General features: G+C 57.6%; 117 protein-coding genes, 3 tRNA genes and 1 other RNA gene (1 of these 121 only partly in view). 68 read left to right on the forward strand and 53 right to left on the reverse strand.

What is annotated here, in order from left to right:
* The 3 genes in view from rcsD to ACUXAC_RS02140 are tightly spaced (at most 54 nt apart) and all read right to left on the reverse strand, a layout consistent with a single transcriptional unit that may run on beyond the window.
* A protein-coding gene (rcsD, locus tag ACUXAC_RS02130) for a phosphotransferase RcsD (RefSeq protein ID WP_060420091.1) crosses the window boundary here: on the reverse strand, positions 1-17 show its 5' end (the start). It extends 2,686 nt beyond the left edge of the window; the window shows 17 of its 2,703 coding nt (coding positions 1-17); its start codon is at positions 15-17; the stop codon falls past the left edge of the window.
* Between the two features lie 20 nt (positions 18-37).
* Positions 38-1,192, reverse strand: coding sequence for an MFS transporter (locus tag ACUXAC_RS02135; protein ID WP_047730202.1), 1,155 nt, complete (start codon positions 1,190-1,192; stop codon positions 38-40).
* A 54-nt stretch (positions 1,193-1,246) separates the two neighbouring features.
* On the reverse strand, positions 1,247-1,651 hold the full coding sequence (locus ACUXAC_RS02140; RefSeq protein WP_084827911.1) for a DUF4186 domain-containing protein: 405 nt from the start codon (positions 1,649-1,651) through the stop codon (positions 1,247-1,249).
* Positions 1,652-2,349: 698 nt separating this feature from the next.
* Between ACUXAC_RS02140 and ompC the strand changes: the two genes are divergently transcribed.
* Together ompC and ACUXAC_RS02150 are read left to right on the forward strand one after the other, a co-directional pair.
* Positions 2,350-3,480 (forward strand): porin OmpC, encoded by a 1,131-nt coding sequence (ompC, locus tag ACUXAC_RS02145; protein WP_197834084.1) that lies wholly within the window; start codon positions 2,350-2,352, stop codon positions 3,478-3,480.
* Between the two features lie 150 nt (positions 3,481-3,630).
* Entirely contained in the window at positions 3,631-4,047 is a 417-nt protein-coding gene (locus ACUXAC_RS02150) for a VOC family protein (protein ID WP_047730203.1), read from the forward strand.
* On the opposite strand, the gene ACUXAC_RS02155 is transcribed toward ACUXAC_RS02150, so the two are convergent.
* Positions 4,041-4,619 carry a TetR/AcrR family transcriptional regulator gene (locus ACUXAC_RS02155; RefSeq protein WP_060439390.1) on the reverse strand — a complete coding sequence of 193 codons (579 nt, stop codon included), beginning with the start codon at positions 4,617-4,619 and terminating at the stop codon, positions 4,041-4,043. The two genes, ACUXAC_RS02150 and ACUXAC_RS02155, sit on opposite strands and share 7 nt — an antisense overlap.
* Before the next feature lie 107 nt (positions 4,620-4,726).
* Here ACUXAC_RS02155 and ACUXAC_RS02160 point away from each other — a divergent pair, with 107 nt between their 5' ends.
* The 4 genes from ACUXAC_RS02160 (at position 4,727) to ACUXAC_RS02175 (ending at position 5,978) form a co-directional block, all read left to right on the forward strand.
* Positions 4,727-5,194 carry a nuclear transport factor 2 family protein gene (locus ACUXAC_RS02160; RefSeq protein ID WP_025303631.1) on the forward strand — a complete coding sequence of 156 codons (468 nt, stop codon included), beginning with the start codon at positions 4,727-4,729 and terminating at the stop codon, positions 5,192-5,194.
* Between the two features lie 127 nt (positions 5,195-5,321).
* A complete protein-coding gene (gene osmE / locus ACUXAC_RS02165) occupies positions 5,322-5,651 on the forward strand; it encodes an osmotically-inducible lipoprotein OsmE (RefSeq protein WP_019453681.1) in 330 nt (109 codons plus the stop codon).
* Positions 5,652-5,808: 157 nt separating this feature from the next.
* A tRNA-Ser gene (locus ACUXAC_RS02170) sits at positions 5,809-5,896 on the forward strand.
* A 6-nt stretch (positions 5,897-5,902) separates the two neighbouring features.
* Positions 5,903-5,978 (forward strand) — tRNA-Thr (locus ACUXAC_RS02175).
* Between the two features lie 192 nt (positions 5,979-6,170).
* On the opposite strand, the gene ACUXAC_RS02180 is transcribed toward ACUXAC_RS02175, so the two are convergent.
* From ACUXAC_RS02180 to ttrS, 3 genes are all read right to left on the reverse strand, one after another.
* Positions 6,171-6,413 (reverse strand): DinI family protein, encoded by a 243-nt coding sequence (locus tag ACUXAC_RS02180; RefSeq protein WP_084827369.1) that lies wholly within the window; start codon positions 6,411-6,413, stop codon positions 6,171-6,173.
* Between the two features lie 91 nt (positions 6,414-6,504).
* Positions 6,505-7,104: a tetrathionate respiration response regulator TtrR gene (gene ttrR, locus ACUXAC_RS02185; RefSeq protein ID WP_387441770.1), complete on the reverse strand. Its 600-nt coding sequence runs from the start codon at positions 7,102-7,104 to the stop codon at positions 6,505-6,507.
* Entirely contained in the window at positions 7,076-8,797 is a 1,722-nt protein-coding gene (ttrS, locus tag ACUXAC_RS02190) for a tetrathionate respiration histidine kinase TtrS (protein ID WP_387441918.1), read from the reverse strand. The genes ttrR and ttrS overlap by 29 nt, the downstream gene beginning before the upstream one ends.
* Positions 8,798-9,026: 229 nt before the next feature.
* Here ttrS and ttrB point away from each other — a divergent pair, with 229 nt between their 5' ends.
* Genes ttrB through ttrA form a run of 3 tightly spaced genes read left to right on the forward strand, consistent with a single transcriptional unit; the run spans position 9,027 to position 13,850 of the window.
* The gene (ttrB, locus tag ACUXAC_RS02195) at positions 9,027-9,764 is read left to right on the forward strand and encodes a tetrathionate reductase subunit TtrB (RefSeq protein ID WP_387441768.1); all 738 of its coding nucleotides are present in this window, start codon (positions 9,027-9,029) and stop codon (positions 9,762-9,764) included.
* On the forward strand, positions 9,761-10,786 hold the full coding sequence (gene ttrC / locus ACUXAC_RS02200) for a tetrathionate reductase subunit TtrC (RefSeq protein ID WP_387441766.1): 1,026 nt from the start codon (positions 9,761-9,763) through the stop codon (positions 10,784-10,786). The genes ttrB and ttrC overlap by 4 nt, the downstream gene beginning before the upstream one ends.
* Positions 10,779-13,850 carry a tetrathionate reductase subunit TtrA gene (ttrA, locus tag ACUXAC_RS02205; RefSeq protein ID WP_454266415.1) on the forward strand — a complete coding sequence of 1,024 codons (3,072 nt, stop codon included), beginning with the start codon at positions 10,779-10,781 and terminating at the stop codon, positions 13,848-13,850. The genes ttrC and ttrA overlap by 8 nt, the downstream gene beginning before the upstream one ends.
* Positions 13,851-13,897: 47 nt before the next feature.
* On the opposite strand, the gene ACUXAC_RS02210 is transcribed toward ttrA, so the two are convergent.
* The 15 genes from ACUXAC_RS02210 to ACUXAC_RS02280 form a co-directional block, all read right to left on the reverse strand.
* A non-coding RNA gene (locus tag ACUXAC_RS02210) (RtT sRNA) lies at positions 13,898-14,027 on the reverse strand.
* Positions 14,028-14,236: 209 nt separating this feature from the next.
* Positions 14,237-15,415 (reverse strand): phage integrase Arm DNA-binding domain-containing protein, encoded by a 1,179-nt coding sequence (locus tag ACUXAC_RS02215; RefSeq protein WP_454266416.1) that lies wholly within the window; start codon positions 15,413-15,415, stop codon positions 14,237-14,239.
* Positions 15,415-15,627 carry a hypothetical protein gene (locus ACUXAC_RS02220; protein ID WP_454266417.1) on the reverse strand — a complete coding sequence of 71 codons (213 nt, stop codon included), beginning with the start codon at positions 15,625-15,627 and terminating at the stop codon, positions 15,415-15,417. Before ACUXAC_RS02220 ends, ACUXAC_RS02215 begins: the two co-directional genes overlap by 1 nt.
* A gap of 47 nt (positions 15,628-15,674) precedes the next feature.
* Positions 15,675-16,253, reverse strand: coding sequence for a 3'-5' exonuclease (locus ACUXAC_RS02225; RefSeq protein ID WP_454266419.1), 579 nt, complete (start codon positions 16,251-16,253; stop codon positions 15,675-15,677).
* Positions 16,254-16,297: 44 nt separating this feature from the next.
* Entirely contained in the window at positions 16,298-16,573 is a 276-nt protein-coding gene (locus tag ACUXAC_RS02230) for a hypothetical protein (RefSeq protein WP_025303611.1), read from the reverse strand.
* 132 nt (positions 16,574-16,705) lie between these two features.
* The gene (locus ACUXAC_RS02235; protein WP_454266421.1) at positions 16,706-17,038 is read right to left on the reverse strand and encodes a hypothetical protein; all 333 of its coding nucleotides are present in this window, start codon (positions 17,036-17,038) and stop codon (positions 16,706-16,708) included.
* Positions 17,038-17,352, reverse strand: a complete 315-nt coding sequence (locus ACUXAC_RS02240; RefSeq protein WP_454266422.1) for a hypothetical protein — start codon at positions 17,350-17,352, stop codon at positions 17,038-17,040. Before ACUXAC_RS02240 ends, ACUXAC_RS02235 begins: the two co-directional genes overlap by 1 nt.
* Positions 17,352-17,870 carry a hypothetical protein gene (locus tag ACUXAC_RS02245; RefSeq protein WP_454266423.1) on the reverse strand — a complete coding sequence of 173 codons (519 nt, stop codon included), beginning with the start codon at positions 17,868-17,870 and terminating at the stop codon, positions 17,352-17,354. The genes ACUXAC_RS02240 and ACUXAC_RS02245 overlap by 1 nt, the downstream gene beginning before the upstream one ends.
* Positions 17,867-18,043: a hypothetical protein gene (locus ACUXAC_RS02250; RefSeq protein WP_454266424.1), complete on the reverse strand. Its 177-nt coding sequence runs from the start codon at positions 18,041-18,043 to the stop codon at positions 17,867-17,869. Before ACUXAC_RS02250 ends, ACUXAC_RS02245 begins: the two co-directional genes overlap by 4 nt.
* Positions 18,036-18,521: a class I SAM-dependent methyltransferase gene (locus ACUXAC_RS02255; RefSeq protein WP_454266703.1), complete on the reverse strand. Its 486-nt coding sequence runs from the start codon at positions 18,519-18,521 to the stop codon at positions 18,036-18,038. The genes ACUXAC_RS02250 and ACUXAC_RS02255 overlap by 8 nt, the downstream gene beginning before the upstream one ends.
* Positions 18,514-18,705, reverse strand: a complete 192-nt coding sequence (locus tag ACUXAC_RS02260; RefSeq protein WP_454266425.1) for a DUF1482 family protein — start codon at positions 18,703-18,705, stop codon at positions 18,514-18,516. The genes ACUXAC_RS02255 and ACUXAC_RS02260 overlap by 8 nt, the downstream gene beginning before the upstream one ends.
* Entirely contained in the window at positions 18,705-19,238 is a 534-nt protein-coding gene (locus ACUXAC_RS02265) for a hypothetical protein (RefSeq protein ID WP_060441861.1), read from the reverse strand. Before ACUXAC_RS02265 ends, ACUXAC_RS02260 begins: the two co-directional genes overlap by 1 nt.
* Positions 19,239-19,319: 81 nt before the next feature.
* On the reverse strand, positions 19,320-20,141 hold the full coding sequence (locus ACUXAC_RS02270) for a YfdQ family protein (protein WP_454266427.1): 822 nt from the start codon (positions 20,139-20,141) through the stop codon (positions 19,320-19,322).
* 42 nt (positions 20,142-20,183) lie between these two features.
* Entirely contained in the window at positions 20,184-20,555 is a 372-nt protein-coding gene (locus tag ACUXAC_RS02275; RefSeq protein ID WP_107227635.1) for a hypothetical protein, read from the reverse strand.
* Between the two features lie 969 nt (positions 20,556-21,524).
* The gene (locus ACUXAC_RS02280; RefSeq protein ID WP_454266429.1) at positions 21,525-21,974 is read right to left on the reverse strand and encodes a hypothetical protein; all 450 of its coding nucleotides are present in this window, start codon (positions 21,972-21,974) and stop codon (positions 21,525-21,527) included.
* Between the two features lie 100 nt (positions 21,975-22,074).
* Between ACUXAC_RS02280 and ACUXAC_RS02285 the strand changes: the two genes are divergently transcribed.
* Positions 22,075-22,329 (forward strand): hypothetical protein, encoded by a 255-nt coding sequence (locus ACUXAC_RS02285; protein WP_072271230.1) that lies wholly within the window; start codon positions 22,075-22,077, stop codon positions 22,327-22,329.
* Positions 22,330-22,701: 372 nt separating this feature from the next.
* On the opposite strand, the gene ACUXAC_RS02290 is transcribed toward ACUXAC_RS02285, so the two are convergent.
* Entirely contained in the window at positions 22,702-23,364 is a 663-nt protein-coding gene (locus ACUXAC_RS02290; protein ID WP_448175219.1) for a LexA family protein, read from the reverse strand.
* 92 nt (positions 23,365-23,456) lie between these two features.
* Here ACUXAC_RS02290 and ACUXAC_RS02295 point away from each other — a divergent pair, with 92 nt between their 5' ends.
* From ACUXAC_RS02295 to ACUXAC_RS02450, 32 genes are all read left to right on the forward strand, one after another.
* Complete coding sequence (locus ACUXAC_RS02295; RefSeq protein WP_448175218.1) at positions 23,457-23,654, forward strand: Cro/CI family transcriptional regulator; 198 nt, start codon at positions 23,457-23,459, stop codon at positions 23,652-23,654.
* Between the two features lie 25 nt (positions 23,655-23,679).
* Positions 23,680-24,153 (forward strand): YmfL family putative regulatory protein, encoded by a 474-nt coding sequence (locus ACUXAC_RS02300; protein ID WP_107227640.1) that lies wholly within the window; start codon positions 23,680-23,682, stop codon positions 24,151-24,153.
* A 240-nt stretch (positions 24,154-24,393) separates the two neighbouring features.
* Complete coding sequence (locus tag ACUXAC_RS02305) at positions 24,394-25,221, forward strand: hypothetical protein (protein ID WP_454266430.1); 828 nt, start codon at positions 24,394-24,396, stop codon at positions 25,219-25,221.
* Positions 25,221-25,400 (forward strand): DUF4222 domain-containing protein, encoded by a 180-nt coding sequence (locus ACUXAC_RS02310; RefSeq protein WP_454266431.1) that lies wholly within the window; start codon positions 25,221-25,223, stop codon positions 25,398-25,400. Before ACUXAC_RS02305 ends, ACUXAC_RS02310 begins: the two co-directional genes overlap by 1 nt.
* Complete coding sequence (locus tag ACUXAC_RS02315; protein WP_454266432.1) at positions 25,397-26,488, forward strand: conserved phage C-terminal domain-containing protein; 1,092 nt, start codon at positions 25,397-25,399, stop codon at positions 26,486-26,488. The genes ACUXAC_RS02310 and ACUXAC_RS02315 overlap by 4 nt, the downstream gene beginning before the upstream one ends.
* Positions 26,485-26,838, forward strand: coding sequence for a hypothetical protein (locus tag ACUXAC_RS02320; protein ID WP_060441796.1), 354 nt, complete (start codon positions 26,485-26,487; stop codon positions 26,836-26,838). Before ACUXAC_RS02315 ends, ACUXAC_RS02320 begins: the two co-directional genes overlap by 4 nt.
* On the forward strand, positions 26,835-27,689 hold the full coding sequence (locus ACUXAC_RS02325; protein WP_454266433.1) for a phage N-6-adenine-methyltransferase: 855 nt from the start codon (positions 26,835-26,837) through the stop codon (positions 27,687-27,689). The genes ACUXAC_RS02320 and ACUXAC_RS02325 overlap by 4 nt, the downstream gene beginning before the upstream one ends.
* The gene (locus ACUXAC_RS02330; protein WP_454266704.1) at positions 27,689-29,539 is read left to right on the forward strand and encodes a DNA cytosine methyltransferase; all 1,851 of its coding nucleotides are present in this window, start codon (positions 27,689-27,691) and stop codon (positions 29,537-29,539) included. The genes ACUXAC_RS02325 and ACUXAC_RS02330 overlap by 1 nt, the downstream gene beginning before the upstream one ends.
* Entirely contained in the window at positions 29,536-30,573 is a 1,038-nt protein-coding gene (locus ACUXAC_RS02335) for a DUF968 domain-containing protein (protein ID WP_454266434.1), read from the forward strand. Before ACUXAC_RS02330 ends, ACUXAC_RS02335 begins: the two co-directional genes overlap by 4 nt.
* Complete coding sequence (locus ACUXAC_RS02340) at positions 30,570-31,244, forward strand: bacteriophage antitermination protein Q (RefSeq protein WP_454266435.1); 675 nt, start codon at positions 30,570-30,572, stop codon at positions 31,242-31,244. The genes ACUXAC_RS02335 and ACUXAC_RS02340 overlap by 4 nt, the downstream gene beginning before the upstream one ends.
* A gap of 235 nt (positions 31,245-31,479) precedes the next feature.
* Positions 31,480-32,502 carry a DNA-methyltransferase gene (locus ACUXAC_RS02345; RefSeq protein ID WP_060441804.1) on the forward strand — a complete coding sequence of 341 codons (1,023 nt, stop codon included), beginning with the start codon at positions 31,480-31,482 and terminating at the stop codon, positions 32,500-32,502.
* A 156-nt stretch (positions 32,503-32,658) separates the two neighbouring features.
* Positions 32,659-32,904 (forward strand): phage holin, encoded by a 246-nt coding sequence (locus tag ACUXAC_RS02350; RefSeq protein ID WP_060441806.1) that lies wholly within the window; start codon positions 32,659-32,661, stop codon positions 32,902-32,904.
* A 2-nt stretch (positions 32,905-32,906) separates the two neighbouring features.
* Complete coding sequence (locus ACUXAC_RS02355; protein ID WP_454266436.1) at positions 32,907-33,389, forward strand: lysozyme; 483 nt, start codon at positions 32,907-32,909, stop codon at positions 33,387-33,389.
* Positions 33,389-33,916 (forward strand): hypothetical protein, encoded by a 528-nt coding sequence (locus tag ACUXAC_RS02360; protein WP_060441808.1) that lies wholly within the window; start codon positions 33,389-33,391, stop codon positions 33,914-33,916. The genes ACUXAC_RS02355 and ACUXAC_RS02360 overlap by 1 nt, the downstream gene beginning before the upstream one ends.
* Complete coding sequence (locus ACUXAC_RS02365) at positions 33,913-34,110, forward strand: hypothetical protein (RefSeq protein ID WP_060441809.1); 198 nt, start codon at positions 33,913-33,915, stop codon at positions 34,108-34,110. The genes ACUXAC_RS02360 and ACUXAC_RS02365 overlap by 4 nt, the downstream gene beginning before the upstream one ends.
* A gap of 304 nt (positions 34,111-34,414) precedes the next feature.
* Positions 34,415-35,077, forward strand: a complete 663-nt coding sequence (locus ACUXAC_RS02370; RefSeq protein ID WP_060441810.1) for a hypothetical protein — start codon at positions 34,415-34,417, stop codon at positions 35,075-35,077.
* Positions 35,078-35,219: 142 nt separating this feature from the next.
* Positions 35,220-35,819 (forward strand): hypothetical protein, encoded by a 600-nt coding sequence (locus tag ACUXAC_RS02375; protein ID WP_060432173.1) that lies wholly within the window; start codon positions 35,220-35,222, stop codon positions 35,817-35,819.
* A complete protein-coding gene (locus ACUXAC_RS02380) occupies positions 35,791-37,770 on the forward strand; it encodes a phage terminase large subunit family protein (protein ID WP_454266437.1) in 1,980 nt (659 codons plus the stop codon). The genes ACUXAC_RS02375 and ACUXAC_RS02380 overlap by 29 nt, the downstream gene beginning before the upstream one ends.
* Positions 37,771-37,778: 8 nt before the next feature.
* On the forward strand, positions 37,779-38,042 hold the full coding sequence (gene gpW, locus ACUXAC_RS02385) for a gpW family head-tail joining protein (RefSeq protein WP_060420187.1): 264 nt from the start codon (positions 37,779-37,781) through the stop codon (positions 38,040-38,042).
* Positions 38,042-39,685 carry a phage portal protein gene (locus tag ACUXAC_RS02390; protein ID WP_080431123.1) on the forward strand — a complete coding sequence of 548 codons (1,644 nt, stop codon included), beginning with the start codon at positions 38,042-38,044 and terminating at the stop codon, positions 39,683-39,685. The genes gpW and ACUXAC_RS02390 overlap by 1 nt, the downstream gene beginning before the upstream one ends.
* The gene (locus tag ACUXAC_RS02395; protein ID WP_118892204.1) at positions 39,682-40,542 is read left to right on the forward strand and encodes a S49 family peptidase; all 861 of its coding nucleotides are present in this window, start codon (positions 39,682-39,684) and stop codon (positions 40,540-40,542) included. The genes ACUXAC_RS02390 and ACUXAC_RS02395 overlap by 4 nt, the downstream gene beginning before the upstream one ends.
* Before the next feature lie 3 nt (positions 40,543-40,545).
* Complete coding sequence (locus tag ACUXAC_RS02400) at positions 40,546-41,124, forward strand: hypothetical protein (RefSeq protein WP_160204064.1); 579 nt, start codon at positions 40,546-40,548, stop codon at positions 41,122-41,124.
* Positions 41,124-41,525, forward strand: a complete 402-nt coding sequence (locus ACUXAC_RS02405) for a head decoration protein (RefSeq protein WP_454266439.1) — start codon at positions 41,124-41,126, stop codon at positions 41,523-41,525. Before ACUXAC_RS02400 ends, ACUXAC_RS02405 begins: the two co-directional genes overlap by 1 nt.
* 101 nt (positions 41,526-41,626) lie before the next feature.
* A complete protein-coding gene (locus ACUXAC_RS02410) occupies positions 41,627-42,676 on the forward strand; it encodes a major capsid protein (protein ID WP_060435587.1) in 1,050 nt (349 codons plus the stop codon).
* A 1-nt stretch (position 42,677) separates the two neighbouring features.
* Positions 42,678-43,079, forward strand: coding sequence for a hypothetical protein (locus tag ACUXAC_RS02415; protein WP_454266440.1), 402 nt, complete (start codon positions 42,678-42,680; stop codon positions 43,077-43,079).
* Positions 43,079-43,426: a head-tail joining protein gene (locus ACUXAC_RS02420; RefSeq protein ID WP_060441817.1), complete on the forward strand. Its 348-nt coding sequence runs from the start codon at positions 43,079-43,081 to the stop codon at positions 43,424-43,426. Before ACUXAC_RS02415 ends, ACUXAC_RS02420 begins: the two co-directional genes overlap by 1 nt.
* A complete protein-coding gene (locus tag ACUXAC_RS02425) occupies positions 43,423-43,965 on the forward strand; it encodes an ATP-binding protein (RefSeq protein WP_129993363.1) in 543 nt (180 codons plus the stop codon). The genes ACUXAC_RS02420 and ACUXAC_RS02425 overlap by 4 nt, the downstream gene beginning before the upstream one ends.
* Before the next feature lie 4 nt (positions 43,966-43,969).
* Positions 43,970-44,164: a DUF2635 domain-containing protein gene (locus ACUXAC_RS02430; RefSeq protein WP_454266441.1), complete on the forward strand. Its 195-nt coding sequence runs from the start codon at positions 43,970-43,972 to the stop codon at positions 44,162-44,164.
* Positions 44,161-45,666: a phage tail sheath subtilisin-like domain-containing protein gene (locus ACUXAC_RS02435; RefSeq protein ID WP_060425452.1), complete on the forward strand. Its 1,506-nt coding sequence runs from the start codon at positions 44,161-44,163 to the stop codon at positions 45,664-45,666. The genes ACUXAC_RS02430 and ACUXAC_RS02435 overlap by 4 nt, the downstream gene beginning before the upstream one ends.
* A 9-nt stretch (positions 45,667-45,675) precedes the next feature.
* On the forward strand, positions 45,676-46,044 hold the full coding sequence (locus ACUXAC_RS02440; RefSeq protein ID WP_060432162.1) for a phage tail tube protein: 369 nt from the start codon (positions 45,676-45,678) through the stop codon (positions 46,042-46,044).
* A 1-nt stretch (position 46,045) separates the two neighbouring features.
* Complete coding sequence (locus tag ACUXAC_RS02445; RefSeq protein ID WP_060441820.1) at positions 46,046-46,336, forward strand: phage tail assembly protein; 291 nt, start codon at positions 46,046-46,048, stop codon at positions 46,334-46,336.
* Between the two features lie 121 nt (positions 46,337-46,457).
* The gene (locus ACUXAC_RS02450; RefSeq protein ID WP_454266443.1) at positions 46,458-48,335 is read left to right on the forward strand and encodes a hypothetical protein; all 1,878 of its coding nucleotides are present in this window, start codon (positions 46,458-46,460) and stop codon (positions 48,333-48,335) included.
* A 32-nt stretch (positions 48,336-48,367) separates the two neighbouring features.
* Here the strand turns inward: ACUXAC_RS02450 and ACUXAC_RS02455 are convergent, their stop codons facing one another.
* Positions 48,368-49,102, reverse strand: coding sequence for a hypothetical protein (locus ACUXAC_RS02455; protein ID WP_454266444.1), 735 nt, complete (start codon positions 49,100-49,102; stop codon positions 48,368-48,370).
* Positions 49,103-49,150: 48 nt separating this feature from the next.
* On the opposite strand from ACUXAC_RS02455, the gene ACUXAC_RS02460 reads away from it, so the two are divergent.
* From ACUXAC_RS02460 to ACUXAC_RS02505, 10 genes are read left to right on the forward strand one after another with little or no spacing between them, the layout of a single operon-like run.
* A complete protein-coding gene (locus ACUXAC_RS02460) occupies positions 49,151-50,554 on the forward strand; it encodes a DNA circularization protein (RefSeq protein WP_454266445.1) in 1,404 nt (467 codons plus the stop codon).
* A complete protein-coding gene (locus ACUXAC_RS02465; RefSeq protein ID WP_454266446.1) occupies positions 50,551-51,621 on the forward strand; it encodes a phage baseplate assembly protein in 1,071 nt (356 codons plus the stop codon). Before ACUXAC_RS02460 ends, ACUXAC_RS02465 begins: the two co-directional genes overlap by 4 nt.
* Complete coding sequence (locus ACUXAC_RS02470; protein WP_454266447.1) at positions 51,618-52,208, forward strand: phage baseplate assembly protein domain-containing protein; 591 nt, start codon at positions 51,618-51,620, stop codon at positions 52,206-52,208. The genes ACUXAC_RS02465 and ACUXAC_RS02470 overlap by 4 nt, the downstream gene beginning before the upstream one ends.
* The gene (locus tag ACUXAC_RS02475) at positions 52,205-52,642 is read left to right on the forward strand and encodes a phage GP46 family protein (protein ID WP_442984326.1); all 438 of its coding nucleotides are present in this window, start codon (positions 52,205-52,207) and stop codon (positions 52,640-52,642) included. Before ACUXAC_RS02470 ends, ACUXAC_RS02475 begins: the two co-directional genes overlap by 4 nt.
* A 3-nt stretch (positions 52,643-52,645) precedes the next feature.
* Positions 52,646-53,794 carry a baseplate J/gp47 family protein gene (locus ACUXAC_RS02480; RefSeq protein WP_454266449.1) on the forward strand — a complete coding sequence of 383 codons (1,149 nt, stop codon included), beginning with the start codon at positions 52,646-52,648 and terminating at the stop codon, positions 53,792-53,794.
* Positions 53,791-54,465 carry a YmfQ family protein gene (locus ACUXAC_RS02485; RefSeq protein WP_454266450.1) on the forward strand — a complete coding sequence of 225 codons (675 nt, stop codon included), beginning with the start codon at positions 53,791-53,793 and terminating at the stop codon, positions 54,463-54,465. Before ACUXAC_RS02480 ends, ACUXAC_RS02485 begins: the two co-directional genes overlap by 4 nt.
* 30 nt (positions 54,466-54,495) lie before the next feature.
* Positions 54,496-55,008, forward strand: coding sequence for a gp53-like domain-containing protein (locus ACUXAC_RS02490; protein ID WP_454266451.1), 513 nt, complete (start codon positions 54,496-54,498; stop codon positions 55,006-55,008).
* 52 nt (positions 55,009-55,060) lie between these two features.
* Entirely contained in the window at positions 55,061-56,119 is a 1,059-nt protein-coding gene (locus ACUXAC_RS02495; protein WP_454266452.1) for an acyltransferase family protein, read from the forward strand.
* Between the two features lie 60 nt (positions 56,120-56,179).
* Positions 56,180-58,351 carry a hypothetical protein gene (locus tag ACUXAC_RS02500; protein WP_454266453.1) on the forward strand — a complete coding sequence of 724 codons (2,172 nt, stop codon included), beginning with the start codon at positions 56,180-56,182 and terminating at the stop codon, positions 58,349-58,351.
* Positions 58,352-58,354: 3 nt separating this feature from the next.
* Complete coding sequence (locus tag ACUXAC_RS02505; protein ID WP_454266454.1) at positions 58,355-59,140, forward strand: hypothetical protein; 786 nt, start codon at positions 58,355-58,357, stop codon at positions 59,138-59,140.
* A 24-nt stretch (positions 59,141-59,164) separates the two neighbouring features.
* On the opposite strand, the gene ACUXAC_RS02510 is transcribed toward ACUXAC_RS02505, so the two are convergent.
* From ACUXAC_RS02510 to ACUXAC_RS02525, 4 genes are all read right to left on the reverse strand, one after another.
* Positions 59,165-59,404: a hypothetical protein gene (locus ACUXAC_RS02510; protein WP_454266455.1), complete on the reverse strand. Its 240-nt coding sequence runs from the start codon at positions 59,402-59,404 to the stop codon at positions 59,165-59,167.
* Positions 59,405-59,549: 145 nt separating this feature from the next.
* Positions 59,550-59,626, reverse strand: a tRNA-Pro gene (locus tag ACUXAC_RS02515).
* Positions 59,627-59,704: 78 nt separating this feature from the next.
* Positions 59,705-61,486: an LPS biosynthesis-modulating metalloenzyme YejM gene (gene yejM, locus ACUXAC_RS02520; RefSeq protein ID WP_102984354.1), complete on the reverse strand. Its 1,782-nt coding sequence runs from the start codon at positions 61,484-61,486 to the stop codon at positions 59,705-59,707.
* Positions 61,487-61,495: 9 nt separating this feature from the next.
* A complete protein-coding gene (locus ACUXAC_RS02525) occupies positions 61,496-61,723 on the reverse strand; it encodes a YejL family protein (protein ID WP_004935782.1) in 228 nt (75 codons plus the stop codon).
* Between the two features lie 211 nt (positions 61,724-61,934).
* Here ACUXAC_RS02525 and yejK point away from each other — a divergent pair, with 211 nt between their 5' ends.
* A complete protein-coding gene (yejK, locus tag ACUXAC_RS02530) occupies positions 61,935-62,942 on the forward strand; it encodes a nucleoid-associated protein YejK (RefSeq protein WP_060420164.1) in 1,008 nt (335 codons plus the stop codon).
* Positions 62,943-63,026: 84 nt separating this feature from the next.
* Here the strand turns inward: yejK and rplY are convergent, their stop codons facing one another.
* Positions 63,027-63,311, reverse strand: a complete 285-nt coding sequence (gene rplY, locus ACUXAC_RS02535; RefSeq protein WP_019453645.1) for a 50S ribosomal protein L25 — start codon at positions 63,309-63,311, stop codon at positions 63,027-63,029.
* A gap of 162 nt (positions 63,312-63,473) precedes the next feature.
* The gene (locus ACUXAC_RS02540; protein ID WP_060420168.1) at positions 63,474-65,231 is read right to left on the reverse strand and encodes a DEAD/DEAH box helicase; all 1,758 of its coding nucleotides are present in this window, start codon (positions 65,229-65,231) and stop codon (positions 63,474-63,476) included.
* A 317-nt stretch (positions 65,232-65,548) separates the two neighbouring features.
* Between ACUXAC_RS02540 and rsuA the strand changes: the two genes are divergently transcribed.
* The 3 genes from rsuA to ACUXAC_RS02555 all read left to right on the forward strand — a co-directional run bounded on the left by rsuA (position 65,549) and on the right by ACUXAC_RS02555 (position 68,439).
* Positions 65,549-66,262 (forward strand): 16S rRNA pseudouridine(516) synthase RsuA, encoded by a 714-nt coding sequence (gene rsuA / locus ACUXAC_RS02545; protein WP_194572933.1) that lies wholly within the window; start codon positions 65,549-65,551, stop codon positions 66,260-66,262.
* Positions 66,263-66,303: 41 nt separating this feature from the next.
* Positions 66,304-67,500 (forward strand): Bcr/CflA family multidrug efflux MFS transporter, encoded by a 1,197-nt coding sequence (locus ACUXAC_RS02550; protein WP_047730236.1) that lies wholly within the window; start codon positions 66,304-66,306, stop codon positions 67,498-67,500.
* A 594-nt stretch (positions 67,501-68,094) separates the two neighbouring features.
* Positions 68,095-68,439 carry a YejG family protein gene (locus ACUXAC_RS02555; protein WP_047730237.1) on the forward strand — a complete coding sequence of 115 codons (345 nt, stop codon included), beginning with the start codon at positions 68,095-68,097 and terminating at the stop codon, positions 68,437-68,439.
* A 9-nt stretch (positions 68,440-68,448) separates the two neighbouring features.
* Here the strand turns inward: ACUXAC_RS02555 and yejF are convergent, their stop codons facing one another.
* The 8 genes from yejF to ACUXAC_RS02595 form a co-directional block, all read right to left on the reverse strand.
* Positions 68,449-70,059, reverse strand: a complete 1,611-nt coding sequence (yejF, locus tag ACUXAC_RS02560; protein WP_454266456.1) for a microcin C ABC transporter ATP-binding protein YejF — start codon at positions 70,057-70,059, stop codon at positions 68,449-68,451.
* A 1-nt stretch (position 70,060) separates the two neighbouring features.
* The gene (locus tag ACUXAC_RS02565) at positions 70,061-71,086 is read right to left on the reverse strand and encodes an ABC transporter permease (protein ID WP_060420176.1); all 1,026 of its coding nucleotides are present in this window, start codon (positions 71,084-71,086) and stop codon (positions 70,061-70,063) included.
* Entirely contained in the window at positions 71,083-72,174 is a 1,092-nt protein-coding gene (locus ACUXAC_RS02570; RefSeq protein ID WP_454266457.1) for a microcin C ABC transporter permease YejB, read from the reverse strand. The genes ACUXAC_RS02565 and ACUXAC_RS02570 overlap by 4 nt, the downstream gene beginning before the upstream one ends.
* Before the next feature lie 9 nt (positions 72,175-72,183).
* Complete coding sequence (locus ACUXAC_RS02575) at positions 72,184-73,992, reverse strand: extracellular solute-binding protein (RefSeq protein ID WP_060439407.1); 1,809 nt, start codon at positions 73,990-73,992, stop codon at positions 72,184-72,186.
* A 93-nt stretch (positions 73,993-74,085) separates the two neighbouring features.
* The gene (locus ACUXAC_RS02580; RefSeq protein ID WP_060420184.1) at positions 74,086-75,669 is read right to left on the reverse strand and encodes a cyclic di-GMP phosphodiesterase; all 1,584 of its coding nucleotides are present in this window, start codon (positions 75,667-75,669) and stop codon (positions 74,086-74,088) included.
* Positions 75,670-76,081: 412 nt separating this feature from the next.
* Entirely contained in the window at positions 76,082-76,657 is a 576-nt protein-coding gene (gene mepS, locus ACUXAC_RS02585) for a bifunctional murein DD-endopeptidase/murein LD-carboxypeptidase (protein WP_038876300.1), read from the reverse strand.
* 410 nt (positions 76,658-77,067) lie between these two features.
* Entirely contained in the window at positions 77,068-77,778 is a 711-nt protein-coding gene (locus tag ACUXAC_RS02590; RefSeq protein WP_038876299.1) for a phosphatase PAP2 family protein, read from the reverse strand.
* A gap of 78 nt (positions 77,779-77,856) precedes the next feature.
* Positions 77,857-78,831, reverse strand: a complete 975-nt coding sequence (locus ACUXAC_RS02595; protein WP_089186218.1) for a CobW family GTP-binding protein — start codon at positions 78,829-78,831, stop codon at positions 77,857-77,859.
* Positions 78,832-79,149: 318 nt separating this feature from the next.
* Here ACUXAC_RS02595 and ACUXAC_RS02600 point away from each other — a divergent pair, with 318 nt between their 5' ends.
* A complete protein-coding gene (locus ACUXAC_RS02600; RefSeq protein WP_060420188.1) occupies positions 79,150-79,458 on the forward strand; it encodes a type 1 fimbrial protein in 309 nt (102 codons plus the stop codon).
* A gap of 62 nt (positions 79,459-79,520) precedes the next feature.
* Here the strand turns inward: ACUXAC_RS02600 and ACUXAC_RS02605 are convergent, their stop codons facing one another.
* A complete protein-coding gene (locus tag ACUXAC_RS02605) occupies positions 79,521-80,993 on the reverse strand; it encodes a mannitol dehydrogenase family protein (protein WP_387441750.1) in 1,473 nt (490 codons plus the stop codon).
* Between the two features lie 292 nt (positions 80,994-81,285).
* On the opposite strand from ACUXAC_RS02605, the gene uxuA reads away from it, so the two are divergent.
* Positions 81,286-82,476 (forward strand): mannonate dehydratase, encoded by a 1,191-nt coding sequence (gene uxuA / locus ACUXAC_RS02610; RefSeq protein WP_084827381.1) that lies wholly within the window; start codon positions 81,286-81,288, stop codon positions 82,474-82,476.
* A 43-nt stretch (positions 82,477-82,519) separates the two neighbouring features.
* Here uxuA and yeiP read toward each other — a convergent pair whose 3' ends face one another.
* Together yeiP and mtr are read right to left on the reverse strand one after the other, a co-directional pair.
* Entirely contained in the window at positions 82,520-83,092 is a 573-nt protein-coding gene (yeiP, locus tag ACUXAC_RS02615; protein ID WP_004935725.1) for an elongation factor P-like protein YeiP, read from the reverse strand.
* 126 nt (positions 83,093-83,218) lie between these two features.
* Entirely contained in the window at positions 83,219-84,463 is a 1,245-nt protein-coding gene (gene mtr / locus ACUXAC_RS02620) for a tryptophan permease (RefSeq protein ID WP_060439415.1), read from the reverse strand.
* 264 nt (positions 84,464-84,727) lie between these two features.
* On the opposite strand from mtr, the gene ACUXAC_RS02625 reads away from it, so the two are divergent.
* Complete coding sequence (locus ACUXAC_RS02625) at positions 84,728-84,982, forward strand: YkgJ family cysteine cluster protein (RefSeq protein WP_019453627.1); 255 nt, start codon at positions 84,728-84,730, stop codon at positions 84,980-84,982.
* Here ACUXAC_RS02625 and ACUXAC_RS02630 read toward each other — a convergent pair.
* From ACUXAC_RS02630 to ACUXAC_RS02645, 4 genes are all read right to left on the reverse strand, one after another.
* Positions 84,979-86,154 (reverse strand): sugar efflux transporter, encoded by a 1,176-nt coding sequence (locus ACUXAC_RS02630; protein ID WP_454266458.1) that lies wholly within the window; start codon positions 86,152-86,154, stop codon positions 84,979-84,981. The two genes, ACUXAC_RS02625 and ACUXAC_RS02630, sit on opposite strands and share 4 nt — an antisense overlap.
* A 314-nt stretch (positions 86,155-86,468) precedes the next feature.
* Positions 86,469-88,943 carry a trimethylamine-N-oxide reductase TorA gene (gene torA / locus ACUXAC_RS02635; protein WP_060439419.1) on the reverse strand — a complete coding sequence of 825 codons (2,475 nt, stop codon included), beginning with the start codon at positions 88,941-88,943 and terminating at the stop codon, positions 86,469-86,471.
* A gap of 12 nt (positions 88,944-88,955) precedes the next feature.
* Complete coding sequence (locus ACUXAC_RS02640) at positions 88,956-90,116, reverse strand: NapC/NirT family cytochrome c (RefSeq protein WP_187322611.1); 1,161 nt, start codon at positions 90,114-90,116, stop codon at positions 88,956-88,958.
* A 233-nt stretch (positions 90,117-90,349) separates the two neighbouring features.
* Complete coding sequence (locus ACUXAC_RS02645; protein WP_454266459.1) at positions 90,350-90,772, reverse strand: nucleotide triphosphate diphosphatase NUDT15; 423 nt, start codon at positions 90,770-90,772, stop codon at positions 90,350-90,352.
* Positions 90,773-91,019: 247 nt separating this feature from the next.
* On the opposite strand from ACUXAC_RS02645, the gene fruB reads away from it, so the two are divergent.
* The 4 genes from fruB to ACUXAC_RS02665 all read left to right on the forward strand — a co-directional run bounded on the left by fruB (position 91,020) and on the right by ACUXAC_RS02665 (position 95,544).
* Positions 91,020-92,153, forward strand: coding sequence for a fused PTS fructose transporter subunit IIA/HPr protein (fruB, locus tag ACUXAC_RS02650; protein WP_060439423.1), 1,134 nt, complete (start codon positions 91,020-91,022; stop codon positions 92,151-92,153).
* A complete protein-coding gene (fruK, locus tag ACUXAC_RS02655; protein WP_015378523.1) occupies positions 92,150-93,091 on the forward strand; it encodes a 1-phosphofructokinase in 942 nt (313 codons plus the stop codon). Before fruB ends, fruK begins: the two co-directional genes overlap by 4 nt.
* 11 nt (positions 93,092-93,102) lie before the next feature.
* Positions 93,103-94,788, forward strand: a complete 1,686-nt coding sequence (gene fruA / locus ACUXAC_RS02660) for a PTS fructose transporter subunit IIBC (RefSeq protein ID WP_102984362.1) — start codon at positions 93,103-93,105, stop codon at positions 94,786-94,788.
* A 162-nt stretch (positions 94,789-94,950) separates the two neighbouring features.
* A complete protein-coding gene (locus ACUXAC_RS02665) occupies positions 94,951-95,544 on the forward strand; it encodes a DJ-1/PfpI family protein (protein ID WP_454266460.1) in 594 nt (197 codons plus the stop codon).
* 19 nt (positions 95,545-95,563) lie between these two features.
* On the opposite strand, the gene nfo is transcribed toward ACUXAC_RS02665, so the two are convergent.
* Together nfo and ACUXAC_RS02675 are read right to left on the reverse strand one after the other, a co-directional pair.
* Complete coding sequence (nfo, locus tag ACUXAC_RS02670) at positions 95,564-96,403, reverse strand: deoxyribonuclease IV (RefSeq protein ID WP_016926988.1); 840 nt, start codon at positions 96,401-96,403, stop codon at positions 95,564-95,566.
* Between the two features lie 101 nt (positions 96,404-96,504).
* Positions 96,505-97,578: a YeiH family protein gene (locus ACUXAC_RS02675; protein ID WP_060420222.1), complete on the reverse strand. Its 1,074-nt coding sequence runs from the start codon at positions 97,576-97,578 to the stop codon at positions 96,505-96,507.
* Positions 97,579-97,771: 193 nt separating this feature from the next.
* On the opposite strand from ACUXAC_RS02675, the gene ACUXAC_RS02680 reads away from it, so the two are divergent.
* The 3 genes from ACUXAC_RS02680 (at position 97,772) to ACUXAC_RS02690 (ending at position 100,638) form a co-directional block, all read left to right on the forward strand.
* Positions 97,772-97,969: a hypothetical protein gene (locus ACUXAC_RS02680; RefSeq protein WP_038877849.1), complete on the forward strand. Its 198-nt coding sequence runs from the start codon at positions 97,772-97,774 to the stop codon at positions 97,967-97,969.
* Between the two features lie 106 nt (positions 97,970-98,075).
* Positions 98,076-98,942: a DNA-binding transcriptional regulator YeiE gene (yieE, locus tag ACUXAC_RS02685; protein WP_060439430.1), complete on the forward strand. Its 867-nt coding sequence runs from the start codon at positions 98,076-98,078 to the stop codon at positions 98,940-98,942.
* A gap of 217 nt (positions 98,943-99,159) precedes the next feature.
* Entirely contained in the window at positions 99,160-100,638 is a 1,479-nt protein-coding gene (locus ACUXAC_RS02690) for an amino acid permease (protein ID WP_025160186.1), read from the forward strand.
* 45 nt (positions 100,639-100,683) lie between these two features.
* Here the strand turns inward: ACUXAC_RS02690 and ACUXAC_RS02695 are convergent, their stop codons facing one another.
* The gene (locus ACUXAC_RS02695) at positions 100,684-101,784 is read right to left on the reverse strand and encodes a GGDEF domain-containing protein (protein WP_102984366.1); all 1,101 of its coding nucleotides are present in this window, start codon (positions 101,782-101,784) and stop codon (positions 100,684-100,686) included.
* 364 nt (positions 101,785-102,148) lie between these two features.
* Between ACUXAC_RS02695 and ACUXAC_RS02700 the strand changes: the two genes are divergently transcribed.
* Both ACUXAC_RS02700 and ACUXAC_RS02705 read left to right on the forward strand, forming a co-directional pair.
* The gene (locus ACUXAC_RS02700) at positions 102,149-103,231 is read left to right on the forward strand and encodes a FecCD family ABC transporter permease (RefSeq protein WP_443008419.1); all 1,083 of its coding nucleotides are present in this window, start codon (positions 102,149-102,151) and stop codon (positions 103,229-103,231) included.
* Positions 103,228-104,016, forward strand: a complete 789-nt coding sequence (locus tag ACUXAC_RS02705) for an ABC transporter ATP-binding protein (RefSeq protein WP_038877856.1) — start codon at positions 103,228-103,230, stop codon at positions 104,014-104,016. Before ACUXAC_RS02700 ends, ACUXAC_RS02705 begins: the two co-directional genes overlap by 4 nt.
* Positions 104,017-104,049: 33 nt before the next feature.
* Here ACUXAC_RS02705 and ACUXAC_RS02710 read toward each other — a convergent pair whose 3' ends face one another.
* From ACUXAC_RS02710 to puuR, 5 genes are all read right to left on the reverse strand, one after another.
* Positions 104,050-104,997: a siderophore ABC transporter substrate-binding protein gene (locus tag ACUXAC_RS02710; RefSeq protein ID WP_147840099.1), complete on the reverse strand. Its 948-nt coding sequence runs from the start codon at positions 104,995-104,997 to the stop codon at positions 104,050-104,052.
* Between the two features lie 55 nt (positions 104,998-105,052).
* Positions 105,053-107,041, reverse strand: coding sequence for a ligand-gated channel protein (locus ACUXAC_RS02715; protein ID WP_060420232.1), 1,989 nt, complete (start codon positions 107,039-107,041; stop codon positions 105,053-105,055).
* A 244-nt stretch (positions 107,042-107,285) separates the two neighbouring features.
* Positions 107,286-108,281, reverse strand: coding sequence for an ABC transporter permease (locus ACUXAC_RS02720; protein ID WP_033648150.1), 996 nt, complete (start codon positions 108,279-108,281; stop codon positions 107,286-107,288).
* Positions 108,278-109,789, reverse strand: coding sequence for a sugar ABC transporter ATP-binding protein (locus ACUXAC_RS02725; RefSeq protein WP_454266461.1), 1,512 nt, complete (start codon positions 109,787-109,789; stop codon positions 108,278-108,280). Before ACUXAC_RS02725 ends, ACUXAC_RS02720 begins: the two co-directional genes overlap by 4 nt.
* Before the next feature lie 157 nt (positions 109,790-109,946).
* On the reverse strand, positions 109,947-110,504 hold the full coding sequence (gene puuR, locus ACUXAC_RS02730; RefSeq protein ID WP_038877865.1) for an HTH-type transcriptional regulator PuuR: 558 nt from the start codon (positions 110,502-110,504) through the stop codon (positions 109,947-109,949).
* Positions 110,505-110,522 lie beyond the last annotated feature (18 nt).

A 110,522-nucleotide genomic window follows, 5' to 3' on the forward strand; every position in this document is an offset into this window, starting at 1 on the left:
AGTTGTTTATTTTGCATAGTGGCTGCGCATTCCTGAATCAGCGAGTGACGGCCTTGGCGCTGGCGGTGACCGCCAACAGCAGGGCGGCTACGCAGGCGAAAGCCACCGTCAGGCTGGAAAACTGAGCGATAAAGCCGATCAGCGCCGGGCCGGCCAGAATACCGGCATAGCCGACGGTGGTGACGGAGGCGATCGCCAAATTGGCCGGCATGTCGCGCTGGTTGCCTGCCGCGCTGAACAGGATCGGCACGACGTTCGAGGCGCCCAGGCCGACCAGCATGAAACCGACCAGCGACACGGTGGCGTGATTGAAGGCGATGGCCAGGCTCAGACCGAGTGCGGCGCACAGGCTGCCCAGCAGCAGCACCCGGTAGCGGCCCAGCGAGTTCACCACCCGATCGCCATTGAGCCGGCCGAGCGTCATGGTGATGGAAAACAGCGCATAGCCCAGGCCGGCCTGGCTATGCTCGACGCCGCGCAGCGTGGTGAGGAACAGCGCGCTCCAGTCAAGCATCGATCCTTCCGCCAGAAACATGATAAAGCACAGGATGCCGATGAACATCACCCAGCCGCGCGGCAAGACGAACATCGGCCCGCCGTCGTCGGCGCCGCTCTCACGCAGCAGATGGCGGCTGGCGAGCGCCAGCAGCACTATCACCGCCAGTACGGTAAGCAGGGTGGATTGCAGCGGCGTCAGGCCCAGCCACAGCAGCGCGCTGACGCCACCGGCGCCGGCAATGCCGCCGATGCTGAAGAAACCGTGAAAACCGGACATCATCGCCTTGCCGCTGGCGCGTTCGACGATCACCGCCTGAACGTTCATCGCCACGTCGATCATGCCGATCGCTGCCCCGAACAGCAGCAGCGCCACGGCCATGCCGCCGAGGGAATCCATCAGCGCCAGCAGCGGCAAATCGATGCATAACCCGAGCCCCGCCATCAGGATCACCGCGCGGCAGCCCAGTTTGCCGGTCAGGAAACCGGTCAGCGGCATCGCCAGCATGGAACCGGCACCGATACAGAGCAGCAACAGGCCGAGCGAGCCGTCATCGATACCGATGCGCGTTTTGGCGAAGGGCACCAGCGGCGCCCAGGCGGCCATGCCGAGACCGGCGACGAAAAAGGCCAGGCGGGTGGCGATCTGTTGAGGAACGCCGGGCGTTTGCTGTTCATTGCACAAGGTGGCTGTCATGTAAGCGTCAGGATCTTGGGTCAAAAGAGTGGCGAAAGTTACTGACAGTTTTTATCACAATCCGCGATCCGGGTCGAAAAGATTCGCGTTTGGTTCCTCTCTGGCACCGCCTCTGCGCACCAGCCACAGGGCGATCACCTGGACTATATACGCCTTTTGCCGTTGGTCGAGCGCGATACCCTGCGGTATGCCGTGCCACTTTTCCAGGCAGCCGCGGCAGCAGGTGGCGGTGGCGTGTTGGGCGACAAACACCGGGTGGCCGCGCATCGGCGTTTGCTTACCGTCATTTTTAGGATGGGCGGCGGCCAGGCGACTGTCGATGAAATCGCGGGCATGGCTGAGGATCAGCGGCAATCCCTTGTCGTCGAGGTAGGTTTGGTCCTTGGCATTTAAACGGAAACGGGCGCGGAAGGGGGAGCTTTGCAGCCGCTGCCACAGCACGTCGGGTTGAAAGGGCATCATGACTTTACTCGCTGAGGGTGAGCTTTTTTTCAGGCTATCAGAAGTGAAACTCCGCGGCTAATTATGCCTGCGGCGAGAAATAAAGGATGGGATAAAGCACGAAATGAAAAGCAAGCTCAATTTGTAGACTAAAATAACAGAAAAGATTAGCAATTAGTGCGGAAGTGAATTAGTGAAACTATATCATGAGGTTATTTATTTGCCTGCTATTTGTACGAGCTGAAATTGTGAGGAGAGTGTGGAGGAAAATAAAAAACCGGCCAGAAGCCGGTTAAAGGAATGCTGAAATTATCTTCGGATAATGAAGGTAATAATGAAAATAATGATGATAGCGAGGTGATTATAGCGGCTGCGTGCGGACAGCGTTTTGGCACAATGTGCTTATTGCTCGATTCAATTGTATGGTTGCCTTTTTTTTCTTAAAGATATGTATAACTACATGATTTTTTATCAATTAATCTATTCTTTGTCTTTAAGTGCTTTATTTTGTTTGTCTGTAATGTTTTGTGAAAGTTCGCGCGTATTTACATTTTGAAACCTTTATTAATTACAATGAAACACTATCGGATACTTGGTATCATTTTCTTTCTGGATTAATATAACCCTTGTTACCAGAATGGTAATGCACAGTCGTGCTAATAATGCTCGAAAAGGGCAGTGGCCGTAGCTCGACATAATTAACGAGGATAATAACGATGAAACTTCGAGTACTCTCTCTGATGGTACCCGCACTGCTGGTTGCAGGCACAGCAGGCGCGGCGGAAATCTACAACAAAGACGGTAATAAACTGGATTTGTACGGTAAAGTCGACGGTCTTCACTATTTCTCCAGCAATGATGGCGCGGACGGCGATCAGTCTTATATGCGTTTTGGCCTGCGTGGCGAAACGCAAATCAGCGATCAGCTGACCGGTTACGGCCAGTGGGAATATCAGGCTAACCTGAACCACGCTGAAAACCAGGACAACAAGAACTTCACCCGTTACGGCTTCGCCGGTCTGAAATTCGGCGACTACGGTTCCTTCGACTATGGTCGTAACACCGGCGTGCTGTACGACGTCGCGGCTTACACCGACTTGCAGCCTGAGTTCGACGGCTCGACCTACGGCGCTGACCAGTTCATGTTCCAGCGCTCCAGCGGCCTGGCGACCTACCGTAACAACGGCTTCTTCGGTTTGGTTGACGGCCTGAACTTCGCCCTGCAGTACCAGGGTAAGAACGGCAGCCCAGAAGAAACCAACAACGGCCGTGACGTTCTGGGTCAGAACGGCGAAGGCTACGGCATGTCCATGAGCTATGACTTGGGCTACGGCATCAGTGCTGCCGGTGCCTTCTTCAACTCCCGTCGTACCAGCGAGCAGAACGGCGGTGGCGGCTACCAGAACATTATGGGCCGCGGCGATAAAGCAGAAGGGTATTCCGGTGGTCTGAAATATGACGCCAACGACACCTACCTGGCCGTGATGTTCACCCAGTCCTACAACGCGGCGCGCTTCGGTAGCTCTACCAGCGATGCTTTCGGTTACGCCAACAAGGCGCAGAGCTTCGAAGCTTACGCGCACTACCAGTTCGACTTCGGTCTGCGTCCGTTCGTGGGCTATAACCAGACCAAAGGTAAAGACCTGGGCCTCGCTGGTAACGGCAAGGACTACGGCGATGAAGATCTGGTCAAATTCGTCGACCTGGGCGCGACCTACTTCTTCAACAAAAACATGTCCACCTATGTTGACTACAAAATCAACCTGCTGGACAACAACGACTTCACCCAAGCTGCCGGTATCAACACCGACAACGTGGTTGCCGTGGGCCTGGTTTACCAGTTCTAAGCACCTCAGTGTGAACGTCATCACGCGGCCTTCGGGCCGCGTTTTTTTTTGCCTGTAAAGCACGGATTGATCCGTTGTCGGCACGGGAAGCGCTTCGGCTAGCCCTCGCTCGGCCTACGCTGTCAGTACAGCAAACAGAGCGGAGGTGATATGGAACTCAAGATCGACAAGGTGATCGAAACGGTGCTGTACGTCAGCGATATTGAACGCGCGGACGCCTTTTATCGAGAGGTGCTGCAACTGCCGGCGATGGTTGCCAACGAACGGTTTCGCGCCTATAACGTCGGCGATCGAAGCGTATTGTTGCTGTTTATCGAGGGCGACTCGCTGCGTGGGGCGCACTATCCGACCGGGTTTATTCCCGCGCACGATGGCGTGGGGCCGGCGCATATCGGGCTGGCGGTAGCGAAAGACCAACTGCCGCATTGGGAACGGCATCTGATGGCCAACGGCGTGGAGATAGAGGGGCGGATGCGCTGGGAACACGGCGGGGAGAGCATTTATTTTCGCGATCCCGACGCTCATCTGCTGGAGCTGGTGACGCCGGGCATTTGGGCCAATTACTGATCGAACCCGCCTTGCGCCAACATGTCCAACGTAGCATTCAGCACCTGCAGCGCGGCCTGCGGTTGCCGCTCTATCTGCACTCTGACGATGGCGCCGTCGATCAGCATCGCCAACATCGCTGAGTGCTGTTCCCGCTGTGGGCCGGCGGGCAGGTGACGTGCCAGCTCGTCCGCCATCTGCCGCTTATGCTGGCTGGCGATGTGCAGGCTTTCCGGCAGCAGGTCGGCAAGTTCCACCGCCGTATTGATAAACGCGCAGCCGCGAAAGCGCGGATCGTCGAACCATTCCGCCAGGCAGGGCGCCAGCGCCGCCAGCAACCCGCCGGTTTGCGTCACATGCCTGGCCAACGCTGTGCTGAACCAGGCTAGCCACTGCTGGTGGCGATAGGCCAAAAACGCCGTAATCAAGTCGTTCTTGCTGGGAAAATGGCGGTAAAACGTCACCTTGGTTACGCCAGATTCCTTGATGATGCGATCGATGCCGGTGGCGCGTATCCCCTCCTGATAAAACAGATCGTGCGCCGTCAGCAGGATGCGCTGGCGGGCGGGCAAGGCGTTGAGATCGGCGGTCATCATTTTCTCCTGGGCTATTTCCGAGTGATTGTAGACAATTCTGTCTACATGCGCTAGCGTAATGTTGTAGACAGAGTTGTCTACATGCCTTCACTCAGGAGATGAACATGAGCATTAAACCCCCATTGCCGCCTTTTACCCGCGAATCCGCCATCGAGAAGGTGCGGCTGGCGGAGGATGCCTGGAACAGTCGCGATCCCGAACGCGTATCGCAGGTATATTCCCTCGATACCCATTGGCGTAACCGCGCGGAGTTTGTCGACGGCCGCGCAGCGGTGGTCGGTTTTTTACAACGCAAATGGGCGAAAGAACTGGAGTATCGGCTAATCAAGGAACTGTGGGCGTTTGATGGCGCGCGCATCGCGGTGCGTTTCGCCTATGAATGGCGCGACGATTCCGGCAACTGGTATCGCAGCTTCGGCAACGAAAACTGGGAGTTCAATCAGGAGGGGCTGATGATCAACCGCCATGCGTGCATCAACGACATGCCGATCCGCGAACAGGATCGGCGTTTTCATTGGCCGCTCGGCCGGCGGCCGGACGATGTCCCGGCCCTGAGCGATTTCGGTTTTTGAATCTGACGTCGCGCCCGCGATGGCCGCTCGTGAGGAAAAGCGCACCGATCGACAAAGGGGAATTTGTAGAAAAGCCTTTCCACTTCTAGACTTAGGGGACAACAAACGCACTCCAAGAGGACAAGCTATGACGAAGAAGTTGGTTTTGGCCGTCGGCACTGCGGCGGTATTTTCCATTCTTGCCGGCTGCACCGCCTATGACCGCGCAACCAGTTATGTCAATGAGCCGGTGGTCAGCGATGTCAAAGTAGGGATGACCAAGCAGCAGGTGCGGGCTATCGCCGGTCCGCCGTCGACCACCGCCACGCTGGTTCATGCGCAGGGCACTTGCGACACCTATGCGGTGGCGCCGCGCGACGGCAAAGTGCAAACGTACTTTGTCAGCTACAACGACACGGGCCATGTCATGAACAAGGGCTATCAAACCTGTTCAGACTACGATTCTCAGCCGAAATAATCGCGTTTCGGCCGACACAAAAAGCCTCGCTTGCGCGGGGCTTTTCATTTTTTAAGCGTTTAAGGCCTGAAGTTTAGGCAACTGCACCGGTTGTGCCATTTTTTTGCATGAAAACGATAGACATTTCATAACGGTATCGCTAATATCAGCGCCCATTGGAAGGATGGCCGAGTGGTTTAAGGCAACGGTCTTGAAAACCGTCGAGTGTAACAGCTCCCAGAGTTCGAATCTCTGTCCTTCCGCCAAATTCAGCCGGCTTAGCTCAGTAGGTAGAGCAACTGACTTGTAATCAGTAGGTCACCAGTTCGATTCCGGTAGCCGGCACCATGATAAAAGCCCCAGCAGCGATGCTGGGGCTTTTTGTTATGCGCTGCACGCTGACACCGAAGGATCAAATTAACCTATAGGCGGGGCTTTCATCTGCCGCATGGAGCTTGGACATTCATCACGGAGGGGAGGAGCCTATGGCTTATTCTGGCAGAAATATAGCCGGAGGATGAGCCGGCTATCAGGTAGGGTTCAAATCTCAGTGACCAGCCACTGATCCGCTTCTTCGAACATCTCTTCCAACATTCGGTTCAGCTTCTCACGATCGCTTTTGCTGGCGTCGGAGTTCAGGCCGTTGGCCTGCATCGGTTTTACGCGCACTTCGGCTTCAGGAAACAGCGCATGCACGCGTTTTTCCAGCTCGTTGCGAATAATCTCGGCGGCGTTGGGTAGCCCAGCGACGTTGCGCTTGTCGTACACTAATTCTACAAACATGACTCACCTGTAAATACTGATTTAATGTACAGTATTCTGGCCTGAGGAAGGCGGGTTGGCAAGAGTGGGAAAGCAATTTTGCATGAGGCGTTCATTCTTGCGCTGTGCGCGACCAAGCCTGCAGCTGAATCACCAATTCCGCCAGGCTGGCGGCCTGCATTTTCTCCATCACTTTCGCCCGGTGAACCTCCACGGTACGCAGGGCGATATTCAGCCGCTCCGCCATTTCCCGATTCATCATGCCTCGCACTACCAGCTGTGCGATGTCGCGTTCTTTCGGCGTGAGCGTGCGGTAACGGCCGAGGGTTTCATGGCGTTGCCAGGCTGCGGCCGAAACCCGGTGCGCGCGTTCGAGGGCGGCGATCAGCGGTTCAGTGGCGATCGGTTTTTGCAGGAAGTCCACCGCGCCGTACTTCATCTGCTCCACCGCCATCGGCACGTCGCCATGGCCGGACAGGAACACCACCGCCAGCGTGCTGCCGAGGCGGCGCAGCTCAGCGTAGGCCTGGTGCCCATCGAGTTTCGGCATCCGCATGTCCAGCAAGACGATCCCGATCTGAAACAGGTCGGCCCGCGCCAAAAAGTCGGCGCTGTCATTCCAGCACTGCACGTCGTGGCCGAGGCTGGTCAGCAAAAAATGACAGGCGTCGGTGACGGCGGCGTCATCGTCCACCAGATGAATTAGCGACATGGTTTTCCTCATCGTTCAATATGAAATGCAGCGTTATGCACAGCCCATTGCGGCTGTCGGGGGCGGGGCGGTTCGCCAGGCGGATTTCGCCGCCGCCATAGCGGGCCAGGCGCCGACAAATGGCTAACCCCAGCCCCATGCCGCCGGCTTTGGTGGTGTTGAAGGGGCGAAAAGCCTGTTCCAGCCCGGCCGTTGTCATGCCGCCCGCGTTGTCCTGCAGATGCAACTCGATCGCCCGTTCGCTCTGGGTGGCGGAAAGCCAGACGGCATTGGCCCCGGCCTGCGCCGCATTCAGCAGCAGGTTCGCCAGCAGCTGTTCCAGCAGCGCCGGCGGCAGGGTTAGCGTCAGCGAAGGCGCCACGTTGTTGAACAACGTCAGGTCGGGATAGCGCTGCGTCAGGCGCAGCAGCGCCCACACCCGCTCGGCGGTTTCGCTTACCGCAGCGGACTGCCAGCGCGTTTGATCTATCGCCTCAGCGGTGGGCTGTGCCCACTGGCGCAGGTTATGAATCGTTTCGCCGCCGCGCTGCGCCTGTCGGTCGATATTTTCCAGCGGCCCCAGCAACGGATGCCCGGCGTCCGTTTTGCGCAGTTGGATCAGGCATCCTTGCGCATAGTGGCGAATAGCCGCCAGCGGTTGATTGAGCTCGTGTGCGAAGCCGGAGGCCATTTCCCCCAGCACGTTCAGCTGCCTGGCGTTCTCCAGCGCCTGCTCCTGCCGCCGCAGTTGCTCTCCGGCATGGAGCAACTGCCGCCCGCGCCGGCGTACCAGCAGCGCGATCCAGATGTGGTTGACGATCAACAGCGCCAGCACCGCCAGCGACAGGCCGACGGCCGTCTGATGCTGGATCAGCCAGCTTTTGATATCCAGCCACAGCCGCCGCTGTTCCGGGTGTTGATTGACGGCGCGCAGCAGCGCTTCCACCTCGCTGGTCGAGGCCGGTGCGCCCCACAGGAAGGGTGACTGCGGCGGTGCGGTCAGCAAGGCTCTTGCCACCGCATCCACCAGTGAGTTCTCCAGGCCGGGCAGGGCGGCGAACGACCAGTTGGGGTAAAGCGGCGTGCTGGTAACGCAGGGAACCGACGCGGCCTGTTGCAACAGCGGGCGAAAATCCGCCGGATTGATCAGGCCTTCCTGATCCATTTTCTCCAGCAGGCAAACGGGGACGATGGCGGCCTGAATGGCGCGTTCGCGCAACAGATAGAGCAGGGCGTCGGCAGGGAAACCGGTAAAGCGCAGGTGAAAATCGCGCTCGGGCCGTATGCCGGCATCGCTGAGCGCCTTATAACCGGTCAGATAGCCGCCGAAGGCCTGCGGATCGATGGCGCCCACCGTTTTGCCCATCAGCGCCTGTGGCGTCGTAATGCCGCTGTCGCGCCGCACCAGAATCACGCTGCCGATGATGTTGCCCGTTGCCCGGTCGCCGTTGGCGGCGCGTAACGACGCCAGCCAGCGCAGATGATAGTGGCTGTTCAGCTGCACAAACTGCGCCGGATTGGTGACCACGAACTGCACGCTGCCCCGATTGACCGCCTCGCGCATCTGCGCCAGATCGAGCGGCCGCAGGCAGAAGCGTTCACCGCCGACGCTGCCGTTGAGCCTGTCGATTAGCGGCTGCCAGTCACGCGCGGTCGCCGCATCGCCGCGCATCGCCAGCACGCCGACCGACCACTCGCCCGCCTGTGCCGCCATCCCCCAGCCGAGACTGAGCAGCAGTAATAACACGACCCTCACGGCCCCTCCTGATGGGCAATCTGCCTGCCGTCACTTGTTTTAGATCAACGTTAGGTTCGGTATGTGGTTAACCACAATAGAGCTGAGCCCAATGCCATTTTTACACTGTAAATCATCGACATTGTTTATTCATCTAACGGGCATCAATAGCGTGATCGGGGTGATGCCCAGGGTGTGGGAGAGGCGCATGGATTTCGGTAAACGGCAGTTTTTGCAGCGGCTGGGCGTGTTGACGGCGGGGGCCTCGCTGATCCCCATGGCGGAAGCCGGGCTGACGTGGGCGCCGACGCGGCGCGAGGGGGATGTTCGCCGACGCTATGCGATGCTGATCGACCTGCGGCGCTGCGTCGGGTGCCAGGCCTGTACCGTGAGCTGCGCCATTGAAAACCAGACGCCGCACGGGGAGTTTCGCACCACGGTAAACCAGTACCAGGTCAGCCTCGAAGGCGAAGCGGTGGCGACCAACGTGCTGCTGCCCAGGCTGTGCAACCACTGCGACAACCCGCCCTGCGTGCCGGTATGCCCGGTGCAGGCCACCTTCCAGCGCGAGGACGGGATCGTGGCGGTCGACAACAAACGCTGCGTGGGGTGCGCCTATTGCGTGCAGGCCTGTCCGTACGATGCCCGTTTTATCAATCACGCCACCCAAACGGCGGACAAATGCACCTTCTGCGTGCACCGGCTGGAAGCGGGATTGCTGCCGGCGTGCGTGGAGTCGTGCGTGGGCGGGGCGCGGATCATCGGCGACATGCGCGATCCGCACAGCACGCTGAGCAAGCTGCTGCGGCGCCACGAGGACGAGATCAAAGTCCTCAAGCCGGAGAATCAAACCGCGCCCCACGTCTTTTATCTGGGGCTGGATGACGCCTTCGTCACGCCGCTGCCGGGCCGGGCGCAGGTCGCCTTATGGGGGGAGGGACGATGAACCGCCAACTGATGATCGCAGAAGTGTTGAGCCAGCCGCAGGCGGTGAGCTGGCTGCCGTGGGCCGTGCAATATTTCTTCTTTATCGGCATCGCCGCCTGCGCCGCGCTGCTGGCCTGCGTGTGGCGCTGGCGTGGTGGGGATAGCGCCGCACATCTGGAGCGCACGGCGCTGTTTATCGGGCTGACGTGCGCCATCACCGCGCCGCTGGCGTTGACCGCCGACCTGCATCAAACCGCCCGCTTTTGGCATTTCTACGCTTACCCGACGCCCTGGTCGTGGATGCCATGGGGCGCGCTGTTCTTGCCGCTGTTTACCTTGTTGATCGGCCTGTGGTTTATCGCGATCGAATTTACGCGGCTGACGGGCAGGCGGGTGGCGCTGCTGCGTGGGATAGCGCCTGCTTGTGCGCTGGTAGCTATCGGCCTGCTGTTGTACACCGGGCGTGAGGTTTCCGTTGTGCGCGCCCGCCCCATCTGGTTCAGCTACGGATTTCCGATCGTGATGTTCCTCAGCGCGCTGCAGGCGCTCTTGGCCCTGTTGCTGTTGGCGATGCGCAAACGGCCCGGCCTGCAAGCGCCGCTGGCGCGCGGGATGCTGCTGACGCTGTTGCTGCTCGGCGGGGCGATCCTGCTGTGGGTGTGCGGCGATACGCTATCCGGCGCGGCGGTACGCCACTGGCTGTATACGCAGGCGGCGGCGCGTCAGTATGCCGCCGGGTGGATCGCGCTGTGGGCACTGGCGCTGGCGTGTGCCGCCTGGGCCACCTATCGACGTTTGCCGCGCGGCGGCGCACCGCTGCTGGTGGCCGGCGCGCTGGGGCTGAGCTGGCTGATGCGCTGGACGCTGTTGATCGAGGTACAAACCCTCCCGAAATACAACGCGTCTTATTCCCTCTATAGCCTGCCGCTGGGTACCGACGGCTTACTGGCGATCGTCGGCACTTTCGGGCTGTGGCTGGCGTTAATGATCATGGTGCGTGAAGCACAGGCGTTTTTATTTCGGAGAAAACAACATGGCTAAACTCACCCGGCGTCAGTGGTTGAAAGTGGGCCTGGCCTTCGGCGGGTTGTCCGCTTTTGGCCTGAGCTATCGTGAGGTCGCCAAACGGGCGATCGACGGCTTGATTCACGGCACCTCAGGGCGGGTGACGTTGGATCGCATCAACGGCAACTCTCTGCTGCCCGAAGGGCGGGCAGTGCCGGAATGGCAAGGCAATCCGCAGCAGGCCATCTCGATGACCCAGTGTTTCGGCTGCTGGACGCAATGCGGCGTGCGGGTACGGGTGGACAGGCAGACCGATCGGGTATTGCGCATTGCCGGCAACCCTTATCATCCGCTGTCTCAGGAACGGCACGTCGACTCGGCGTTGCCGTTGCAGGAGGCGTTGGCGCAGCTGGGCGGCGAAAGCGGCCTCGACGCCCGTTCCACCGCCTGCGCGCGCGGCGCCACGCTGCTGGAGGGGCTTTACAGCCCGCTGCGCGTGCTGGAGCCGATGAAACGCGTCGGCAAGCGCGGCGAGGGCAAGTGGCAACGTATCAGCTTCGAGCAGTTGATCGCTGAAGTGGTGGAGGGCGGCGATCTGTTCGGCGAGGGGCATGTGGACGGCCTGCGGGCGATCCGCGATCTGGAAACGCCGATCGACGCCCGGCGGCCGGGGCTGGGGCCGAAAGCCAACCAGCTGCTGGTGACCAACGCTGGTGACGACGGGCGCGACAGCTTCCTGCGGCGCTTCGCCCAGAACAGCTTCGGCAGCAAAAACTTCGGCGCGCACGGCGCTTATTGTGGGCTGGCCTACCGTGCCGGCTCCGGTGCATTGATGAACGATCTGGACAAGAACCCGCATGTGAAACCGGACTGGGAACAGGTCGAATTCGCGCTGTTTATGGGCACCTCGCCGGCGCAGTCCGGCAACCCGTTCAAGCGCCAGGCCCGGCAGCTGGCCAGCGCCAGATTGCGCAGCGAGTTTCGCTATGCGGTGGTGGCGCCAGCGTTGCCGCTGACCACCACGCTGGCGGACGATCATGGCCATTGGATCCCGATATTACCGGGCACCGACTCAGCGTTGGCGATGGCGATGATCCAGTGGATCCTCGACAACCGGCGTTATCAGGCCGACTATCTCGCCATCCCGTCGGAGGCCGCCATGCAGCGTGCCAGCGAGAAGAGCTGGACCAACGCCACGCATCTGGTGATCGCCGAGAGCGAGCACCCGCTGGCGGGGCAGCATCTGACGCTCGCTCATCTGAACGGCGCCGAGTCGGCGTCGCCGCTGGTCGTCAACGGCGCGGGGGAGCTGGTGCCGGCCGAGGCGTGCGACCGCGCCGAGCTGTGGGTAACCCGCACGGTGACGCTGCACGACGGCGCGCAGGTGGCGGTGAAGAGCGGTTTCCAGTGTTTGAAAGAGGCCGCCGACAAACTGTCGCCGGAGGCGTACAGCCGGGAATGCGGCGTGCCGGTGGCACGCATCGCGGCGCTGGCCGAGGCCTTTACCGCCCATGGGCGCAAGGCGGCGGTGATCGCCCATGGCGGGATGATGGCGGCAAACGGGTTTTACAATACCTGGTCGGTGATGATGCTCAATGTGTTGATCGGTAATCTGAGCCTGGAGGGCGGGGTGTTTGTCGGCGGCGGTAAATTCAACGGCTTCGCCGAGGGGCCGCGCTATAACCTGGTCGAGTTTCCCGGCCTGGTAAAACCGAAGGGGCTGAATATCGCGCGCAGCAAGGCCGCTTATGAAACCTCCGACGAATACCGCGAAAAAGTGGCGGCGGGCATTTCACCCTGGCCGGCCAGGGCGCCCTGGTATCCGTTCGTCGCCGGGCAGTTGACCGAGCTGCTGACGTCGGCGCTGGCGGGGTATCCGTACGGGCTGAAAGTCTGGATCTCGAACATGACCAACCCCTTGTACGGTATCGCCGGGTTGCGCGGCGTGGCGGAGGAACGATTGAAAGATCCGGCGCGTTTGCCGCTGTTTATCGCCATCGATGCGTTTATCAACGAAACGACGGCGCTGGCCGACTATATCATCCCGGATACCCATAACTTTGAGAGCTGGGGATTCAGCGCCCCTTGGGGCGGCGTCGCCAGCAAGGCCACTACCGCGCGCTGGCCGATAGTGACGCCGGCGACCGCGAAAACGGCGCAAGGGCAGCCGATTTCCATGGAGGCGTTTTGCATCGCCGTCGCCAAACGCCTGGGGCTGCCGGGGTTTGGCGATCGCGCTATCGGCGACGGCCAGGGCGGGCTGCTGCCGCTCAACCGCGCTGAGGATTATTATCTGCGCGCCGCCGCCAACGTGGCGTTTGCCGGCAAGGCGCCGGTGCCGGCCGCGAGGGCGGAAGAGCTGGCGCTGTGCGGCGTCGATCGCTTGTTGCCGCAGCTTGCGCAGACGCTGCGCGCCGATGAAATCGACCGCGTGGCGTTTATCTACAGCCGAGGTGGCCGCTTCGCCGATCATGACAGCGGCCGCCGCGACGGCAGCGTGGGCAACCGTTGGGAGAAGCCGCTGCAGATCTGGAATGCGGAAGTGGCAAAGCACCGCCATGCGATCACCGGCGAGCGTTTCAGCGGCTGCCCCACCTGTTACCCGGCGCGTTTGTCGGACGGCCGTGCGGTGGAAGAGCTCTACCCTGAGCGGCAGTGGCCGCTGCGGCTGATGTCCTTCAAATCCAATGTGATGAGCAGCTCCACCGCGGTAATCCGGCGCTTGCACGACGTGAAGCCGGTGAACCTGATGGCCCTGAACCCGGTGGACGGGGTGCGTTTCGGCATTCAACACGGTGACTGGGTGAGCATCAGTACGCCGGGCGGCAGCCGGGAGGCGCAGATCAGTTTGCTGGCGGGGGTGATGCCAGGCGTGATCGCGGTGGAACACGGTTACGGCCACCGGGAGATGGGCGCCAGCCAGCACTACCTGGACGGCGAACCGCTGGCGATGGATGAGCGCATCGCCGCCGGCATCAACCTTAACGATTTGGGCTTTGCCGATCCGACGCGCGAAGTGCCGAACACCTGGCTGGATTGGGTAACCGGTGCGGCGGTGCGCCAGGGTATTCCTGCGGCGATCGTCAAACTTTCCGCGTAAACGGCAGACGAAAAAAAACCTGCTGTAACAGCAGGTTTTCTTGAGCTTGGTCGGCATGAGAGGATTATGCGCATCTTCGATGCTTGCCCTGCGGGCCGTTGCTAAAGCAACGTGGTCTCACTGCGCTCGGCTCGAACCTCCTTCGGAGATTCTCATCCTCTCAGCGTGCAGACGAAAAAAAACCTGCTGTAACAGCAGGTTTTCTTAAATTTGGTCGGCATGAGAGGATTCGAACCTCCGACCCCCGACACCCCATGATACCGTTTGAAATTCGCTGAAAGCCGCGCCAGTACTGGGTTTTAAGTCATTTCACTGTTTAAACAAACAGTGCATTTTGTGCATAACTTGGCTTATAAACATCAACAAGTTAGGGCCGGTTTTGCCATCTACCCTACAGAGATCTCCCCATGCGGGACAACAACCCAATCGATGTGATTCTGGGTGTAGATTTTTGTAGATTTTGCGTCGCTATGTGCCATTCGACCTTGTGGATCTATCCCTTGGTTGTCAAAAAGGTGAGCTGCTAAAGCACGTATCTCATGGAATGTCGGCCGTTCTTCCATTTCCAGGTGGTCGCATAACCCAAGTTGATCGCGCAATTTGGAAAAAGAGCGACTGAGGTAATCAGGCGCCACCTGGGTCGGGTGAGCAACTTCTTTGCTGCGTTTCACGTTCCGATCAGGTATGCGATGCACAACATATGGGCTAGCTACATTGTCTCTACTTTCCTCGATGATCTTCTTCAAAACCTCCCCGATCGGAATAGCAACGTGTGAAGCCTCTTTCTTTTGTACTTTTTGCCGGTGAATATATAGCGTGCCGTAAATGCCATTCACGGGCTGTTCCAACCAAACGCACCCACAAATCCCATTCTTTGGTTCACGGATAGAATAGCGGATCCGGGATACTTCAAGGCGTGCATGTGTTGTCTGTAATGCCAGATCCATGGCTGTTCGTAACCATGGCAATGCTGCGTTACGAATAGCCAAGAAATGCTCTAGGGATAGGCGCTGTCTCTTTTTCTCTTCTGTTCTTCGCATTTTCTTACGCGTGGCCGGGTTATCCAGCATTAACGATTCATCTACAGCGTAACTGAATAGTTTCTTTAAGAAACTGACCTTTCTGTTTTGAACGTTGGCTGATGCTTCCGCATGGTATTCTTTTATATAAGCGTTTACATGCTCCAGTTCGATATCACATGCCGGTATATTTACAAAAAATTCTTTCACCCGCTTTGCATCATTATTCCAATCATCTTTCGTATTGTCGGATGGACGTTCATCTTCAATAGCTCTCGCCATTATTCTATCTACATGCTCAGCGAAGGGGAGAGCTTCTCCTTGTATACCTCCAGACTCCCTGATAAGTGAGTCTATTGATATTGCATTTTCAGGACGCATTCTGTTGTTGTATTCGCGTGCAATATCGATTGCCAGCGCCCGGTCTTTACCCAGAGACTTGCGTTTCCCTGTGACCAGAGTGAAGCGGTAAACGCCAGTAGCTTTATCGAAATAAAGTTGATCTGGTAAATGCCGGTTTTCCCGCCGGCGCGGACGGGCGGCCATTACGACTCCCTAATCAGTTGGTCAACAGCATGAGAAATTTTAGATTGAACTCCCCAACGCTCAGATGAATAAACATATGACATACCGTCTACTACCTTCCCTCTAACTTTACCGTTTTCAATCCAACGCTTGACAGTGCGTTTATCTGGGATTGAGCCTTCTTCAAATTCACGAGCGAGCCATTTGCTTGCGCGCATTAATTTATCGGCCATGGTTTTTCCTCCACACAATAGGCCCGCTGCAACGGGCCGTTAAAAAATTACAGGTCGTCCGGCTGCTGGTGGGGTGATAGCAATCGCTGGTGTATTGCTGAAACGTATTGCGCCTGGTGTACCGCATCGGCCAAGGCGTTATGACGTTCCCCGCTGAACGGCAGATCGCGTTTCGGATCGAATCCAATCCGCCGGCCGAGGTTCACAATGGTGCGCACGTCCAAATCGTTGAACCAGTTCCAGCATGGCACCTTGCTGCAACGCTCGTAGGATTCACGCAGAATGACATTGTCGAAAGCTGCACCATTGCCCCAAACCTTCAGGTACTTCGGCTGCTCGCAGCTGCGGGCGACAAAATTGGTCAACGCATCGAGGGCTTCAGCGATGGGTTTTGCCTCGTCACTGGTGATCGCCGCTCGGGCTTCGCTGCTTTGTTTCAGCCACCAGTTAATGGTATCGCCATCGGGAACGGCGCCGACGGCTAGTTCGCTTGCCAGATTCACTGCGGTGTAAAACCGCGGGCCAAGATCGCCGGAGGTTGGTTCGAAGAACACGGCACCGATCGCGACGATAGGCGCTTTTGGTCTCTTGCCCATGGTTTCCAGGTCAATCATCAGATCATTCATTGTTTTTACCTTGTGTTGGGGCCGCTGCCAGCCTCTCCTGGGCCTCAGCCCTTAACGGTCTTGACGGCCAAATTCCACGCCTGCTCTGCGCTCATTCCGTCGCTATGGTTCTGTTTGAAATGCCTCTCAATGCGTAACTCATCAAGATAACGCTTGGAACGCCGCTGGCTGCGTGATGGCTTAACGTGCTGCCATACGTGTGGATAGTTGGCGCTGTAAACCTGCCAGCGCCGGTTACTGATTTTGAAACAGTCGCCATACCCGGCAATCGGAACCCATAGCGCTAACCGCGCCTGCCTGTTGCTCTTACGCTTAGCCATGCTCACACCTCCACATATCTAGCCCGCCCGTAATACTTGCCAGAGCGAAAACGATAATGTTTCTTGCATTGCCACATGTCGCACTCTGTTGTCATCGCGACACCACGCACCAGGCGTGGTGAAAAGTTAAGTTTAGGCATGGGTGATCACCCCACGGTGGTTGATGCGGTACACACGTTTAGGCATGCCGGAATTTTGACGATTGCCGTTGACAAACTGCGCCCACATTTTCAGCTCAAGCAAAAAGCCGCACATGCCTTTTCCTGTCTTTCTGACGCCAATCTTGTTGCTATTGCCGATGCTTCGGCGAGCCTTTCGCATTACATTGCGGTTGTGGGCGTTGCACACCTCAAGCCAGCGGTCATTGCCTCTATACCTGTATGGTGAGAACGTCCGATAACGCCGTGCCTGCTGCTCTTTTAGGTGTGAATGTTGCAAATCTTCGATGTAGGTTTGCTTGCTCATCAATCGTCATCCTCATTGGCCATAACCAGCTGCGTATCGTCCGGTATTTCCATGGTCAGCTGGACGCTGTAACCTCGCTCATGCATGGAGTATGAGACAGGCCAAGCTGGTACCGGCACGTCTTCGCCAACCTGACAAAGCCCAATAGCCCAGCAACCTTCATCGGTGTAGGTTGCGACAATCAGCACTTCGCCTTCGGCAGATTTCAAGTGATAGATCCCCAGCTCGTTAGAGCAGCCGATCTCTTCACGTATCGCACCCTCAACCTCAAAAAGATCATCGCTGGCGCCATAAAAATTCAGTATCTTGCTCATCAGTAACCCCCGCGGCGCGTGGCCAGCCGAATACGTTGATAAATTTCACCTGCGTTGCTGCGCTCTTCTCCAAGTTCGCAAGCACAGAAATAGGCATAGGCTGCTTTTTCACATGCCTGGTGAGCGTCGATAAATTCACGTTTCAAAGCTTCGGTGTGGTGCTTTTCAACCAGATTCTTTAAGGCATCGGGATCCTCTTCAATAGGGCGCAGCCAGTAACAAACTGGCCCATCTTCGGTATCGTGAATCGAAGCAATAAACCATCCATCGCCCGCCGGCGGAGTAGGCTCCCAATCGCTAATATCGCCGTCCCCGGATTCATGGGCATCGATCTGTTCGGCAGTGGCATGATTTTCCATCCACTGCAGCGCGCCAGTGACGCGGTTTGCTTCCTTCCACGCCTCAAATTCACCAGGCGTGCCATATTCCGCGCCATTGGCCGGCACAAAGTAATCCGGGTGCGTCCAGTAGCCGTACTGGTCGCGCTGTGGTTCAACTGCGGTGATCAATTTGCTCATGATGTTGTCTCCTGCAGCCGGCGGATCCGGCCGTAATATTCGCCTGAGTTCCAGAACACGACTTTCATTCCGAGCTCTACCTGGTTTTCGAATCGCCGCGGCACGAACCACATGACGACGGCTTTCTTTACAAAGACGCTGCTGACGATTTGGGTGCTGACGCGCTTAGCCATTGCCAGCCCCCTTTACGAAGATGATCCAGTGCGTCTTATCGTTCTTACCGGTGCGTTGCCAGATAGCCGGTTTTTCGTCTGTGAGAGCGATGATCTGGCTAACAGGTATCTGGGTTTCGTTCCATTTGAAGATCAGCACGCCGTGTGGCCGCAGCACGCGGAAGGCCTCAGCGAACCCGGCACGCAGTTCATCGCGCCATGTTTCGCGATCGAGCTTCCCGTACTTTTTGCCCTGCCAGCCCTTGGGGCCGACGCGCTCCAGGTGCGGCGGATCGAACACGACAACAGGGAAGCTACCGTCTGCAAACGGTAGCGCGGTGAAGTCGGCGATCAGGTCAGGGGAGATAACCAGTTTCCGACCATCGCACAGGGTGTGGCTCTCGCTGCGCTTGTCGCTGAATACAGCGCGCTCGTCTTCTTTGTCGAACCAGAACATGCGCGGGCCGCAGCACATATCGAGAATGGTTTTATCAGTCAGCATTTTCGGCCCCCTGGCGCCGCGCCGGGATCACTCCATCCACTGGCAGGCATTCATATTGCGGTGGAAGCTGTTGCTGGTGGATATCCGCCAGACAGTTACTTTTGTCGGGGTACACCCAGCCCTGCGGCACGAATTCGCATGGCTGGTACGTGTAGCAGACGAGTAGGAACAGGCCGAACATTACACGCCCCTCTCTGAGGTCAGCTGGTGGAATCGCTGCAGGAACATCGTGCGTGCCTGCACTGGATTTACCGGTGACACGAGAAAATCTTCGGATGGGCTGATTCCTTCGAGCATCGGCCACGGCGTGCCGTCGTCAATATCGAGGTCGCGGCGCTCGGTGGCTAACATCACCAGATCGGCATTTTTAACGATCGGACTGGTTGTGGCAGGAAGCCCAAATTTATAGCGGATAACAAAATCAATGTTATTTTCGATGCCGCGATAGTCAGGTATTAATTTTTTGAGTGGTGATGGAATATCTTTGCAATAAGCTTCATGGGCATCATGCAATAAAGCTTCGAGAGCAAAGCTTGGCGGCACGATCTGGCTTGCAATAAAGCAATGCTGTGCCACGCTGTAAAATTCAGGAAGATGGCCATTGAAACGGCATTCATGTGATAACGCTTGAGCGATATCTTCAATGCAAATATCGTCTACGTTTGGCGCTGCGTAATCAAAACGCTTGCCAGTAAAGGTTAAAATCCAAGACATAATTATTCTCCACACAGTTTTTGGCAACACTTCACCAAATACCCCATTGCTGGGGTATTTGAGGCTGCATTACATATTGAATTAAGCTTTAAATTTACCGATGAAGGTTTCTACTTCTACGCCGTCAAACTTGCTGGTCAGCAGGTCGCGGAATTCGACCGCGATTTCTTCTTCTGCTTTTTCCAATTGCACGATGCGTAATACCAGGATCGGTTTGTCATTGGTGATTATGCTATAGCGCAGTTTGAATGGACGCTCGCTCAGACCTTCATACGGCACGTATTTGAACTCAAAAGCGGCTGGCATAACGTCTTTGCTTTTGGCCTCCACGCTTTCCATGAGTGAACGTTTACCGCTGAAATCGTTCTCTTCATGGTCAGAGGTGGAGACGGACTCAATAGTGATGCGTCGGACAGCACCTACGGCTTGCTTAATATCGAGTACAACGCCATCAGCATCGAACGCGGTAAGGAAATCACGGTTGTCTTCCAGCCACTCTGCCAGTTCTTTTTGGCCTTGCTTGCGGCCATTGATATCGAGCAGCCCGGAGAATGGGGCCGTTTTTTTCAGGGTGATCGAGGCTTTATTATCAGCATGGCCGGGTTCGTCTAGCGTGCCAATGTTGAAGATCGTTTCGGCCTGCATACGATCTGCATCGATGAAGCAGCAAACGCCTTCGCCTGCATATTGGGTGGAGTATTTAACAAAATCGGGAATGCTGGTTGTTTCCATGTTCCCACGGAAGCGAAAGCGCAGATCGTGATAACGTTCGAGACTTTCAACGTTCACATCTTTTGGTAAAACAGCGATCGGGCAATCAACATGATTAAGATCTTGGATGAATGCAGCGCCGATAGCCAGATGCTTAATTTGCTCGATGGCTGAGCCGTCTAATTGTGACATATTATTTAGTCCTATTGATTAATAGTTGACGAGATCGCGAAATTACTGCGCGACTTTTAATTTACCGTCTGGCTGCCCGCCAACAGTAAATAATTGCCCTTGATCTTCCTGCAAAATAGTCAGCTTGCCGCCCTTACCAACGTACATTGGTGTTTCGGTGGTATCTTCCTCTGACACTTTGCCACGCGGGGTAGGGGTTACAAATTTCAGTTGGTGCTTAATACCGACCCGCTTTTCTTCAACTGAATTACTCAAGCGGTCAATATCAAAGGTGATAACGATCTTCCCTTTGCCGCCATTGTTGAGAACACCCAGGGCAGTAGCGTTTAAAGCCGCTGAGATTTTATTTTGAAACACGCCAGCATCCAGTTCGCCCAGAAAGTCCGGCACGTTGGTCTTGCGGTCATCACTCATTGAATACTCCTCACACGAAGCGGCGATAGCCGCGGTTTTCTCCACACATCAGGTGGCGCACCGCGCTGGTGTTCATACTGTGCAGAAATGAATTGGAACCGGCACAGTGCGCCACCTGATGTGTAAAAAGGGCGGCCAGCCTATGAACATTATCTTCACCCCTTGTTGGTTGAAGTTCAGCGTGGCCGCCAAAGACTACACACAGCAATTACTAGGTTGTGGCGGCTGGTAAACAACGCCCCCGAAGTTTCCAGCCTTGAACCACAATGATAAGAGCACTGCCGGTCTCCGAATTGAACGGAGCTTTTCCCTGCCCATCGCCTAACTCATTAGGTGGCTGGAATTGAACCAGTCGTTATGCCTTGCTCGTCAGTGCTCTTGCCGTTGTGTGCTGACCTTCCAGCCAACATGGTGGGGATAGCAAGCAAACCGCTGAACGTACCCACTCGGCGGACTCGCCATTTCGGATGCCGCCGCATAACTCCGAATGACCCTTCATTTTTAGCTGACTGATGCGTTAACCGGGCGCCAACCGGAACTACGTGATGCTTATCGCCACCTTTCCCTCACTCCGTCGCCGGGGGGAACTTGGCCATTACCACTGATGCGGCTGGCCGGTATCTACGGTCGGCCCGTTTACTTGTCACATGATGCTTACCTCCATTCACGTGCCTGTTCTCGTCATGGGGCAGGCTCCCGGTTCTCATGTTCCCTCTGAAGCCGTCATAGCCGAAGCTGATAGCAGCAGGGGAGAAAAGACGCTTCACATTGGGCTGCTCACTCATGGGTCAAGATCCTTCACCGCTCCCAGAATTTAGGGAATCGGCTGAGTGAGCATTCCGATGTGCGCCGGTCACCCGGCGACAGCCACCAAAATTAAAAAACCAACCGCCAACCAAAAACCCAGACACAAAACAGCCATTAACAACCACCATGCGCCTCGTTCACTCATGATTGCCTCGGTGCGCCTTATTGCGCGTTGCTGTCTGCCCCGGCCATTGCCAGAATCTTTTTGGCGTAAGCGATCGCTGCATCGCGCTCTAAGTAGATGCTGCCGTCCTCGCTGAAAAAGGTGAGGCAGAACGTCTCGTTGTCTTTGCCAAATTCGATCTCGCAATTGCACTGGTCCCGGCACTGGAAGTCGGCAATGATTCTGCCGTTTGGCTTACCGTTAACTTCTTGCGACCGCATGTTGAACATCGCCGAACCGTCCACGAAGTTCTCAGTTGTGGCGGGTTCTACTTCGACGCGGATCAGTTGCGCACAAAGTTCAGCGGTAGGCGCTTCGAAGCTGTGCTCGAGGTAGAGGTGCATTTCTTCGCCGTCGGCGCTGTCGATGGCGTGGATGGCTTCTTTGTCGAAGGCCCAGCGTTGGCCTGTTGTGTCCATGAACGAACCGAGAATTTGCAGATGTTCCACTTGTTTATCCTCTTGTTTATTGGGGTGCCCGGTTAAACTTCTCCACCTCGGGCGGCGGTGGTATCTTGGTGGTTCTCACACAACCAAGAAGGAAATTGGTATGCGCGGAGTCGTTGTACACCACGAACGCCGGATCGGATTCATCGCTATTCGTGACAGCAGAGGAGAATTTGTCCTTGCTGAACTACTTGGCGGTTATGTCGTTGAAAAAGGTGACGTGGTCTCTGGAAATGCCGATCATCACGGTTCTCAAACGTTGTTAAATGAAACCAGGGGCGAACGAATCAACGTTTTCATACAAGGCATTGGCATGACCGAAAAACAAACTATTCGGATGATCCAAAACACTCGTTAATCATTTCTCTGAATGCCATGCAGTCTTGCAGGGTCCACTTACACTGCTCAGTGCTGATAATTCTTCCCGGCTCCTGAGCCAACTTCGGATCCGCTGAGCACTTAATGCCACGATTGGCGGCCTGCTCCATGCGTGAAACCTTTTCCAGAAGCTTTTGCTTAATGCTGTCCATCGCCTAAACCTCTTACAGAAAGTCACCTGAGCGAATCATCCTGATCTTCGTGCGCCTCGTGCGGCTACTTCGTGGGCATCCTGCCTGTTCGCTGTTGATGTGATTAATGTAACTATGGTTACCTTTTGCGTCAAGTGGAAATGTACTTAAAGTTACATTGAGGGGGCTAAAAAAGCCCCGAATGGGGCTCGTGATGATTGTTACAAGTCTTGAGTTACCTGGACGACGCGGCCGATTATGCGGCAATTACCATCTATCTCGATTGGTTTGAAGTTTGGATTGAGTGGCATCAGGTATTTATTAGGGCCATCAATCACTAATTTTTTTATAGTGGCCTCACTACTCCCATCGATCATAGCAACGACGATTCTCCCAGATAATTCTTCAACAGAGCCATAATGTGGTTCAACGATAACTGTTGATCCTTCTGGGATTGTGGGAAGACCGTGAGGGTTAGTCATAGATTCACCACGAACATCGAGGCCAAAAGCATCATCCGAAACATTCACTGTTGTACTACACCACCTAAGGACATCTGAAATACGTGCTGCTGTGTAGGAATCTGTCCATGATCCGGCCTGCACTGAAGAGATTACTGGGACACTGAATGGTGCCGCTGCAATGGGTTTTAGCTTTGTATCATCAGGGTAAGTTTCATCACCCTTACCATAGAGTAACCATTCAGGGTTAGACGATAAAACCCGAGCCAAAACATGTAAGTTTTCCCCATCAGGTTGAGTGACACCAGCTTCCCATTTGGTGACTGATACCCTGCTCACACCTACGGCCTTTGCTAACTGAAGTTGGGTCATATCCAACTGCAGCCTTCGCATTCGAATTCTGTCGTTCATTGCTGTTTTCATGTAACCAATGTTACGCGATTAAGACGTGAAAGGTGTTTGCTTTGTAATGTACCTTTTGTTACCTTTAGCGTGTGAATCAATAAGGAGTTTCTATGTACAAAGAAACAGTAATTTCCCATTTTGGCGGTGTTGTGAATACCGCTATGGCCTTGGGAATAAAGCATCCAGCGGTATGCCGATGGGGAAAAGTTATCCCCGAAAAACAGGCAATGAGAATAGACCACTTAACCGGCGGAGAACTTAAATACCAGCCTGAACTGTATAAGAAGTCTACGGCATCAGCTGCATAACAGTAACTACCAAAGGAAAAACAACATGGTAGAGGCAAATCTGAAAGAAGTAGTGAAGGGAATGTGTAAGGCGTTTGCTGGTGGCCGTTCGGCGATGGCTGGCGCCCTGGGCATGACCGAAACGGCGTTCAACAACAACCTCTACGAGAAGAACGGGTGCCGCTTCTTCGAGATAGGGGAGCTGGAAGCGATGGAGGACATATCCGGTACCAATCTGCTGACCGAGTATTTTGCTCGGCGGCGCGGGTTGCTGGTGGTGGAGCTGCCTGCACTGGAAGAACTGGATCAGGTGGAGTTGTTCAGCAAGAGCATCCGCACGGCGGCGCATCGCGGCCATGTGGATCAGATCATTCAGGAATCGTTGGCAGATGGAGTCATTGACGACAAAGAAGCCGCCGAGATCATGCGTCATCACCGCAAGCATTTGCAGGCGCGAGACGCAGAGGTTAGGGCTGTGCTGGCGCTATTTGGCAAGAAGGCCAAATGCCAGAAAGGTTGACGCCCAAAGTTGCAGCTCTGGGCGTCGGGGTGCGAATAAATCGTGTGTGGAGAAATAATCGCATGGGCAATTTAACCAGAAAACCTATGGTGCCGCAAATACGCTGCCGGGCAATGCCGGGCGGTAAATCAGCTGCGCCATTCCGGTATGAGGTAAATGTACTGGGCCAATGGGAACCCAGCAACTACCAGTTTGCGCGCTGGGTGGTAGATGGCGGGGCTCAATTATGCGGGGTGGGCCATGACTAATCTGCCTGCGTCCGAAATCACAATGACCAGCCTCGAGCTGGTGGACTACATCAATGCCGATCGTGCTGAAAAAGCCAAAAACGTCGGGGCGGAGTTTCCAAGCAAAGGGCATGCTGAACTCAAGCACAATGACTTCCTGAAGAAAGTCCCTCGGGTGCTGGGTGAAGCAACATCAGGGAAATTTTTCCTTGATGATATTTTCACCGCCGGGAACGGCGCACAGGCCGTTCGCAAAATTTACCGTTTCCCTAAGCGTGAAGCCTGTCTGATGGCGATGAGCTACAGCTACGAGCTGCAGGCGAAGGTATACGACCGAATGACGGCGTTGGAAGATCGGCAGATCGTTGCGTTGCCAGCGGCAAAAGAAGATCAGATTAAATGCGGCCTGCTGATCCTCGAATCAGCTACCAAACTTTTGAACTTGTCCAATTCCTCCCGCCTCGGTGCGCTGCAGCGCCTGCAAGAGTTCGCCGGTGTCCCTGCGCTGATGCCTGCTTATGCAGTAGACGCGCCATCGGATGCTGCTGACGGCTCCAGCCGTTCTACCGCAGCCCTGACGACGTTGCTTAAACGTCATGGTTCAGAGCTCAGCACGCCAAGCGCCAACGCCATACTCGAGCGTCTGGGCATTCTGGAACGCAAACACAGGCCAAGTACGCGCCACGGCACCAAGCAGTTCTGGAGCGTTACCAGTGCAGGTCTTGTGTATGGCAAGAATCTGACAGATCCGCGCAGTCCGCGCGAAACCCAGCCGCATTTCTACGAAAGCCGCTTTCCGCGTCTGCTGCAGCGCATCTATGACGAATGGGGGCATGGCTAATGGCGGCTAAATACCCCGAGATCGGCACAAGCTGGCGCGATAGCCATGGCCACGTCGTCATCATTACAGGTCATGACACTGAAAACGAGAAAGTTATTTATAAACGTCCTGGGTATGACTGGCCGTGTGCCTGTCCGCTATTCATCTTCTGGGCGCGCTTTACCGGAGCTGTAGTATGAGCAGAATTTTTGAGGTTGTTCAGGCCATGTCTGGACAGAAGAACTGCATAGTGATTCCCGGCCCCTATCTGGATTATTTCGCCAATGATCAGCAGGCCTTTGCCCTGGCTGCCGTATTGAATCAGCTTGTGTTCTGGACAGGGAAGTCATCACAGGATGATGGCTGGTTTTACAAGACGCACGAGGAACTTGCAGGCGAACTGCGCGGAGTCAGCGAAAATCAGGTTCAGCGTGTAGTGAGTAAGCTGCGCACTAAATATTTACCGGGAGTTATTGAAGTCTCATTGCGGAAGGTTAACGGCACGCCGAAGAACCATTATCGCATTGATGGTGACAAGCTGATCGGGCTGATCTTCCCGCCGCTGGTGGACTCCGCAGAATCACGGAATGGAAAACGCAAAGCTACGGAATCGACTCCGCAGGATCGCGTAATGGATTCCGCAGATTCACGTGAACAATGCCGCGAAACTGCGGAATCCTATCTCTATACAGATCAGTACACAGATCACCACAAACAGATCCAAAACCCTTGTCAGTCGGACGAGCCGACCGACGAAATTGTTTCCCCTGATGAACTGGTCTTAACCCATTTCAACAGCACCACCAACTCGGATTACAAGGCTGGGAAAACCACGATGGGTTACATCCGGGGCCGTCTGGCTGAGGACTACACTGCCGCTGACCTGATCCTAATCGTGGACTATCTGACAGCCAAATGGCTGAACGACCCGAAAATGAGCGATTACCTGCGACCAAAGACCCTGTTTGGCCCAGAGAACTGCGCAGAATATTTCGAGAAGGCAAAAAAATGGCGTGAAAGCGGACGACCGGCGTGTGTCGATGGGAAATGGCTGAAGCCTGGCCAGTCTGCCGACGCTGGTGATCACTCCGAGCGAGACGCGGCTTATCTGCGTTTTCTCGGGCGGAAATTGCAGAAGAAAAACCCAAGCGCTCTTGAAGAAATGGTTCGCGGCGAAGCCAGTAAGGCGGGCGTTCGATCCAGCCGAAATGCTGATTATGCCGTATCAACATGGAACCGCATCTGGGCCGACTGTGCTCAGCACCTGAATGGAGGAAAAGCAGCGTGAACAATTTAACGATCTCCGTTGACGTGTTTGAGAGCGAACGCATCAACAGCGGCATTCGCAAGCTGGTGCTGGCGGGAATGCTTAAGGACAACCCTGAAACCCAGATGGGCCGAGTTATTCAGGCTGCTGTGGGCGCGCAATGGATGACGCTGCGCAAGCTGGAAAGAACGGTTTTCATGATGTTTTTCGTGGCAGATACCCAAGCGGCGATCAGCGCGCGACTTAGGGAAGTGGATCCAAAAACACACGGATTAATCAAAGAAAAGCGGACTGTAAAGGATCCCGAAACGGGCCGGCCTGTCTATTTCTACCGGCTGGTGGCCGCCACTGAAAAGGAGAAAGCAGCATGAGTCAGTATTGCGAAAAGCTAGCTGCGCTGCGGGCTCAGCCTGCCCATGAGTTGAAAGAGATTGGCGATCAGTGGCGCACCACCGACGCGCTGTTTTGGGGCATCAATGCCATGTTCGGGCCGCTGGTGCTGGATCTTTTTACCGATGGCGAAAACAGCAAATGCGCCTCGTTCTATACGGCTGAGGATAACGCATTAACCCAGGACTGGTCGGCAAAGTTGCAGGAACTGAACGGCGCCGCCTTCGCAAACCCGCCGTATTCCCGCGCGCAACAGCATGAAGGGCAGTACATCACCGGCATGGTTCACATCATGGCCAAGGCGATGGAAATGCGTGAGAAGGGCGGGCGCTACGTCTTCTTGATCAAGGCTGCCACATCTGAAACCTGGTGGCCGGAACAGGCCGACCACATAGCATTTATCCGCGGACGTCTGGGCTTCGATCTGCCCCTTTGGTTTGTCCCGGCGGACGAAAAGCAGGTGCCGACAGGGGCATTCTTTGCGGGGGCGGTTGCCGTCTTCGACAAAAACTGGCGTGGCCCGGCATCTGCTTACATCAGCCGCAACCAGCTGGAGGCTCAAGGCGCGGCATTTCTGGCGCAAATTCGCCGTGAGGCATCGCGTCTGGCACCGGCTGAAATTGCTGTGCAGCAGGTGGAAACCGCAAACACGGTATGGCCGAAAGAGGTGCTGTTCCTGCTGCAGCAGGTTGATGGGGTGGATCAACTGCACGATAGCCTGCGCCAGAAGCTTTGCCAGCATATCAACCGTTTGAAACTCGAGGGCATGCAGGAGCCCGAGATCGTCAACACCATTCAAAATTTGTCCATCGCTATGGGAGCAGCAGCATGATCAATGAACTGATTATCGATAATTTCGCTGGTGGCGGTGGCGCTAGCACTGGTATTGAGATGGCCACCGGCCGCAGCGTGAACATTGCGATCAATCACGATGAAAACGCCATTGCGATGCACGAAACTAATCACCCCGAAACGCTGCACTACTGTGAGTCAGTTTTCGATATCGATCCTGTTGCGGCAACTTGCGGGCATCCTGTTGCGTTGGCGTGGTTCAGCCCGGATTGCCGCCATTTCAGCAAGGCCAAGGGCGCCGCTCCGGTTAAAAAAGAGATTCGCGGCTTGGCGTGGATCGTTGTTCGCTGGGCATTGAAGAAGCAGCCGCGCCTGATCCCACTGGAGAACGTTGAGGAGTTCAAAACGTGGGGGCCGCTGGTCACCGATGCTAGTGGTAATGACTACCCATGCCCTGAGCGTGCAGGTGAAACGTTCGCGGCGTTCGTGGGCATCATGTCCACTGGCGTCAGTGCTGATCACCCAGCTCTGGCTGAATGCTGTGAAGTCCTCGGCATCGATGTTGGTAGCGAAGACCACCAGAAGTTGATCACCGGCCTGGGTTACGACGTGGAATACCGTGAGTTGCGGGCATGCGACTATGGCGCGCCAACGATCCGCAAACGCTTCTTCATGCTGATGCGCTGTGACGGTAAGCCGATCGTCTGGCCGGAGCCAACACACGGCGATCCGAAATCACTCGAGGTGCAAAGTGGTAAGTTGAAGCCCTGGCGCACGGCGGCTGAGTGCATCGACTGGTCTATCCCATGCCCGAGTATCTTTGAACGTAAGCGCCCGCTGGCCGAAAACACCCTGCGTCGCATCGCGCGCGGCATCCAACGGTTTGTGATCGACAGCCCCAATCCATTCATCGTGAAATGCAACCATACCAGCACAAAGAGCAGCTATGACTGCTTCCGTGGTCAAGCGCTGGACGAGCCACTGCAGACGATCACAAAAACCCATGGCTACGCGTTGGTCACGCCTATGATCGCGGGTGCTGGCGGATCGGAATATCAGGCAAAACCGCGTGGCGTCGATCAGCCGATGCACACCGTTCTGAAAGAGTCGAGAGCCGCGTTGGTAGCTCCGGTTATCGCAAGAATCGGTCAGACGGGCTTTGGCAAGGATCGCATGGCGTATGAAGCGGGCAAATCGCTAACGACCGTCACCACCAAAGCAGAACACCTGCTGGTGGCGCCAATAATTGCACGTCAATTTGGGAAAAGCGTTGGGCATGCTGCTGATGAACCAAACGGGACGATCACTGCAGGTGGCGGTGGCAAGAGCCAGCTGGTGGCTGCTTTCTTGGCGAAACACTTTGGCGGCAACTACACCGGCCCCGGCGCTAATCTCTCGGAACCAGCGCACACAGTCACCACTGTCGATCACCATGCTCTGGTCACCTCAAACCTGATCAAATTTCGAGGTACCTGCAAGGATGGCCAATCACTGAATGAGCCAATGCCGACGATCACCGCCGGCGGACTGCATATCGGGGAAGTCCGGGCGTTTCTGCTGAAGTATTACGGCAACGAGAAAGAGGGGGTAAGCCTTGAAGATCCCCTGCACACAGTAACGACGAACGACCGGTTTGGCCTGGTCACAGTAGAGGGCATCGACTACCAGATCGTTGATATTGGCATGCGAATGCTACAGCCGCATGAGCTCTACGCCGCGCAGGGTTTCCCGGAGTGGTACATCATCGATCAGGACTACAAGGGCAAGAAACACGCAAAAGACAAGCAGGTCGCGCGCTGTGGAAACGCTGTACCTCCGCCATTTGCTGAAGCTTTGGTGCGCGCCAATCTGCCAGAGCTCTGTGTCGATCGCAAGGAGGTTGCTGCGTGAGAATGCTGCTCACTCCTTACCTGCAGCGTGATCTGGGCGTGGTGATACTGCGCCCCGGTCGTGACCTGCTGCATTATTTCAGCGGCCAGCGTCGGCTGCTGATTGCCAACGAACCAGAAGAGCTAAAACCACTCCCATCGGGTTTGCTGCCGGTAGCCGATCAGGACTTGGCAAATGATCCGCGTCTGTCGCCATTCTTCCTGCATGAGCGAGTTATTGGCGCTGCTGGTGGTGTTGCGGCGCTGCGTGAGTGGCTGAGCCGCGGTACCGAGTGCCAGTGGCCACATGGCGATGGTTATCACCATCACAACATGGATATTCTGGATTATGACGGCTTGCCGGTACGTCTGTGCTGGCATCACGAAAACATCTTGCGGGAGCAAACGCACGCCACACTGGATCTGCTTGCGGCACAAAACGTCGCGGATTGGCTGGTATACCGGGCTCGGGTTCACTTTCATTTTCGGGAAGACCACCAGCTGAGTCTGCCGGAATTATGCTGGTGGGCCGTGCTGAAAGGGGTTTCCGATCTGCTGCCTGATTCAGTGGCGCGCTCAGCACTGCGCCTTCCACCAGCGCCAGTCGAAACAGGTACGCGTAAAGAGGCGGATATCGTCTGGGATAAGGAACCGAAGGCGATCATCAACGAGAGCGTGGAGAAAGTTAAGCCGGCGTTGCTCGTTGATGTTGACGAGGCTCCAGCAGAGGGATTCATGCTGCGGCCAAAGCTGACCCGCTGGGTATGCGAAAAATATACTCAATGGGTGAAATCGCAGCCGTGCTGCTGCGGTTGCGGACTACCGGCAGACGACCCGCATCACATCATCGATCATGGCCTGGGCGGTACTGGCACCAAGCCTCACGACATTTTCACCATTCCTCTTACCCGTAAATGCCATGACGAGCTGCATAAGGATGTAGCGGCATGGGAAGCCAAGCATGGCAGCCAGCTATTCCACCTGGTGCGCACGCTGAATAAGGCATTTGGGATTGGGGCGATCAGCACGGCAAACAAACGCGGAGCAAAACGATGAATCAGCAATATATTGAGTATGTCCGCGGCGAACTGTCTGTGGCACTGGCGGATATTCAGCGGTCTGGTAAAGGGCAACTGGCGGCATTCGAAGAGAATTCATTGGGAGACACGACCCGCCTCAAGCGCAAGCGCCTGCGCAGCGTTGAACTGGATGGCCGTAAAGTCTGCCGAGCAGTGGATCCTATGCACTGCCCGGAAACTCGAGTGAACAAGAAACCAATGCCGCCGTTGGATGAACTGACCTACATCACCGCGTCATGGCGCCGCGCCGTTGGAATGCTGGAAAATCACGAGCGGGCATGGATCCGATATTGCTACGCCAATGATCTCGATTTTAACGGCCAGGTGGTGATCTGCCGCCATATTTGGGATCTGATGCAGGAGTCGCTTGCTGGAAAAAGAATCACGAAGAAGGTTTGCAAACGTCTGGAAAGCCTGGTGTGGTTGGCGGTTCAGCAGGCAGCACATAACCGCGGCGCAGTAATCGGGCGTGAATACAGCCACACGCAGCTGGCTGAATTGTCGGGAGTAAATAAGGCCACATGGTCAGAAATCTACAGCGGCCACTGGCAGACGCTGATATCGATGGTGGAAACCCTTGATGCAGGATCCTTGCAGTGTACTGCTAAAAAAAGGATCGCGACGCGTTCAAAACTTTTAGCATCATGATACTTGCAAAACCGAACAAAATGAGCCATATTTAAGGCTAATTTGATATTTTGCCAGAATTGCAAATGGCGCAAAACCTCGCTTCGGCGGGGTTTTTTATTTCTGGTTTGTGAAGTGGGCGGCGATCAGAGTGTTACTGCACGCTGACCGCCAGGCGCTCATGTCGAAGAGTCACAAGCAACCTTTGCCCGTGCTGCTATGAACAGCAGAACGAGCCTACCAAACAAGGGCGCTTATGATCTCCAGTACCTGTCTTGTCAACGCTGACACACTCGAATACATCAAAACCCTGCCTGATGACTGCATCGACCTGATAGCAACGGATCCTCCCTATTTTCGGGTGAAGTCCTGCGATTGGGATAATCAGTGGAAAAGCGAGGCCGATTATCTGGCCTGGCTGGATTCGCTGCTGGTGGAGTTTTGGCGCGTGCTGAAGCCGAATGGCAGTCTTTACATGTTTTGCGGTAGTCGGCTGGCATCGGATACCGAGCTGCTGGTGCGCCAGCGGTTCGACGTATTGAGCCATATTGTGTGGGCGAAACCATCCGGCGCGTGGAAACGGCAGCACAAAGAAGGGCTGCGCGCGTTTTTCCCGGCAACGGAGCGGATCATTTTCGCTGGCCACTATGCAGGCCCACTGCAGCCAAAGGTCGATGGCTACGCAATAAAATGCGTAGAGCTGAAACAGAACGTCTTCAAGCCCCTGATCGACTATTTCAAGTCGGCTCGGCAATCACTGGGTGTATCGGCGAAAGAGATAAACGAGGCGACGGGCCGGCAGATGGCCAGTCACTGGTTTAGCGAAAGTCAATGGCAGTTACCGAGCGAAGCGCAGTACCTCAAGCTTCAGAAGCTTTTCGATCGTATCGCTAAAGAGAAGCAACAGGCCGGCGGATTGAAACGACCGCATCACGATCTCGTTCGTGAATACAGGACGCTTAACCGCGAATACCTGGAATTGTGCCATGAGTACAAATCGCTGCGGCGCACTTTCACGGTAACGGCTGCGGTTCCCTATACCGATGTTTGGCATTATCCGCCGGTGGCGTTCTATCCCGGTAAACACCCATGTGAAAAACCGGCAGAGATGATGGAACACATCATCAACGCCAGCAGCCGGCGAGGCGATGTGGTGGCCGACTTCTTTATGGGCTCCGGCTCAACGATAAAAGCCGCTATCAAACTTGGCCGGATCGGTTTGGGGGTAGAGCTTGAGAAGGAGCGGTTTGAGCAAACACAAAGAGAGATCTTCCCGTAATTGAACCCTGGCCTAAGTGCTGGGGTTTTTCGCATTTAGCCTCCTTGCCAAAACAGTCAACCACTGCGCACACATCCTGTCATCGAGTGACTACGGCGGGAGGCTAAACCCCATCCACTACCCGATGATCGGGCCAAGCCCCGACAAGGGGGAGGTATGAAAATCATGCCGGAGAAAATCACCACGTTCATTTCTTACTGCACCTCTGCGACGTTGGTGTGTGGAGGTAGCATTTTGCAATGGCTTCATGACCTCGACTGGAATCAGGTTGCGGTAGTTGGCGGCTTCGTGATCGGTGCAATCACTGCTGTGATGAACTTCTACTTCAAGCACCGCCAGACAAAAGCCTATGAGAATGCCCTCAAGGCCGGTTATGTCACACCACCGCCGGCGGAGGACTAAGCATGGCGATAACGGCCTCTTTAAAGAAAAAACTAAGTGCTGCTGTTGCTGGTGGCGCTATGGCGATAGCCGCGGTGTTGATCCCCTCGCTTGAGGGCGTCGAATACAAGCCTTACCGTGATGTTGTTGGCGTGCTGACGGTCTGTTATGGCCACACTGGGCCAGACATTATCCCCGATAAGACGTACACCGAAGTCGAATGCAAAACGCTGCTGGATAAAGACCTGCAGCCTTTCGCCCGTTCGGTAGAGCGTTCGGTGAAGGTGCCAGCCAGCGAATACCAGAAGGCGGCGCTGATCAGCTTCAGCTACAACGTCGGCGTTAGGGCTTTCGAGTCATCAACGCTGCTGAAAAAGCTTAATGCTGGTGACAGCCGTGGCGCCTGTGACGAAATGAGGCGTTGGAATAAAGCTGGTGGCAAGGTCTGGAAGGGGTTGATTAACCGCCGTGAGGTTGAGCGCGAGATCTGCAACTGGAGCCAATAATGAACCGATTAACGACGGCATTGGGTGCCGGTCTGCTGATCATCGTCATTGTGCTGGCATGGCTGGCGTTTTACTTCCACAGCAGCGCAGTAAAGGCCGGTGAGAAGGTTAAGCAGCTTCAGAGCGATAACAGCCTCCAGGCGAATACAATCGCCACACAGGCTTTTCAGTTCCAGCGCGCCAACGAAATCAGCAACGCGGCGACTCAGTACGGTATCAACACCGACGCGGCCACACAGGGGAAAGAAATTGAATACCGGACGATCCTCAAGAAACAGCCGACGTGTGATCTGGCTGTGCCTGCCGCTATTGCTGGTGGGCTGCTCGACTACACGCACAGTCTACGTTCCCGCGCAATGTCAGCCGATACCATCGTCGCTGACGCAACCGGTGCTGGCGCCACTGCCTCCGGCACCCTGACATACTGTCAGGCGGTGCTGTGGATTGATCCGCTGCTGGCGGCGCTCGACAAGGCGAACAACCAACTGCTGGCAATACGCCGGCTCGAAGAAGAGAGAAAACGATGAGCAAGATTGTACTGACCCTGGAACAGATTAAAGAGTTGGCGCGCTTCGCAGAAGAGGAAGGCCAGCCGTCCTACACCATTACCACCGGCACGATTCCAGCGTTTGAGGCTGAGGATGGCGAGATGGTTGCGGAGTACAACGGCCTGATCGCTTACTCGGACTCGGAAGAGCACGGCGTTCTGCAACTGGCCTAACGGCATTACAGGTGGCATTCACTGAGTGCCATCGATAATGCTGAGTTATAATCCTCATACTTTCAATGGTAGGAGGCATTATGAAGTATTGCCCTAAATGCGGTTCTTCTGCTGTATCTAAGGATAAGCAAAGAGGCGGTTGGACAGGTGACTATATCTGCAACGGATGTGGATTCAATAACGCGCCGAGCGAGTTCTTATCTGAAAAAGAGCATAAGCGCAGAAAAAGCTCTGGGGCTTTACCTGGCTCGCATACTGATAACTGAACGAACCCGCTCCGGCGGGTTTTTTATTGGAGGTGAGGATGGCAGGTTTAAAAGAGCTGTCGGCTCAACTCCAAAGCGTACGAAAGCAAATCCCGTTTGCTACGGCGCAGGCACTGACAAGCGTCGCCCGAAAGATAGAGGCAGCGGAGAAAACCGCGTTTAAGCGGCATCTGGAAAACCCCACACCGTTTACAGTCAACTCGGTTAAATCGTTCGGCGCCCGGAAAAGCAACCTGAAGGCCAAGGTGTTCGTGATGGACACCGCCGCGAGCTATCTGGAGCCGTTCGAATTTGGTGGCCAGCATAAGCTGAACAGCCAGGCGCTGTTGAACCCCAAGAACATCAAGCTGAACAAATACGGCAACCTGACGCGCAACAAGATGGCGCAGCTGAAGGCTAAAGATGACGTGTTCATTGGCGCTGTGACCACCAAATACGGCGAGAAAGTCAACGGTGTATGGCAGCGGCAGAAAGCCAAAAAGGTGAAAAAGGGCAAAGGGCGCCGGCGTAAACGCTCAGCCAATGGCACGCGGCAACCTCGCATCCAGCAAAGAGCGCCAAAGCTTCTTATACGATTCGGTGACGCGCTTCCCGTTAAGCCAACGCTTGGCTATTTCGACCGTGCGCAGGCTATGGCGAATGCCTTGATGCCGACAGAGCTGAGCAGGGCTATGGCAGAGGCGATGCGAACAGCAAAATGATCGGCGATCACCCTCGGGGGAGGCTACAGAAAAAAATGGGTCCTTCCTGGCACTTTTTTATCTCACGGGCATTGCGCGCCGCGTTCTGCGTCTAGCTATCAACTTTTGAAATTTGGGTAACAGGTAACACCTGAGGTAACAGATGAACCAGTCAGATTTTGCCAAACTTCACGGCGTCAGCCGAAAGACGGTAACGACCTGGAAGGCCCGCGGCTGGCTGGTTCTGGCCGGAGACGATATTGACGTTGAAGCGTCGAATGCGAACATCGAGCGCTTCCGAAAAACTGTTACCCGACCAGAGAAAAAACCGGCAGGTAACAAGCAGGGTAACAAAACAGGTAACAGATCCTCGGGTAACAAGTCAGGTAACAAAAACGATAAGGATCTGGCCGAGTCTCCGACGAAAACCGTTGAGCGGATGATCGCCGAGCACGGCGTGACGATGACGCTTGATGAAGCGCGCCAGATGAAAGAAAACTTCCTCGCGTTGCTTACCCAGCTCGAGTACGACATTAAATCCGGGCAGGTGCTGCCGTACAAAGACATGATCGAGGCCGTAGGTAATGAATACGCCCGCATGCGCACCCGTCTCATTGCGATTGCTCCTGAACATGGCCCCCGGTTACGGGTGCTGGCTTCTACCACCAACGACGCGGAGTTTGTCCAGGCACTGCAGGAGGTGGTTTACGAGGCGATGGAGGAATTGAGCCTTGATGCAGATAATAACCGAGGAGAGAACTAACGCTGCAGCCTGGCAGAATTTCACCGGGGAGCTGCGCCAGCGTCGCTCCGATGTTCGCCCGCCCGAACCGCTGTCACTGAGCGAATGGGCTAATAAATACGCGGTGCTCTCGAAAGAAACCAGTGCGCAAACAGGCCGATTCCGGTCTTTCGCGTACCAGGATGGCATGATGGATGCCATTACTGATCCGGCGGTGACGCAGGTGTCGGTGATGAAGTCGGCGCGCGTCGGCTACACCAAAATCCTTGACCACGTTGTCGGCTATTACCTGGCGCATGACCCGTCGCCGATCCTCATTGTTCAACCGCGTGTTGAAGATGCCGAAGATTACAGTAAAAACGAGATCGCGCCGATGTTGCGTGATACCCCGGTGCTGGCGGAAATCTGTGGTGATCCAAAGGCCAAGGACAGTAATCAGACCATCCTCAAAAAGACCTTTGCCAACGGCGCCAATTTGACGCTGGTGGGGGCAAATAGCCCCGGCGGTTTCCGCCGTATTACATGCCGGATCATCTTGTTTGACGAAGTTGACGGTTATCCGTCCGGCGGCGCCGGGGTGGAAGGTGATCAGATTGCACTGGGCATTAAGCGTTCCGAAACATTCTGGAACCGCAAAATTGCCCTGGGTTCGACGCCAACGGTGAAAGGCACCAGCCGGATTGAAAAGGCGTATGAGGAAAGCGATCAGCGCCGCTATTACGTCCCGTGCCCGCACTGCGGTGAATTTCAGGTACTGGAGTGGGGTGGCCCTGAGACGCCATACGGCATCAAGTGGGACAAGGATGAAAATGGAGAAGGCATCCCAGAATCGGCATATTACGTCTGCCGGCATAATGGTTGCGTGATCCACCATAACGAAAAGTCGGGCATGGTGAAGCGCGGCGAATGGCGCGCAACCAAACCATTTAAAGGGCATGCGGGTTTTCACATTTGGGCGGGTTACAGCCTGTTCCCGAACGCGGCCTGGAAATATCTGGTGGCTGAGTGGCTACGGGTGAAAAACGATCCGCTCATGCGTCAGACCTTTATCAACCTGGTGCTTGGCGAGCCGTATGAAGACCGCGGCGAAAAAGCGCTGAGCGAGAAACGCTTGCTGGAGCGCTGTGAAGTCTATGCAGCAGAAGTGCCTGACGGCGTGGCGGTATTAACGGCCGGCATCGATACCCAGGATGGTCGCTTTGAAATTGAGGTGACGGGTTGGGGACGTAATGAGGAGAGCTGGTCGATTGCCTTCGACGTGATTGAGGGCGATCTGGAAACCAACGAACCGTGGCAACGCCTCGATGCGTATCTCAAGCAGGTCTGGCGCCGGGCTGACGGGCGTGGATTCACGATCATGGCGGCCTGCATGGACTCCGGTGGCCACCATACCCAGAAAGTTTACGAGTTTGCCAAAGAGCGCCTTGGCCGCCGAATTTGGGCGATCAAGGGCGAATCGGCGCGCGGTGGTAAACGGTCGCCGGTTTGGCCGACGAAAAAGCCAACGTCCAAGTCAAAGGCCAGTTTCAAACCAATCATCATTGGGGTGAATGCGGCCAAGGATACCATCCGCGGGCGACTGCATATCGATCCGCCTGCACCGGGTGAGCCTGCAGCCAGTTACATGCATTTTCCGGCAGACCGTGACCTGAACTATTTCAGCCAGTTGCTGGCAGAACGTTCGGTGTTGAAGGTGTCCGGCGGCCAGCGTTACCGAGTTTGGGAGCAGCTCCCAGGCAGGGCAAACGAAGCGCTGGACTGCAGGGTGTACAGCTATGCAGCCCTGTGCGGCCTGTTTTATCTCGGTTTAAAGCTGAATCTGTTGGCGGACAACATCGCGATCAATCCCGATCGCCTGTTGCCGGCGCCGCAGCAGCCGGAGGAAAAACAAAACCTTCGACTGCCTGGCGTCATCATTGAAGAGCCGGAAAAACCGAAGCGCAAGCGCCTGTCACAACTTTTGCCATCATAAGGATCCCTATGTTTAACCGTAACACCAGCCTGTTGGCCGGTGCGATGACGCCTGCGCAATTGCAGGACGCATTGGCAAAGGCGCAACAGGCCTATATTGACCTCGCAGCCGGCGCGCGCGGTGTGTCGTTCTCGTACACGCAAGGTGATGGCACGCGTTCTGTTTCTTATCAACAAGCCTCAATGGCGGACCTGATGGCACTGATCCAGTTGCTGCAGGCGCAGTTGGGTATTGTTCCCCGCCCACGTCGGCCAATGAGGTTTAGATTCTGATGAATGACATCAAAATTTTAGGCCCGAATGGGCAGCCGCTACCGCCGATGCGGTCTAAGGCATCCATGCTGGTGGGCGGCAGCCGTGTGCCTTACGATGCGGCGGATTCGTTTAGCGACCAGTTGGCAAACTGGCAGCCTGCGTTATGGTCACCCGACAATGAGATCAATATCTACCGTGATCGCATTGTTTCCCGTGTGCGAGATCTTGCACGCAATGATGGTTGGGCCAGCGGCAGCATTACCCGCGTGCTGGATAACGCCGTCGGCGCCAACTTTCGTCCCATCCTCAAGCCTGACTATCGCATGTTGGCATTGATGACCGGCAATACAGCCTTCGACGCCACCTGGGCAGATGAATATGGCAAGGTGGTTGAGGCTCATTGGCGGTCATGGGCTAATGATCCGGGACGTTATTGCGATGTTGAGCGCAAACAAACGGTGTCTCAAATGCTGCGCCTGGGTTTTCGGCACAAGCTGCTTGATGGTGATGCGTTGGCGGTGCTGCAATACCGGCCAGACAGACTGGGGCGTGGGCGCGGCCGCTATGCTACAACGGTGCAAATCGTCGATCCGGACCGGTTGAGTAACCCGCAGCAAAACTTCGATATGCCGAATGTTCGCGGTGGTGTTGAAATTGACGGTGATGGCGCGCCAATCGCGTATCACATCCGCGAAGCACATATCGGCGATTGGTGGAGTGGCGCCAAGACGATGACGTGGCGGCGCATCCCGCGGGAAACAAGCTGGGGCCGTCCGCATGTGGTCCATGATTATGACCATGAGCGGGGCGCACAACACCGGGGAAATGGGATTTTAACGCCGGTTGTTCAGCGCCTGAAAATGCTCATCAAGTATGACCAGTCGGAGCTTGAAGCAGCGATCCTGAACGCCGTATTTGGAGCCTACATTACCTCTCCCTATGATCCGCAGATGGTTGAGGCGGCGATGGGGGAAACCTTTGACGATACTCAGATCGGTGCCTATCAAGAAGGACGCGTTGATTTTCACAATGATCGCCGCATATCGCTGCAAAATGGCGCAAGAATGCCGATATTGTACCCCGGTGAGGATGTAAAGGCAGTTAATGCTGCCCGTCCTCACAGCAATTTTGAGGTGTTTGAAAGTGCAGCGCTGCGCAATATCGCCGCGGCAACGGGCCTGTCAACACAGCAAGTAACGCAGGACTGGTCTGATGTTAACTACAGTTCGGCACGCTCTGCGATGCTTGAGGCCTGGAAGACACTGACCCGCCGACGCGATGATTTTTCTGTGGGGTTCGCCCAGCCGATCCTGTCCGCTTTTATTGAAGAAATCCACGATACGGAAGACTTACCGCTGCCCAGTGGTGCACCGCACTTTCTGGACGCCAGGGCGGCGTATTGTCGTGCTCGCTGGATGGGGCCTGGTCGTGGCTGGGTGGACCCGGTGGCGGAGAAGAAAGGCGCCATTCTGGGTATGGATGCCGGGCTTTCAACGCTTGAAATGGAATCGGCAGAAAACGCCGGCGAGGACTGGGAAGAAATGCTGGATCAGCGTGCGCGCGAGATTGCCGCCTTCAAAGAGCGGGGGCTCCCGGTTCCGAGCTGGGCTCAGGCTGAAATCCTGGCACCTGAAACAATTAAAGATCCGGAGGCAGAGTGAATTTACCGCACCTGGCGCAGCGACTGTTTAACACACCGCTGGCGTTGCACCCGCAAAAGGCCGAAGTGGTCATGGCCGCGATGATGGACCGGTTCGGGATAACCCGCATCAACACGCTGGCATCTGACTGGCTGGGGGATGATGAAAGTTTTACCCGAAAGGCACGTAAACAGGACGCTGGCTATGACGTGGTCGGCGGTATCGCGGTGATACCCGTGCAAGGGACATTGGTTCAGAAGTTGGGCAGTCTGCGACCCTACAGCGGTATGACGGGCTACGACGGGATCAGGCAGTCGTTCCTGACCGCGATCAGTGACCCCGAAGTAAGCGGCATCTGCCTCGATATCGACTCTCCCGGCGGTGAGGTAGCCGGCTGTTTCGATCTGGTGGATGAGATTTATCACGCGCGCGGTTCAAAACCGATCCACGCCATCCTTACCGAAAATGCGTATTCCGCCGCGTATGCCATCGCCAGCGCGGCAGATCGCATTCATGTACCGCGTACTGGCGGTGTCGGTTCGGTCGGGGTGATCGTCATTCATTGTGACTGGTCACAGCGAATTAAAGAAGACGGCCTTGCGGTCACCATCATCACCTACGGTGACCGCAAGGCCGAGAGCAACCCCTACGTCAAATTGAGCGATCAGGCCCGCGCCGCGATTCAAGATGATGTAGATGCGATGGGTAGGCTTTTTGTCAGTACGGTAGCCCGTAACCGGGGGATCACTGAAAAAACTATCCGTAACACCCAGGCTGCCTGTTTCCTGGCGGCTGATGGCGTCAAATTGGGGCTTGCCGATGCGGTGATGACCCCTGATGCCGCATTCCGAAAATTAATCAATGAAGCAGGAGCTTAACGTATGTCTTATTTAAAGTTTGCCCATCTTCTCGGCCTCAAGAAAAAAGCGTCTGAGGGAGAGGAAGACGAAAAAGAGAAATCTCGGCGAGCGGAAGAAGAGGAACGCGATTCTGAAGAAAATGAAGAGCGTGACCCTGATGCTGAAGAGAATGAAGAGCGTGACCCTGATGCCGAGGAGGATGGCGACGAAAAGGAAAAAGGCAAAAAGGCGAAATCCCGTCGTGCTGAAGAAGACGACGAAGACGCGGAAGAGGATGAAAACCGCGATGTGAAAAAAGGTCGCCGGGCAGAGCGGAAACGTTGCGCCGCTATTTTCGGCAGTAAGCACGCCGCCGGCCGCCCGGACATGGCCGCTCACCTGGCTTTCAATACCCGGATGAGTGCGCGTGAAGCCATCGACACGCTCGCGACGATGGGCGCCGTATCCCCGCAGCCACAAGGTAGAAAGTCGCTGGATGCCCGGATGCGTGAATCTGAGCAGGCACGATTAGGGCCCGACGGAGAGAAGCCTGCAACGGGTAAAAATGCGCTGGTAAGCAAAATGACCAGTCTTTATGACACTGCACGAGGTAACAAGTAATGGACCAGTTTGGACAAAATCAATTCGCGCCGGGCATGAAAAGTTCGCTGTTCGTACCTGATCAGCTGGTTTCCGGCCCGTTACAGCTGGTCACTGACTCGGTCACGATCGGTGTTTCAGGGGCGCTTAAACGTGGGACGGTACTCGGCGTGGTCACAGCGACCGGCGCGTATATCCCGAGCAAAAAAGACGCCACCGACGGCAGTGAAAAGCCGTCTGCCATCTTGGTCGATAACGTAGACACCACAACCACAGCACAAACTGGCGGTGTGTATCTGATGGGCGAGTTTAACCAGCATCGCCTGATCTTCGACGCGACCTGGACCATTGCTGAACTGAAAGCGCAATTCCGCCCGTTAGCTGTCTTCCTGCGCGATAGCATCCAGTCGCCGGTATCCTGATCTAACCCTTTTGAAACGTAACTGATGCCAGTTCTTTGGCAGGGTTGCACTCGTCCTGAATTCTGGCCGGCTACGGTGCCGGCATCATAAAGAGACTGAATATGGAAAACATTTTTGATACCAGCGTGCTGGTCCAGGTCGTCCCTAACCTGAAAACCAGCCAAAACTGGCTTCTGGATCGCTTCTTCCCGAACGTGGTGACTTACGAGACGGAAGAGGTTGCTATTGATGTGGACGTGGGTCTGCGTCGTATGGCGCCATTCGTATCGCCGCTGGTGGAAGGTAAACTGGTTGAGAGTCGCAAATACCAGACCAATACCTTCAAGCCGGCATACATCAAAGACAAGCGCGCGCCGGATCTGCGCAAACCAATCCGTCGGCAGATTGGCGAACGTATCGGCGGCGAATTTACCGCGGCAGAGCGTGAAATGCTGAACCTGCAGTTCGAGATGGCAGATCAGATTGACATGATTAACCGCCGTCTTGAATGGATGGCCAGCAGTGCAATGGTGTCAGGGAAAGTGACCGTGAACGGGGAAGGTTATGAAACCAAGGTGGTGGATTTTGGCCGTTCGCCTGATCTGACCATTACACTCAGTGGCAGTGATAAATGGCCGCTAACGGTGGCGGCCGGCGCGACCAACACGCAGCCATCGGATGATATTGAAGAATGGCAGACCCTGATCCTCAAAAATTCCGGCGCGGTACCGACGGACCTGATCTTCACTAACAAGGCGTGGAAAGCGTTCCGGCTGGATACCACGATCAAGGATAACGCCATCACCTTCCCGGCGCTGAGCCCATTCGGCAACCAGATTAATGCCGGTGCGCAGGTGCAGAAAGGGGCCGTTTATAAAGGCCGCTGGGGCAACTTCGACCTGTGGCTATATAACGACTGGTTCATTGACCCGCTGGACAATGTCGAAAAACCGATGATCCCTGATGGTGCCGTCATTATGTCTGGCGCTGATCTGATGGGGACTCGTGCGTTTGGCGTGATCCTCGATCCTGCTTTCAACTATGGCCCTCTGGCCTATGCCCCTAAGACCTGGGTGAAAGAAGATCCGGCGCAACGCCTGCTGATGATGCAATCAGCTCCGTTGGTTATCCCAAGCCGGGTAAATGCTGCACTCTGCGCGACGGTGGTGTGATATGGCTAAAAAACCTCAAAGTAACGAACTGGGCGGCTTGCCGCCCGAGTTAATGGTGGGTGAACAGGAAAACGGCGGAGAGTTGAAAGTAGACAGCCAGGCGTCAGAAAATTCTGCCGAGACCGAGACCGAGACCGAGACCGAGACCGAGACCGAGACCGAAGATGCGGATGACGTTCAGGACGGTGAGAAGCTGCCGGCCGGCATGGTTTCAGTGGTTGTCACCAAAGGTAACACGGTGCGGCACGATGGCTGCGACTATCCAGAAAACCGGGCGTTCATGTTGCCGGTAGCGGATGCGCAGCGCCTGATTGGTCTGGGCGTGGTTGCTGATGTTGAGCAGCTCCGCAAGTTAGCGTTGCTTCGCAGCGCGCCGGCCGTATCTGTGCAATCGGGGGAGTAATGGGAATCAACTGGGATCAGCATTTGCTTGCGCCATTGCACGGCGTTTTTGGTGACCCGGTTGAGTATCGCCCTGGCGGCGGCGCGGAGCCTTACACCATTAGCGGCATATTCGATCGGGCCTATACGCAAGAGGTTGAGCCGCTGGACGATGGCAGCACTATTAACACCACCAAGCCTGTGCTGGGTGTGCGTGATAGTCAGTTCCGGGCGCCGCCTAAACAGGGGGACAGGGTATTGGTCGGCATCGTTGGTGGGGTGCCGGTCAATACGCTCTTTGCCGTTGCGGATGTTCAACCTGATAGCCACGGGGGGACGAAGCTTATTCTCAACAAGGTGAAATCATGAACCCGAGAGGAGTCCGGTTGCTGGTCATTGAGGCGTTGAAGAATAAGACCGATGCCGCCGATCGGGTTTATTCACCTCGAGACTGGCCTACCACTGCGGATATGTATCCTGTTCTTCTGGTGCAGACACCGATCGACGTGAAGAATTCGCTGGGGCGCAATGTGCCCCAGTTCAACACGGTGACCACGGTCCGTATCACCGGGCGTCTGCAGGAACTGGATGATGCGGCGGAGGACAATGGGGCAGAAAAAGCTGAAGAAGCGTTAGAGCAGCTACGCGAGCAGGTAGAGCGCGCGGTCATCAATAGCTATGAACTGACGCGAAAAATTCAGCAGTTTCTGCAGGTGCGTTCGACCATTGATGTGGACGCCGGCGGCGAAGGGCATACCGCCCAGTTACTGATGGAACTGGATATCGAATACTACCAGGGCCCCGAAGAGTTTTATGAAATTGACGCGTCTCCGCTTGAGGGAATTGACGTCACGATCTCCATGCCGGATGGCACCCCTGAACCACTCGTAAAAATCGATCTGGAGTAACCCTATGTTTGTGAAACCCGTACCGGGGCGCATTGTGCGCGATCCGGTCAAGGGCACCTTTTTGCCGGAATCCGGCGAACAGGTTCCCGATAATATTTTTTGGGGGCGCCGCCTGAAGGATGGCGATGTACAAAAATTCGACCCTAACGCATCGACTAAGACGGTGGCGGGGAAGAAAAGCCAGGAGAGTGATCAATGACCGTTCCATTTACTCGCATCCCTTCAAACCAGCGCGCGCCGTTTTTCTACGCCGAGTTTGATAACTCGATGGCGAATACTGCGACCGCGGTACAGCGCACGCTGTTGATCGGGCAGATGCTGTCAACGGCGACGGCAACGCCAGGCATTCCGCAGAAAGTTTCTTCTGAATCGGCGGTAGCAGGCATCTGCGGCAACGGTTCCATGTTGCACAACATGATGGCGGCGTATCTGGCCAACGACATTTCTGCGGAAATCTGGATCCTGCCGTTATCGGATGGCACCACCGGAACAGCAGCGGCAGCCGGTAAATTACAGGTGGTGACAGCGGCGGCTGCGACCGGCGTTTTGTCGCTCTACATTGCCGGTATTCGCGTTCAGCTCACGGTCGTCAGTACCGATGATAATGTTGCCGTGGCCGCGGCGATTGCAGCGGCGATCAACGGTCAAAGCAAGCTGCCGGTTACTGCTGTCGTGGATACAACAGCCACTGATACGGTGAACCTGACGGCGAAAAATAAAGGTGCGCACGGTAACAGCATCGATATTCGCCTAAATTATCAGGGTGCTGCCGGCGGTGAGGAAACCCCGCAGGGCATGGAATTGAAGATCACGGCAATGGCCGGCGGTGCCGGTGCGCCGTCTCTGACTGATCCGCTGGGTAATCTGCAAGATCGCGCATTTGACTTCATCGTCAACCCCTACACGGACACCACGTCGCTGGATGCCGTGAAAGAGTTCCTGTCAGATGCTACCGGCCGTTGGTCTTACGCACAGCAGCTCTATGGTCATTCATTCGGCGCGCTGGCGGGCACGTATGGTTCCTTGTCCGCCGCCGGCGAAGCACGCAATAACCAGCATGAGACGCTGCTGGGGATCAATGGCTCACCGACGCCCGCTTATCTTTGGGCGGCAGCGTTGACCGGGGCGATTGCGCCGAGCCTGCGGAACGATCCGGGCCGTCCAACGCAGACGTTGACGATCAGTGGTGTACTGGCTCCGCCGCTGGAATCCCGCTTCATGCTGACCGAGCGCAATAATCTGCTGTACAGCGGTATCTCAACGTTTACGGTCGCTGATGATGGTTCTGTGCAGGTTGAAAAAACCATCACCACCTACCAGAAGAACAAGTTCGGCGATGCAGATGACAGCTACCTGAATATTGAGACGCTTTATCTGCTGATGTTCGTGACCCGTTTCCTGCGCACGCAAATCACTTCCAAGTTCGGCCGTATGAAGCTGGCCAACGACGGCACCCGCTTTGCGCCAGGCTCCGCGATTGTGACGCCCAATGTGATCCGCGCGGAGCTGATCGCCCAGTATCGCACGCTGGAATATAACGGCTATGTGCAGGATGCCGCGGCATTCGCGCAGACACTGCTGGTGGAGCGTAACAGCAGCAATACCAAACGGATCGATGTGTTGTGGACGGGCACGCTGATCGACCAACTGGAAATTTTCGCACTACTCAATCAATGGCGACGCGCGCAGACCGCGGCCTAAGGGGGATTTATGGGAGATACAACTAACCGCCTGGCCGGTACTGCATACGTTACCATCGACGGTGTAACGGTCATGGTTGCCGGCCAGTTCAAATACAGCCCCGGTAAAGTGGAGCGCTCCACGTTGACCGGGATGGATACGGTGCACGGTTACAAAGAAAAGCCACGGGCGCCGTTTATTTCCTACCAGGCGCGTGACAGCGGCGGAACGTCGATTGCTAAAATCAACGATTCCACCAATGTCACGGTGGTTGTTGAGCTGGCCAACGGTAAAACGGTGATCGGCGAAAACATGTGGTCCGTTAATACGCAGGATGTTGATAGCGAAGAAGCGGTGTTTGATGTTCGCTGGGAAGGCGGATCGGTAACGGAGTATTGATATGGCAGTGCTTGATAAAACCAAAACGATCGTACTCAGCAAAGCGCTGGAGATGGCCAACATCCGCTACGAGAGCCTCGAACTGAAAGAGCCCGCACTGGCTGAGGTTGAGCAGTTCTATGAAACGCAGCGCAGCAAGAATGGCATGGCGGCCATGAAGCTGCTGCTGGCGTTAAATTCCGGCATAACTGAAAAAGTGTTGAGTGGCATGGCTTACACCGACTACAGGAAGTGTGAGGACTACTTGATGTCTTTTTTGACCTTCGATCCCTCGGCGGATGGCAGCAACTAGCTGCTGAGGTGACGAAGTATTACGGGTGGGGGCCGCAGGATGCGTGGTCCCTGACCCGTACCCGGTTGGATTTTTGGGCCGATCAGGCCCGTCGGATAGAAAAGCTTAAGGCGGGCAAGTAATGGCCAAGTCATTCGACTTTGAGCTGACGGCTAATGATGAGGCGTCAGCCGCAATTCTGCGGATTGAGGAAATTGTAAAGCACCTCAATCCGCTGTTGGACAGAACACGCGATGCGTTGGCGTTGGGCGGTCAGGAATCCAGAGATAACCTTGACGATTTGGGCAGCCGTTTTGATGTGTTGGCTAAAAATGCCAGAAGCGGCGTCCAATTCATCGGCGATTTGGTCCCGCCGCTCAAAATGGTCGGTGGATTAACCCTCGGGCTGGGTGGCGCTGCAGCGGTCGTCAACGTTGTTAAAAACAACCTGACCAATTTTGCCAACGCCGGCTACCGGATCGATACCGTTGCAAAAAACGTCAGCATGACGGCGGACGCGTTTCAGGAACTGACTGGCGCCATGATTGAAAACGGCAGCGCGCGTGAGGCTGCGGAAGGTTCGGTCAGTGAGTTGTTTGAAAAGGCGAATGATGCTGTACACGGCCGTAATGATGGCTTTCTCGCCTTGTTGAAACAGCGAGGGATAGGGATCAGCGAAACCAAGGATGGCCTGGCTGATGTAGGCAAGCTGATTAACGATCTCAACCGCGCCATGCAATCACTCCCTGCTGGGCAGCAGGCACTGTTTGCCAACAAATTGGGCCTTTCGCCCGATCTTCTCAGCTATCTGCGCAACACGACCAGTGAAGTGCAACGGCTCAAGGATCAGGCCCGCCGGGATGGTCTGATATTTACAGAGAAAGATCTGCAGAATGCCCTGGCGTTCAAGCAGCAGCTTAACCAGATAGGTGCTGCCTACGACGGTATGCTGATGAAAGGCCAGGCCTGGTTGGGCCAGTCGGAAACCCTGGCGGCTTCGGTAGACCAGATCAAGCAGGTCGTCACCAATGGTCTGGACAGTACGGCTATCGGTTCGATCCTGACGTTTAACAGCGGCGGGAAACAGGCCGATGTTTTGCGGCAGGCTCAAGGCGACGAGAAATTTAAAGACACGCTGTCATGGAAAGAGAAGCTGGATTTAAAACTGGGCTATGCGTCGGAAGATCTGATCAAGAAACTGAACGGCTATTATAAGCCCGTATGGCGCGCCGACCAGCTGAGAGCCGATACCGAGAAAATTTCAGGTTACCCGGCGCCGGCAGAAAATGGGGCGATGTTGCCGTATGGCCAGCCGGGGAATAATGCACTCGGGCTGCGCAACAATAATCCGGGCAATCTGCGTTCAGCCCCGAATATGACTGGCCGAAACGGCGGCTTTGTCACGTTCGAAAATCCCAATGATGGGCTGGCGGCGCTCTCTCGACAGCTGATGCTGTTCGGCGATCGCGGTAAAAACACGTTGAACAGCATCATCCCGACGTATGCGCCATCCAATGAAAACAACACTCAGGCCTATATTGATGCCCTGGCTAAACAGACCGGATTTAACCCCACGGAATCGCTAGACCTGCATTCGCCAGCGGTGCTTGAAAAGCTTATCCCGGCCATCATCAAGCATGAAAACGGCGCCCAGCCATACAGCCGTGATCAAATTTTCAGGGGGATCAGCGATTCGGTCTTTGATCCTCGCTGGTCTGGCTTGCGTGACCAGAACAATCTTTACGGGCAGCGAGCATCTGGTTTGTTCGAACTCTCTGATCAGGGGCAGTCATTACCGCCGCCAACGCCAAAGGATTCGTCAACGCAAGCCTCACTGTTTGCACCGAATGATCAGCGAGAGGAAACCATCGGCCAGATCTCTGATGCAATGTCTAAGGCGATCGACGAGAACAAATTCCAACTGGAAATTACACTGGTCAATCCCCAGACCGGCGAGCGCCGCAAGGTTCAAACTGAAGGCGGTGGCCGCGTGGCCTTGTCAATGCAATCAATATCATAACCTACGTGATTGCAGGTTATGATTTTTAGGTTCTATCGTGGGCGTTCTTCATCTCCTTTTGATAGGCATTCTGGTGCTAACTCCCAAGCTGCATCTTTTGTGCTGATTTGACAGAAGTTTTCGCCGTTATTATTAACGAGGAATTTAGGGAAATATGCACCTTTTTCATCATGACTTATTTTTTCTACGACAATACACGATGGGCATTTTTCGGAATTTGCTAATGCAATGAAATTCCCGTCTGTTATAAATTTCTCTTTTAATTGGTGAGAAGTCATTTTTAATTTTTGCATTGGCACGCTAAATGCGTGTATGGCGTCACTGGTGGTCCATGCCATTGTTGAAAAATAGACAACTCCATTCTCTTTGTCGTATGAGTCTAATTTCATGTTTTCTAATGTTAGTTTTGGTTCGAATTCTTTTGGGTTGTTAAAAAGCAGTTTAACCTTATTAGGTTCGCCTTTTGAATTTTCATAAACCCCATACAATACGCTATTTCCGTTTTGTTCATTGTATGTGGTTACGTAGAAGAATTCTTCATCATCTAGCTTTATAACTGATGTGAGTTTTGCGCCATCAGATTCTGTAATCCAGCTTGTAACGTTTCTACCACTGAAACAGGCTTTTTCTGGTGTGTTTCTCGAGTTTGTTATAATTGGGAAGGTAAAGCCTTTATATCCCATATTGTAACTGTTTTCACAAGTACTTGAGTGCGCATATAACGGTATTAATGATAGAGAAAAAATCATTTTACATATCGTATTCATCTGTCAGTTCCCTTTTTATCAGAGTCCATAGCATTTTATGGAGAAAACATGGCACTAATCAATGACGCATTATCTTCCTTGCTGGGGATTGGTGGTGGCTGGGACTGGTTTGAGCATATTCACCCGGCATCATTTCGCGGCGTTCCTTTTGCGGTAGTCAGTGCCGAAGGCGTATTTGGCCGGCGCCAGGCCGTGCATGAATACCCTTATCGCAACACCGCCTGGGTTGAAGACCTGGGGCGTGGTACGCGCAAATTAACGATCAGGGGGTTCATCGTCCATAACAGCCTGGCGTATGACGCACCTGACGTGATAACGCAGCGTGATTCGCTGGTGGCTGCGTGCGAGACGGAAGGGCCGGGTACGTTGATACATCCGACGCTTGGGGAGCTTACCGTAAGTGTGCCGGATGGCGGTTTGCGGGTACTTGAGAGCGTGGATAACGGCCGGTCCTTCGAGTTTACCCTGACGGTCATTGAGTCCGGTTTAAAAGTGTTTGCGATCACCGGCAGCACTCAGGCGGCATCACTGGTTCAGGCAAACTGGTTACGAACCGGCCTGATGGCGGCCACAAAATTTATCGCCACTGTTAAAGGTGAGATCCGCAGTGTAACCCAGACCATCAAGACGTTGCGTAATACCGCTGCGTTTTGGGGAAACATGGTGAAAAGCACCGCCAATGAGGTCACTAATCTCAGTAATGTCCTGAAATCGACCTTCGGTAGCGCCCGCTATGGGCGATACAACAAAGGCACCGTAGGGGGAGGTGTTTCGGGATCAACCGGTGCAGTAAATCGAACGGCAGATACCGACAATTACGCCGGATTGGTTAACCAAAAAATGGCGCAAGCGGTAACAGGACGCGCTGAATTATTGGCGCTCACGGCCACATTTGAGGGCGTAGCCTCCGTTGATGCCTTCCCCGTTGATGCTAGGGCCATCATTGATGCGGTCATTTCGTTCAGCGGCAGTGTAGAAGAAAAAATCCGCATGCTGGAAACGTTGGCCTCGTATCGAAACACCACATTTTACGCCACCTCGGGTGAAAATGCGGTAGCCAATGGCGCCACTATCCTGCTCTGCGTACTGTCCGCTGGCGCACTGGCAGCGACCGCCGCCAATTATGAGCCCTCAAGCTATGACGATGCCATTCTGATGCTTAATCGCGTCTGCGACACGCTGGATGAGGTGCTGTTGATGGCGGCGGATGCCGGTGACGACGACGATTATCTGAACTTGTTGCAAACCCGCGATGCGCTGGTCAACGCCTACAGCCAGAAAGGCGCCGTTCTCAGTTCACTGACCCAGGTTGTTATGCCCACATCGTTACCGGCGTTGGTGCTGGCCAACCGCATGTATCAGGACGGTGCTCGGGGTGATGAACTGGTTCAGTCTGTCGGGCCGCGCCATCCGGCATTCATGCCCATCAAATTTAAAGCGCTGAGAAAATGAAAGATGAACTGATTTTGACGGCCGGCGGTAAGCGAATTTCCGGCTGGGATTCTGTTCGCGTTACGCGAGGCATTGAGCGCTTGCCATCGGATTTCGACCTGTCGTTGATGGACTATTACCCCGGTAACGATGAAAAGCAGCTGGTGCTGCCCGGAGACAGCTGCACGGTGCATCTGGGGGATGATCTGGTCATGACCGGCTATGTCGATCGCTGGAATCCGGTGATTGGCAAAGAGCGTCATGAAGTTCGCGCTACGGGCCGCAGTAAATGCCAGGATTTGGTGGATTGTTCAGCCGAATGGCCTAACAACGTGATCAGTCAGGCCAATGTATTGCAGATAGCGCAAAAGCTGGCGGCGCCATACGGTATCACCGCAAGCAGCGACGTGAATGACATGACGACGGTTCCCCAATTTACCCTGAACTGGGGAGAGTCTTCGCAAGAAGTGATCGACCGGATCACCCGTTGGGCTGCGCTGCTGTATTACGACAAGCCCGATGGCAGTCTTTTCCTTACCCGCGTCGGAACCGGCAAGGCGGCCAGCGGCGTGGCGCAAGGGGAAAATATCGAGACGGCATCTTTCATGTCATCGATGGATGAACGGTTTTCCGATTATGTCGGGGTATCGATGTCGATGACGCCGGCGATGGAGTTGTCGCCGGATGGTGGCTATTCCGCCGTTACCCTGGCGCGCGCGCAGGATCCGGAGGTCGCCAAAATGCGCTACCGAAACCGGATTGTCATCGTTGAGAGCACGATGAACTCTCACGGTCAGGCGCAAAACTGCATCGACTGGGAGATGAACCGGCGATATGGCCGTTCACGACGCCTGCAGGTGGAGATCGATAGCTGGCGAGACAAGGCCGGAAAACTGTGGGAGCCGAATACGCTGATCCCCATCAATATTCCTGTTTTTGGGCTCAATAACGTGCAGTGGCTTCTGGCGGAGGTCACCTTTACCCGTGACGAGCGGGGCACGCGGGCCAATCTCATCATGATGCCGAAAGAAGCATTTGCCGTTCAACCCTATCAATTCTATAGCCAGGTGCAGGAGCTAAATCGATGAATGACGGTATGTTGAGGCAGCTTGGGCGCCGGGTGGCCATGATGATTGGCCTGGGCAAGATCACCGGGTACGGCGATGCAGGCGGTATTCAAAAACTACAGTATCAGACGCCGCTGGAGGTGAAGGGCGACACCCCGCGGATGGCGGAGTTTGGGTTTTCGTCAGGTCTACCGGTTGGCACGGATGTGGTACTGGCGTATCTGGGCGGCGATCGTTCCAGCGCGGTGATCGTCGCAAGCAACAATCAGCAATACAGGATATCGGGTTTAAAAAGCGGTGAGACGCTGATTTATAACCAGTGGGGAATGTTCGTAAAACTCACGGAAAACGGCATCGAGGTAGAAGCGAAAGGGAAGCCGGTAACAGTGGCCAATGCGACTACGGTTACCGTTGCGGCCACCGAGAAAATCAGGCTTGAAACGCCACGTTTGGAAGTGACCGGCGACGTGATCGACAACTGCGACAGCAATGGCGCCACGCTGAAAGCCTTACGTGATGCCCATAACGATCACGGCCATATCGTGAAAAATGTCCAGAGCGGCAACGATGAGAAAACCAGCGAGAAACCGGGGGAGATCGTCGAATGAGTGATATCAGCTCTTTTTGGGACATTGAACGGCTGGTGGCCGAGTGGCGTGAGGGACGCGGCGATTTGATCAATGGCGATGACCTGCAGACAGCGATGATTATCAGTCTGTTCACCGATCGCGTCGCCCGTGATGACGATGATATAGACGGAGAAGACCGCCGCGGCTGGTGGGGGGATATGGGGGAGGAGCATAACATAGGCTCCCGGCTGTGGTTGTTGCGTCGTCAGAAATTGACCCAGGACGTTGCTCAAAAAGCGGAAGACTATGCCCGCGAGGCATTGCAGTGGCTGATCTCTGATGGTGTGGTGTCGTCGTTCACGATAGCAACCCAGATCGTTTATCCCCGCCGGCTAAATATGGTCATTCGCTATCAGCGTCCGGGCACCGGTGACCGCACGGACATGCGATTTTTTTGGGTTTGGGAGCAATAAACTATGCCTTTCAATCGGCCGACACTCACCGAATTGCGTGAGAAAAGTCGCACACAGCTTCAGGCTGAACTGAGAAAGACCGGTGCGCTGTTGCGCTATTCCAACATGCGTGTTTTAGCGGATGCTGACGCCGGCCTCGCCCATTTACATTACGGGTACCTGGATTATATCGCGCTGCAGTCCACCCCTTTTAATTCCACCGATGAATGGCTATCTGGATGGGCTGGCCTTAAAAGTGTCTACCAAAACCCGGCCAATCCGGCATCCACACCGTCTTATGAATTTAGCGGAACTGCGGGCGCTCCTGTCAACAAAGGTGCCGTGTTGCGCCGTGGTGATGGTTATCTCTACCGGCTTGAGGAGAGCGTAACGATCGGGGCAAATGGGAAAGGTGTCGGCAAGCTTATTGCAATACTGCCCGACATTATCGACGACCCGACAGGGGGCGGTATTGACGGCAATGCGGATGCCGGCACGACCCTGACACTGGATGTTTCTCTACCCGGCATTGATGCCAGCGGCGTAATGCTCGAGCCTGCCACCGGCGGAGCAGACATTGAGACACAGGAAAGTTTCCGCGCCCGTATGCTGCTTGCCTATCAACATCCGCCCCAGGGTGGCAGCGACACAGATTACGAGCAGTGGGCGCTGGCGGTACCTGGCGTTACACGCTGCTGGCCCAAACGGCGCCTGATGGGGGCCGGTACGGTTGGGGTGTACATCATGTGCGACGGCAACGACGAAACCAATCACGGTTTCCCGGTAGGGACTGACGGTATTTCTCAGCTGGATGACTGGGGCGCACAGAAGGCTACCGGAGATCAGGGGCGTGTGGCTGATTACATCTACCCACGCGCGCCAGTCACTGCGCTTGTTTACGTTTGTTCGCCAGTGGCCAAGACGGTGGATTTTGAGATCAGCGGCATTTCGCATGTTGGCAGTGACATTACCACGGCCATTGCGGCGGCTATCGACAATGTCTTTTTCGAAGGTGGAACGCCGGTCGGCAATGGCAAGATTTTCCTCTCTGACTTGAACAGGGCAATCGGAGACATTGATGGCACAGCAGGCTTTATCCTTGTTTCCCCAACCGCGAATATCGATCTGGGGGTAGGGGAACTGCCGGTGCGTGGCGAGGTGAACTACACATGAGCCAGTTTAGCGTAAAGGAGTATTCGCGCGCGCTGCAGGCGTTGATTCCGACCGGGTTAGCGTGGCCGCGCGACCCCGGCGGGATTCAGGGTGCAGTTATTCGGGCTCTGGCTGCAGGGTTTCAGCGTAGCGATAACGATGCGATAGCGTTGCTTGTCGGCGCTTTCCCTGAAACCGCAACCATCATGCTGACTGAGTGGGAAAAAACTCTCGGCTTGCCGGATGACTGTTCGATCGGTGAGGTTGACACGATAGCGAAACGCCAGGCGGCCGTGGTATCAAAATTTATCAGTACCGGAGGCCAGTCACGCACCTATTTTATCGGTATCGCCAGAGCGCTCGGTTACAACATCACCATCAAGGAATACCGCCAGGCGCGAGCCGGGCTGTCTGTCTGTGGCGACGGGTTAAATGGCGACGACTGGCCGTTTGTGTGGCTGGTGGAGGCAGAGGAAACAACCATCTCCTATGCCCGAGCCGGGATGAGTTACTGCGGCGATCCGTTACGCTCATGGGGGAATAAGCAGCTTGAATGTCGAATGAGTGCGCTGGCGCCTTCGCATACGATCGTTAAATTTGGCTATATCAATTTTGGATTCAACGACGAGGGCGTTTACGACGTTACTCCAGAGTTTGCCGATATGTTCGACACTGCATCGGGCTATCTCTAATCAAATCTATATTAAATTACAGGAGTTATCATGAGAAAAGTAGGAAGCACAACTGATACAGCAGATGCAAACGGCGAATATACGAATGGTAATGTGGCTCAGGGCATCCCGCCGACCATTATCAATGCTGAGATGTTGAACACGTTCCAGCGCGAGTTAATTGGCGTTGTGGAAGGTTCAGGGATGGAACTTAACCCGGAGGATGACAATCAAGTTTTTAAAGCGATTAAAAGATTCCTTGGCAATAATGTGACGGTGGAAAGTAACCCATTGGGGATTTGCTTTACAGTAAAAGATATTTTTAACGATGTGGTGATTACCATTCAAGCAGGCAAGTCAGTAATAAATGCATCGTCTGGTACTGTTAGTTTCCCTAAACCTTTTACCAGTAATGTACTTGCAGTAATACCGTCAAAAGTTACCGATACAAATAGATATGTGTCGTCAGCTAATCATACACTGAATGGGTTTGATGTTTTTGGATGGATCTCAGGATCATCAGGCAACGTGGACAATTTTAGTTATGTAGCTGTTGGGTGGTGATAAATTCCACCTATGTGGTATAATCCAATGATCTAAAATTGGGTAATGCCATATGAAAACAAGAAACTACATCATAGATGCATTCAGAGGAGTCGCTGTTCTATTGGTGACATCGTTCCACATTTTCCTCTGGTCTTCTTCTAGTGGGCTGCCATTGGGTAACTATTTTGACCTTTATGGTCCATTTGGGAATGGATGGATTGGGGTTGGGATTTTCTTCGTTATTTCCGGGTACTGCATGGGAATGTCAACAAGAAACATGTTTTCAAATGGTGTTTCACAATCAAGTTATTTTATTTATTTCTCAAAGCGTTTTCTACGGATTGCTATTCCGTACTACATTTCTATTTTGTTTTGGATAGTATTGATAAGATGTTATGGAGTGGCAGAAAAGCCAACTGGAATATATGACATTTTAACTCACATGACATTCATACATAACTTAAATGAAAGTACAATGTTTAGCATTAGCGGTGTTTATTGGTCGTTAGCTGTAGAAATGCAGTTTTATTTATTGTTGCCGATTTTCGTTTTAACTTGCAAAACAGATCGCAATAGAATTATATTGCTTGCAATTTGCGCTGTATCTTCCATCGTTATTAATCTTATAACCGTGGATAGGGTGTTGACGTGGTCAATAATATCCTACCTTTATCTTTTTGTTTTGGGTTGGGTTTTGTTTGTCTCATCCGACTGTGGCTTAAGTTTTAGTAAATTAAAAGCAATAAGGATATCTTCCATTGTCGCTTTAGTTGTCATGCTTTTCTATAAGGGTGATGGATTTAATAACAATGTTAAACTTTATGAAATAGTTGCTTCTACTTTTGCGGCAATTTCTATGTGGTCGTTTGTTGTAGGAGGCAAGGGTAATGTTAACCCTACGATAGTGGTGAGATTGCTTTCATTTGTTGGTAAGTGTTCTTTTTCAATTTATCTATATAATTATGTATTTTGGGTTATACCAAGAGAGAGTTCATCAATGATGATTTCAATGCTATCATTTTGTTTTGTGATAGCATTTGGTATAGCGATGTATTTTATTGTTGAAAATCCATCTGAAAGATTCAGAAAATATTTTTTCAGCGTAAAATCGAAGCAAGTCACAACCTAATCTATATTTTAACCAGTTTAAGAAAACCCGCCTAGTGCGGGTTTTTTTATGGGAATAACCATGGCTAATAGATACAACACCGGAAACCCACGTCCTTCTAACAGCATGAAGGATTTAAATGATAATGCTCTCGCATATGATGACTTCCTTAATGGCGAACAAGATGAGGCTTACGATCGGTTTCAAAAACCATTTCCTACAGTACGTAAGCAGGTATCTGAGCGTATAAATGAAATTATTGGTGCTCAGCAAGGCGCAGAAGTTTATGCAAAACAGGCGAAACAGAGTGCTGAAGATGCCCAGAACATCGCAGACGCCAACACCTATTACACATCGCCAACAGATCCTGACGGAACGATTGCAGGGATTGCAGGAACACCAAGCGGAAAATATTTCCGTGTAGGTCAGGGGCCAGGGAATGGATTTAAATATTATCTAAACAATGAAGGAGTCGCGATTGAAGTGGCGGATTCTGTTGGTTCTGCCGCAATCCAAGAAATCATTAATCAGCTGCAAAACTCAGAGATCGGGCCGGAGGTGGCATTTACTGATGCTGTAGGGCGCACCCACACATTTATTCAAGATGGAAATATCACCACAAAGAAATTAAAGCTGATTGGAAGTGATGGGCAAGATGTTTGGCTTTCAGATGATTTCGGGCGTCGCATTGCATTGGCGAGAAAATATAATGGAATTAGTCTCACCGACTCGGATGGATTAGCGACAAACACCATCACCATTGAGCCGAACGATAGTGAGCGGCTGGAGATGGGGGATCAGTTCGGGCGCAGGAAAGTTATTGGTTCATCTGGAAGTCAGCCACCGGATACATCCACCTGGTTAAGCGATGCCATTCAGCGAATGGAGATTATTGCGCTGCAAAGTCGAGAGCGCGTAATGACTCGCGGAAACAATATCGCGCGCCTAATTGCCGAATATATTATTTTACTGTTTACAGGGCAGTCATTGTCAAATGGGACTGAGTCATTTCCCAGCTTAAGCAAAACACAGCCGACAGACAGCCAAATGTTGGGTGATTCTGTAATGCCAGAATCGCCCACAAAACCGGAGTTTGTCCCGCGTGGTGGCACGGCGTTGAAGCCACTTATTGCAACATGCTGTGATGCTGATGGTAATTCTCTGACCGATGAAGAAGTCGCTCAGCTGGCGCCAGGGACAATAGCTTATGGCGAGTCTCCGGCGGTGGCCGCGGTTAATGGGCTCCGTCGCCTTTATCTTGACGGTATCAGTAAACCAGCTGATCCGGATAAATTGTTCATTGCCGCAGCCTCCGGCGTGGGTGGGAGGACAGCAGCGCAACTGAGCAAGGGAGCAACACCAAATCTCTATCATCGCAACGTTGATGCGATGAATATCGTGAAGGGTATCGCTGATACTGACGGCAAGACATTTCAGGTCGGGGCTTTTAACGATAAGCAAGGCGAGAACGATTACCCAAACACCCCCAAGCAACAATTCAAGGATATTAAAAACCAATATTACGATGACTTGCAGAGCGATCGGCCAGCGAACCCAGACGGACGAAACACGGCGATATTCATCACCCAAACAGGTGCGTCATATACCCGAGACGAAAATCACCTGTCCATCGGCATGGCGCAGCTTGAAATTTCAAACGAGCGCGATGATGTATTCATGATTGGCGGTTACTACCCATACACCAACAAAGTCAGTGGACATCTCGATTCTAATGGTGCCAGAAACCTGGGTGATAAAGAGTCAGAGATTAAATATCGCGTGCTCGTGCTGGGGCAGGACTGGAAGCCTATGCAGCCACTGCAAGCCGTATATCATGAAAGAGATGCCGTGATTGCGTTGCACACGCCGGTTGTGCCGTTACAGTTTGCCGCGCCTTATGTTGGCAGTGTTACTCAAGAATGGCCCGACAAAGGCCTGACGGCATTCGATGAGGTTGGCGGTGTTCTATCCGTCATCGGCATCATCTCTGTTGAGAGAGCCGCAACCTCTTGCGTGCATGTAAAGCTCGAGCGTGAACCCGCCGGCAACCTTGTTTTCCGCTATGCCGATAAAAATTTTCACGGTGGCAATGGGATGATATGCGATTCAAGCAATGGACTCAGCCCTGTGAAGTATACCTATCTCCCAAACAGCGGAATGTACCCAGAGGCTGATATACCCGCCCTGGTAAACAAACCCTATGACCGCCGAAATTGGTGTGTCGCATTCGAAATTACAGCAGAGAAGGAATAAGCAATGGGTTTCACGTTGATGAATCAGGCCGTCGCGCTGACAGATTACGACTACATTGAATCACCGGTTAAAGCGGGGTTGATGGGGCATAACTTACTCGGCGGATCACTGGCGCAGTCACTTAAAAACGCGGTCAGCGACACTGCTGCAGATTTGGTTGCAATCGGAAACCCTGAGATTCACCCGAACTGGGTATCGTTTTCCGGTGGCACGGATTATTTTCAGTCGTTCCTCATGCAGCAAGCTGAGCAAACATGGATTTGGGTCGGACGTTCAGCCGACACATTTGCAGATCCGGCACATCAGCCGATGTTTATGTCAACGTTTAACGGACAGAACAAGGACTATCCGCAGTTCACTACGCATGGCCTATCGACGTTCGTCATGCCATCAGGCTATCCGGCTCCACAGGGGAAGCTATTTGGAGGGGTTGGTATATATCCGCAGGCTACGCCAGCAAGTACCTCACAAAAAACGCAAAGTATTGATTTTGTCGATTTCTCGCAATTCAATCTGTGCGTATTGCGCCAGTCGTCAACAGCAATCGCGATAGATAGCCTGACGAAAGGAACTGCGTCGCCGTGGGCGGAATTTGGCGCTGGCTATGTAGCGGGCATTTCAACTCGGCCTGTTTGCCTTGGCGGCCCGGCAAACCCCGCAACAACAAACAAAGGCAAGTGCGACATGGGCTACTGGGCGGTTTACAACCGTGTTTTAACGACAGATGAAATCGCTGTTATCGCCACATGGCTGCGCCGCTACTACCGGACGCTGGGTATCAATCTGTGAATAACTCGCCGGGAGGGAACCCGGCTATTTGTACAGCGTGGCAAAGTCGAAAGCAATTGCCGCATCGACGGCCGTTCCCTGGGTTTCATATGGCACTTCCGAGACGAGCGGCCAGCGCCCTTTATGCCAAACATAAAGCCAGTGCTGATGCTCCTCGTCTTCGCGTATCGCGAACATCGGAGGGCTGTTCTGCTGCGGTTCTGGGTATCTGTCGTTTTCGTTGAGGATGAAGATCTGCCGGCCGGCGAGGGTGATGCTGCCCATGTTTTGCCTCTCGGATGGAGGATTATAGGGTAATAGTAGCTCAGGTTTTGTCATGGGTTTTGACATGGTTTTACCATCATTTCACCATGCACAATTTGCAGAAATAAAAAAACCAACCGTAACAGGTTGGTTTTAAAGGGTGTTTTGGTCGGCATGAGAGGATTCGAACCTCCGACCCCCGACACCCCATGACGGTGCGCTACCAGGCTGCGCTACATGCCGACGCTATGAAAATTCATACTACCGATTCCCGATGTTAATGCAAGCGCCTCGCCACTTGATTGCTTTAGTTTTAAGCAGTTAGTTGGCGATAAAGCGTTTTACATCGGTCAGCACCTGCAACAGCAGAGCAAGCTGCGGTTTCTCGTCTTTTATTTCATCGCCGTTCTGATCGTAGACGCGATAGTTGCCGCTGTTGTCCAGCATCAGCGTCTGCGTCGGCGTGGTGATCACCAGCTGATTGCCATCGCCGGTGGCGATCCAGTTGTTGCGGCGCTGGGCGGTGAACAGATCTTCGCCCTGCGAATAGTCTTTCGGCGCGGTCTTCACGTGCAGCAACCGTTGCATCAGGGTGCGCATCACGTCGTTATGGCCGGTCAGCTTGCTGATGGTCTGGGCCGGGGTGCCCGGCCAGTGGATCACCAACGGTACCTGCAGCTGCGCCTGGTTGAAGCCGTTGCCGGCCCCCCATTGGCCTTTGCCGCTGTCGTTGAATTCGACGCCGTGCTCGGCGGTGATCACCACCACGGTTTTGTCCAGCAGGCCGCGCTGTTTCAGGGTGTCCAGCACCTGGGCTATCTGGGCGTCCACGTCTTGCGCGCCGGTACGATAACGCTGGATAAAGTCGGCCGGCGCCGGGGTTTTGGCACCTTCGGCCGGCTCGGCGCCGCTGAAGTTGATATAGGAGAACCACGGCTCTTTATCGCCCTGATCCGTCAGCCAGCGCTGCCATTGCTGCGTGGTTTGCGCGTCGCTTTGCGGCGCCGGCGTCGGCAGCGAGAAGTCGGTCAACAGGGCCTGACGGTACAGGCTGGCGTTGAAGCCGTCGGAGGAGAACAGCCCCAGCTGGTAGCCTTGATCGCTGAGCGCATTGATCAGCGCCGACGGCTTGCGCCCGGCGAGCACGCTGTCCAGATAGGTCGGGGAAATGCCGTAGAACAGGCCGAACAGCCCGGTATCGGCATGGTTGCCTGAACTGTAATGATCGCTGAAACGCACGTTTTCCTGAGCGAAGCGCGTCAGCGCCGGCATGTCTTGCGCCACGTCTTTGGCGCGAATGCCGTCTACCACGATCATCAGCAGGTTATAGCCGCTGCCTTTATCGCCGTAGCTGAGATCGCTGAGCGGATATTCCACCGCCACCGCTTCCGGATTGCCTTGTTGCACCAGGCGGCGCTCATACTCTTGCTGGTCGAGCAGGCCGTGTTTTTCGAGGAACTTGCGCGCGGTCATCGGGTACGAGAGCGGCAGGTTGGCTCGCTGCATGGTGATCGGGCGATAGAAGTTGGCGTCGGCCCAGATATAAATCAGGTGCGACGCGAAAAAGGCGCTGATAAACAGCGTCGCCAGCGGCTTGCCGAAACGGCGGCGATTCAGGCTGCGCAGCTTTTGCCAGCTCCAGGTGCCGAACAGCATCTCCACCAGGAAGATCACCGGCACGCAGATAAACATCAGCTGCCAGTCGCGCGAAAGCTCGCTTTGGTCCGGGTTGACCACCAGATCCCACACCACCGGATTGAGGTGCAGGTGGAAATGGGAGAACACTTCGCTGTCGACCAGCAACAGCGTGAGCCCGGCGGTGGCCAGCGCGGCGGAAATAAATCGCAGCAGCCGCTGCGACATCACCACGAAGGTGAGCGGGAAGATCACCAGCAAATAGCCGGCGAACACGATAAAGCTGAAATGCCCCAGCAGGCTGACCAGAGCATAGACGCGGCCCAGCAGGGAAGCGGGCCAGTCGGTGACAAACAGGTAGCGGCTACCCAGCCCAAGGGCGAGCAGAATGTTGAATAAGGCGAACCAGTGCCCCCAGCTGATCATCTGGGAGACTTTTTCACGATAACGCTGACGGTTTGTCACCATAAGTCAATATTAATGCGCTTTATCTTCACGGACAGAAGCCTGCAGGGCTTCCGCGAACGATCTCGCCAGGGTTTTCCGCTGCGCGGGGGCAACGCTGGTGTTGATCAAATTAGTGACCATGTTGCCCAGCACCATCAGGGAAAGATCGGTGGGGGTATGGTGTTTTTCCAGAACATTGACCAGCTCTGAGAGCAGTTGTTCAACGTGTTCGTCACTGTAACGGGATGATTGTGGCATAAAATTGCGCTTAGTAATCTGCAAAGTGCTCTATCTTACCGTATAGGACAGTGATTTTCCGCTCTTTTATCACTTCCTGTCATTCGGGAAATCGTTCGCCCGCGCCGGGGCGGCCCCTCGCTGCGCCTTTCCGGTTTGCCGCAGTTTTTTAGTATTGCAGGGCGGGGCCTTCAGTGTTTGAATACGCGCCTAAAGAACAGGAGGATTTACCATGAGTCTGGATATCGACCAGATCGCTCTGCATCAGTTGGTGAAACGCGACGAGCAAACGCTGGACGTGGTGCTGCGCGATTCCTTGCTTCCCGCCAACGCGGCGGTAGAAGAAATGATGGCGGAATTGCATCGCGTCTACAGCGCCAAGAGCAAGGCCTTAGGCCTGTTCAACGAAGGCAGCGAACTGGCGGAAGCGCTGCGCACCTGCCGCAAGGACGATAAAGACTTTCTGGCCTTCAGCCGCGCGGCGACCGGCCGCCTGCGCGACGAACTGGCGAAGTATCCGTTCGCCGAAGGCGGCGTGGTACTGTTCGGCCAATACCGCTATCTGGCGGTGGAGTACCTGCTGATCGCGGTGTTGAACAGCCGTAACAGCATGCGCGTCAACGAAGAGCTGGATATCAACACCACGCACTATCTGGACATCAACAACGCCGATATCGTTGCGCGCATCGATCTGACCGAGTGGGAAACCAACCCGGAATCGACCCGCTACCTGACCTTCCTGCGCGGGCGCGTGGGCCGCAAGGTCGCCGACTTCTTCATGGACTTCCTGGCGGCGTCCGAAGGGTTGGACACCAAGGCGCAAAACCGCGGGCTGCTGCAGGCGGTAGACGACTATTGCGCCGATGCGCAGCTGGACAAGAACGAGCGCCAGTCGGTGCGCCAGCAGGTGTACAGCTACTGCAACGAACAGCTGCAGGCGGGCGAAGAGATTGAACTGCAGGCGCTGTCGCAGGAGCTGTCGCCGGTCGGCGAGAAAGACTTCATGCAGTTCTCCAGCGAGCAAGGGTATGAGCTGGAAGAGAGCTTCCCGGCGGATCGCGGCACGCTGCGCCAGCTGACCAAATTTGCCGGCAGCGGCGGCGGCATCAGCCTGAACTTCGACGCCATGCTGCTGGGCGAGCGCATTTTCTGGGATGCGGCCACCGACACGCTGACCATCAAAGGCACGCCGCCGAACCTGCGCGATCAGCTGCAGCGCCGGACCGGCAGCGGCAAGTAAGCTTGCCGAATCGCAGACAATAAAAAACGCCGCAATTGCGGCGTTCTTTATTTCGGCGTCCCGAAAGGTTCGAAAACGTAGCGATTAAACGCGAACGAAGTCGATGTGAGCCAGTTTTGGCTTGAACGGGTGACGCTGTACAGCCTGAACCTTAACTTTGGTTTCTTTACCGTCGATAACCAGAGTTACTGCTTCGCTGTAGAATTCTGGTTTAGCTTCCATGTTCTTAACAGAATCATGGTCCAATTCGATGGAAACTGCAGCTTCTTTGCCACCGTAAACGATAGCTGGGAATTTGTTTGCTGCACGCAGGCGGCGGCTCGCACCTTTACCCTGGTCTTTACGTACTTCTACATTGATAGTGAACATTGTTTTTTCTCTTAAAAGAAAATTTACCCTGCTACAGGCGACCCAAGTAGCAAGTTCGGAAACCCGCTTTAACGCTGGGCAGGCCCAGGTAAAGCGCGCGGCATTTTAACGGAAAGCCGCCCGCAGGGCAACGAAAACCTGCCCAGGTTGGGGACAGTTCGCTCAGGCCAATTGATTGGCGCGGCGGAAACGGCCTTGATAATCGAACACTTTCTCGCGCACCTGCCAAAACTGCCCGCGTTTGCGCGCTACCACGAAATCCGGATGGCGCAGCGCCTGCTGTTGCGCCAGCACGTCGGCGGCGGTGTGCCAGGCGAACGGCACGCCCGGCGCGCGCTGATGCGGGCGCAGGAACAGCATCTCGAACGCTTTGCGCTGCGCCGGCGTCTGCAGGCGGAAGCGCTCGCTGGTGCTGGTGCCGTCCTCGTCGTAATAGGTGGCCTTCAGCCATTCGCCCTTGTCGTCGCGGCCGCTTTGCAGCTCCATGCCGCCGCAGCGCAGCACCAGCGCGTCTTTCAGCTTCAGCGCCGCTTTCAGCATGTCGTCGGGATCGACCAGCACCTCCTGACACTGATGGCAGCGGCGTGCGGCGATGTCGTTCTCCGCGCCGCAGTGCGGGCAGCTCTTGAACCGGAAGCGGTAATCGCACTGCTCGCGGTGGCCGTCGTCGTCCTCCAGCCAGCCCTGACAGCGGCGGCCGTAGTGCTCGATGATGTCGCCGTTTTCGGTGCACTTGCCCCAGAACAGGTTGGCGAAGCCGCAGGCCGGGCAGAACACCTGCACCGGTTGGCTGTCACCGTGCGGCTTGCTGACGCCGACCTCCGGCGTGAACAGGTCGTGCGGGTTGCCGGCGTAGTCGAGGATCAGGCAATCCTCCTTGCCGGGCGCCAGCCGCAGCCCGCGGCCGACGATCTGCTGATACAGGCTGACGGACTCGGTCGGGCGCAGGATCGCGATCAGATCGACGTGCGGCGCGTCGAAGCCGGTGGTCAATACCGCGACGTTGACCAGATAGCGCAGCCGCTGCTGTTTGAACGCCTCGATCAGCGCATCGCGCTCGGCGGGCGGTGTTTCGGCGCTGACCAGCGCGGCCTCGCCGGTTGGCAGCAGGCCGTGGATCTCGCGGGCGTGCTCGACGGTGGCGGCGAAGATCATCACCCCTTTGCGATCTTCGGCGTACTCCACGATCTGGCTGATGATGTGCGGCGTGACGCGGTTTTGCCGCTTCAGCTCGCGGTTCAGATCCGCTTCGCTGAACAGGCCGTTGCTTCTGGCTTCCAGCCGGCTGAAATCGTACTGCACGATCGGCATGTCCAGCCGCTCAGGCGGTACCAGGAAGCCGTTCTTAATCATATAGCGCAGCGGGAGCTCGTAGATGCAGTCGCGAAACAGGCTGGCGCCGTCGCCGCGGGTGAAGCCGTGGTAGTGATACTGGTAAATCCAGCCCTTGCCCAGGCGATAGGGCGTGGCGGTCAGCCCCAGCAGCCGCAGCTGCGGGTTGGTTTTCTGCAAATGCTGGATGATTTGCTGGTACTGGCTGTCGTCGTCGTCGCTGATGCGGTGGCATTCATCGACGATCAGCAGCGAAAAGGCGCCGTCGAACAGCGGCAGGTTGCGCGCCACCGACTGCACGCTGCCGAACACCACCTTGCCGGCGCTCTCTTTCTGCTGCAGGCCGGCGGCGAAGATGTCCGCTTCCAGGCCGTAGGCGCAGTATTTGGCGTGGTTTTGCGCCACCAGTTCCTTGACGTGCGCCAACACCAGCACCCGCCCGCGGGCGCGCTTCGCCAGCTCGGCGATCACCAGGCTTTTGCCGGCGCCGGTCGGCAGCACGATCAGCGCCGGTTCGGGATGCCGCCGGAAATGATTGATGGTGGCTTCGACCGCTTCCAGTTGGTAGGGGCGTAGGGTAAAGGCCATAAATGAACGCCGTGGGTTGGGATGGGCCGTCGGGAAGCGGCTTTGTCACCGCTGCTCCCACAGAAACCGTGACATTCTACTCCCCGGACAGCCGAAAATTTCTATTATTATGCCTTCTGCGCGCGCGCGGTGCGAGGAGCGTGAAAATTACCTCTGTCGGGCAACGCGTTGTGCCGCTATACTCATGTGACAGCAATCGCTGTTCCCCCACGCGATTCCCCCCCTGAACCTGCCATTTGCACCCGGTGCAACGGCGGGCGTCATATTTTGGCAATACGATCAATGCGATCATAACAACGACAGGCAAAGCAGATCCCATGCGATTGGACAAGTTTTTATCTCAGCAGTTAGGCATCAGCCGTGCGCTGGTTGCGCGCGAACTTCGGGCTAAACGCGTCACCGTGGATGGTGAGGTAGTGAAGAGCGGGGCGATCAAACTGACCCCGGAGCAAGAAGTGGCGTTCGACGGTAATCCGCTGCAGCAGCAGAACGGCCCGCGCTATTTCATGCTCAATAAACCGCAGGGCTACGTCTGCTCCACCGACGATCCCGATCATCCGACGGTGCTGTATTTTCTCGATGAACCGGTCGCGTACAAGCTGCACGCCGCCGGACGGCTGGATATCGACACCACCGGGCTGGTGTTGATGACCGACGACGGGCAGTGGTCGCACCGCGTCACGTCGCCGCGCCACCACTGCGAGAAAACCTATCTGGTGACGCTGGAGCACCCGTTGGCGGAAGACACCGCGCAGCGTTTCGCCGAAGGGGTGCAACTGCACAACGAGAAAGACCTGACGCGCCCGGCGACGCTGGAGCAGGTTGACGAGCGCGTAGTGCGCCTGACCCTAAGCGAAGGGCGCTACCACCAGGTGAAGCGGATGTTCGCTGCCGTCGGCAACCGGGTGATCGAGTTGCACCGTGAGCGCATCGGCGCCATCGTGCTGGATGACGATCTGGCGCCGGGCGAATACCGCCCACTGACCGAAGAAGAGATCGCCAGCGTGGGCGCGCCGCACCTGCAGAACTGAAAACCGATCATCGATTGCGGCCGATTAAGGAGTCGTGGAACGTGCAACAGAACCGAACCTCTCATCTCGGTTTGATTTTCATTCTGGGCCTGTTGTCCATGTTGATGCCGTTGGCCATCGACATGTACCTGCCCAGTATGCCGGTGATCGCCGCCCAGTTTGGCGTCGAGTCCGGCAGCGTGCAGATGACCCTCAGCGCCTATATGCTCGGCTTTGCCTTCGGGCAGCTGTTCTATGGGCCGATGTCGGACAGCCTCGGCCGCAAGCCGGTGATCCTGTGGGGAACGCTGATCTTCGCCATCGCCGGCTGCGCCTGCGCCATGGCGCAATCGATCGATCAGCTGATCGGGCTGCGTTTCCTGCATGGCCTGGCGGCGGCGGCCGCCAGCGTGGTGATCAATGCCCTGATGCGCGATATGTTCACCAAGGATGAGTTCTCGCGCATGATGTCGTTCGTCATTCTGGTGATGACCATCGCGCCGCTGCTGGCGCCGATGATCGGCGGTGCGCTGTTGCTGTGGTTCAGCTGGCACGCCATCTTTTGGACCATGGGCGCTGCGGCGTTGATCGGTTCACTGCTGGTGGCCCTGTTCATCAAGGAGACGCTGCCGAAAGAGCGCCGACAACGGTTCCACCTGCGCACCACGCTGGGCAACTTCGGTTCGCTGTTCCGCCATAAGCGGGTGCTGAGCTACATGCTCGCCAGCGCCTTCTCGTTTGCGGGCATGTTCTCGTTCCTCAGCGCCGGGCCGTTCGTCTACATCGAACTGAACCACGTTTCGCCGCAGCATTTCGGCTACTATTTTGCGCTGAACATCGTCTTCCTGTTCCTGACGACGCTGATCAACAGCCGCAACGTGCGGCGGTTCGGCGCGGTCAAGATGTTCAAGCTGGGGCTGTTGGTACAGTTGGCGATGGGGCTGTGGCTGGTGGCGGTGAGCGCCGTCGGTCTGGGCTTCTGGGCGCTGGTGATCGGCGTTGCGGTCTATCTGGGGTGCATCGCGATGATCTCCTCCAACGCCATGGCGGTGATCCTGGATGACTTCCCGCATATGGCGGGCACCGCGTCTTCGCTGGCCGGCACGTTGCGCTTCAGCATCGGCGCGTTGGTGGGGGCGGTCCTGTCGATGGCGCCGGGTAAAAGCGCGTGGCCCATGGTTACCTCAATGGCGCTGTGCAGCATCGTGGCGGTGCTGTTTTATCTTTACGCCAGCCGGCCACGCGATCGCGCGGCCTGACGTTCTCCCAATGCGGGGCGTGTCGCGCCGCATCGTCATAGGGTTGCGCCCTGCCATTTAAGGGTGCAACTGGCAATGGAAATTTTGTTGCTAAATATACGCAAGCTAATCAATTGGCCATTTTCCCCTCTGTGTGTTTTTTGTTAAAAAATTCCGCCGCCGCACCACCCCATATTCCCCGGGAGGCGCGGCGTTCTGCCGGCTGAGCGTGGCGAGTGGTTTGTATTAGGATTGATGTAAATCAATGTATTAGCAGGAGAGGCTGCGCTAACGTGGTGGGAAAAATGTTTCTTCATTGTAAAAATATGGCGACGGAAAAGTAGTCGCATTGCAAGAAAAAAGAGTTGAGATCGCTGCGGGAAAGGGTTACATATAACGCAAAAATGCGAGCTGAGTCGCAAAATGCCGTGAAATAACACCGCACGGCGCGCCAAAAAATGGCACGGCATCGGCAAGCACGGGGTCTGGTTAATGGCTAGCGGCAAAATTTACATTTAAATAACATTTGTGCGCGGCAGAGTCGGGAGTCAGCGGCTATAACTTAGTAACCCTGTCAGGTAAAAGTGTTTCACCTTTTCAATCTAGGGATTTCATGTGGAGAATATCCAACTTTCGGTAGTGCATCGCTTGCCGCAAAGTTATCGTTGGCTATCCGGTTTCACTGGCGTGAAGGTAGAACCGATTCCGTTTAACGGAATAGACGAAGATAACAACCTGATAGGGCTGAAGTTACTCAGCCATGAAGGGGCCGAGGCCTGGCAGGTAATGCAACAGCTTAATCTGTCGCTGCAGGAGATTCAGGTCGACTGCGCGATCGTCGAATGGGAAGGGGAGCCTTGCCTGTTCGTGCAGCGCAGCGACGAGAGCGCCACCATGTGCCGCCTGAAAAACGTCGGCGCCGCGATCGCCGAACCGCTCAGCGCGCAATACCCCTTCTAGAATTCGCCGCTAATCCGCCAACTGCAGCAGTTGACGGGTATAGTCGGCGGCGGGCGCCGCGAAAATCGCCCGGCAGTCTCCCTGTTCAACCACTTCTCCCTGTCGCAACACGATGACCTGGTGGCATAGCGAACGCACCACCTGCAGGTCATGACTGATGAACAGATAAGCCAGTCGGTGGCGTTGCTGCAGCGATTTCAGCAGCGTCAGGATCTGCGCCTGCACCGATTTATCCAGCGAAGAGGTCGGCTCGTCGAGGATCAGCAGCTGTGGCTGCAGGATCAGCGCGCGCGCGATGGCGATACGCTGGCGCTGCCCGCCGGAAAACTCGGTGGGATAGCGATGGCGCAGCTGCGGATCCAGGCCGACTTCCTGCAACACCGCGATCACGCGCTGTTCCCGCTGCTCTGCGCTAAGCCGCTGGTGCACTTCCAGCCCTTCGGCGATGATTTGCTGCACGTTCAGCCGCGGGTTCAGGGCGGAGTAGGGATCCTGGAAGACGATTTGCATCCGGCTGCGGTAGGGCAGCATCTGCTTCATCGTGAGCGGGTGCAGCGGTTCGCCGTCGAACCAGATGGCGCCCTGTGAGGCCAACAGGCGCAGCAGCGCCAGCCCGGTGGTACTTTTACCCGAGCCGGATTCCCCCACCAGCCCCACGCTTTCCCCTGCGTGCAGCTCGAAACTCAATGATTTCAATGCATAGTGATAATCCACCGTGCGGCGCAGCAGGCCGCGGCGGATGGGGAAGCGTACCTGCAGATCTTCCACCTTGAGCAGCGGCCGCTCGTCGCCGGGGCGCCCGTTGGCCGCGGCAGGCAGCGGCAGCGGTTCACCGACGTCCTCGGCGGCCAGCAGCTGCTGCGTGTAAGGATGCTGCGGCCGGCTGAACAGCTGCGCACGGCCGTTTTGCTCCACGCAGCGCCCCTGACGCATCACCGCCACGTTGTCCGCCAGGCGGCGCACGATATTCAGGTTATGGGTGATGAACAACAGCCCCATGCCCATCTCCTGTTTCAGCTCTTGCAGCAGCGTCAGGATCTGCGCCTGGATAGTGACGTCGAGCGCGGTGGTGGGCTCGTCGGCGATCAGCAGTTTCGGGCGAGTCAGCACCGCCATGGCGATCATCACCCGCTGGCGTTCACCGCCGGACAGCTGATGCGGGTAATCCTGCAGCCGGCTTTTGGCCTGACGGATACCGACGCGCTCCAGGCATTCGACGATCTCTGCGCGCGCGGCTTCGCGCCGCAGGCCGCGGTGCAGCATCAGCACTTCCGCGAGCTGTTTTTCGATGGTGTGCAGCGGGTTAAGCGACACCATCGGTTCCTGAAAGATCATCGCGATCTGATTGCCACGCACCTTGCGCAGCGCCGCTTCCGGTGCATGCAGCAACGAGTCGCCGTTGAACAGGATATCGCCGGCAGGGTAAACCACCGGCGGCGCGGGCAGCAGGCGCAGTATCGACAGGGCGGTGACGCTTTTGCCGGAGCCGGATTCTCCTACCAGCGCCAGCGTTTCCGCCGGCGCGATTTGCAGCGAGAGTGCGTTGACCACCGGCGTGACGGTGTCGCCCTGGCGAAAGGCGATGCTGAGATCCTGAATAGCGAGCAAAGGAGTGGCCATATCAATGCGCCTTGCTGGGGTCAAAGGCGTCGCGTACCGCTTCGCCGATAAAGATTAATAACGACAGCAGCACCGCCAAGACCAGGAAGGCGGTGATGCCGAGCCACGGCGCCTGCAGATTGTTTTTGCCCTGCAGCAGCAATTCGCCGAGCGACGGCGAACCGATCGGCAGACCGAAACCGAGGAAATCGAGCGACGTCAGGGTGGTGATCGAGCCGCACAGGATAAACGGCAGGAAGGTCAGCGTCGCCACCATGGCGTTGGGCAGCATATGGCGGGACATGATCACCCGATCCGGTACGCCCATGGCGCGCGCGGCGCGGATGTAGTCAAAATTGCGCGTGCGCAGGAATTCGGCGCGGACTACCCCCACCAGGCTCATCCAGCCGAACAGGATGGTGATGCCGAGCAGCCACCAGAAATTGGGCTGGACGATGCTCGACAGCAGAATGATCAGAAACAGCGTCGGCATGCCCGACCACACTTCGATAAAGCGCTGCCCCCACAGATCGAAACGCCCGCCGTAATACCCCTGGGTCGCGCCGACGCACACGCCGATCAGGCTGGAAAACAGCGTCAACGCCAGGCCGAACAGCATCGAGATGCGAAAACCGTACAGAACACGAGCGAGCACGTCGCCGCCGTTGCTGTCGGTGCCCAGCAGGTTGTGACGCGAAGGCGGCGAGGGGAAGGGCACCTCGGTGGCGAAGTTGATGGTGTCGTAGCTGAAGCGGATCGGCGCCCAAACCGCCCAGCCGTGCCGTTCGATCTGCCGCTGTACGAACGGATCCTGATAGTCGGCTTCGGTGTTCAGCTCGCCGCCGAAGGCGGTTTCGCTGTAGTTAATCATAAACGGCAGGTACAACCGGCCTTCATAACGCACCAACAGCGGTTTGTCATTGGCGATCAGATCGGCGGCCAGGCTCAGGGTGAATAGCACCAAGAAGATCCACAGCGACCAGTAGCCGCGGCGGTTGCGGCGAAAACGCGCCCAGCGCGCCTGGTTGATCGGGCTAAGGCGGCTCATTGGCGGGCCTCGAAGTCAATGCGCGGATCGACCAGGGTGTAGGTGATATCGCTGAGGATATTCAACAGCAGGCCGATCAGGGTGAAGATATACAGCGTGCCGAACATCACCGGGTAGTCGCGCTGCAGCGTGGCGTCGTAGCCCAGCAGCCCCAGGCCGTTGAGCGAGAACATGACTTCTATCAGCAGCGAGCCGGTGAAGAACATGCTGATAAAGGTGGCCGGAAAACCGGCGATCACCAGCAGCATGGCGTTGCGGAACACGTGGCGGTAGAGGATTTTTTTCTCATCCAGCCCCTTGGCACGGGCGGTGGTGACGTACTGCTTGCGGATCTCGTCGAGGAACGAGTTCTTGGTCAGCATGGTCAGGGTGGCGAAGCCGCCAATCACCGTCGCCAGCACCGGCAGGGTGATGTGCCACAGGTAGTCGGCGATCTTTGCCGGCCACGAGAGGGTGTCGAAGTTGCTGGACACCAGGCCGCGCAGCGGGAACCAGTCCAGGTAGCTGCCGCCGGCGAACAGCACAATCATCAGGATGGCGAACAGGAAAGCCGGAATGGTGTAGCCGATGATGATCAGCGTGCTGCTCCAGGTATCGAACGCGCTGCCGTTGTGGACGGCTTTGCGGATGCCGAGCGGAATCGACACCAGGTAGATGATCAGCGTGCTCCAAAGGCCCAGCGTGATGGAGACCGGCAGGCTCTGGCCGATCAGCTGCATCACCGAAGCGCCGCGAAACAGGCTGTCGCCGAAGTCGAAGCGCATATAGTTCCACAGCATGGTGAAGTAGCGTTCGTGCAGCGGTTTGTCGAAGCCGTAACGTTGGGTGATCTCGGCGATCACCTCCGGATCCAGGCCGCGCGAACCGCGGTATTGGCCGTCGCCAGCCGCGATGCCCGCCCGGGCATGACCCAGGCCTTCACCTGCGCCGCCGCTGCCAAAACCGCTGCCGTGCCCCAGCTCAATGGCGGCGATGGCCTGATCGACCGGGCCGCCAGGGGCGATTTGCACGATAAAAAAGTTGATGGTGATGATCGCCCACAGCGTGGGGATCACCAATAACAGTCTGCGTATCAGATAGGCCGCCATTCCGACTCCTTATTGCCGCTGAGCCGGTAAACGCGCCGCCTTGTTGACGTCGTACCACCAGTTGTCGAAGCCAATCGCATAGGCCGGGCGGATTGGCGGCGTGGAGAATTTGTCCCAATAGGCGTAGCGATCGTGGTTGGAGTACCACATCGGCAGCATGTAGTTGTTCCAGGTCAGCACCCGGTCCAGCGCGCGGCCGAGCGGCAGCAGGGCTTTTTCGTCGCCTTGATGGGCGGCGATTTGTCTCACCAGGCTGTCGACCGCCGGGTCTTTGACGCCGGCCGTGTTGTAACTGGAATCGATGTACTGCGAATCCCACAGGATTTGCAGATCGGCGCTGGGGAACGGCATCGCCATGTACACCGTCGACATCATGTCGAAATCGCGCTCGCGCATGCGGCGCGTATATTGCGAGGCGTCGACCTCGCGGATTTGCATCTCGATGCCCAACCGCTGCAGGTTGTGGCGGAACGGCAGCACATATTGGAAGTTGCTGCCGCTCAGCAGCATCAATTCAAAGGTGAACGGCTGGCCGGTTTTGGCGTTGACTAACTTTTGATTTTTGACCACCCAACCGGCTTCTTTCAGCAGTTGGGTCGCTTTCAGCAGATTTTGCCGATCGTTGCCGCTGCCGTCGGAGGAGGGCGGCTGGTAGATGCTGGTGAACACCTCCGGCGGCACCTGGCCTTTGAGCGGTGCCAGCAAGGCCAGTTCGGCGGCGTCCGGATAGCTACGGGCGGCGTAGGCGGTGTTTTGGAAATAGCTGTCGGCGCGCTGATAGGCGTTGTAATACAACGCCTTGTTCATCCAGTTGAAGTCGAAAGCCAGGCCGATCGCTTCCCGTACCCGACGATCGGCGAACAGCGGTTTTTGCAGGTTGAACGCCAGCCAACGGGTATTCTGCGCCGCCTGGTTGGTCTCGTCCTGCTTGATGATGTAGTTGCGCGCGAAGTTGCCGCCCTGATACTGGGTGGCCCAGCTTTTGGGCGACGGCTCGATGCGGAAATCGTAAGCCCCGGCCTTGAAGGCTTCCAGCGCCACTTTATCGTCCAGGTAATAATCGTAGCGAATGCTGTCGAAGTTATAACGGCCGCGGTTCACCGGCAGGTTGGCGGCCCAGTAGTCGCGCACTCGCTGGTAGGTGATGTACTGGCCGAGGCGGTAATCGCCGATTTTATACGGGCCGCTGGCGAGCGGCGGGGTGCTGAGCGGTTCGTTGAGCTTATGGTTTTTCCAGAAACTTTCCGGCAATACGCGCAGGCTGAGCAGGCTGAGGATTTGCTCACGGTTGGCTTTAGGCAGCTCGATGCGCACCGTCAGCCGGGAAATGGCCTTGACCGTGACGCCTTTGTAATAGGAGCGAAACTGCGGCACGCCTTCGGTCATGAATTTATTGAAGGTGAAGGCCACGTCGGCGGCGGTGATCGGGCTGCCGTCCTGGAAGCGGGCGCGCGCGTTGATATCCAACTCCATCCAGCGCATGTCGGCCGGGAAACGGGCCGATTCGGCAATCAGCGGATAATAGCTGCCGGGTTCGTCGTCGGAGTTGGTGAACAGCGTATCGTACAGCTCCATCGTGCGTTCACCGGGCACGCCACGGGTGGCGAAGCGGTTGAAGTTGTCGTAGGTGCCGATGGCCGCCAGCCGTACGTCGCCGCCCTTGGGCGCCGCCGGGTTGACGTAGTCGAAATGGCTGAAGTCGGTGGCGTATTTCGGTTCACCGAGAAGGGCGAAAGCGTAGCTTTCGTTGAGGGCTTCGGCCTGCAGACCGAAGCTCAGTGCCGAGAGCACCAGAGCAGCGAAAATGCGCACGGACATCGGACGGTAAGCTCCTGCTGTGGAATAAAGTACAACCTGCGCCCAGCATAACATTCTTCGGGTGAGCGCAGGGTAAAGATGCTTAAAGATTAACTATTTTTTTGCCTGATAATCAAAGACCTGATGAGCATTGCAGTAGGCGACGAAGTTGTCGATGCTCAGCGGCTTGCTGAAGTAGTATCCCTGCATGAAGTTGACGCCGTGTTCTTGCAGGAACTGCATCTGCTCGGCGGTTTCGACGCCTTCGGCCACCGTCAGCATTTTCAGCTTTTTCGCCAGCGAGATCACCGCATCCAGCACCGGCGCGGTGACCGTGTCCTGGCCAATGGTGTTGACGAAGCCACGGTCGATCTTCAGGTAATCCATGGTGAAGCGCTCAAGATAGATCAACGCGCTGTGCCCGGTGCCAAAATCGTCTACCGCGATCTCGATGCCCTGTTTGTGCAGCCAGTCAAACTCCGCCAGCGCGCTCTCTTCTTCCACCATGCCGCGCTCGGTGATTTCAAACACCAGCGTGAAGTAATCGCCCGGCAGCTGCGCCAACAGTTCATACACGTCCTGGTGGAACGACGGTGCGCTAAGGTGGGCGGGGGAGATGTTGAGGCCGACTTTACCTCCCCGTGGCAGCGCTTTGGCAAGCTGCGGCGCATCTTCGGCGATCAGCCTGAACAGCTGGCGGGTAAGCGGCACGATCAGCCCGTTGCTTTCGGCGTAGGGGATAAAGACATCGGGCGGGATGCGGCCCTCGATCGGATGCTGCCAGCGAATCAGCGCTTCCAGCCCGCCGATGCTGTTGCTGTCGGTGTGGAACACCGGCTGGTATTCGATAAAGAACTCGTTGCGCTTGATGCCGCGCAGCAGCGCGCGCTCCGGGCTTTGCCGCAGCAGCAGCATGTAGTAGCAGAGTACGCCGATCATCAATGACAGCACCAGGCTGCCCAACAGCGTCAGGCGAATGTCGTTGGGCGTCAGCTTCTCGTTGTAGAACATGATGGTCAACGGCAGATTGGGCAGCGTCAGGTTATCCGCCTTGCCTTTCGGCAGTTGATCGACCGGCATCAGGTTCGGGCTGAAAGTGGTCAGCGCGCGATTGCCCATCACGATGGCGATGCCCGGCGCCTGTTCGTCGTGCGAGGTGAACAGCAGATAGGGCATCAGATCGATGTCCAGCGTAGCGAGGATGCCGGTGGCCTGCTCGCCGGGATGCCGCAGCCAAACCGCAACCGCAGGCTTATTTGGCACGATCGGCGTGCCCTGCTGCAGCTTGAGATCCAAAGGCAGATCCCAGTCGATGTCCTGATAGAGGTTTTTCATCGGCAGCATCATGTCGCCGGTGGCGGAGGAGCAATAGGCGTAGCCGTCTTTCACCAACAGAAAGGTGCGCACGCCGCTGGTAAAGGCCGCCTGGTAGGTAATGTCCGACTGGCTGGAGAGGCAAGGCTTGTCCAACAGCGGCATCATTTGCTGCATCACGGCCGTCAGATGCGAGATATAACCCAGCGTGAACTTTTGCGTACGCGCTTCGACTTTATGTTGATATTGCGTGCGCTGGTGGTTGATCAAAGAAAGCGTGACCGCGGTGAATAGCGTAAAAAATACCAGAGCGGCGACGCCGCTTTTAGCCAGGCTGCGCTGTCGGTGAGAGACGCTGCGGGCGAAAGCCCTTTTCAAGCCCATAACCGAGTCCTCTGCAACAGGGCGTCAGGGGTGTCGCACAGCCAGTTAATGGATTGTACCAACGGCTTTTTTTTCATTTTTGCCTTTTTATCCCGTACCAACCGGCGGCGCCGTTTAAATACGCGGCGTCGCCGACAGAAATATAATGCGCCTATTCTAAGCGGAAACGTTTTAAATAACGCCGGGGCGCCGTTGCCGTCATCTGACGATAATAGGCGAGTTTTTCCTCGACGGCGCGATTTCCTGCCAACAGTTTATCAAAATAATGGCGTGCGGCGGCGTTAAGCGGGGAGAGGTGACGATAAGCCAGGGACCAAGCGCGAGGGCACCTGTTCAACCGCCAAAAAAAACGCCGCCCGTAGGCGGCGCTTATCGCTCGTTTGGTATTCGGAATCTTCAAGGCGATGCGCCGTCAGCCGCTGGTCAGCACCCGGCGCGCTTCTCGATAACGTTTGTCCCAATAGTTATCGGTCAGCTTGGAAATCATGACACCACTGCTGGTGGAGGCGTGAACGAACTGATCGTTGCCTAAATAGATGCCGACATGACGCCCGGTAGAGCCGGCGCGGAACAGCACCAAATCGCCGGCGCGCAGCTTGGTGCGCTGGATTTTCTTGCCGAGATCTTCCTGTTCATAGGTAGAGCGCGGTAAATCCATGCCGAACTGTTCGCGGAAGGTACGCTGCACAAACGCCGAGCAATCGATGCCGCGCTTGGTGTCACCGCCTAAGCGGTAGCGAACGCCTTTCCAGTCCGCGTACTGATCCATAATCTTTGACTTGACGTCAACGTTGCGGACCATCGCTTCGAATTCATCCTGAGAGGCTTGCAGTAAAAGACCGTCTTTGTCATTAACTGCACGCATCTCAGTTTGTGCGTTATTCAAGTTCGAAGTGTGAGTCGAGCTGCACGCTGACAGCATAACCGCCGCGGCAATTGCAGGGACTACCCGCAAAAAATATCTCAGAAACGGTTGAGATTTGACCATTGTTGTTGTTTTCCCTTGAAGTCCTTAACGACGAAAGTCGCTACCTGAAAAATGCCAAACGGAACGAGCCTAGTCCGCACCTGTTGCATCGACAACCAGTTACCGTTGAAAACGTGCGAGAACGCACATTTTTATCGGATTCCATACTGATTCGACTTAAACCAGGCACAAACGCATCTGAGATTACCGGAACAAATAGGGGATTGCGAGCCTTTTTCCCGTCTTTTTTATATGAATTTGTGATGTAACATAATGTAAATCTTCATATAAAAAACGCCAATTGTCCGATGTATGAATCTGGCGTGAAATCAGGTTGCAAAAGCGTTAACGGGCGGCGGTGAAATTTTGCGCGCGGCGCGGGGGGAGAGCACGGGAGGCGTGGGCCTCCCGGCATGAGTCATAGACGCAAGTTATGGTTGGCCGGGGCGGTGCTTGCCGGGCAACAGGCGATTCAACCGATCGACAATCCAGTCGCTGCAAGGCGTCATCAGCACCCAGCTGGCGCCAACCAGCACCACGGACAGCGAACCGACGGCGATATCGGTAAACCAGTGGGCGCCAATCATCACGCGTGGCAATGAAAAGACCAGCGTAATCAGCAGGGCGACGGCGAAGGCACCGCGGCCGAAATAGCGCAGCATAAAGCAGGAAAAAATAATCAGCATCATGCCGTGGTCGCCGGGGAAGCTGTCGCCGGAAGCGTCCTTGGTCGGGATGCCGGTCAGCTCGCTGACGCGATGGATATTGTCGAAGGTCAGGGTAGGGCTCGGATGTTTCACCGGCAGCAGATGGCCAAGCTGATTCAGCACCACGGCGGTCAGCAGCATCACCACGCCGGTGATCACCAGGCGGCGGCGGCCGGCGGCGTCCTGCTTCAGGTAGAAGTACAGATACAGCAGACCCATGGCGAGCAGCGAAATGACATCAAACGCGCGGTTATTGGTGATGGCGACCAGATGCAAAAATGCCGGGTCGGTAGCCAGATGGCGGTTAAAGAAGAAAAAAATCGCCGAATCCAGGGTAAACCAGCCGCCGTGATTGGCCGGCAGGAACCAGGACAGAAACAGCGCAACGCCCAGTAAGTTAAAGAAGAGAATGAAGGGTAAATTGCGGCGTGTCATGACATAACCTGTTGAAAAAATGAAAACGAAACAAAACCCGGCCGCCCTGCGACAACCGGGGGGGCAACGGTACGGGGTTTAACTTAAACGAATCTTAAACAGGGCGGATTGCAGGGCGTTCCAGTCGGTATTTTCGCTGTGGATCAGTTCAATCCGGCTGTCGAGCGGCGCGAGCGGGCGGGTTTCGATGTTGAGATCCTGCCCCTGCCGATTGATCAGCAATGTGCCTTCGGGAATGCGCACCACGCCTTTGGCGCGTTCGACCGGCGCGAGTCGTACCCACTCCATAAAGCCGACGGTGTCGAACTGGGTGTCGGCGTCAAAAATCCAGCCGCAGCTGGTGAAGCCTTGCCCCTCGTTCAGCGCTCGCCGCCAGCGGGCGTGCTCCGGCAATCGCAGCGCCGCCAGCCCCTGCGTTTTCGCCTGACCATGATGATGCTGCGCGTCCGGTAATTCTGCACGATTCGTGCGCGGGAGGGACAACAGCGCGACATCCGCTTGGCCTTGCGCGATGGCGTAGCAGGGCCGCTGCAGCGGATCTTGCGCCCTCCAGGCTTCCAGCGCCAACCGATCTTCCGGCTGATAGGTATCGCTTTTGCTGGCCAAAATAACGTCGGCCGCGGCCAGCTGATCGCGGAAGTTTTCGTTGTCGCGGTAACGGGGTTGGCTGAGCTGGCGGGCATCCAGCAGGCACAGCGTAGCCTGCAAATCGATCCAGCCGGCATAGCTCTCCTGGGTCAGCAGCGACAGGATTTGTTTCGGATGCCCGAGCCCGGTTGGCTCGATCAGCAGCCGGTCCGGTTTGGCCTGCTGCAACAGCATATTCAAGCCCACCTGCATCGGCAGGCCGTTGACGCAGCACATGCAGCCGCCGGGGATCTCTTTGAGCACCGCGCCGCTGTCCGCCAGCAGCGCGCCGTCGATGCCTATTTCGCCGAATTCGTTGACCAGTACCGCCCAGCGTTCCTGGTCGGGCTTATGAGCCAGCAAATGGCGGATGGTGGTGGTTTTACCGCTGCCGAGAAAGCCGGTAATCAAATTAGTTTTGGTCATTAATAATTCCTGGCGTAAAAATTAACTTGCTTAATAAATGAGTTGCGCTGCCTTGTCGGTGAAGCGGCCGCAATTTAATTTGTGCTCTATCTCGCAAATTTTGCACGTCACCCTGCGCTTTTCAACCGACAAAAGCCACCTTTCAAAGCAAGAAAATTCTTAGATAAAACCCTGTATTAGATGCGGTTAACTTTTGTTAGTAGTTTGTTTTTACATTGTTAATGACGCGATTAACGATCAAATTGCGTCCCTTTCCTTGCGATTATTCCTAACAAGATCCTCTATGGTTAAATTGGCTTAACTAAAAATGAGGTTGCCATGAATACCTTTCGGTTATTTTTGATCGTAGGAATGTTGTTTTCATGGACGGCAGTGAGTCATGCAGGAGTGGCCGGCGGGGTAATTCGCTTCGTCGGTTCTATCGTTGAAAGTCCTTGCACGGTCAATATTGCAGATTCTAAGGCGAATACGCAATGTTACCGCAACGGCCAGCGTTATCAGGCCCAGCAAGCGTTGTCAGGTTTTGATGCTACACGCAAAGAACTTCCGCTAAATCTAGGCACAACCGAAATGAAGTGGGTAGACCAACAGAAGAAGCTCGCTGTTATGACGGTCGTTTATCGTTAAGTCGTTCCGCCATGCCGGCGTAACGTTACGCCGGCATGGTTATTCTCGGCCCTGCAGGCTCCTCACCGCATCACCCACTCCTTCACCGTTTCACGCGCCCCGCGATCGCGCAGCGACAAATAGGCTTGCGTCACCGTTTCTATAAACGCCGCATGCGCCGCCAGCGTTTCGCCGAACACCGATTTCAGCGCCAACAGCGCCGTTACGCGCCGCCGATCGTCCGGCGTGGCGGCGATTGTCTGTTGCAGCACGTCTGCCAGCGGATCGCGAATGTCGATCGGCTGACCGGCGTCATCGACGCCGCCGACGTAACGCATCCAGCCCGCCACGCCCAGCGCCAGCCCGCTATAGTCACCGCCGTGCCGCAAATGCCAGCGTACCGCGTCCAGCAGGCGCTGCGGCAGCTTCTGCGAGCCGTCCATGGCGATCTGCCAGGTGAGGTGTTGCAGCGCGGGGTTGCTGAAGCGTGCGATAAGCTGTGCGGCGTAGTCGGGCAGGCTGATGCCGGTGACGCTCAGCGTCGGGGCCTGTTCGTCCAGCATCAACCGCAGGGCGGCGCGGCGGTAGTGCTCATCCGCCATGCACTCGTTGATATAGCGGTAGCCGCCCAGGTAACCGAGGTAAGCCAGGAATGAGTGGCTGCCGTTCAGCATGCGCAGCTTCATGTGTTCAAACGGCAGTACATCGCTGACCAGTTGGACGCCGGCCTGCTCCCACGCCGGGCGTCCGGCGGTAAAGTTGTCTTCCACCACCCATTGGATGAAGGGCTCGCAGGCGATGGCGCATTCGTCGCGCACGCCGCCCAGCGCGGTGGCGATCTCATCCAGCGTGGCCGGCGTGGCGGCCGGCACGATGCGATCCACCATGGTGCAGGGGAAGGTGGCGGCGGTGGCGATCCAGTCGGCGAGCGCCGGATCCCGCGCCTGCGCCAGATCGAGCACCGCCCGGCGCAGCACGTGGCCGTTCTCCGGAATATTGTCACAGGAGAGCAGGGAGAAGGCGGGCAGGCCGCGTTCGCGCCGCAGCCGCAGCGCTTCCACCAAAATGCCGGGCACGGTCTGTGGCTGATGCGGCCACGCCAGATCGGCGACGATCCCCGAATGCTGTCTATCCAGCCGCCCGCTGCCGGGCTCGATGCAGTAGCCTTTTTCGGTGATGGTCATCGAAACGATCGCCACCTGCGGCTCGGCCAGCTTCTCCAGCACCGCGGCGATGCCTTCCAGCTTGCGATGCAGGCTCTCATGCACCGCACCGACCACGATGGCCTGATGGCCGTCCGCGCCTTTCTCCAGCACGCTGTACAGATGATCCTGTTGCCGCAGCGCCTCAAACAGCGGCACACCGCCGGAAAGACTGATTTCGCAAATGCCCCAATCGCCGCCTTGGGCGCTCAGCACCCGATCGGTCAGCAGCGCCTGATGCGCGCGGTGGAACGCGCCGAAGCCAAGGTGCACGATGCGGCTGCGCAGGGCCCGGCGGTCATAGTCCGGCTGCCGGACGGCGCTCGGCAGCGGGGTGTTGGCGATCGTTTTCATCTCATCTCCAAAACGGGTAAGACAGCTTGCGGGCCACTTGCGCCAAGTTAGCAGACCAGTTTTCCGCCGCGCAGGCAGGGTGGCACCGGTGATAAAAACTGCGACCAGTGTAAGGCTGTCGGGCAGTTAAAGGAATTGGTCAGTCCAAAATAAGCCAGAATCGTGAAGTGGATCAACCAATGAGGGGTTCGGTTTTGACAGCGCAGGGCGAAAGAGTACCTTAAAGATAACTGACATCTAGATTAAACTGGTATAACAGCATTGCGGTGCGAGACAGGCATAAGGACAAAACATGGAACAAACATGGCGTTGGTATGGCCCGAACGATCCGGTTTCTTTGGACGATGTACGTCAGGCCGGGGCGACCGGTGTGGTGACGGCGCTGCATCATATCGCGAACGGTGAAGTCTGGCCGATCGACGAAATCCGCGCGCGGCAGGCGCTGTTGGCGGAAAAGGGGCTGGTGTGGTCGGTGGTGGAGAGCGTGCCGGTACATGAGGAGATCAAAACCCACAGCGGCGACTGGCGGCGGTACATCGCCAATTACCAGCAGTCGCTGCGCAACCTGGCGGCCTGCGGCATCGATACCGTCTGCTACAACTTCATGCCGATCCTCGACTGGACGCGCACCGATCTGGCCTATCCGCTGCCGGACGGTTCCAAGGCGCTGCGTTTCGATCAGATAGCCTTCGCCGCGTTCGAGCTGCATATCCTGCAGCGCGCCGGCGCCGAGGCGGACTATACGCCGCAGGAGCGCAGCCAGGCGGCGGCCCGTTTCGCCGCCATGAGCGAGGAAGAAAAAAATCGGCTGACCGGTAACATCATCGCCGGGCTGCCGGGAGCGGAAGAGGGCTACACGCTGGATCAGTTCCGCCGCCGGTTGGCGGAATACGACGGCATCGATAAGGCGCGGCTGCGCGAAAATATGGCGGTCTTTCTGCGTGCCATCGTACCGGTGGCGGAAGAGGCCGGCATCCGGCTGGCGGTGCATCCCGACGATCCGCCGCGGCCGATCCTCGGCCTGCCGCGCATCGTCTCCACGATTGAAGACATGCAGTGGCTGAAGCAGACCGTCGACAGCATTTATAACGGCTTCACCCTATGCACCGGTTCATACGGCGTGCGCGCCGATAACGATCTGGTGCGGATGATTGAAACCTTCGGCGATCGCATTCACTTTACCCACCTGCGCGCCACCTGCCGCGAGGAGAACCCGAAAAGCTTCCACGAAGGGGCGCACCTGCAGGGCGATGTGGACATGGTGGCGGTGATCGAAGCGATCCTGACCGAAGAGCTGCGCCGACAGCGGGCAGGCGATCGGCGGCCGATCCCGATGCGCCCCGATCATGGGCATCAGATGCTGGACGACTTGAAAAAGAAAACCAATCCGGGCTATTCGGCCATCGGGCGGTTGAAAGGGCTGGCGGAGCTGCGCGGCGTCGAGCTGGCGCTCAAGCGGCGATTTTTCCCGGAGTTGCCGTAGCGGAAAAGGAAACGGGGCCGAGACTCGGCCCCGCTGGCGTCGACTAGTCGGCGCGGCTCATGTAGCGGCGTTCGGCGATATGAATGCGAATCTTGTCGCCGGCGCTGAGGTATTCCGGCACGTGGATCACCAGGCCGGTCGCCATGGTGGCCGGTTTGTTGCGGGCGCTGGCGGAAGCGCCTTTGATGCCCGGCGCGGTCTCGACGATTTCCATATCCACGGTCTGCGGCAGCTCCAGCGCCAGCACCTGGCCGTCCAGCGTCAGCACCTGCATACCCGGCAGACCGCCTTCCGGAATGAACAGCAGCTCGTCCTCGATCTGGTCTTTCTTGAAGATGTACGGCGTGTAGTCTTCGTCATCCATGAACACGTATTCTTCGCCGTCGATATAGGAGAAGTTCACCTTGCGGCGCGACAGGGAAATGGTGTCCAGGATATCGTCGCCCTTGAAGCGTTCTTCCACTTTCAGGCCGGTGCGCACGTCGGAGAAGCGCATTTTGTACAGGGTGCTGGCGCCGCGGGCGCTCGGGCTCTGCACGTCGATATCTTTTACCAGCAGCAGTTTGCCGTTGTAGCTGATCGCCATGCCGCGCTTAATTTCGTTAGCTCTTGCCATTTCAATTCATCCGCAATGAAGAGTATTAGAGAAGTTGCGACAAGGTACTCGCGCCGCTGATTTCAGGCAATAGCCCGGCGTAAAAACAGTGCGGGAAAGGGAGAACAGATGCTCTCCCTGCGGGGATTAGTGGAAGACCGGCAGCAGACCGAACAGCGACAGAATATGCGCGGCGGCGTTGATCAAGCCGAACAGGATGACGAACAGGATCACGCCGTTGCCGCCCGGTGCGCGGTATCCCGCCTGCGGATAGCGGCGGCGGCTGGCGCGCGCCATCAGCGCTGGCACGATCACTGCCCAAATGGTGGCCGCCAGCCCGGCGAAGCCGATGGCGTACAGGAAACCGTTCGGGAACAGCAGCGCGGCCAGGGTCGGCGGCACAAAGGTCACCAGCGCGGTCTTGCTGCGTCCGACGGCGTCGTCCTTGAACTTGCAGAAGTCCGCCAGGTAATCGAACAGGCCCAGCGACACGCCGAGGAACGAGCTGGCCAGCGCCATATAGGAGAAGGCGTTCAGCAGTTGGCTGACGGTCTGGCTGCTGGAGACGTTGCCCATTTGCTTGAGCAGGCTGCCGATATTGCCGCCCTCGGCGATCACCTGCTTGAAGGCGTCGCGCGCGATATTGCCCTGAATCACATACTGCCACAGGATGTAGATCGCCAGCGCCAGCAGGGTGCCGTACACCAGGCTGCGTACCACGGAGCCGCTGTCCTTGTGGTAGTACTTCACCAACCCGGGAATGTTGCCGTGGTAACCGAACGAGGTCAGCAGGTAAGGCAGCGCCGCCAGGGCGTAAGGCAGATAGCTGGCCTGATCATCGCCGGTGTTGAACAGCACCGCAGGCTGCACGTGGGTGAACATGTCGCCCACCGACATCACGAAGGTGATCACCATACCGCCGATCAGAATGGTGCTCAGGCGATCGACCGCGCGGGTGGAGAGCCAGACGATAAACGCCACGACCAGCGCGAACACCAGGCCGGCGGTGGTCTGGCCGACGCCGACGATGCCCTCCAGCGTGTGGGCGATGATCGAGCCGCCGGCGGAGATATAGGCGTAGGTCAGGATATACAGCACGAACGCCACCGACAGGCCGTTCACGGCGTTCCAGCCCTTACCCAGCAGATCCTTAACCATGGTGTTGAAGCTGGCGCCGCTCGGGTAGTGCAGCGTGGCTTCGAGGATCATCAAGCCAGAAAGCAACATGCAGGCCCAGGTATACACCAGCAGCGCGACGGAGCCGCTGAACCAGACACCGGAAGTGACGATCGGAATGGAAAACATGCCGGCGCCAACGGCGGTTCCGGCAATGATCATCGCGCCGCCGAGGACGGAAGGGCGGGCCAGCTTCTGGATGGTGTCCGTAGACATGCGTGCTCCTGATGGAAGAGGTTCTTTTGTACTAGCTCAATGGTACATGGGTGTATGGCGCATGTAAAGCGGGGGAATTGCACGTTTCACGCGTTTTTATCTGTAAATCAAGGTGTGTTGGGCGTTTATTCGCCATACGATGACGCCGGCCGGCGCAGGGCGATGAGTGTAAAGATCGCCGGGGCGCAGGGATTCTGCTGGCGGCCGCCGCGCGCGGCTGCTATTGTCGCGCTTCTTTTCCCCAGCCCACCAGGAGTAGCGCTGATGGACTGTCGCAGCGACTGCGGCGCCTGCTGTATCGCGCCGTCAATATCCAGCCCGATCCCCGGCATGCCGAACGGCAAGCCCGCCAATACCCGCTGCATTCACCTGGATGAGCAGCTGCGCTGCGGTCTGTTTCATTCGCCGCTGCGGCCGAAAGTGTGCGGCAGCCTGCAGCCGAGCCGCGACATGTGCCACGATCACCGCGATCAGGCGCTGATTTATCTCGCCAGGCTGGAAGCGGACACCGCGCCCTAAGCGTCTTTCAACCGCCACAGGCACAGCGTGGCCCCCACCGTCATCGCCAGCGCGGCGTAAAACACCGCATGGTAGTTCCAGATTTCCGCCACCGCGCCGGCGATCGAGCCGGCGATGATCCAGCCCACCCTGGTGGTGTTGGTGAACAGCGTGGTGGCCGCGCCGGCCTGGCCGGGCATCAAATCCTGAAAATAGAGCATGCCGATCCCCGCCAGCACGCCGATAAACGCCGCATTCAGCAGCTGCAGGGCGATGAGCTGCCAGCTGTCGGTGATAAACAGCAGGCCGCAGTAGAACAGCACGCCGGCGACCACCGCCCCGCGCATCAGGCGGCGTTTGCCGCAGCGCTTCGCCGCCAGTCCGGCGAGCAGCATGACCGGGATCTCCAGCCCGGCGGCGGCGCCCATCAATATCCCGGCCAGCCGCTCCGGTAGCCGCAGCTCGTGCACCACGTACAGCGGCATGTTGATCAGGTACATGCTGTTGGCGGTCCACATCAGGGTGCAGGCGACGAACAGCAGCAGCGAATCGCGGCGGTGCTGCCGCGGTGCGGCCAGGGGCGCGTTCGTCGCCGCGGTTTTCGGCATCGAGGGCAGCCGTTTCCACACCAGCAGGCCGCACAGCACAAAGGCCGCCGCGCCCGCCAGATACATGGCCTTAAAGCCGAAGCCCAGCGCCAGCGCGAAGGCGATCGGCGGGCCAATGACCCAGGCCAGGGAGACCTGGGCGCGCATGATGGAGGTGAACATCACCGCCTCGCGGCCGGTACGGTCGGCATGCTCACGCGCCAGCGCAAACATCTGCGGGTTGGCGGTGGAGCCGAAGCTGGTGAGCACCACGCCGACGATCAGCAGCAGGTAATAGTCGCGGTTCCAGGCGAACAGCGTGAATCCCAGCGCACCCAGCATGCAGCAGAGGAAAATAAGTGACTTGCGGTCGCCTTGTTTATCCGAACGGCCGGCGAGAAACTGGCTGACCAGAATGCCGATCACCGCGCTGCCGGTAAAGAACAGCCCGACCAGCGCCGGGCGTACCTTGACCTCGGTTTCCAGAAACAGGCTCAGCGTCGGGGTTTGCAACGCACCGGCGATACCGGTCAGGAACGCCACCGCCAAAAAGGCCAGCGAAGTGAGATCGGGCGCGCGTCGCGTTATTGCGGATGAAGTCGGCATGGTGGTTGATAATTCGTCGAAAAAGGAAGGTCGCGCGCATCATACGCCCGTTGAAATGAAACGCAAACCGCTCCCTTGCGGCGAAGGGTAAACGGATATGTCGTGCGGCGACGAGAAAAAAGGGGCGCGTCGCGCCCCCCAGACCGTTGACAAAGGAGGAAAAAACGTGGTTTTTCCTCCTTTGTGGTCATCAGCCGAAAATCAATTCATTGATTTTCCCTGTTTGTTATCCGCTGCTTTCTGCAAACCGGGCAATGACATGAGGTTTGTCATCAACCTCAGGGGCGCGTCGCGCCCCTTTGCTTGCCGGTAAATCAGGCGCCTTGTGGCACCGCGTGCGCGGTATTTTTCAATACCGGCCCCCGATACTTCTCGATCTGCAGCTGCGCCATCTGCCCGCAGTTGCCCTGCGCCAGGCTGGAAGAGCCGATGTCGAAGGTCAGGCAGTTGACGTTGCCGTTCTTGCACAGCGAGCCGGGTTGCGCCGGATCGGCCGGATCGAACCAGGCACCTTCGCTGATGCGCACCACGCCCGGTCGCACGTCTTCGCTGACCACCGCGCCCACCAGGATCTGGCCACGATCGTTGAACGCCCGCACCAGATCGCCGCCGCTGATGCCGCGCGGCTGCGCGTCCTGCGGATGGATCAGGATAGCTTCACGATCCGCTACCGCGTATTTCTCGCGCAGCGGCGTGTTGTCGAGCTGAGAGTGCAGCCGGTTGGTCGGGTGCGCGGTATTGAGCGACAGCGGATATTTGGCCGCTTCCGGCCCGCGATACCACTCGTGCGGCGGCATCCAGGTCGGGATGCCGGGGCAATCCTCGTAATGCATTTTGGCGATGGCGTCGGAGTAGATCTCGATCTTGCCCGACGGCGTGCCCAGCGGGTTCAACAGCGGGTTGTCGCGATAGTCGGCGAAGCGCACCCACTGCGTGTTGGCCTCCGGCACCGGGAAGCGCACGTAGTTGTTGGATTGCCAGAACATGTCGAACGGCGGCAGCGCCACCCGGGCCGCGCGCGCCTGGTTCTTCATGTCGTCGTACATGCCTTTCAGCCACTGGGTTTCGTCTTTGCCCTCGGTAAAGGCCTCCTGCACGCCCAGCCTGGCCGCCATCGCCGAGAAGATGTCGAAGTCGCTGCGCGACTCGTGCTGCGGCGGCACGCATTGATGCATCGGGAACACATAGAGCTGCGAATAGTCGCCGCCCATTTCCAGATCGTTGCGCTCGTAGCTGGTGGTGGCCGGTAGCACGATGTCGGCATGCTTGGCGGTAGCGGTCCAGTAAGGCTCGTTGACCACGATGGTGTCCGGCCGCTGCCAGGCTTTGACCAGGTTATTGGTGTCCTGATGCTGGTGGAAGGTGTTGCCGCCCGCCACATACACCATTTTCACCTCAGGGTAAGTGACCTTGGCACCGTTGAAGTCGATGGTTTTGCCCGGATTGCTCAGGCATTCGGCGATGCGCGCCACCGGGATCGGCGCCGGGGAGTTCTTCGGCGCGTTGCCGGCGGAGATGCCGGCGATGATGCCGCCCTTGGCGGTCGGGCTGCCGCCGGAGGAATAGTGGTAGCTGAAGCCGAAGCCGCCGCCCGGCAGGCCGATCTGGCCGAGCATCGCCGCCACCGTCACCAGCAGCCAGTGCTGCTGTTCGCCGTGGTGCTGGCGCTGAATGCCCCAGCCGCCCATGATCATGGTGCGATGCTTCGCCATCTCGCGCGCCAGACCGCGCAGCGTGTCGGCATCGACGCCGCTGATGTCGGCCGCCCATTCGGCGGTTTTCGCCACGCCGTCGCTCTCGCCCAGCAGGTAGGCCTGGAACTTGTCGAAGCCGACGGTGTAGGTTTTCAGGAAGTCCGGGTTATGCAGCTTCTCGGTCAGCAGCGTGTGGGCGATGCCGATCAGCATGGCGCCGTCGGTATAAGGACGCGGGGCGATCCACTGCGCATTGACGAATTTGGCGCTGTCGCTGTGCACCGGATCGATGCTGATCACCCGGGTGCCTTTCTTCTTCAGCGCCTCGAAGCCGGTCTGGCCGACGTGATCCGGCACGTTCCAGCTGTTTTTCAGCGTGACCATCGGGTTGCAGCCCCACAGGATCACCAGCTCGCTGTTCTCGATCACGTTCGGCCAGGCGGTCTGCTGTTCGTAGACCTCCATCGAACCGACCACGTGCGACATGATCACCTGCGCCGCGCCGGTGGAGTAGTCGCCGGCGTAGCCGAGGAAACCGCCGGTCAGGTTCATCAGGCGCTGCAGCAGCGTGCGGCTGTTGTGCAGCATGCCGACGCTTTTCCAGCCGTAGGAACCGGCGTAGATCGACTGCGGCCCGTGATCTTTTTGCAGGCGAACGATCTCATTGCACACCAGCTCGGTCGCTTTGTCCCAGCTGACGCGCACCCACTCGTCGCGGCCGCGCAGCTCGGTATGGCTGCCGGGGCCGCCTTCCAGCCAGCTTTTACGCACCATCGGGTATTTGATGCGGTTCTCGGCGTGCACCTGATAAGGCGCCATGGTGATCAGCTCATTGGGGTACGGATCGTCCTGCACCGGCTGCACGCCGACCATCTTGCCGTCTTGCACGATGGCCTCGAATGCGCCCCAGTGGGCGCCGGTCAGAATGCCTTTTTGCGCCTGACGCAAGACGATGAATTGCGGCAGCGCTTCGCTGATGGCCTGCGCCAGCGCCGCTTTGGGCCATAAGCCTGCCAGCAGCGGGGCGGCGGCCAGCGCGGCGGCCCCGGTCAGGAAGCGGCGGCGGCTCATTGTTAACGGTTGTTGTTTGCTCATTACGCTTCTCCCTTAAAGCTTGGCCGGTGCGGCAGGTGGCATGTCGCTGGCGTGTTTTTGTACGTATTGCGTCAGCACGCGCAGCTGTTCCTGCGTCAGCGAGGTGCGCGGCGCCATGCCTTTGATGACGCCGATCCATTGGTTGGCGTTGAAGCGATCGAGCGCGGTCAGCCCGTGGCAACCGGTGCAGTTGGCCGACATCATGTCCGCGGCGTAGCGCCAGATTTTTTGCTGATCGTCGATCAACTGTTTACGCGGCAGCCACACCTGCAGAGAAACCTGATGCCAGACCAGGCCGGTTTCCGCATCGGTCTGGGTGGAGGCGGTCTTCAGCTGTTGGCGCGCGTCTTCACCCAGCAGCACGCTGAGGATGCGTTTGCCCTGCGCGGCGTAGAACACTTCGCTGACGCCGTCCTGCTGCCAGCCGCTGACGGTGGCCAGCACCTTGTCGCCCTGCTGCTTAACCACCTGCACTTCGGTGGACGGCATCAGGTTGCCGGCGTTATGGCTGTCGTTGGCGCCGAGGAAGAACGGCTCGGTGGCGATGGTGTAAAGGGTGGTGGCGTCCGGTGCGGTCAGCGCCGCGGCCTTCGCCAGCTCGGCGGCGCCGGCCTGGGTTTCGCCGCTCATGTCCGGCAGGATGTGGGCCACGCCCTTATGGCAGTCGATGCAGGTCTCGCCCTGTTTGATCGCCACCGGGTGCTGCAGGCGCGCCTCAGGGCGCTGGGCGGTGATGTCCATGGCGTCGTAGCTGTGGCAGGAGCGGCAGGTGGCCGAGTCGTTCTCTTTCAGCGTTTTCCAGACCGACTGCGCCATCGCCAGCTTGTGCGCTTCGTATTTTTCCGGCGTATCGATGGTGCCGACCATCTCGCCGTAAATGTCTTTCACCGCGCGGATTTTGGTCCACAGGTAATCAATCGGCTGGTGCGGCACGTGGCAGTCGGCGCACTCGGCGCGGATGCCCTTGGTGTTTTGGAAGTGGACGCTGCCCTGATATTCGGCCAGCGGTTGTTGCATGGTGTGGCAGGAAACGCAGAAGGCGGTATCGCTGGTTTTATGGAAGACGGTGGCGGTCCCGGCCAACAGCGCCGCGCCGAGGATAATCCCCAGCAGCAAAAGCCATAGCCACCCCCACCGGCGCTTTTTTTCAAAGCCAGTCAGTTTTTTGCTCATGGTAAACCCGCTTATAATTATGAATTTAAAATAAAATCTTGCCAAAAGGCCGCCGACCGGAGGTCAGAATGCCACGTCGATTGCAGGGGTAATAATAGAAGAGGGTTAACCCCATAGGGTTATCCGTAGTCAAAAAAAGGGCATATATCGCAAAAAATAGCGTTATATTCTAATTTATATAGCGTTGAGGCAGTGCGGCAGAGGAAGCGAGCGCAACATGCGCTCGCGATGGGTCAGGCCGTGGGCACATAGGCCTGGCCGCTCAGCCACAGGCGGATGGCGGTGCGGCTGGCTTCGAAATGCGGCTCCGGCAGGGCGTCTGGCGCGCACCAGCGCCACTCGGCGCACTTTTCAGGTTCTTTCAACTCGGCGCTGCCGCCGGGATGATCCACCTGCAGGCAAATAGACACCGTGTGTTTGCCTTCGGCGCGCCAGGTTTGCAGATTGTTGCTGACGCCCACGAAGCGCGGCGGGTCGATAAGCAACCCGGTCTCTTCGGCGATTTCGCGCTGGGCGCACTGCTCGAAGGTTTCGCCGGCCTCCAGATGCCCGCCGGGGATCGACCAAAAGGGCGCGTGCGGGCCGCAGCGTTTGCCCAACAAAATCTCGCCCTGCGGGTTGACGATGATCACCCCGACGCCCGTCACTACGTTCATGCTTTTCTCCGTCAGCAAAGTTTCAGCACAGTATGTCATTTTGCCCCGGCGCTGACCAATGCGCCGGCGAAAGTGTGCGTAAGCTCAAAAATCTGCAATGGCGAAAGGGAGAAAGCTTGCTTTCACCTAGCGCTGCTTACACACTCCTTGAAACGTTTCAGCGTTATCCGGCCGCTTGTGACGAGCGGGTAACGCTCCTTTTTCTCAATGAAGCTGAAACGATTCAATTCAGCAGGAGAGGAGAATCATGTTCCAGTTGTCACCGCAAGACATTCATCTGGGCGCCGCTGCCGACGGTAAGCAGGAGGCCATCCGCCAGGTGGCCGCCGCCCTGACCGAAGCGGGCTGCGTCAGCGCCGGTTACGTGGACGGCATGCTGCAGCGCGAACTGCAGACGTCCACCTATCTGGGCAACGGCATCGCCATTCCGCACGGCACCACCGATACCCGCGATCTGGTGCTGAAAACCGGCGTGCAGGTATTCCAGTTCCCGCAGGGCATCGCCTGGGGCGAAGGCCAGACCGCCTATGTGGCGATCGGCATTGCCGCCCGCTCCGACGAGCATTTGGCGCTGCTGCGCCAGCTCACGCACGTGCTGAGCGATGACAGCGTGGCGGAGCGGCTGGCGAAAACCACCTCCGCGGAAGAGCTGCGCAGCCTGCTGATGGGCGAACAGCAGAGCGCCGAATTCCAGTTTGACGTTTCGCTGATTGCGCTCGACGTCGCGGCCGACAGCCTGATGACGCTGCAGGCGCTGAATGCCGGCCGGCTGCAAAAGGCCGGCGCGGTCAACGCGCAGTTCGTCAGCGATGCCATCACCCGCAAGCCGCTGAACCTGGGGCAGGGCATCTGGCTGAGCGACAGCGTCGAAGGCAACCTGGCCAGCGCGGCCACCGTCAGCCGTCCGGCGCAGGCTTTCGTGGAAGACGGCGAGCCGGTGGCGCTGCTGCTGACGGTGTCGGTTGCCGATGCGCAGCCGCTGGCGGTGCTCAACTACCTCAGCGACCTGCTGCTGGCCAACAAAGCTGAACGCCTGCTGAAGGCGGATGCCGCCGGGGTGCTGGCGCTGCTGACCAGCGAAGTGGCCGAGGAAAGCAGCGTGCTGAGCGCCGAGTTTGTGATCCGCAACGAGCACGGCCTGCACGCACGGCCGGGCACGGCGCTGGTCAACGTGATCAAAAGTTTCAACAGTGACATCACCGTCACCAACCTGGACGGCAGCGGTAAGCCGGCCAACGGGCGCAGCCTGATGAAGGTGGTGGCGCTGGGCGTGAAGAAAGGGCATCACCTGCGCTTTACCGCCAATGGAGAAGATGCTGAAGCCGCGCTGAAGGCGATTGGCGAAGCGATTAATGAAGGACTGGGCGAGGGCGCAGCATGAGCAGAAGAGTAGCAACGATCACCTTGAACCCGGCGTACGATCTGGTGGGTTTCTGCCCGCAGATCGAGCGCGGGGAAGTCAACCGGGTAAAAACCGCCGGCCTGCACGCCGCCGGTAAGGGTATCAACGTCGCCAAAGTGTTGAAGGATTTGGGCATCGACGTCACCGTCGGCGGTTTCCTGGGCAAAGACAATCAGGACGGTTTCCAGCTGCTGTTCAGCGATCTGGGGATCGCCAACCGCTTCCAGGTGGTGCCGGGCCGCACCCGCATCAACGTCAAGCTGACGGAAAAAGACGGTGAAGTGACCGACTTCAACTTCTCCGGTTTTGAAGTGACGCCGCAGGACTGGGATCGCTTCGTCAGCGACTCGCTGAGCTGGCTGGGCCAGTTCGACATGGTGGCGGTGAGCGGCAGCCTGCCGGCCGGTGTCGATCCCGATGCCTTTACCGACTGGATGACCCAGCTGCGCGCCAAGTGCCCGTGCATCATTTTCGACAGCAGCCGCGAAGCGCTGGTCGCCGGGCTGAAGGCCTCGCCGTGGCTGGTGAAGCCGAACCGCCGCGAGCTGGAAATCTGGGCCGGCCGCCCGCTGCCGACGCTGGCGGACGTGGTCGAGGCCGCGCATGCGCTGCGCGAACAGGGCATCGCCCACGTGGTGATCTCCCTCGGCGCGGAAGGCGCGCTGTGGGTTAACGCGTCCGGCGCCTGGATCGCCAAACCGCCGTCCTGTGAGGTGGTCAGCACCGTGGGCGCCGGCGATTCGATGGTCGGGGGCCTGATTTACGGCCTGCTGATGCGCGAATCCAGTGAACATACCCTGCGTCTGGCCACGGCGGTAGCGGCGCTGGCGGTCAGCCAGAGCAACGTTGGCGTGACCGATCGTCCCCAGTTGGCCGCGATGATGGCGCGCGTCGATCTGAAACCTTTCAATCAATAGCAGGAGGCAGAATGAAAACGCTGCTGATGGTAGACAGTTCGCTGGGGCAGGCCCGTGGCCACCTGGCGAAACGCATGCTGGAGGCTGCCGCGGCCAAAACCGGCCTGACGCTGGTCGAGTCGCTGCAGGACGCCGAACTGGTGGCGGTGGCGGGGCAGTCTGCCCCTGCTGACGCCGGGCTGAACGGCAAATTGGTGTATGTGGGCGACGTAGAGCAGGCGGTGCGTGAGCCGGAGGCTTTTCTGGCGCGCGCCAAGGCCGAAGCTGAAACCTATCAGGCACCGCAGGCGGTGGCGCCGGTGAAAGCCGATGGGCAAAAACGCATCGTGGCGATCACCGCTTGCCCAACCGGCGTGGCGCACACCTTTATGGCGGCCGAAGCCATTGAAAGCGAAGCGAAGAAACGCGGCTGGTGGGTGAAGGTGGAAACGCGCGGCTCCGTCGGCGCCGGCAACGCCATCACCCCGGAAGAAGTGGCGGCGGCGGATCTGGTGATCGTCGCGGCGGATATCGAGGTGGATCTGGATAAGTTTGCCGGTAAGCCGATGTACCGCACTTCCACCGGCCTGGCGCTGAAGAAAACCGCCCAGGAACTGGACAAGGCGCTGGCCGAGGCCGAGGTGTTCCAGCCGCAGCAGCGCGGCAGTGCGGCGCCGGCGGGTAAAAAGAAAGAGGGCAACGGCCCGTATCGCCACCTGCTGACCGGCGTGTCCTACATGCTGCCGATGGTGGTGGCCGGCGGTCTGTGTATCGCGCTGTCGTTCGTGTTCGGCATCAAGGCGTTTGAAGTCAAAGGCACGTTGGCGGCGGCGCTGATGCAGATCGGCGGCGGCTCCGCCTTTGCGCTGATGGTGCCGGTATTGGCCGGTTTCATCGCCTTCTCCATCGCGGATCGCCCGGGCCTGACGCCGGGCCTGATCGGCGGCATGCTGGCCGTGAGCACCGGCGCCGGGTTCCTCGGCGGCATCATTGCCGGTTTCCTGGCGGGTTACGTCGCCAAGGCGATCAGCAGCAAGCTGCGCCTGCCGCAAAGTATGGAAGCGCTGAAGCCAATCCTGATCATTCCGCTGGTGGCCAGCCTGATCACCGGCCTCATCATGATTTACGTAGTCGGCACGCCGGTCGCGAAAATCATGGAAGGTCTGACCCATTGGCTGCAGTCGCTGGGCACCGCCAACGCGGTGCTGCTGGGGGCGATTCTCGGCGCGATGATGTGTACCGACATGGGCGGCCCGGTGAACAAAGCGGCCTACGCCTTTGGCGTGGCGCTGCTCAGCTCCTCGGTGTATGCGCCAATGGCGGCGATCATGGCCGCCGGCATGGTGCCTCCGCTGGCGATGGGGCTGGCGACGCTGCTGGCGCGCCACAAGTTCGAGAAATCCGAACGGGAAGGCGGCAAAGCGGCGCTGGTGCTGGGCCTGTGCTTTATCTCTGAAGGGGCGATCCCGTTCGCCGCCCGCGATCCGATGCGCGTGCTGCCTTGCTGCATCGCCGGCGGTGCGCTGACCGGTGCGCTGTCGATGGCGTTCGGTGCCAAACTGATGGCGCCGCACGGCGGGCTGTTCGTGCTGTTGATCCCGGGGGCAATCACGCCGGTGCTGCTGTATCTGGTGGCGATCGCCGCCGGTACCCTGCTGGCGGGCGTGGCTTATGCCCTGCTGAAGCGTGCTGAAACGTCGGTGGCCGCCGCGGCGTAACTGACGTCGGTATCGCTAAAACGCGCAGCCCTGGGCTGCGCGTTTTTGTTTGTGGTTGAGGCAGTTAGCACGATTTACCCCTGGCCAAAAGCCACAACGCTTTCTAAGCTGACAGCGCGACTTTGTTCATGCGAACAAGGAATGACTCAAGGAGATTCATCCGTGGCTAAAAAAGTGGCGATCGTACTGGCATCCGGTTTCGCCGATTGGGAATACGCGCTGATTGCCGGCGTTGGCGGCCCGTTTTATGGGCTGGAGGTAGCGTTTTTTGCGCCGCAGGTCGGAAAGTTTCGCTCACAGGGCGGGCTGACGGTAGAGGTTGAAAAAGGCGTGGCCGAATTGGCGGATTGGCGCCCCGAGGTGCTGGTGGTGGTCGGTGGCACTCTATGGGAAACCGAACGGGCACCGGATATCAGCGCGTTGCTCAACGAGCAGTTTCAAGGCGGCGCAACCTTGACGGGCATTTGCGGTGGAACGTTGGCGCTGGCGCGGGCCGGCCTGTTGAACGGCAGGGCGCATACCTCCAACGATGCTGGGTTTTTGACGCGCCATGCTGAGGGCTACACCGGGCAGCGCCATTTCGTTGCGAGCGCCGCCGCCGTCGTGGATGACCGTGTCATTACGGCACCGGGATCGGCGCCGGTCAGCTTTACCACCGCCGTGTTCAGGGCTGCGGGCCTGGATGAAGAGACGCTGCGCCAGCTCAGCGCCATGCTGGCGGCGGAGCACGCGGTGGGGGAAACCGCTCGCGCCTAGGCGAGCGGCCAGAGGTGGGTTACTGCTGTGCCTTCAGCCAGGCGATCTCTTCCGCCCAGATATCCGGATTTACCGTTTCCAGAATCAGCGGGATATTGTCGAAACGCGGATCGCGCATGATGTAGCTGAACACCGTTTTGCCGATGTTGCCCTCTCCCAGGCTGTGGTGGCGGTCGACGCGGCTGTTGAACTCGCTCTTGGCGTCGTTCAGGTGCATGCCGCGCAGGTAGTTGAAACCGACGATGTCGCCAAGCTGCTTAAAAGTGCGCTCGCACTCTTCTTCGGTACGCAGATCGTATCCGGCGGCGAAGGCGTGGCAGGTGTCGATGCAAACGCCGACGCGGCTCTTGTCTTCCACGCCGTCGATGATCGCCGCCAGATGTTCGAATTTGAAGCCCAGGTTACTGCCCTGGCCGGCGGTGTTTTCGATCACCGCCGTCACGCCGGCGGTTTTGTCCAGCGCGATGTTGATCGATTCGGCGATGCGCGCCAGGCACTTGTCTTCATCGATTTGCAGCAGGTGGCTGCCCGGGTGGAAGTTCAGCAGCGTTAGCCCCAGCTGTTCGCAGCGCTGCAACTCGTCGATAAACGCCTCGCGCGATTTTTCCAACGCCTCGGCCACCGGGTGGCCCAGGTTGATCAGGTAGCTGTCGTGCGGCAGGATTTGCCCCGGCCCGAAGCCGTACTGCGCGCAGGCGCTCTTGAACTTATCGATCACGTCGGCGGCCAGCGGCGCGGCCTTCCATTGACGCTGATTTTTGGTGAACAGGGCGAACGCGGTCGCCTCCAATTCGTGCGCGCGGATAACCGCCTGATCCACGCCGCCTGACGCGCTGACATGTGCACCGACAAACTTCATCTTCATTCTCCTGTGTTATCGGTGACATTATGGCATTGATGGCGGGCGGATTGAATGATGAAAAGCGGCGGCCCGCCGAAGCGGGCCGCTGAAGGGGATGATTAGAGCCAGTGTTGCACCAGCTGGTTTATCGCGCCGCCGCCGACCAGCAGCCAGACGAACAGCAGCGTGGCCAACAGAATCGGTTTCATCCCGGCCTGGCGCACGGCGCTGATGTGGGTGGTCAGCCCCAACGCCGCCATCGCCATCGCCAGCATCCAGGTGTCGGCGGTGATCAGATGGTGCACCAGCGTGGCCGGCAGCAGGTTGAAGGAGTTCAGCCCGGCGACGGCGATAAACAGCACGGCAAACCACGGAATGGTGATGGCGGATTTTTCCGCCTTGCCTGCGCTGCCGCGGCTGATGTAGCCCGACAGCAGCAGCAGGAACGGCGCCAGCATCATCACGCGGATCATCTTGGCGATCACCGCCGCATTTTCGGCGTCCGGCCCAATGGCGTGCCCGGCCGCAACCACCTGAGCCACTTCGTGGATGGTGGAGCCGGCGTAGATGCCGAAGGTTTCCTGGCTGAACGGCAGCCACTGGAAGTGTTCATTCAGCTGATACAGCCATGGGTAGGCGAAGATCGCCAGGGTGCCGAACACCACCACGGTCGAGACCGCCACCGCCACTTTGCTGGAGTCGGCCTTCAGCACCGGCTCGGTGGCCATCACCGCCGCCGCGCCGCAAATGCTGCTGCCGGCGCCGATCAGCATCGCGGTCTGGCTGTCGATGCCAAACACTTTCTTGCCGAGCCAGCAGGCCAGCAGGAAGGTGGTGGTCAGGGTCAGCGCATCGATGATGATGCCGCTGGCGCCCACGTCGGCGATTTGCTGAAAGGTCAGGCGGAAGCCGTAAAGGATAATGCCCAGACGCAGCAGGCGTTGTTTGGCCAGCTGTACGCCGCCGTGACAAACGGTTTGCCAGCGGGGATACAGCGTGTTGCCCACCAGAATGCCGAACAGGATCGCCAGCGTCAGCGCCCCCAGGCCCAGCTCCGCCACCCAGGGAATGTCGCCGGCCCAGACGGCCAGCGCGGTGAGCGCGCCGGTGAGCGCCAGCCCCGGCACCAGGCGCGGCAGGCCGAACAGCGGAAAGCGTCGCTCGGGATAAGTGTGAGTGGTATCAGTCGCCATAAAAGTCAGTCCTTCAGTCTGTTTCTTGCTGCTAAGAGTACGTTTGGGCTGAATAAAAGAGAAATTGATTATATATTTATAACCTATCTGAATAAGTGGTATGGCGTCAGGCATTGGCATAAAGCCGCATTGCGGCTAGGGTGAGGAGGAGCGGCGAGCCGCCGTCAACTTTCCAACTGAACAGGAGCAGGCGATGGATACCGACGATCAACGCAGAGAGCAGATAGACCAGGAAGTGGGGCGCGCGGTGCGGCGGTTGATTGAAGAAAACAAGGTGGTCGATCGCGATCGCCTGGTGGCGATGCTGCAATTAATACAGCGGGACGAAGCCGGCACGCCGCGCGAGGCGGTGCTGGCCGCGGCGGCGCAGCTGGTCGCCTTGGGCAAGTAACGGGCCGAATTGGCCGTAAACCGGGTAGCCTCGCCGGGCTACCCACATCATGTTGACATCATTTTGTGGTTCTCTGGCAGAACCCTTTTTCACTACCGGGACGGCTATGCATATCACGTTGCGTCAACTGGAAGTCTTCACCGAAGTGCTGAAAAGCGGTTCGACCACTCAGGCCTCGGTGGTGCTGGCGCTGTCGCAGTCGGCGGTCAGCGCGGCGCTGGCGGATCTGGAGGGGCAACTGGGCGTGCAGCTGTTCGATCGCGTCGGCAAACGGCTGGTGATCAACGAGCACGGCCGGTTGTTGTATCCCAAGGCGCTGGCGCTGCTGGAGCAGGCGGGGGAGATCGAGCAGCTGTTTCGCCATGACGGCGGGGCGCTGCGCATCGCCGCCAGCAGTACCATCGGCAACTACATGCTGCCGGAGATGATCGCCCGTTACCGCCGGGACTTTCCGGCCACGCCGCTGGAGCTGAACGTCGGCAACAGCCAGGACGTGATCGTAGCGGTGGCGGATTTCCGCGTCGATCTGGGGCTGATCGAAGGGCCTTGCCATATGCCGGAGCTGGTGACGCAGCCGTGGCTGGAGGACGAGCTGGTGGTGTTCGCCGCGCCGGACAACCCGCTGACCCGTCAACCGCCGACGCTCGAGGCGTTGGCCAATGCGTCGTGGATCTTGCGCGAGCGCGGTTCGGGCACCCGCGAGGTGCTGGATCATCTGCTGTTGGCGCACCTGCCGCACTTCCAGCTGGTGATGGAGCTCGGCAACTCGGAGGCTATCAAGCACGCGGTGCGGCACGGCATCGGCATCAGCTGCCTGTCGCGGCGGGTGGTGGCGGAACAGCTGGCCAGCGGCGCGCTGGTAGAACTGCCGGTACCGCTGCCGCCGCTGCGGCGCACCCTGTACCTGATCCGCCATCGGCAAAAGCACATTTCCAACGCATTACAGCGTTTTCTCAGCTATTGCGCGCTGTAATCGGCAGCGCGTCACGCCCTCTGCTGCCGCGCAGGCCGGAAAAAGCATAAAAACCTGCGCGCGCTCACATTAATGAGAGTAAGTAAGGCCATAAGGGCCGCGGCTAATAATTGCCTCTGAATTATGAAGCTATCTTATATCAGTGCAATGTTGCTAGTTCACCGGCGGGTATTTGTTACAATCCGCCCTCATTTTTCAAAGAGCAGATAGGGTACGAATGGCTCAGCAGGATATAAAAACATCGGGGCAGCAAGCACCCGGATTGCGCCGCGAGCTGAAAGCCCGGCATTTGACCATGATCGCCATCGGCGGCTCCATCGGCACCGGCCTGTTCGTCGCCTCGGGGGCCACGGTTTCTCAGGCAGGCCCCGGCGGGGCGCTGTTGTCTTACGCGCTGATCGGTTTGATGGTGTACTTCCTGATGACCAGCCTGGGCGAACTGGCGGCCTTTATGCCGGTCTCCGGTTCATTCTCCACTTACGGCGCCAAATACGTGGAAGAAGGCTTCGGCTTCGCGCTGGGCTGGAACTACTGGTACAACTGGGCGGTGACCATCGCCGTTGATCTGGTGGCCTCGCAGTTGGTGATGAGCTACTGGTTCCCGGACACCCCCGGCTGGATCTGGAGCGCGCTGTTCCTCGGCCTGATGTTCCTGCTGAACTACATTTCGGTGAAAGGGTTCGGCGAGGCGGAATACTGGTTCGCGCTGATCAAGGTCAGCACCGTGATTATCTTCATCGCCGTCGGCGTGCTGATGATCGTCGGCATTCTGAAGGGTGGCGAGCACGCCGGCTGGCAGAACTGGACGATAGGGGACGCGCCGTTCGCCGGTGGCTTCTCGGCGATGATCGGCGTGGCCATGATCGTCGGCTTCTCGTTCCAGGGCACCGAACTCATCGGCATCGCGGCCGGCGAATCGGAAAACCCGGGTAAAAACATCCCGCGCGCGGTGCGTCAGGTGTTCTGGCGTATCCTGCTGTTCTATATCTTCGCCATTCTGATCATCAGCCTGATCATTCCGTATACCGATCCGAGCCTGCTGCGCAACGACGTGAAGGACATCAGCGTCAGCCCGTTCACCCTGGTGTTCCAGCATGCCGGCCTGCTGTCGGCGGCGGCGGTGATGAACGCGGTGATCCTGACGGCGGTGCTGTCGGCCGGTAACTCGGGCATGTACGCCTCTACCCGCATGCTGTTCACCCTGGCGTCGGAAGGCAAGGCGCCGCGCATCTTCGCCAAGCTGTCGAAAGGCGGCGTGCCGCGCAACGCGCTGTACGCGACCTGCGTGGTGGCCGGGCTGTGCTTCCTGACGTCGATGTTCGGCAACCAGTCGGTTTACCTGTGGCTGCTGAATACCTCGGGCATGACCGGTTTCATCGCCTGGTTGGGCATCGCCATCAGCCACTATCGCTTCCGTCGCGGTTACATGCTGCAGGGGCGCGATCTGAACGACTTGCCGTACCGTTCCGGGTTCTTCCCGCTGGGGCCGATCTTCGCCTTCGTGCTGTGCCTGATCATTACCCTGGGCCAGAACTACCAGGCCTTCCTGCAAGACAAGATCGACTGGTACGGCGTGACCGCGACCTACATCGGCATTCCGCTGTTCCTGCTGATCTGGTTTGGTTACAAGCTGTCGCGCGGCACCCGCGTCGTGAAGTACAGCGAAATGGAATTCCCGAAGATGGACGTGAAGTAATTTTCGGAGAGTGAGACGCGGCGGGGGTTCCCGCCGCGTGTGGTTTTACTTTTTCCCGCCTTTGGCTTCCGCCAGCGCCTGCTGCGCCGAGCTCATCAAATTTTCCACCGTCGCATAATCCTGCGTCAGCGCCAAAATGCCGGCGTTGAGCTGCATGTTCACCTCGCCGAACGCGCCAAAATCGTAGGGTGCCTCCAGCGGCGGCACGATGCGCGCGAGGAACTCGCTTTCCGCGCCGTAGGGCAGATCGTGCACCAGTATCAAAAACAGGCCGCCGGTATAGCGGCAGACGTAGTCGCTGGGGCGGATCAGCGTCTTGAGGCGCTCGCCGACGGTGCGCAGCACGTCATCGCCAATCTGGACGCCGTGGCTTTGGTAGAGCGCAGCCAGCGGACCGAACTCAAGAATGAACAGGTGGGAGATCGTCTGCGCTGCTGCGGGGCGGCAGATGCTGCGCATCACCACCTCGCCGCCCGCTCGGTTGAGGAAGCCGGTCAGGCGATCGCGGTGCGACGCCTGCTGCTTCTCCCAAGCCAGCGTGACGTGCTGTACCCGCTGACGGTGGTAGCGAGCGATCATGCCATGGGCCAGCACCAGCCACAGCGGCGCGAGGTCCGCCAGGACAAACAGGTTTTGCACGCGCGACAGCGGCGCCGCCAGCAGGTAGGGCAGCGTCAGCGCGATCACCTCAAGCAGCGCGAAGCGCGGCGCGGCGGCGTGGCGCTGCATCAGCCAGCAGGCCAGGGCGGTGATCGTCAGCCCGGCGAACAGGATTAAAACGAAGCGGCCTGACAGCATCGCCAGCGCGGCGCTGGCGCCGACCAGCAGCATCCACAGCAGCACCGTCACCAGCATGGCGTCCGGCCAGGCGGGTTGGCGCCGCTGCGCCAATCCGGCGCGTCCGGCGGTTAACAGCAACAGCAGCAGCAGCAAACCGATGCCGACCAGCCGCTGGTTCAGCCAGGCGTATCCCACCAACAGCGCCGCCGGCCCCACGGCATTCAGCCAGGGGGTGAGGGGAGAGGGCGTCAGCGTGAGCCGCAGCTGGCGTTGAAACGGCTCGTCGTCGGCGTGCAGCGGGCTGTACAACAGCCAGTTCAGCAGCGCCGGGCGTTTGGGCGTTACCGCCGGAGATGGACTTCTCATTACAGCCTCGTCAATAAAGGCCGCTCTTGCGGCGGCCTGAAGGTTTTTTGCACGCGCGGTGCTGTGGTTTTGGATTCTAAGTGGTTTTTTCGTTATTTGTCAGACTCTGGTCGGATCAGGAATAACTTTCAGAATAATGAACCTAATGGCCGTTGGTGGGGTAAAGGCGAGGGGATGAAAAATGGCGATAGAAAACAATTTATTACATTTTCATAACGCCGTTTTCACCTATTGATATGATTGATAAGTATTATCGTTTGCTTTATTGTTGACGGCTGCGCGTAGGCTGTCGCTGCGCGCTTTCCGGTTTACGGCGGATGCTTTCGCGCCGCTGTCATGATGGTTGTAACAGGTATCCTAACTAATGAGCGTATCCACCGATCCCACGACTGAAGCCAAGGGGCAACCCGACGCCGGCGTGATGGGGCGTTATCAGCATATTCTTCGCCATCGCCTGTTGATGATGGGCGCGTTGGCACTGGCAATCCTGGGCTCGCTGCTGCTGGATTTCACCATGGGGCCGTCCGGGCTGTCGCTGTCGTCCTTATGGCAAACGCTGCTCGATCCCGCCGCGGCCGATGCCGGCACGCGGGTGATCGTCTGGGACATCCGGTTGCCTTATGCGCTGATGGCGGTGGTGGTGGGCTTTGCGCTCGGCCTGGCCGGGGCGGAAATGCAGACCATCCTGAATAACCCGCTGGCCAGCCCCTTTACCCTCGGCGTGTCTTCCGCCGCGGCCTTTGGCGCCGCGCTGGCGATCGTGCTCGGCATCGGCATTCCGGGCATTCCCGATCAGTGGTTCATCTCCGCCAACGCCTTTATCTTTGCGCTGTTCGCCGCGCTGATGCTCGACGGCATCACGCGCTGGACGCGGGTCGCCACCTCCGGCGTGGTGCTGTTCGGCATCGCGCTGGTGTTTACCTTCAACGCGCTGGTATCGATGATGCAGTTCATCGCCAGCGAGGACACGCTGCAGGGGCTGGTATTCTGGACCATGGGCAGCCTGGCGCGCGCCTCGTGGGACAAGCTGGGCATCCTGTTCGGCGTTTTCGCCGTGCTGCTGCCGCTGTCGATGATGAGCTCGTGGAAACTGACCGCGCTGCGTCTGGGTGAAGATCGGGCGGTGAGCTTCGGTATCGATGTGCGCCGTCTGCGGCTGGCCACGCTGCTGCGCATCAGCATTCTCTCGGCGCTGGCGGTGGCCTTCGTCGGGCCGATCGGCTTTATCGGCCTGGTGGCGCCGCACATCGCCCGCATGATCTTCGGCGAAGATCACCGCTTCTATCTGCCGGCCAGCGCGCTGATTGGCGCGCTGGTGCTGTCGATGGCCTCGGTGGCGTCGAAAAATCTGGTGCCCGGGGTGATCATTCCGGTGGGCATCGTCACGTCGCTGGTCGGGGTGCCGTTCTTCCTGAGCATTATTCTGCGCCACCGGGGGAACGTATGATCCAGGGCTTACGAATAGAAAACTTCTCGGCGGGCTACCCGAAGCGCCCGGTGATCGACGATCTCTCGGTGCCGATGCTGCCGCGCGGGCAAATCACCGTGCTGCTGGGGCCGAACGGCAGCGGCAAATCGACGCTGCTGCGCTCGCTGGCCGGGCTGAACCCGGCGCAGGGCAAGCTGTGGCTGGACGACGGCGATCTGATGCAGATGCCGTTCGCCCGTCGGGCGGAGAAAGTGGTCTATCTGCCGCAGTCGCTGCCCGCCGGGGTGCATCTGCACGTGCTGGAGTCGATCATCGTGGCGCAGCGCGCCTCGGGCGGCCGCAGCAACGCCGGCAGCGAAGCGGAAGTGATGGCCCTGCTGGAGCAGTTGGGCATCGCGCACCTGGCGCTGAGCTACCTCGATCAACTGTCCGGCGGCCAGAAACAGCTGGTGGGATTGGCGCAGTCGCTGATCCGTCAGCCCTCGCTGCTGCTGCTGGATGAGCCGCTGAGCGCGCTCGATCTCAACTATCAGTTCCATGTGATGGATTTGGTGCGCCGCGAAACTCGCAAGCGCAATATCGTGACGGTGGTGGTAGTGCACGACATCAATATCGCGCTGCGCCACGGCGACCACGTGCTGATGCTGCAGGATGGCGATCTGATCGCCGACGGCGCGCCGGAGCAGGTGATTACGCCACAGAGCCTGGCGCGGGTCTACGGCGTGCGCGGGCGCATCGAACGCTGCTCGCAGGGCACGCCGCAGGTGCTGATAGACGGCCTGGTAAACCAGCCGACGATTTAACCCAAGAAAAAGCCCGGCATCGCCGGGCTTTCTTTATCGCGCAGTGTGGTTCAGCGCCTCGCTCACGCGTTCGACGACGTGCTGGGCGGTGACGATGCCGCCGGACAGATACACCTCGGCCGCCGGCAGGTAAACCACCTGGCCTTTTTTCACCGCCGTGGTTTTCTTCAGCGCGGTACCGGTAAGGATTTTCTGCGGTGCCACCGCGTTCGGCCGTCCGGTCGCGGCGTCTCTGTCGATAACGAACAGCCAGTCCGGATTCAGTTTGGCCACCTGCTCAGGCGTCAGCTTGTTGCCGCGCACGTCTTTTTCGTCGGACTGCAGCGCAGACGAGAAGCCGAGGGCGTCATAGACGAAGCTGAAACGACTCTTGGGGGCGTAGGCGCTGATCTTGCCGCCGGAGAACAGCACCACCAGCCCGCGCCCGGCCTGAGCGGCCTGCGGTTTGACCGCCGCGATCTGCGCATCCAGCTTATCAACCGCCGCCTGCGCCTGCTGCTGCTTATCGAACAGCTCGCCCAGCTGCAGCGTGCGCTGTTTCAGGCTGCCCAACTGATCCTGCGGATCGACGGACATGTTCAGCGTCGGCGCCAGCGCGTTCAGCTCGTCATAGGCTTTGGCAGCGCGGCCGGCGATCAGGATCAGATCCGGCTTGGCGGCGCGCAGCACGGCCATATCCGGCTCGAACAGGGTGCCGGCATTGAGGTATTTGTCATCCTGATAGCGCTTCAGATTATCCGGCAAGTTCTTGCGGTTGCCGGGCAGCGCCAGCGGCTCGACGCCCAACAGCTGCAGCGTTTCAAGCGAGGCGTAATCCAGCACCACGATGCGCTGCGGGTGCTTTTTCACCTCGGTGCTGCCGTTCAGGTGCTGGACGTTGACGGTGGCCGGCGCCACCGGCGCGTCGGTTTTGCTGTGGCAACCCGCCAGCGCCATCGCGGCCAGCAGGGCGATCATCAGGGGGGAGCGGCGTAATCTCATGGAGCTTCCTCACGGTGATGGAATGAAAAGGGCGCGCAGCGCGCGCCCAGGGGCATCAGAAGTTGTAGGTCATGCCGACGGTGTAACGGCGGCCGTCCAGCGTGGTGCGGTAGTGGTCGTAATCCACGGTTTTGTCGAGGATGTTGTAAACCCCGCCGGTCAGCTGCAGGTTCTTCGCCGCCTGATAGCTCAGGCCCGCATCGACGAAGGTGTAGGACGGCGTGCTGGTCTCCATCGACGTGCGGCTCAGGTAGTCAGAGGTGCGGCTGCGGAAGTTGACGCGCGACCACAGGCTGAGGTCCTGCGTGGCCTGCCAGTCCAGCACGGTGTTGAGCATGTGCTTCGGCATCTGGTTGAGCGCCTTACCCTGGAAGTCGCCGCTCTTCTGTTCGGAAGCGGTGTAGGTGTAGTTGGTGTTCCACTTCCAGTCTTTGTTGATCTGCCAGCCGAAGGTGGCTTCTACGCCGCGCATATTGGCTTTGTCGACGTTGACGCGATCGCTGATAAAGTCATAGACATCGTTGCCGATCTTGCAGTCCGGCGTGTCTTCGCAGCGGCGTACTTCGGTGATCTTGTTCTTGAAGTCGGTGTTGAAGACCGTCACGCCGGCGTTGACGCCTTTCAGGCTATCCCACATCAGGCCGATCTCTTCGCTCAGGCTCTTCTCCGGCTGCAGATCCGGGTTGCCGACGATGATGCCGTTACGCACGCCGCCGCCGGTGACCTGGCCCCAGCTGGCGGAGGATTGGCGCAGATCCGGCGAACGGTAGCCGGCGGAGACGCCGCCTTTCATCGTCCACTGCTCGGTCAGGTGCCAGACGCCGTACATGCGCGGCGACCAGTGGCTGCCGAAGTTCTGATCGCGATCCATACGGATGCCGCTGGTCAGGCTGAAGTCATTGGTCAGCGCCCATTCGTCTTCGGCGAACAGCGCCCAGCTCCAGCGCGTCAGCTGGTTGACGTCTTTCGCCGAGCTCAGCTGGTTGCCGCTGTCGCCCAGTTTCTCATAGCGGTATTGGCCGCCGAGGTTCAGCATGTGGGAACCCAGCTCGAACTGGTTCTGGGTGTTGAAGATGGTGTTGTACATCTTCATCTTGCGGCCCGGGTTATTGGTCTCTTCCCGCTGAACGTAGCTGGTGGAGTTGCCGAAGTCGTAATAACCGTTGTGGGTCAGCGAGTAGTTGGTGCGCGTGTAGAGATCTTCGCTGCGAGAGGTAGGTTTGCACTTGCCTTTGCTGCAACGCTCTGCCACCACCGATTTGCCCGGTGTGCTGTTGCGATCCTGCAGCGAGCGGCCGATTTCGAAGTCGAATTCGTTTTTCTCGTCCGGCGTCAGGGTGAACACCGCGGTGCCGCTGCGCATGCGCTGTTCGTTGTAACCGTTGGCGATTTTATCTTCGGCACGGCGCGACAGCAGGCCGTTGACCCGCACGCCGAGCAGGCCTTCAATCAGTGGGCCGGAGGCGTAGGCGTTGGTCTGGAACAGATCGCCGGAATCGCGGTTTTCCTGAAGGGTGGCGTCGCCGTGCAGCGAGCCTTTCCACTCGGTGCGGGAGGTCTTGCGGGTGATGACGTTGATCACGCCGCCCATGGCGTCGGAGCCGTACAGCGAAGACATCGGCCCGCGCACCACTTCGATGCGCTCGATGGCTTCCATCGGCGGCAGCCAGCCCTGTTCGATGCCGGCGTTGTCGCTGTTCGGACGGGTACCGCGGGTGTCAACGCGCTTGCCGTCCACCAGGATCAGCGTGTACTTGGAGGACATGCCGCGGATGCTGATGTCACTGCTGCTGGCGCCGCCGGTGACCACCACGCCCGGCACGTCTTTCAGCGCGTCGGTCACGTCGCGATAGGCCTTGTCTTCAATTTGCTGACGCGGGATCACCGAGATGGAAGCGGCGGAGTCCTGAATTTTTTGCTGGAAGCCGGAGGCGGTGACGACCATGGTGTCCTGGGTGTCGTCCTGCGGCGCGGCCAGCGCGGCGGTGGCGCTGAGTGAGGCGACGACCAGAGCGGCGAGCTTGCTGTAACGTGGCGTTTCCATGAGGTAAACCTTTCCTGGATTGAAGTGAAAGTAATTAACCAATTGAATTTCTAATGAAATTATTCATCGTTCGCTGAGAAATACTTCGCTTCGTCAGCGTTGCGTGAGGGTATTGTAAGGATTTTTTACTGAATGTAAACGCTAATGATAATTCATATCATTTGTATGCTTGTTCTTCTGACGGGAAAGGGTAACCGGATGAATTAAAGGGAAAAGCGGCGCAGCGGGCGTGCGCCGGGGAGGATCAGCGTTTCTGGATGTAGGTGATGGCCAGCGCCAGCGCCAGCACCAGGCCTTTGATAATGTCCATGGCGTAGTAGGGCACCGACAGCATCACCAGGCCGTTTTGCAGCACGCCGAGGATCACCGCGCCGATCAGGGTGCCGAGCGCATTGGGTTTACCGGCCCCGGCCAGCGAGAAGCCGATATAGGCCGCCGCCACCGCGTCCATCAGATAACCGCCGCCGGCGTTGACCTGCGAAGAGCCGATACGTGACGCCAGCAAGATGCCGCCAAGCGCCGCCAGCCAAGAGGAAATGACGTAAGCGGCAACCCTGTAACGCACGGTGCGGATGCCCGACAGACGTGCGGCTTCGGGGTTGCCGCCGATGGCATACATGCGGCGGCCATGCTTGGTCAACGACAGGAACAGCTGCACCGCGACGGTGACCGCCAGCATGATCAGCACGATCACCGGCACCTGGCCGAGGGCGGAAAACACCTCCGGGATCAGGCCTTCCGCCATGTCACCATTCGGCAGCACCATGTTTTGGGTGATGGATCCGCCGTAGCTGTAGGTCATCGCCACGCCCTGGATCACGAACAGGCTGGCCAGCGTCGCCAGCATATCGGGAATTCTGAACACCACGATCAGCAGGGCGTTGAACAGGCCGACCAGCGTGCACAGCAGCAGCGTTACCACGATGGCGCCGGTGGTGCCGAATCCGTGCCAGACGAACAGCGAAATCACCAGCGCGTTGGCCAACGAGGCGGTTGAGCCGACCGACAGATCGAAACCGCCGACCGACAGCGAGATAGAGACGCCGATGGCGATCACCGTCACGATGGCGATCGAACGCAGGATATTGATGATGTTGTTGGCATCGAGAAAGTTGTCCGACGCCAGGCCGAACAGGGCGATCAGCGCCGCCACGGTCAGCAACATGCCCCATTTGTAGAGGAAATCGAACAGCTGTTGGCGCCAGGGCAGCGCAGGCCGCAGGGCTAATTCTTTACTCACGCAGGGGTTCCTCCGGTGGAATAGAGCAATAAGGTTTCTTCGTCGATGTCGGCGGCGTTCAACTCCGCCACGATGCGGCCGTCCCACAGCACGCAGATGCGATCGCACAGGCCAACCAGCTCGGCGAACTCGCCGGAGGCGTAAATCACGCCTTTGCCGGCGCGCGCCAGGCCGTCGATCAGGCCAAACAGCTCTTGCTTGGCCTTGATGTCCACGCCCTTGGTCGGTTCATCGAAGATCAGCACCTCGGCGTTGCCGCGCAGCCATTTGCCGATCGCCACTTTTTGTTGATTGCCGCCGGACAGGCGCGCCAGCCGCTGTTGCGGGCCCGAGGCGCGAATGTTCAGGCGCTGCATGATCTCGCGCGCCCAGCGCAGCTCTTGCCGCCGGCTGAACAGGCTCCAGCGCGAGAAGCTGTCGTCGGCGCTGACGCTCAGGTTCATCGGGATCGCCTCATCGATGAAGATGCCCTCTTTGCGGCGCTCTTCCGGCACCAGCGCCAATCCTTGTTCGACCGAGAGGTGCGGCGCGCGCGGTGCCCAGGGTTGCCCGCGCAGTTCGCCGCGCTCGAGCTGCACGGCGCTGGCGCCGAACAGCGCTTTGCACAGCTCGGTTTTGCCGGCTCCGGCCAGCCCGGCGATGCCGAGAATTTCGCCCTCATGCAGCCGCAGCGAAACGTCGCGCAGCTTGTGGCGATCGCGCAAGCCTTGCACCTGCAGCAGCGTTCGCTTGGCGTGCGGTGGGCGCGGCGGCGGGAAAATGTCGTCCAGCCGATGGCCGAGCATCTTCTCGACGATCTGTTCGCCGCTCAGCCCGCGCATGGGGTCCTCGCTGACGCGCCGGCCGTCGCGCAGTACCGTCAGCCGATCGCAAATGTCGCTCAGTTCGTGGATGCGGTGGGAAATAAACACGATGCCGATGCCTTCGGATTGCAGGCGGCGCACCACGTTAAACAGGCGCTCGCTCTCGGCGCGATCGAGCGGCGCGGTCGGTTCGTCGAGCACCAGAAAACGGCAGCGGTGCGAAAGCGCACGCGCCAGCAGTACCTGCTGTTTTTCCGCCAGCGTGCAGTCCGCCAGCCGCCTGCGCGGGTTGAGCGGCAGCGCCCATTGCTGCAGCAACTGCGCGGCGCGGCGGTGCAGCTCCGCCCAGTTCAGCCAGTGGCCCGGCTCGTTCAGCCAGTCCAGCATGATGTTTTCCGCCACCGACAGCGTGGGGATCAGCGCGACGTCGACCTCTTGCTGCACCACGTGAATACCGTGGCGGCGCGCCTGCAGCGGGGAGTGGATCGCCACCGCCTGGCCGTCGATCAGGATCTCGCCGCGATAATGATCGTGGGCGCCGGAGAGGATCGCCATCAGCGTCGACTTGCCCGCGCCGTTGGCGCCGACCAGCGCGTGGATTGAACCGCCCTGCAGCGTGAAGTCCACGTCCTGCAGCGCGTTGAAGCCGGCGAAGGCGATCGAGATATTGCGCATCTCGAGGCGTGAAGGCGTTGCGGTTGGCATAGAGCAATAAGGCCGTTTAGATGTTTAGATGGCTGTTCTGCTCTGTTGTAACACAGATTGCGCCGTTGGCAACCAACAAAATGGCATAACGGCGGTGAAAAACGCGTTGGCGGGCAGGGGCGCAACCCGCGTCAGGCTGCGCCGGTGCGAGAAACGGTCAGAAGGTGGTGGGGGTGTGTGCGCTGACGATGCGGCAGATGCGCGCCGACGTATTGCTGAAGCTGTGCGGGATGCCGGTATTAATGGCGTAGCTCTGACCGGCGGTCAGGCAGTAGCTCTGGCCGTTGATGGTCAGCACGATCTCGCCTTCCAGCAGGGTGCCGATCTCTTCGCCCTGGTGTTTGATCTTTTCGCCGGTGGTGGTGCCGGGCTGGTAGGTTTCCAGCATCATCGCCAGGTTGCGCGTCGGGCTGCCGTTGTGCACCAGCTTCATCGACACCCCCTGGCTGCCGATCTCAATCAGGTCCTCGGCGTCGATCACCACGCGCGGTTCGTCGGCGGCTTCCGGTTCGGCAAAGAATTCAGACAGCGACAGGCCATACACCTTCAGCAGCTTTTGCAGCGTGCTGATGGCCGGGCTGACCTTGTCCTGTTCGATGGTGCTGATCGCACTGTGGGTTAACCCGGACAGTTCGGCGACCCGGCGCTGCGACAAACCCAATTGCTGACGGATCTGCGACAGGCGTTTGCCCGGTGCCAAGCTGGCTTCGCTCATAGCGGTACTTCCTTCTGG

The sequence above is a fragment of the Serratia sp. 121840015-1 genome, assembly GCF_053627655.1.

Bases quoted from the DNA above. Each gene is read 5' to 3' on its own strand.
- ACUXAC_RS02400 (WP_160204064.1), top strand. From the start codon at position 40,546: ATGTCTTATTTAAAGTTTGCCCATCTTCTCGGCCTCAAGAAAAAAGCG.
- ACUXAC_RS02525 (WP_004935782.1), bottom strand. From the start codon at position 61,723: ATGCCACAATCATCCCGTTACAGTGACGAACACGTTGAACAACTGCTC.
- ACUXAC_RS02135 (WP_047730202.1), bottom strand. From the start codon at position 1,192: ATGACAGCCACCTTGTGCAATGAACAGCAAACGCCCGGCGTTCCTCAA.
- ACUXAC_RS02215 (WP_454266416.1), bottom strand. From the start codon at position 15,415: ATGGCCGCCCGTCCGCGCCGGCGGGAAAACCGGCATTTACCAGATCAA.
- ACUXAC_RS02285 (WP_072271230.1), top strand. From the start codon at position 22,075: ATGCGCGGAGTCGTTGTACACCACGAACGCCGGATCGGATTCATCGCT.
- ACUXAC_RS02300 (WP_107227640.1), top strand. From the start codon at position 23,680: ATGGTAGAGGCAAATCTGAAAGAAGTAGTGAAGGGAATGTGTAAGGCG.
- ACUXAC_RS02710 (WP_147840099.1), bottom strand. From the start codon at position 104,997: ATGAGATTACGCCGCTCCCCCCTGATGATCGCCCTGCTGGCCGCGATG.
- ACUXAC_RS02370 (WP_060441810.1), top strand. From the start codon at position 34,415: ATGGCAGGTTTAAAAGAGCTGTCGGCTCAACTCCAAAGCGTACGAAAG.
- ACUXAC_RS02150 (WP_047730203.1), top strand. From the start codon at position 3,631: ATGGAACTCAAGATCGACAAGGTGATCGAAACGGTGCTGTACGTCAGC.
- ACUXAC_RS02240 (WP_454266422.1), bottom strand. From the start codon at position 17,352: ATGAGCAAGATACTGAATTTTTATGGCGCCAGCGATGATCTTTTTGAG.
- ACUXAC_RS02505 (WP_454266454.1), top strand. From the start codon at position 58,355: ATGGGTTTCACGTTGATGAATCAGGCCGTCGCGCTGACAGATTACGAC.
- ACUXAC_RS02690 (WP_025160186.1), top strand. From the start codon at position 99,160: ATGGCTCAGCAGGATATAAAAACATCGGGGCAGCAAGCACCCGGATTG.
- ACUXAC_RS02475 (WP_442984326.1), top strand. From the start codon at position 52,205: ATGAGTGATATCAGCTCTTTTTGGGACATTGAACGGCTGGTGGCCGAG.
- ACUXAC_RS02700 (WP_443008419.1), top strand. From the start codon at position 102,149: ATGAGCGTATCCACCGATCCCACGACTGAAGCCAAGGGGCAACCCGAC.
- ACUXAC_RS02455 (WP_454266444.1), bottom strand. From the start codon at position 49,102: ATGAATACGATATGTAAAATGATTTTTTCTCTATCATTAATACCGTTA.
- yejM (WP_102984354.1), bottom strand. From the start codon at position 61,486: ATGGTGACAAACCGTCAGCGTTATCGTGAAAAAGTCTCCCAGATGATC.
- nfo (WP_016926988.1), bottom strand. From the start codon at position 96,403: ATGAAGTTTGTCGGTGCACATGTCAGCGCGTCAGGCGGCGTGGATCAG.
- ACUXAC_RS02695 (WP_102984366.1), bottom strand. From the start codon at position 101,784: ATGAGAAGTCCATCTCCGGCGGTAACGCCCAAACGCCCGGCGCTGCTG.
- ACUXAC_RS02510 (WP_454266455.1), bottom strand. From the start codon at position 59,404: ATGGGCAGCATCACCCTCGCCGGCCGGCAGATCTTCATCCTCAACGAA.
- yejF (WP_454266456.1), bottom strand. From the start codon at position 70,059: ATGGCCACTCCTTTGCTCGCTATTCAGGATCTCAGCATCGCCTTTCGC.
- ttrB (WP_387441768.1), top strand. From the start codon at position 9,027: ATGGATTTCGGTAAACGGCAGTTTTTGCAGCGGCTGGGCGTGTTGACG.
- gpW (WP_060420187.1), top strand. From the start codon at position 37,779: ATGTTTAACCGTAACACCAGCCTGTTGGCCGGTGCGATGACGCCTGCG.
- ACUXAC_RS02380 (WP_454266437.1), top strand. From the start codon at position 35,791: ATGCAGATAATAACCGAGGAGAGAACTAACGCTGCAGCCTGGCAGAAT.
- ttrS (WP_387441918.1), bottom strand. From the start codon at position 8,797: ATGGCGGCACAGGCGGGCGAGTGGTCGGTCGGCGTGCTGGCGATGCGC.
- ACUXAC_RS02645 (WP_454266459.1), bottom strand. From the start codon at position 90,772: ATGAACGTAGTGACGGGCGTCGGGGTGATCATCGTCAACCCGCAGGGC.
- ACUXAC_RS02140 (WP_084827911.1), bottom strand. From the start codon at position 1,651: ATGCCCTTTCAACCCGACGTGCTGTGGCAGCGGCTGCAAAGCTCCCCC.
- rplY (WP_019453645.1), bottom strand. From the start codon at position 63,311: ATGTTCACTATCAATGTAGAAGTACGTAAAGACCAGGGTAAAGGTGCG.
- ACUXAC_RS02470 (WP_454266447.1), top strand. From the start codon at position 51,618: ATGAATGACGGTATGTTGAGGCAGCTTGGGCGCCGGGTGGCCATGATG.
- ACUXAC_RS02390 (WP_080431123.1), top strand. From the start codon at position 38,042: ATGAATGACATCAAAATTTTAGGCCCGAATGGGCAGCCGCTACCGCCG.
- ACUXAC_RS02290 (WP_448175219.1), bottom strand. From the start codon at position 23,364: ATGAAAACAGCAATGAACGACAGAATTCGAATGCGAAGGCTGCAGTTG.
- fruB (WP_060439423.1), top strand. From the start codon at position 91,020: ATGTTCCAGTTGTCACCGCAAGACATTCATCTGGGCGCCGCTGCCGAC.
- ACUXAC_RS02490 (WP_454266451.1), top strand. From the start codon at position 54,496: ATGAGAAAAGTAGGAAGCACAACTGATACAGCAGATGCAAACGGCGAA.
- ACUXAC_RS02540 (WP_060420168.1), bottom strand. From the start codon at position 65,231: ATGGCCTTTACCCTACGCCCCTACCAACTGGAAGCGGTCGAAGCCACC.
- ACUXAC_RS02410 (WP_060435587.1), top strand. From the start codon at position 41,627: ATGGAAAACATTTTTGATACCAGCGTGCTGGTCCAGGTCGTCCCTAAC.
- ACUXAC_RS02415 (WP_454266440.1), top strand. From the start codon at position 42,678: ATGGCTAAAAAACCTCAAAGTAACGAACTGGGCGGCTTGCCGCCCGAG.
- ACUXAC_RS02325 (WP_454266433.1), top strand. From the start codon at position 26,835: ATGAGTCAGTATTGCGAAAAGCTAGCTGCGCTGCGGGCTCAGCCTGCC.
- ACUXAC_RS02435 (WP_060425452.1), top strand. From the start codon at position 44,161: ATGACCGTTCCATTTACTCGCATCCCTTCAAACCAGCGCGCGCCGTTT.
- ACUXAC_RS02440 (WP_060432162.1), top strand. From the start codon at position 45,676: ATGGGAGATACAACTAACCGCCTGGCCGGTACTGCATACGTTACCATC.
- ACUXAC_RS02725 (WP_454266461.1), bottom strand. From the start codon at position 109,789: ATGCCAACCGCAACGCCTTCACGCCTCGAGATGCGCAATATCTCGATC.
- ACUXAC_RS02705 (WP_038877856.1), top strand. From the start codon at position 103,228: ATGATCCAGGGCTTACGAATAGAAAACTTCTCGGCGGGCTACCCGAAG.
- ACUXAC_RS02430 (WP_454266441.1), top strand. From the start codon at position 43,970: ATGTTTGTGAAACCCGTACCGGGGCGCATTGTGCGCGATCCGGTCAAG.
- ACUXAC_RS02485 (WP_454266450.1), top strand. From the start codon at position 53,791: ATGAGCCAGTTTAGCGTAAAGGAGTATTCGCGCGCGCTGCAGGCGTTG.
- ACUXAC_RS02155 (WP_060439390.1), bottom strand. From the start codon at position 4,619: ATGACCGCCGATCTCAACGCCTTGCCCGCCCGCCAGCGCATCCTGCTG.
- ACUXAC_RS02675 (WP_060420222.1), bottom strand. From the start codon at position 97,578: ATGGCGACTGATACCACTCACACTTATCCCGAGCGACGCTTTCCGCTG.
- ACUXAC_RS02245 (WP_454266423.1), bottom strand. From the start codon at position 17,870: ATGAGCAAATTGATCACCGCAGTTGAACCACAGCGCGACCAGTACGGC.
- ACUXAC_RS02225 (WP_454266419.1), bottom strand. From the start codon at position 16,253: ATGAATGATCTGATGATTGACCTGGAAACCATGGGCAAGAGACCAAAA.
- ACUXAC_RS02590 (WP_038876299.1), bottom strand. From the start codon at position 77,778: ATGACACGCCGCAATTTACCCTTCATTCTCTTCTTTAACTTACTGGGC.
- ACUXAC_RS02235 (WP_454266421.1), bottom strand. From the start codon at position 17,038: ATGAGCAAGCAAACCTACATCGAAGATTTGCAACATTCACACCTAAAA.
- ACUXAC_RS02230 (WP_025303611.1), bottom strand. From the start codon at position 16,573: ATGGCTAAGCGTAAGAGCAACAGGCAGGCGCGGTTAGCGCTATGGGTT.
- yeiP (WP_004935725.1), bottom strand. From the start codon at position 83,092: ATGGCAAGAGCTAACGAAATTAAGCGCGGCATGGCGATCAGCTACAAC.
- ACUXAC_RS02715 (WP_060420232.1), bottom strand. From the start codon at position 107,041: ATGGAAACGCCACGTTACAGCAAGCTCGCCGCTCTGGTCGTCGCCTCA.
- ACUXAC_RS02340 (WP_454266435.1), top strand. From the start codon at position 30,570: ATGAATCAGCAATATATTGAGTATGTCCGCGGCGAACTGTCTGTGGCA.
- torA (WP_060439419.1), bottom strand. From the start codon at position 88,943: ATGAGCAAACAACAACCGTTAACAATGAGCCGCCGCCGCTTCCTGACC.
- ACUXAC_RS02265 (WP_060441861.1), bottom strand. From the start codon at position 19,238: ATGTCTTGGATTTTAACCTTTACTGGCAAGCGTTTTGATTACGCAGCG.
- ACUXAC_RS02625 (WP_019453627.1), top strand. From the start codon at position 84,728: ATGGACTGTCGCAGCGACTGCGGCGCCTGCTGTATCGCGCCGTCAATA.
- ttrR (WP_387441770.1), bottom strand. From the start codon at position 7,104: ATGTCGCTAATTCATCTGGTGGACGATGACGCCGCCGTCACCGACGCC.
- ACUXAC_RS02220 (WP_454266417.1), bottom strand. From the start codon at position 15,627: ATGGCCGATAAATTAATGCGCGCAAGCAAATGGCTCGCTCGTGAATTT.
- ACUXAC_RS02260 (WP_454266425.1), bottom strand. From the start codon at position 18,705: ATGTTCGGCCTGTTCCTACTCGTCTGCTACACGTACCAGCCATGCGAA.
- ACUXAC_RS02355 (WP_454266436.1), top strand. From the start codon at position 32,907: ATGGCGATAACGGCCTCTTTAAAGAAAAAACTAAGTGCTGCTGTTGCT.
- ACUXAC_RS02640 (WP_187322611.1), bottom strand. From the start codon at position 90,116: ATGAGCAAAAAACTGACTGGCTTTGAAAAAAAGCGCCGGTGGGGGTGG.
- ACUXAC_RS02270 (WP_454266427.1), bottom strand. From the start codon at position 20,141: ATGTCACAATTAGACGGCTCAGCCATCGAGCAAATTAAGCATCTGGCT.
- ACUXAC_RS02680 (WP_038877849.1), top strand. From the start codon at position 97,772: ATGGATACCGACGATCAACGCAGAGAGCAGATAGACCAGGAAGTGGGG.
- mepS (WP_038876300.1), bottom strand. From the start codon at position 76,657: ATGGTCAAATCTCAACCGTTTCTGAGATATTTTTTGCGGGTAGTCCCT.
- ACUXAC_RS02365 (WP_060441809.1), top strand. From the start codon at position 33,913: ATGAGCAAGATTGTACTGACCCTGGAACAGATTAAAGAGTTGGCGCGC.
- ACUXAC_RS02295 (WP_448175218.1), top strand. From the start codon at position 23,457: ATGTACAAAGAAACAGTAATTTCCCATTTTGGCGGTGTTGTGAATACC.
- ACUXAC_RS02465 (WP_454266446.1), top strand. From the start codon at position 50,551: ATGAAAGATGAACTGATTTTGACGGCCGGCGGTAAGCGAATTTCCGGC.
- ACUXAC_RS02630 (WP_454266458.1), bottom strand. From the start codon at position 86,154: ATGCCGACTTCATCCGCAATAACGCGACGCGCGCCCGATCTCACTTCG.
- ACUXAC_RS02600 (WP_060420188.1), top strand. From the start codon at position 79,150: ATGAATACCTTTCGGTTATTTTTGATCGTAGGAATGTTGTTTTCATGG.
- ACUXAC_RS02425 (WP_129993363.1), top strand. From the start codon at position 43,423: ATGAACCCGAGAGGAGTCCGGTTGCTGGTCATTGAGGCGTTGAAGAAT.
- ompC (WP_197834084.1), top strand. From the start codon at position 2,350: ATGAAACTTCGAGTACTCTCTCTGATGGTACCCGCACTGCTGGTTGCA.
- yejK (WP_060420164.1), top strand. From the start codon at position 61,935: ATGAGTCTGGATATCGACCAGATCGCTCTGCATCAGTTGGTGAAACGC.
- ACUXAC_RS02420 (WP_060441817.1), top strand. From the start codon at position 43,079: ATGGGAATCAACTGGGATCAGCATTTGCTTGCGCCATTGCACGGCGTT.
- ACUXAC_RS02605 (WP_387441750.1), bottom strand. From the start codon at position 80,993: ATGAAAACGATCGCCAACACCCCGCTGCCGAGCGCCGTCCGGCAGCCG.
- ACUXAC_RS02160 (WP_025303631.1), top strand. From the start codon at position 4,727: ATGAGCATTAAACCCCCATTGCCGCCTTTTACCCGCGAATCCGCCATC.
- ACUXAC_RS02180 (WP_084827369.1), bottom strand. From the start codon at position 6,413: ATGTTTGTAGAATTAGTGTACGACAAGCGCAACGTCGCTGGGCTACCC.
- ACUXAC_RS02570 (WP_454266457.1), bottom strand. From the start codon at position 72,174: ATGGCGGCCTATCTGATACGCAGACTGTTATTGGTGATCCCCACGCTG.
- fruK (WP_015378523.1), top strand. From the start codon at position 92,150: ATGAGCAGAAGAGTAGCAACGATCACCTTGAACCCGGCGTACGATCTG.
- ACUXAC_RS02595 (WP_089186218.1), bottom strand. From the start codon at position 78,831: ATGACCAAAACTAATTTGATTACCGGCTTTCTCGGCAGCGGTAAAACC.
- osmE (WP_019453681.1), top strand. From the start codon at position 5,322: ATGACGAAGAAGTTGGTTTTGGCCGTCGGCACTGCGGCGGTATTTTCC.
- mtr (WP_060439415.1), bottom strand. From the start codon at position 84,463: ATGTCTACGGACACCATCCAGAAGCTGGCCCGCCCTTCCGTCCTCGGC.
- ACUXAC_RS02310 (WP_454266431.1), top strand. From the start codon at position 25,221: ATGGCGGCTAAATACCCCGAGATCGGCACAAGCTGGCGCGATAGCCAT.
- uxuA (WP_084827381.1), top strand. From the start codon at position 81,286: ATGGAACAAACATGGCGTTGGTATGGCCCGAACGATCCGGTTTCTTTG.
- ACUXAC_RS02305 (WP_454266430.1), top strand. From the start codon at position 24,394: ATGACTAATCTGCCTGCGTCCGAAATCACAATGACCAGCCTCGAGCTG.
- puuR (WP_038877865.1), bottom strand. From the start codon at position 110,504: ATGAGCGAAGCCAGCTTGGCACCGGGCAAACGCCTGTCGCAGATCCGT.
- ACUXAC_RS02565 (WP_060420176.1), bottom strand. From the start codon at position 71,086: ATGAGCCGCCTTAGCCCGATCAACCAGGCGCGCTGGGCGCGTTTTCGC.
- ACUXAC_RS02450 (WP_454266443.1), top strand. From the start codon at position 46,458: ATGGCCAAGTCATTCGACTTTGAGCTGACGGCTAATGATGAGGCGTCA.
- fruA (WP_102984362.1), top strand. From the start codon at position 93,103: ATGAAAACGCTGCTGATGGTAGACAGTTCGCTGGGGCAGGCCCGTGGC.
- ACUXAC_RS02480 (WP_454266449.1), top strand. From the start codon at position 52,646: ATGCCTTTCAATCGGCCGACACTCACCGAATTGCGTGAGAAAAGTCGC.
- ttrA (WP_454266415.1), top strand. From the start codon at position 10,779: ATGGCTAAACTCACCCGGCGTCAGTGGTTGAAAGTGGGCCTGGCCTTC.
- yieE (WP_060439430.1), top strand. From the start codon at position 98,076: ATGCATATCACGTTGCGTCAACTGGAAGTCTTCACCGAAGTGCTGAAA.
- rsuA (WP_194572933.1), top strand. From the start codon at position 65,549: ATGCGATTGGACAAGTTTTTATCTCAGCAGTTAGGCATCAGCCGTGCG.
- ACUXAC_RS02375 (WP_060432173.1), top strand. From the start codon at position 35,220: ATGAACCAGTCAGATTTTGCCAAACTTCACGGCGTCAGCCGAAAGACG.
- ACUXAC_RS02500 (WP_454266453.1), top strand. From the start codon at position 56,180: ATGGCTAATAGATACAACACCGGAAACCCACGTCCTTCTAACAGCATG.
- ACUXAC_RS02580 (WP_060420184.1), bottom strand. From the start codon at position 75,669: ATGGGCTTGAAAAGGGCTTTCGCCCGCAGCGTCTCTCACCGACAGCGC.
- ACUXAC_RS02250 (WP_454266424.1), bottom strand. From the start codon at position 18,043: ATGGCTAAGCGCGTCAGCACCCAAATCGTCAGCAGCGTCTTTGTAAAG.
- ACUXAC_RS02275 (WP_107227635.1), bottom strand. From the start codon at position 20,555: ATGAGTGATGACCGCAAGACCAACGTGCCGGACTTTCTGGGCGAACTG.
- ttrC (WP_387441766.1), top strand. From the start codon at position 9,761: ATGAACCGCCAACTGATGATCGCAGAAGTGTTGAGCCAGCCGCAGGCG.
- ACUXAC_RS02360 (WP_060441808.1), top strand. From the start codon at position 33,389: ATGAACCGATTAACGACGGCATTGGGTGCCGGTCTGCTGATCATCGTC.
- ACUXAC_RS02405 (WP_454266439.1), top strand. From the start codon at position 41,124: ATGGACCAGTTTGGACAAAATCAATTCGCGCCGGGCATGAAAAGTTCG.
- ACUXAC_RS02495 (WP_454266452.1), top strand. From the start codon at position 55,061: ATGAAAACAAGAAACTACATCATAGATGCATTCAGAGGAGTCGCTGTT.
- ACUXAC_RS02460 (WP_454266445.1), top strand. From the start codon at position 49,151: ATGGCACTAATCAATGACGCATTATCTTCCTTGCTGGGGATTGGTGGT.
- ACUXAC_RS02445 (WP_060441820.1), top strand. From the start codon at position 46,046: ATGGCAGTGCTTGATAAAACCAAAACGATCGTACTCAGCAAAGCGCTG.
- ACUXAC_RS02345 (WP_060441804.1), top strand. From the start codon at position 31,480: ATGATCTCCAGTACCTGTCTTGTCAACGCTGACACACTCGAATACATC.
- ACUXAC_RS02350 (WP_060441806.1), top strand. From the start codon at position 32,659: ATGAAAATCATGCCGGAGAAAATCACCACGTTCATTTCTTACTGCACC.
- ACUXAC_RS02575 (WP_060439407.1), bottom strand. From the start codon at position 73,992: ATGTCCGTGCGCATTTTCGCTGCTCTGGTGCTCTCGGCACTGAGCTTC.
- ACUXAC_RS02315 (WP_454266432.1), top strand. From the start codon at position 25,397: ATGAGCAGAATTTTTGAGGTTGTTCAGGCCATGTCTGGACAGAAGAAC.